This window comes from Hydrogenophaga aquatica (assembly GCF_054780915.1).
The window spans coordinates 1-107704 of the sequence record NZ_BAAGVK010000019.1; the positions used below are offsets into that span (position 1 = coordinate 1).

Annotated in this window: 100 protein-coding genes and 2 pseudogenes; 53 read left to right on the forward strand and 49 right to left on the reverse strand. The window is 66.5% G+C overall.

Annotation, left to right across the window (positions count from 1 at the left end; all coding sequences use genetic code 11):
• The 5 genes and pseudogenes from ACYVHH_RS14505 to ACYVHH_RS14525 form a co-directional block, all read right to left on the reverse strand.
• Positions 1-88: pseudogene (locus ACYVHH_RS14505) on the reverse strand (electron transfer flavoprotein subunit beta/FixA family protein); the annotation flags it as partial.
• Between the two features lie 50 nt (positions 89-138).
• Positions 139-870: an SDR family NAD(P)-dependent oxidoreductase gene (locus ACYVHH_RS14510; RefSeq protein WP_460565906.1), complete on the reverse strand. Its 732-nt coding sequence runs from the start codon at positions 868-870 to the stop codon at positions 139-141.
• A gap of 108 nt (positions 871-978) precedes the next feature.
• Positions 979-1335, reverse strand: coding sequence for an NIPSNAP family protein (locus ACYVHH_RS14515; RefSeq protein WP_460565907.1), 357 nt, complete (start codon positions 1333-1335; stop codon positions 979-981).
• A complete protein-coding gene (locus ACYVHH_RS14520; RefSeq protein WP_460565908.1) occupies positions 1332-3038 on the reverse strand; it encodes an FAD-dependent oxidoreductase in 1707 nt (568 codons plus the stop codon). The genes ACYVHH_RS14515 and ACYVHH_RS14520 overlap by 4 nt, the downstream gene beginning before the upstream one ends.
• Before the next feature lie 18 nt (positions 3039-3056).
• The gene (locus ACYVHH_RS14525; RefSeq protein WP_460565909.1) at positions 3057-3869 is read right to left on the reverse strand and encodes an SDR family NAD(P)-dependent oxidoreductase; all 813 of its coding nucleotides are present in this window, start codon (positions 3867-3869) and stop codon (positions 3057-3059) included.
• Positions 3870-3976: 107 nt separating this feature from the next.
• On the opposite strand from ACYVHH_RS14525, the gene ACYVHH_RS14530 reads away from it, so the two are divergent.
• Both ACYVHH_RS14530 and ACYVHH_RS14535 read left to right on the forward strand, forming a co-directional pair.
• Positions 3977-4942: a helix-turn-helix domain-containing protein gene (locus ACYVHH_RS14530; RefSeq protein WP_460565910.1), complete on the forward strand. Its 966-nt coding sequence runs from the start codon at positions 3977-3979 to the stop codon at positions 4940-4942.
• Between the two features lie 17 nt (positions 4943-4959).
• The gene (locus ACYVHH_RS14535) at positions 4960-7380 is read left to right on the forward strand and encodes a Lon protease family protein (RefSeq protein ID WP_460565911.1); all 2421 of its coding nucleotides are present in this window, start codon (positions 4960-4962) and stop codon (positions 7378-7380) included.
• A gap of 3 nt (positions 7381-7383) precedes the next feature.
• On the opposite strand, the gene moaC is transcribed toward ACYVHH_RS14535, so the two are convergent.
• Complete coding sequence (gene moaC, locus ACYVHH_RS14540; protein ID WP_460565912.1) at positions 7384-7869, reverse strand: cyclic pyranopterin monophosphate synthase MoaC; 486 nt, start codon at positions 7867-7869, stop codon at positions 7384-7386.
• A gap of 59 nt (positions 7870-7928) precedes the next feature.
• Between moaC and ACYVHH_RS14545 the strand changes: the two genes are divergently transcribed.
• Together ACYVHH_RS14545 and ACYVHH_RS14550 are read left to right on the forward strand one after the other, a co-directional pair.
• Positions 7929-9515 (forward strand): M48 family metalloprotease, encoded by a 1587-nt coding sequence (locus ACYVHH_RS14545; RefSeq protein ID WP_460565913.1) that lies wholly within the window; start codon positions 7929-7931, stop codon positions 9513-9515.
• A gap of 76 nt (positions 9516-9591) precedes the next feature.
• Entirely contained in the window at positions 9592-10011 is a 420-nt protein-coding gene (locus ACYVHH_RS14550; RefSeq protein WP_460565914.1) for a DUF3717 domain-containing protein, read from the forward strand.
• Between the two features lie 12 nt (positions 10012-10023).
• Here ACYVHH_RS14550 and ACYVHH_RS14555 read toward each other — a convergent pair whose 3' ends face one another.
• Positions 10024-10791, reverse strand: a complete 768-nt coding sequence (locus tag ACYVHH_RS14555) for an oxygen-binding di-iron domain-containing protein (protein ID WP_460565915.1) — start codon at positions 10789-10791, stop codon at positions 10024-10026.
• A 13-nt stretch (positions 10792-10804) separates the two neighbouring features.
• Positions 10805-12265: an adenylosuccinate lyase gene (gene purB, locus ACYVHH_RS14560; protein ID WP_460565916.1), complete on the reverse strand. Its 1461-nt coding sequence runs from the start codon at positions 12263-12265 to the stop codon at positions 10805-10807.
• Between the two features lie 107 nt (positions 12266-12372).
• On the opposite strand from purB, the gene ACYVHH_RS14565 reads away from it, so the two are divergent.
• Both ACYVHH_RS14565 and ACYVHH_RS14570 read left to right on the forward strand, forming a co-directional pair.
• Positions 12373-12987, forward strand: coding sequence for a glutathione S-transferase C-terminal domain-containing protein (locus tag ACYVHH_RS14565; protein WP_460565917.1), 615 nt, complete (start codon positions 12373-12375; stop codon positions 12985-12987).
• Between the two features lie 405 nt (positions 12988-13392).
• Positions 13393-14250, forward strand: coding sequence for a ferritin family protein (locus ACYVHH_RS14570; RefSeq protein WP_460565918.1), 858 nt, complete (start codon positions 13393-13395; stop codon positions 14248-14250).
• Positions 14251-14286: 36 nt separating this feature from the next.
• On the opposite strand, the gene glnE is transcribed toward ACYVHH_RS14570, so the two are convergent.
• A complete protein-coding gene (gene glnE / locus ACYVHH_RS14575) occupies positions 14287-17064 on the reverse strand; it encodes a bifunctional [glutamate--ammonia ligase]-adenylyl-L-tyrosine phosphorylase/[glutamate--ammonia-ligase] adenylyltransferase (RefSeq protein ID WP_460566003.1) in 2778 nt (925 codons plus the stop codon).
• A gap of 17 nt (positions 17065-17081) precedes the next feature.
• On the opposite strand from glnE, the gene ACYVHH_RS14580 reads away from it, so the two are divergent.
• From ACYVHH_RS14580 to ACYVHH_RS14595, 4 genes are read left to right on the forward strand one after another with little or no spacing between them, the layout of a single operon-like run.
• On the forward strand, positions 17082-21182 hold the full coding sequence (locus tag ACYVHH_RS14580) for a YhdP family protein (protein WP_460566004.1): 4101 nt from the start codon (positions 17082-17084) through the stop codon (positions 21180-21182).
• Positions 21179-21985 (forward strand): carbon-nitrogen hydrolase family protein, encoded by an 807-nt coding sequence (locus ACYVHH_RS14585; protein WP_460565919.1) that lies wholly within the window; start codon positions 21179-21181, stop codon positions 21983-21985. Before ACYVHH_RS14580 ends, ACYVHH_RS14585 begins: the two co-directional genes overlap by 4 nt.
• A 19-nt stretch (positions 21986-22004) precedes the next feature.
• On the forward strand, positions 22005-24038 hold the full coding sequence (locus ACYVHH_RS14590) for a two-component system sensor histidine kinase NtrB (protein ID WP_460565920.1): 2034 nt from the start codon (positions 22005-22007) through the stop codon (positions 24036-24038).
• 10 nt (positions 24039-24048) lie between these two features.
• A complete protein-coding gene (locus ACYVHH_RS14595) occupies positions 24049-24669 on the forward strand; it encodes a response regulator transcription factor (RefSeq protein WP_460565921.1) in 621 nt (206 codons plus the stop codon).
• 25 nt (positions 24670-24694) lie between these two features.
• Here the strand turns inward: ACYVHH_RS14595 and ACYVHH_RS14600 are convergent, their stop codons facing one another.
• A complete protein-coding gene (locus ACYVHH_RS14600) occupies positions 24695-24868 on the reverse strand; it encodes a hypothetical protein (protein WP_460565922.1) in 174 nt (57 codons plus the stop codon).
• On the opposite strand from ACYVHH_RS14600, the gene mltA reads away from it, so the two are divergent.
• The 7 genes from mltA (at position 24801) to ACYVHH_RS14635 (ending at position 32911) form a co-directional block, all read left to right on the forward strand.
• Positions 24801-26123: a murein transglycosylase A gene (gene mltA / locus ACYVHH_RS14605; RefSeq protein WP_460565923.1), complete on the forward strand. Its 1323-nt coding sequence runs from the start codon at positions 24801-24803 to the stop codon at positions 26121-26123. The two genes, ACYVHH_RS14600 and mltA, sit on opposite strands and share 68 nt — an antisense overlap.
• 26 nt (positions 26124-26149) lie before the next feature.
• Positions 26150-27205, forward strand: coding sequence for a 6-phosphofructokinase (locus ACYVHH_RS14610; RefSeq protein WP_460565924.1), 1056 nt, complete (start codon positions 26150-26152; stop codon positions 27203-27205).
• A gap of 110 nt (positions 27206-27315) precedes the next feature.
• On the forward strand, positions 27316-28884 hold the full coding sequence (locus tag ACYVHH_RS14615; RefSeq protein ID WP_460565925.1) for an ABC transporter substrate-binding protein: 1569 nt from the start codon (positions 27316-27318) through the stop codon (positions 28882-28884).
• 66 nt (positions 28885-28950) lie between these two features.
• Entirely contained in the window at positions 28951-29931 is a 981-nt protein-coding gene (locus ACYVHH_RS14620) for an ABC transporter permease (RefSeq protein ID WP_460565926.1), read from the forward strand.
• A gap of 16 nt (positions 29932-29947) precedes the next feature.
• Positions 29948-30859, forward strand: a complete 912-nt coding sequence (locus tag ACYVHH_RS14625) for an ABC transporter permease (RefSeq protein WP_460565927.1) — start codon at positions 29948-29950, stop codon at positions 30857-30859.
• Positions 30860-30869: 10 nt separating this feature from the next.
• On the forward strand, positions 30870-31874 hold the full coding sequence (locus ACYVHH_RS14630) for an ABC transporter ATP-binding protein (RefSeq protein WP_460565928.1): 1005 nt from the start codon (positions 30870-30872) through the stop codon (positions 31872-31874).
• Positions 31871-32911, forward strand: a complete 1041-nt coding sequence (locus ACYVHH_RS14635) for an ABC transporter ATP-binding protein (protein ID WP_460565929.1) — start codon at positions 31871-31873, stop codon at positions 32909-32911. Before ACYVHH_RS14630 ends, ACYVHH_RS14635 begins: the two co-directional genes overlap by 4 nt.
• A 604-nt stretch (positions 32912-33515) precedes the next feature.
• On the opposite strand, the gene ACYVHH_RS14640 is transcribed toward ACYVHH_RS14635, so the two are convergent.
• The 5 genes from ACYVHH_RS14640 to tsaB all read right to left on the reverse strand — a co-directional run bounded on the left by ACYVHH_RS14640 (position 33516) and on the right by tsaB (position 37314).
• A complete protein-coding gene (locus ACYVHH_RS14640; protein WP_460565930.1) occupies positions 33516-33830 on the reverse strand; it encodes a hypothetical protein in 315 nt (104 codons plus the stop codon).
• On the reverse strand, positions 33823-34863 hold the full coding sequence (locus ACYVHH_RS14645) for an outer membrane lipoprotein (protein ID WP_460565931.1): 1041 nt from the start codon (positions 34861-34863) through the stop codon (positions 33823-33825). Before ACYVHH_RS14645 ends, ACYVHH_RS14640 begins: the two co-directional genes overlap by 8 nt.
• Positions 34864-35003: 140 nt before the next feature.
• Complete coding sequence (locus tag ACYVHH_RS14650; protein WP_460565932.1) at positions 35004-35918, reverse strand: uracil-DNA glycosylase; 915 nt, start codon at positions 35916-35918, stop codon at positions 35004-35006.
• Positions 35915-36499 carry a GNAT family N-acetyltransferase gene (locus ACYVHH_RS14655; protein WP_460565933.1) on the reverse strand — a complete coding sequence of 195 codons (585 nt, stop codon included), beginning with the start codon at positions 36497-36499 and terminating at the stop codon, positions 35915-35917. Before ACYVHH_RS14655 ends, ACYVHH_RS14650 begins: the two co-directional genes overlap by 4 nt.
• Positions 36496-37314, reverse strand: coding sequence for a tRNA (adenosine(37)-N6)-threonylcarbamoyltransferase complex dimerization subunit type 1 TsaB (tsaB, locus tag ACYVHH_RS14660; protein ID WP_460565934.1), 819 nt, complete (start codon positions 37312-37314; stop codon positions 36496-36498). The genes ACYVHH_RS14655 and tsaB overlap by 4 nt, the downstream gene beginning before the upstream one ends.
• 35 nt (positions 37315-37349) lie before the next feature.
• Here tsaB and dacB point away from each other — a divergent pair, with 35 nt between their 5' ends.
• On the forward strand, positions 37350-38849 hold the full coding sequence (gene dacB, locus ACYVHH_RS14665) for a D-alanyl-D-alanine carboxypeptidase/D-alanyl-D-alanine endopeptidase (protein ID WP_460565935.1): 1500 nt from the start codon (positions 37350-37352) through the stop codon (positions 38847-38849).
• A 16-nt stretch (positions 38850-38865) separates the two neighbouring features.
• On the opposite strand, the gene galU is transcribed toward dacB, so the two are convergent.
• From galU to ACYVHH_RS14710, 9 genes are all read right to left on the reverse strand, one after another.
• Positions 38866-39738, reverse strand: a complete 873-nt coding sequence (galU, locus tag ACYVHH_RS14670; protein WP_460565936.1) for a UTP--glucose-1-phosphate uridylyltransferase GalU — start codon at positions 39736-39738, stop codon at positions 38866-38868.
• 16 nt (positions 39739-39754) lie between these two features.
• On the reverse strand, positions 39755-40375 hold the full coding sequence (locus tag ACYVHH_RS14675; protein ID WP_460565937.1) for a GGDEF domain-containing protein: 621 nt from the start codon (positions 40373-40375) through the stop codon (positions 39755-39757).
• 81 nt (positions 40376-40456) lie between these two features.
• Positions 40457-41734, reverse strand: coding sequence for a TRAP transporter large permease (locus tag ACYVHH_RS14680; RefSeq protein WP_460565938.1), 1278 nt, complete (start codon positions 41732-41734; stop codon positions 40457-40459).
• A complete protein-coding gene (locus ACYVHH_RS14685; RefSeq protein WP_460565939.1) occupies positions 41731-42240 on the reverse strand; it encodes a TRAP transporter small permease in 510 nt (169 codons plus the stop codon). The genes ACYVHH_RS14680 and ACYVHH_RS14685 overlap by 4 nt, the downstream gene beginning before the upstream one ends.
• 91 nt (positions 42241-42331) lie before the next feature.
• The gene (locus ACYVHH_RS14690; protein ID WP_460565940.1) at positions 42332-43306 is read right to left on the reverse strand and encodes a TRAP transporter substrate-binding protein; all 975 of its coding nucleotides are present in this window, start codon (positions 43304-43306) and stop codon (positions 42332-42334) included.
• A gap of 67 nt (positions 43307-43373) precedes the next feature.
• Positions 43374-44012, reverse strand: coding sequence for a maleylacetoacetate isomerase (maiA, locus tag ACYVHH_RS14695; protein ID WP_460565941.1), 639 nt, complete (start codon positions 44010-44012; stop codon positions 43374-43376).
• Between the two features lie 8 nt (positions 44013-44020).
• Positions 44021-44722: a fumarylacetoacetate hydrolase family protein gene (locus ACYVHH_RS14700; protein ID WP_460565942.1), complete on the reverse strand. Its 702-nt coding sequence runs from the start codon at positions 44720-44722 to the stop codon at positions 44021-44023.
• Positions 44723-44755: 33 nt separating this feature from the next.
• Entirely contained in the window at positions 44756-45796 is a 1041-nt protein-coding gene (locus tag ACYVHH_RS14705; RefSeq protein ID WP_460565943.1) for a cupin domain-containing protein, read from the reverse strand.
• 18 nt (positions 45797-45814) lie between these two features.
• On the reverse strand, positions 45815-47020 hold the full coding sequence (locus ACYVHH_RS14710) for a 3-hydroxybenzoate 6-monooxygenase (protein ID WP_460565944.1): 1206 nt from the start codon (positions 47018-47020) through the stop codon (positions 45815-45817).
• 109 nt (positions 47021-47129) lie between these two features.
• Here ACYVHH_RS14710 and ACYVHH_RS14715 point away from each other — a divergent pair, with 109 nt between their 5' ends.
• Positions 47130-47609: a MarR family winged helix-turn-helix transcriptional regulator gene (locus tag ACYVHH_RS14715; RefSeq protein ID WP_460565945.1), complete on the forward strand. Its 480-nt coding sequence runs from the start codon at positions 47130-47132 to the stop codon at positions 47607-47609.
• A gap of 6 nt (positions 47610-47615) precedes the next feature.
• Here ACYVHH_RS14715 and ACYVHH_RS14720 read toward each other — a convergent pair whose 3' ends face one another.
• The gene (locus ACYVHH_RS14720; RefSeq protein ID WP_460565946.1) at positions 47616-50192 is read right to left on the reverse strand and encodes a bifunctional diguanylate cyclase/phosphodiesterase; all 2577 of its coding nucleotides are present in this window, start codon (positions 50190-50192) and stop codon (positions 47616-47618) included.
• A 168-nt stretch (positions 50193-50360) separates the two neighbouring features.
• On the opposite strand from ACYVHH_RS14720, the gene ACYVHH_RS14725 reads away from it, so the two are divergent.
• From ACYVHH_RS14725 to mnmA, 3 genes are read left to right on the forward strand one after another with little or no spacing between them, the layout of a single operon-like run.
• A complete protein-coding gene (locus ACYVHH_RS14725; protein WP_460565947.1) occupies positions 50361-51641 on the forward strand; it encodes a glutamate-5-semialdehyde dehydrogenase in 1281 nt (426 codons plus the stop codon).
• Between the two features lie 47 nt (positions 51642-51688).
• Positions 51689-52693, forward strand: coding sequence for an LLM class flavin-dependent oxidoreductase (locus tag ACYVHH_RS14730; protein WP_460565948.1), 1005 nt, complete (start codon positions 51689-51691; stop codon positions 52691-52693).
• A gap of 7 nt (positions 52694-52700) precedes the next feature.
• Positions 52701-53897 (forward strand): tRNA 2-thiouridine(34) synthase MnmA, encoded by a 1197-nt coding sequence (gene mnmA, locus ACYVHH_RS14735; protein ID WP_460565949.1) that lies wholly within the window; start codon positions 52701-52703, stop codon positions 53895-53897.
• 1 nt (position 53898) lies between these two features.
• On the opposite strand, the gene ACYVHH_RS14740 is transcribed toward mnmA, so the two are convergent.
• The gene (locus tag ACYVHH_RS14740) at positions 53899-54921 is read right to left on the reverse strand and encodes a GGDEF domain-containing protein (protein WP_460565950.1); all 1023 of its coding nucleotides are present in this window, start codon (positions 54919-54921) and stop codon (positions 53899-53901) included.
• Positions 54922-55046: 125 nt separating this feature from the next.
• Here ACYVHH_RS14740 and ACYVHH_RS14745 point away from each other — a divergent pair, with 125 nt between their 5' ends.
• Complete coding sequence (locus ACYVHH_RS14745) at positions 55047-55907, forward strand: pirin family protein (protein ID WP_460565951.1); 861 nt, start codon at positions 55047-55049, stop codon at positions 55905-55907.
• Between the two features lie 8 nt (positions 55908-55915).
• Here the strand turns inward: ACYVHH_RS14745 and ssb are convergent, their stop codons facing one another.
• Positions 55916-56422, reverse strand: coding sequence for a single-stranded DNA-binding protein (gene ssb / locus ACYVHH_RS14750; protein WP_460565952.1), 507 nt, complete (start codon positions 56420-56422; stop codon positions 55916-55918).
• 101 nt (positions 56423-56523) lie between these two features.
• Between ssb and ACYVHH_RS14755 the strand changes: the two genes are divergently transcribed.
• Positions 56524-57981 (forward strand): chloride channel protein, encoded by a 1458-nt coding sequence (locus ACYVHH_RS14755; RefSeq protein WP_460565953.1) that lies wholly within the window; start codon positions 56524-56526, stop codon positions 57979-57981.
• Here the strand turns inward: ACYVHH_RS14755 and ACYVHH_RS14760 are convergent.
• From ACYVHH_RS14760 to rpe, 3 genes are all read right to left on the reverse strand, one after another.
• A complete protein-coding gene (locus tag ACYVHH_RS14760; RefSeq protein WP_460566005.1) occupies positions 57893-59077 on the reverse strand; it encodes an MFS transporter in 1185 nt (394 codons plus the stop codon). The two genes, ACYVHH_RS14755 and ACYVHH_RS14760, sit on opposite strands and share 89 nt — an antisense overlap.
• Before the next feature lie 130 nt (positions 59078-59207).
• Positions 59208-61562, reverse strand: coding sequence for a methyl-accepting chemotaxis protein (locus ACYVHH_RS14765; protein ID WP_460565954.1), 2355 nt, complete (start codon positions 61560-61562; stop codon positions 59208-59210).
• A 156-nt stretch (positions 61563-61718) separates the two neighbouring features.
• Positions 61719-62396 carry a ribulose-phosphate 3-epimerase gene (rpe, locus tag ACYVHH_RS14770; protein ID WP_460565955.1) on the reverse strand — a complete coding sequence of 226 codons (678 nt, stop codon included), beginning with the start codon at positions 62394-62396 and terminating at the stop codon, positions 61719-61721.
• 130 nt (positions 62397-62526) lie between these two features.
• Here rpe and apaG point away from each other — a divergent pair, with 130 nt between their 5' ends.
• From apaG to ACYVHH_RS14805, 7 genes are read left to right on the forward strand one after another with little or no spacing between them, the layout of a single operon-like run.
• Complete coding sequence (apaG, locus tag ACYVHH_RS14775; protein ID WP_460565956.1) at positions 62527-62916, forward strand: Co2+/Mg2+ efflux protein ApaG; 390 nt, start codon at positions 62527-62529, stop codon at positions 62914-62916.
• Between the two features lie 11 nt (positions 62917-62927).
• Positions 62928-65054 (forward strand): site-specific recombinase, encoded by a 2127-nt coding sequence (locus ACYVHH_RS14780; protein ID WP_460565957.1) that lies wholly within the window; start codon positions 62928-62930, stop codon positions 65052-65054.
• A gap of 5 nt (positions 65055-65059) precedes the next feature.
• Positions 65060-66040, forward strand: coding sequence for a thiamine-phosphate kinase (gene thiL, locus ACYVHH_RS14785; RefSeq protein WP_460565958.1), 981 nt, complete (start codon positions 65060-65062; stop codon positions 66038-66040).
• 10 nt (positions 66041-66050) lie between these two features.
• Entirely contained in the window at positions 66051-66932 is an 882-nt protein-coding gene (locus ACYVHH_RS14790; protein WP_460565959.1) for an NUDIX hydrolase, read from the forward strand.
• The gene (locus ACYVHH_RS14795; protein WP_460565960.1) at positions 66929-67435 is read left to right on the forward strand and encodes a phosphatidylglycerophosphatase A family protein; all 507 of its coding nucleotides are present in this window, start codon (positions 66929-66931) and stop codon (positions 67433-67435) included. The genes ACYVHH_RS14790 and ACYVHH_RS14795 overlap by 4 nt, the downstream gene beginning before the upstream one ends.
• A gap of 10 nt (positions 67436-67445) precedes the next feature.
• A complete protein-coding gene (locus ACYVHH_RS14800) occupies positions 67446-67943 on the forward strand; it encodes a CinA family protein (RefSeq protein ID WP_460565961.1) in 498 nt (165 codons plus the stop codon).
• A 5-nt stretch (positions 67944-67948) separates the two neighbouring features.
• On the forward strand, positions 67949-69097 hold the full coding sequence (locus ACYVHH_RS14805) for a DNA alkylation repair protein (RefSeq protein WP_460565962.1): 1149 nt from the start codon (positions 67949-67951) through the stop codon (positions 69095-69097).
• 27 nt (positions 69098-69124) lie between these two features.
• On the opposite strand, the gene ACYVHH_RS14810 is transcribed toward ACYVHH_RS14805, so the two are convergent.
• Entirely contained in the window at positions 69125-69925 is an 801-nt protein-coding gene (locus ACYVHH_RS14810) for a UPF0149 family protein (protein ID WP_460565963.1), read from the reverse strand.
• A gap of 135 nt (positions 69926-70060) precedes the next feature.
• Here ACYVHH_RS14810 and ACYVHH_RS14815 point away from each other — a divergent pair, with 135 nt between their 5' ends.
• Positions 70061-72088, forward strand: a complete 2028-nt coding sequence (locus ACYVHH_RS14815; protein ID WP_460565964.1) for a spermidine synthase — start codon at positions 70061-70063, stop codon at positions 72086-72088.
• Between the two features lie 18 nt (positions 72089-72106).
• Here the strand turns inward: ACYVHH_RS14815 and ACYVHH_RS14820 are convergent, their stop codons facing one another.
• A complete protein-coding gene (locus tag ACYVHH_RS14820) occupies positions 72107-73237 on the reverse strand; it encodes a hypothetical protein (protein ID WP_460565965.1) in 1131 nt (376 codons plus the stop codon).
• 88 nt (positions 73238-73325) lie between these two features.
• Between ACYVHH_RS14820 and ACYVHH_RS14825 the strand changes: the two genes are divergently transcribed.
• Positions 73326-75773, forward strand: coding sequence for a Lon protease family protein (locus ACYVHH_RS14825; protein ID WP_460565966.1), 2448 nt, complete (start codon positions 73326-73328; stop codon positions 75771-75773).
• 22 nt (positions 75774-75795) lie between these two features.
• Here the strand turns inward: ACYVHH_RS14825 and ACYVHH_RS14830 are convergent, their stop codons facing one another.
• The 6 genes from ACYVHH_RS14830 to ACYVHH_RS14855 form a co-directional block, all read right to left on the reverse strand.
• Positions 75796-77505 carry a diguanylate cyclase domain-containing protein gene (locus ACYVHH_RS14830; protein WP_460565967.1) on the reverse strand — a complete coding sequence of 570 codons (1710 nt, stop codon included), beginning with the start codon at positions 77503-77505 and terminating at the stop codon, positions 75796-75798.
• Positions 77502-78557 (reverse strand): extracellular solute-binding protein, encoded by a 1056-nt coding sequence (locus ACYVHH_RS14835; protein ID WP_460565969.1) that lies wholly within the window; start codon positions 78555-78557, stop codon positions 77502-77504. Before ACYVHH_RS14835 ends, ACYVHH_RS14830 begins: the two co-directional genes overlap by 4 nt.
• Positions 78558-78645: 88 nt before the next feature.
• Complete coding sequence (locus tag ACYVHH_RS14840; RefSeq protein WP_460565970.1) at positions 78646-80043, reverse strand: aminopeptidase P N-terminal domain-containing protein; 1398 nt, start codon at positions 80041-80043, stop codon at positions 78646-78648.
• 19 nt (positions 80044-80062) lie between these two features.
• Complete coding sequence (locus tag ACYVHH_RS14845; protein ID WP_460565971.1) at positions 80063-80809, reverse strand: nucleotidyltransferase family protein; 747 nt, start codon at positions 80807-80809, stop codon at positions 80063-80065.
• A 282-nt stretch (positions 80810-81091) separates the two neighbouring features.
• Entirely contained in the window at positions 81092-81796 is a 705-nt protein-coding gene (locus ACYVHH_RS14850) for a hypothetical protein (protein ID WP_460565972.1), read from the reverse strand.
• 638 nt (positions 81797-82434) lie between these two features.
• Positions 82435-82617 carry a hypothetical protein gene (locus ACYVHH_RS14855; RefSeq protein WP_460565973.1) on the reverse strand — a complete coding sequence of 61 codons (183 nt, stop codon included), beginning with the start codon at positions 82615-82617 and terminating at the stop codon, positions 82435-82437.
• Positions 82618-83150: 533 nt separating this feature from the next.
• Here ACYVHH_RS14855 and ACYVHH_RS14860 point away from each other — a divergent pair.
• On the forward strand, positions 83151-83756 hold the full coding sequence (locus tag ACYVHH_RS14860) for a hypothetical protein (protein WP_460565974.1): 606 nt from the start codon (positions 83151-83153) through the stop codon (positions 83754-83756).
• Between the two features lie 45 nt (positions 83757-83801).
• Here ACYVHH_RS14860 and ACYVHH_RS14865 read toward each other — a convergent pair whose 3' ends face one another.
• The 3 genes from ACYVHH_RS14865 to ACYVHH_RS14875 form a co-directional block, all read right to left on the reverse strand.
• Positions 83802-84089, reverse strand: a complete 288-nt coding sequence (locus ACYVHH_RS14865) for a transposase (RefSeq protein ID WP_460565975.1) — start codon at positions 84087-84089, stop codon at positions 83802-83804.
• 131 nt (positions 84090-84220) lie between these two features.
• Complete coding sequence (locus tag ACYVHH_RS14870; RefSeq protein ID WP_460565977.1) at positions 84221-84628, reverse strand: PIN domain-containing protein; 408 nt, start codon at positions 84626-84628, stop codon at positions 84221-84223.
• 5 nt (positions 84629-84633) lie between these two features.
• The gene (locus ACYVHH_RS14875; protein ID WP_460565978.1) at positions 84634-84915 is read right to left on the reverse strand and encodes a type II toxin-antitoxin system Phd/YefM family antitoxin; all 282 of its coding nucleotides are present in this window, start codon (positions 84913-84915) and stop codon (positions 84634-84636) included.
• Between the two features lie 181 nt (positions 84916-85096).
• On the opposite strand from ACYVHH_RS14875, the pseudogene ACYVHH_RS14880 reads away from it, so the two are divergent.
• The 9 genes and pseudogenes from ACYVHH_RS14880 (at position 85097) to ACYVHH_RS14920 (ending at position 90522) form a co-directional block, all read left to right on the forward strand.
• Positions 85097-85621: pseudogene (locus tag ACYVHH_RS14880) on the forward strand (DUF1993 domain-containing protein).
• Positions 85622-85629: 8 nt separating this feature from the next.
• The gene (locus ACYVHH_RS14885; RefSeq protein ID WP_460565979.1) at positions 85630-85902 is read left to right on the forward strand and encodes a hypothetical protein; all 273 of its coding nucleotides are present in this window, start codon (positions 85630-85632) and stop codon (positions 85900-85902) included.
• Between the two features lie 20 nt (positions 85903-85922).
• Positions 85923-86528: a hypothetical protein gene (locus ACYVHH_RS14890; RefSeq protein WP_460565980.1), complete on the forward strand. Its 606-nt coding sequence runs from the start codon at positions 85923-85925 to the stop codon at positions 86526-86528.
• A 27-nt stretch (positions 86529-86555) separates the two neighbouring features.
• Positions 86556-87404, forward strand: a complete 849-nt coding sequence (locus tag ACYVHH_RS14895) for an EamA family transporter (protein ID WP_460565981.1) — start codon at positions 86556-86558, stop codon at positions 87402-87404.
• A gap of 56 nt (positions 87405-87460) precedes the next feature.
• The gene (locus ACYVHH_RS14900) at positions 87461-88126 is read left to right on the forward strand and encodes a VOC family protein (protein ID WP_460565982.1); all 666 of its coding nucleotides are present in this window, start codon (positions 87461-87463) and stop codon (positions 88124-88126) included.
• A gap of 15 nt (positions 88127-88141) precedes the next feature.
• Positions 88142-88687 (forward strand): DUF4256 domain-containing protein, encoded by a 546-nt coding sequence (locus tag ACYVHH_RS14905; RefSeq protein WP_460565983.1) that lies wholly within the window; start codon positions 88142-88144, stop codon positions 88685-88687.
• 55 nt (positions 88688-88742) lie between these two features.
• Positions 88743-89381 (forward strand): alpha/beta fold hydrolase, encoded by a 639-nt coding sequence (locus tag ACYVHH_RS14910; RefSeq protein ID WP_460565984.1) that lies wholly within the window; start codon positions 88743-88745, stop codon positions 89379-89381.
• A gap of 183 nt (positions 89382-89564) precedes the next feature.
• Positions 89565-89987 (forward strand): VOC family protein, encoded by a 423-nt coding sequence (locus ACYVHH_RS14915; RefSeq protein ID WP_460565985.1) that lies wholly within the window; start codon positions 89565-89567, stop codon positions 89985-89987.
• Positions 89988-90036: 49 nt separating this feature from the next.
• Positions 90037-90522, forward strand: a complete 486-nt coding sequence (locus tag ACYVHH_RS14920) for a VOC family protein (RefSeq protein WP_460565986.1) — start codon at positions 90037-90039, stop codon at positions 90520-90522.
• A 24-nt stretch (positions 90523-90546) separates the two neighbouring features.
• On the opposite strand, the gene ACYVHH_RS14925 is transcribed toward ACYVHH_RS14920, so the two are convergent.
• The gene (locus ACYVHH_RS14925) at positions 90547-91467 is read right to left on the reverse strand and encodes a LysR family transcriptional regulator (protein WP_460565987.1); all 921 of its coding nucleotides are present in this window, start codon (positions 91465-91467) and stop codon (positions 90547-90549) included.
• Positions 91468-91613: 146 nt separating this feature from the next.
• On the opposite strand from ACYVHH_RS14925, the gene ACYVHH_RS14930 reads away from it, so the two are divergent.
• The 6 genes from ACYVHH_RS14930 to gap all read left to right on the forward strand — a co-directional run bounded on the left by ACYVHH_RS14930 (position 91614) and on the right by gap (position 96936).
• On the forward strand, positions 91614-92474 hold the full coding sequence (locus ACYVHH_RS14930) for a DMT family transporter (protein WP_460566006.1): 861 nt from the start codon (positions 91614-91616) through the stop codon (positions 92472-92474).
• A gap of 109 nt (positions 92475-92583) precedes the next feature.
• Entirely contained in the window at positions 92584-92775 is a 192-nt protein-coding gene (locus ACYVHH_RS14935) for a YqaE/Pmp3 family membrane protein (protein ID WP_460565988.1), read from the forward strand.
• A gap of 30 nt (positions 92776-92805) precedes the next feature.
• Positions 92806-93192: a VOC family protein gene (locus ACYVHH_RS14940; protein ID WP_460565989.1), complete on the forward strand. Its 387-nt coding sequence runs from the start codon at positions 92806-92808 to the stop codon at positions 93190-93192.
• Between the two features lie 24 nt (positions 93193-93216).
• Positions 93217-93567: a DUF1304 domain-containing protein gene (locus ACYVHH_RS14945; RefSeq protein ID WP_460565990.1), complete on the forward strand. Its 351-nt coding sequence runs from the start codon at positions 93217-93219 to the stop codon at positions 93565-93567.
• A 128-nt stretch (positions 93568-93695) separates the two neighbouring features.
• The gene (gene tkt, locus ACYVHH_RS14950; protein WP_460565991.1) at positions 93696-95780 is read left to right on the forward strand and encodes a transketolase; all 2085 of its coding nucleotides are present in this window, start codon (positions 93696-93698) and stop codon (positions 95778-95780) included.
• Between the two features lie 139 nt (positions 95781-95919).
• Positions 95920-96936: a type I glyceraldehyde-3-phosphate dehydrogenase gene (gene gap / locus ACYVHH_RS14955; RefSeq protein WP_460565992.1), complete on the forward strand. Its 1017-nt coding sequence runs from the start codon at positions 95920-95922 to the stop codon at positions 96934-96936.
• A 6-nt stretch (positions 96937-96942) separates the two neighbouring features.
• Here the strand turns inward: gap and ACYVHH_RS14960 are convergent, their stop codons facing one another.
• Genes ACYVHH_RS14960 through ACYVHH_RS14975 form a run of 4 tightly spaced genes read right to left on the reverse strand, consistent with a single transcriptional unit; the run spans position 96943 to position 99576 of the window.
• Positions 96943-97419: an FKBP-type peptidyl-prolyl cis-trans isomerase gene (locus tag ACYVHH_RS14960; protein WP_460565993.1), complete on the reverse strand. Its 477-nt coding sequence runs from the start codon at positions 97417-97419 to the stop codon at positions 96943-96945.
• 32 nt (positions 97420-97451) lie between these two features.
• Positions 97452-98222: an SPOR domain-containing protein gene (locus tag ACYVHH_RS14965; protein ID WP_460565994.1), complete on the reverse strand. Its 771-nt coding sequence runs from the start codon at positions 98220-98222 to the stop codon at positions 97452-97454.
• Positions 98216-99037, reverse strand: coding sequence for a biotin--[acetyl-CoA-carboxylase] ligase (locus ACYVHH_RS14970; RefSeq protein ID WP_460565995.1), 822 nt, complete (start codon positions 99035-99037; stop codon positions 98216-98218). Before ACYVHH_RS14970 ends, ACYVHH_RS14965 begins: the two co-directional genes overlap by 7 nt.
• Positions 99034-99576: an SET domain-containing protein gene (locus tag ACYVHH_RS14975; RefSeq protein WP_460565996.1), complete on the reverse strand. Its 543-nt coding sequence runs from the start codon at positions 99574-99576 to the stop codon at positions 99034-99036. The genes ACYVHH_RS14970 and ACYVHH_RS14975 overlap by 4 nt, the downstream gene beginning before the upstream one ends.
• 72 nt (positions 99577-99648) lie before the next feature.
• On the opposite strand from ACYVHH_RS14975, the gene ACYVHH_RS14980 reads away from it, so the two are divergent.
• Positions 99649-102327: a DNA topoisomerase III gene (locus ACYVHH_RS14980; RefSeq protein ID WP_460566007.1), complete on the forward strand. Its 2679-nt coding sequence runs from the start codon at positions 99649-99651 to the stop codon at positions 102325-102327.
• A gap of 37 nt (positions 102328-102364) precedes the next feature.
• Entirely contained in the window at positions 102365-103015 is a 651-nt protein-coding gene (locus ACYVHH_RS14985) for a glutathione S-transferase family protein (protein ID WP_460565998.1), read from the forward strand.
• A gap of 18 nt (positions 103016-103033) precedes the next feature.
• Here ACYVHH_RS14985 and ACYVHH_RS14990 read toward each other — a convergent pair whose 3' ends face one another.
• From ACYVHH_RS14990 to ACYVHH_RS15000, 3 genes are all read right to left on the reverse strand, one after another.
• Positions 103034-104410, reverse strand: coding sequence for a sensor histidine kinase N-terminal domain-containing protein (locus ACYVHH_RS14990; protein ID WP_460566008.1), 1377 nt, complete (start codon positions 104408-104410; stop codon positions 103034-103036).
• A gap of 118 nt (positions 104411-104528) precedes the next feature.
• Positions 104529-105203, reverse strand: a complete 675-nt coding sequence (locus ACYVHH_RS14995; protein WP_460565999.1) for a response regulator — start codon at positions 105201-105203, stop codon at positions 104529-104531.
• 232 nt (positions 105204-105435) lie between these two features.
• Positions 105436-105933: a MarR family winged helix-turn-helix transcriptional regulator gene (locus ACYVHH_RS15000; RefSeq protein ID WP_460566000.1), complete on the reverse strand. Its 498-nt coding sequence runs from the start codon at positions 105931-105933 to the stop codon at positions 105436-105438.
• 142 nt (positions 105934-106075) lie between these two features.
• Here ACYVHH_RS15000 and recA point away from each other — a divergent pair, with 142 nt between their 5' ends.
• Both recA and recX read left to right on the forward strand, forming a co-directional pair.
• Positions 106076-107146, forward strand: a complete 1071-nt coding sequence (recA, locus tag ACYVHH_RS15005; RefSeq protein ID WP_460566001.1) for a recombinase RecA — start codon at positions 106076-106078, stop codon at positions 107144-107146.
• Complete coding sequence (recX, locus tag ACYVHH_RS15010; protein WP_460566002.1) at positions 107143-107595, forward strand: recombination regulator RecX; 453 nt, start codon at positions 107143-107145, stop codon at positions 107593-107595. Before recA ends, recX begins: the two co-directional genes overlap by 4 nt.
• Positions 107596-107704 lie beyond the last annotated feature (109 nt).

A 107704-nucleotide genomic window follows, 5' to 3' on the forward strand; every position in this document is an offset into this window, starting at 1 on the left:
TCGCGATGTCCACGCCCGACCCGTCGGCCTTCACGCGTACCTTCACGTTGTAGTCCACCACGCGTTTGACTGGTACCAGGATTTTCATAAGAGATAGAGACTGATGTTTAGGATGGTTTGGAAACTCTGCGGGTGCGGTCAGTGCATGTAAAGGCCGCCGTTGACGTCGATGGTGCAGCCCTGCACGTGCCGCGCGTCATCGCTGGCCAAGAAGGCGATCACGTTGGCCACGTCGCGCGGCTGGCCGATGATGGTGCCTTCGGGGTAGCTGTGTTCAGCAATCAGCGGCGTGTCTATCACCCCGGGCGCCACGCCGTTGACGTTGATGCCAAAGGGCATACACGCCTTGGCGAGCGCGTACGTCATTGACACAACGCCACCCTTGGACGCCACGTAGTCCACGCCTGCTGCCACACCGCCAATGCGCGCCGCCACAGACGCGATGTTGACGATCTTGCCCTGGCGCTGCGGCTTCATGTATTTCAAGGCTTCACGCGCGCACAGGTAGGAGCCGCGCAGGTTGATGTCCATGGCGCGGTCCCAGCGCTGTGCGTCCACCTCTTCCACCGGCAGGTAGGTGCAGATGCCTGCGCCGTTGACGAGGATGTGTACCGCGCCGAACTGCGCCATGGCGAAGGCGAACAAGGCCTCGACCGTCTCCGGCTTGGCCACGTCCAGCGCAAAGGGCAGGCAGTTGCAGCCGGTGGCGTCGGCAATTTCCTGCGCGGCCTGCGTGGCATTGGCCAGGTTCAGGTCGGCCAGCACAATGCCCTTGGCGCCGCGCTCGGCGAACACCCGGGCCGTTTCCTTGCTGATGCCGCTGCCGGCGCCGGTGATCACGGCGTACTTGCCGTCAAAAGGGAGATGCATGACTTTCTCCTCATGAATCCGTTGAACGGAGAGACACACGCAGCAGCTTGACGTCCAGCAACAGATCGCCGGGTTTGGGCCGCTCGCTGCGTTTCATCGAACCCGTCACTAGCGCTTGGGCAACCAGCCCGGCATCTCGGTCGCGCGGATCAGCCGCGTCTCCTGCGCAGTGATGAGGTGCCCCGAAGCCTGCAAGTAAGCCGGGAAGTCCGGGTGCGTGTCGCGCGCACGGCAGCGGCGTTCGTAGTCGGCCAGGTCGTCGTAAGCCCACAGGTGCACGAACTGGTTCTGCGGCCCCACCAGGCTGGTGTAAAAGCCCACAGGGTGCTCCAGCGTCTGCATCAGCACCGGCATGGCCAGGCGGTTGAACACCTCCAGGAACTCCGGCATCTTGCGCAGGGCAATGGTGTAGATGCGGTGGTCTATCAGCGGCTTGCTCAACCAGGGCTGCACCAGGGCGTTCATGCCTTTGCTCCCGCCAGGTCGGCAATGTGGTTGGCCGTGACGAAGCCGAAGGTCATGTTCGGGCCGTGCGTGATGCCAGCGCCCGGGTAGTTGCCCCCCATGATGCTGGCGCGGTCGTTGCCCACCGCGTACAGGCCGGGAATCACCGAGCCGTCGCGCTTCTTCACCTCTCCCACCACGCTGGTCTGTACGCCATCGAAGGTGCCCAGGTCGCCCATGATCACCTTGACCGCGTAGAACGGCCCGGTCTGCACCGGCGCCACGCAGGGGTTGGGGCGGTTGTCGGGGTCGGCCAGGTAGCGATTGAAACTGGTGCGCCCGCGCCCGAAGGCCGGGTCCTCGCCCTTGACGGCATGCACGTTGTATTCACGCACGGTCTGCTCCAGGCCGGCCGCGTCAATGCCCGTTGCCCGCGCCAAGTCGGCCAGCGTCTTGCCTTCAAACAGGTAACCGTTTTTTATGAAACGGCCGATAGGCATGGGCGCAGGCTTCACGTAACCCAGCCCGTACTTCGACAGCGTCGTCTTGTCGCACACCAGCCACATCGCCGTTTCCTTCTGGCCACGGCAGGCCTCGATCATCGCGGCGCCCACGTCGTGGTACGAGTTGGATTCGTTGGTAAAGCGCTTGCCGTTGCGCAGCACGCCAATAACGCCAGGCTTGTACCGGTCCAACAGGTGCGGGAACACGCCCACCTCGCCGTCCGGGAACACCACACGCGACACCGGCATCCAGGCCGATGTGTCCTTGAAACGGATGTCCACCACACCCCCTGCGGCCTCGGCCATGGCCACGCCGTCGCCCGTGTTGCTCACAGGCGTGGGCGACAGGTGCTCGCCCCCGCTGCGCAGGTGCGGGTAGGCCTGCGCAATGCGCTTCACGTCGTGCGGAAAACCGCCACAGGCCAGCACCACACCATGCCGGGCAGTGATGCGGCGCTCGCCGCCTTCACCCGCCACCTGCACACCCACGGCCTTGTCTCCTTCCATCAGAATCTGCTTGGCCGGCGTGCTGGTGAGAATGGGAATGCCCAGGTCCAGCGCCGACTTGGCCAGCCGCGCGGCCAGAGCGTTGCCGCTGGTCACGTTGATAGCGCGCCGGTACAGCACCAGTTCCTTGATGTGGTTGGCCAGACGCTTGGCCACGTACACGAAGGAGGTGAGCGACTTGGTCGCCCGGAAGAAGTGCTTGAGGTCGGCGTTGGACGAGTTGAACATCATCCCGATGAAGGTGATGGTGCGCAACGGCAGCTTCAGGCGCGGCATGTCCTTGCCCAGCCCGCGAATGTCGTAGGGCTCTGCCAGGATGGAACGGCCGATGTCCACGCCACCCGGCACGTCGGGGTGGTAGTCCGGGTACAGCGTGGGAATGAATTTCATCGCCGTCTCACGCTCGAAGAACTCGACCATCTTGGGGCCGTTCTCCACAAAGGCCTGCACGGCGGCCTCGTCAAAGTAGCTGCCCGTCTCCTGCAACATGTAGGTGCGCACGGCCTCCACTGTGTCGGCCGCGTTTTGCTTGCGACCATGGTGGTTCAGCGGAATCCACAGCACACCGCCCGACAACGCCGTTGTGCCACCAAACACCGGCTCCTTCTCCAGCACCACCACGTCCAGCCCGCGCTTTTTCGCGGTGATGGCGCACGACAGGCCCGCTGCGCCGGAGCCCACCACAATCAGGTCACATTCAAAGTTCTGGTTCATGCTCGTCTCCTTCGTTGTTCAGGCGGTGCGGTTGTAGCCAGGGCGCGGCACCATGTCCATGAGCATGTTGGCCATGCCGCCGTCCACCAGCAGCTCCGCGCCGTTCACGTAGCCCGAACGCGGGCTGGCCAGGAACAGGGCCACGTTGGCAATGTCCTGCGGCTCGCCAATGCGTCGGCTGGCCGTCACGGCGGCGCGTTTCGCTTCAAAACCCGGCTCTTCGTAGAACTTGGCCGACAAGGCGGTGCGGATCATCCCGGGGCAGATGGCATTGCTGCGCACGCCCTGCGGCCCCCACTCCACCGCCAACTGACGCGACAGCGCCAGCACGCCCGCCTTGCTCGCGCTGTAGGCACCGCTGCCGCTTTGCGGGAACAGGCCCGAAATGGACGCCACGTTGACGATGCTGCCCATGCCCGCCGCGCGCATCGGCTCGCCAAAGGCGTGGGCGCACAGCAGGTAGCCGGTCAGGTTGATGGACAACACCAGGTTCCAGTCGTCCAGGTTGACATCGCCCAGATTGCCGGGCCGCAGCAGGCCCGCGTTGTTGATGAGCGCATGGCAGGTGCCCAGTTCGGCCTGCACTTTTCGGGCGGCGGCCTGCACGCTGTCGGGCTGCGCAATGTCACACGCCACGGCCAGGGCTTGCGCGCCCATACCGCGCAGGGCAGCCGCGTGGCGCTCGGCTCCCTCGGCATCGCGGTCCAGCAGGGCCACGCGCGCGCCCGCTTCGGCCAAGCCGCTGGCCACGGCAGCGCCAATACCGCTGGCCGCGCCAGTCACCACACACACCTTGCCCGCCAGGCCCAACCAATCTTCCACGTTCGACACGTTCGTCTCCTGCACAAATATGAAGTGGATTGTTGGTTCCGCGCGCCGGGCTGTTTTTGACGAATTGCGCCAAGAGCAGGACAATTCGTGCACACTGGAGCCTGCATATGGCGTATCCCCGGGTCATCCCCAACTACGATCTGTACGGCGACCAGGCGTCCCCGGCATGGTCCAACTCGTTCAATTTCGAGTGGATTCCGCAGCGCTCTGCCCCCTACCAGTGGTTCATCCAGCCCCACCGGCACGACGCCTTCCTGCAACTGCTCTACCTCACGCGCGGCCAGGTGCAGGTGCAGATCGACGAGCTACACGTCGAAGCCCACGCTCCCTGCCTGCTGGTCATTCCAGCCGGCCACGTGCACGGCTTCCGCTTCTCGCAGGACATTGACGGGCCGGTGGTCACCGCCACCCAGAAGACGCTGGAGTCCCTGGCCGCTGCCACCATGCCCGAGCTGTTGCAGACCATACGCAAGCCCCGTGTGTTGCCCCTGCAAGACGACATGCGCTACGTCAACCGGCTCATGCCGCTGTTCCTGGCGCTGGAGCAGGAGTCGCGCAGCCACGCGCCGGGGCAACTGGCGGCGGGCATGTCCTTGCTGCTGGCCTTGATGATTCAGGTCTGCCGCATCAGCGGCCTGGAAGGTGACGGGCAGGCGCCCGCGAGCATGGGGCTCTCGTCGCGCAAGGCACGCCAGATCGAAAAATTCCGCGCCCTGGTGGACCGCGACTTCCGCAAACAGCACTCGGTGCAGGCCTACGCTCAAGAGGTGGGCGTGACCGCCGGACAGCTCTCACGCCTGTGCCGCGAGGTGCTGGGCATGTCGGGGCTGGACGTCATCAACGCGCGCATCCTGCACGAGGCGCAGCGCGAACTCGTCTACACCAGCCTGCCCGTCAAGCAGCTCGCCGCCGAACTGGGCTTTGACGACGACGCCTACTTCAGCCGCTTCTTCCGCAAGCACACCGGCGTCAGCCCAAAGGTGTTCCGCGCCAACGCGCTGCGCGAAATGCGCGCGGGCATGGCCACACCGGAATCCCCCGCCCCCAGCGCCCCGGAAGGCGGCCCCCTCTGAACCTGCGAGTCCAGCCCATGACCGAGCCCCTGCACCCCGGCCAGCTCCACACGCCCTGCGACGCGTCCACCCTGGGCTTCGCCACCACCGACGAGCTCCCCGACCTCGACGCCGCGCAAATCCATGGCCGTGCCGTGGAGGCCGTGCACCTGGGACTGGACATACGCCACCGCGGCTACAACCTCTTCGTGCTGGGCGAAAGCGGCAGCGGGCGCCACGCCATCGTGCACCAGCTGTTGGCGGCCGAACGGCAGACGGGTGATGCGCCCGCCGACTGGTGCTACCTCTACAACTTCGCCGACCCCACGCGCCCCGCGCTGCTGCGCCTGCCGTGCGGACGCGGCCCCGCCCTGCGTGACGACATGCAGCGCTTCGTGGAGGAGCTCACCCCCGCCATCAACGCCGTATTCCAGGGCAACGAGTACCGGGGCCGTGTCGAAGCCCTGCAGGAAGAGGAGAAACAGCGCGAAGTGAGCGCCCTGCAAGCCCTGGGCGACGATGCCGCCAAGCTCAACATCGCCCTGCTGCGCACGCCGGGCGGCTTTGCCTTCGTGCCGATGAAGGACGGCGACAACACGCTGAGCGCCGAAGAGGTGTCCCAGCTTCCCCAGGCGAAACAGGACGAGCTTGCACAGCACATCAAGGATCTGCGCGAGCACATGCACCAGCTCTTCAACGAGTTCCCGCACTGGCGGCGCGACCTGCAGGCGCGCCTCAAGAAGGTGGGCAGTGAAGCCCTGCGCGACACCGTCACGCGCATGGTCGACGACCTGCGCCCGCGCTACGCGGACCTGCAGGACGTGACCAGTTACCTTGACGCGGTGCTGCAGGACATCACCGAAAGCGGCGAAACACTGCACGAGACCTCGCACAGCGAAGGCGACACCGAGACCACCACCTACTCCGGCACCATCTCGGTCCAGCGCTACCTCGTCAACCTGCTGGTGGAAAACCCCGCCGACGGCCAGCGCCCCGTGGTCTACGAAGACCACCCCACGCTGCAGAACCTGGTGGGCCGCATCGAGCACTTCGTGCACATGGGCACGCTCATGAGCAACTTCACACTCATCCGCGCTGGCGCGTTGCACCGCGCCAATGGCGGCTTCCTGGTGCTTGACGCCATGAAGGTGCTCACCCAGCCATATGCGTGGGAAGGCCTCAAGCGTTGCCTGCACGCGGGCGTGGTGCGCATCGAATCGCTTTCCGACCTCATCGGTCTCAGCGGCACGGTGCAGCTGGAGCCGCAGCCCATGCCGTTGGACCTGAAGATCGTGCTCATCGGCGAGCGCATGGTGTATTACCTGCTCAGCCAGTACGACCCCGACTTCGCCGCACTCTTCAAGATCAACGCCGACATGGAGAGCGACATCCAACGCACCCCGGCCAACACGGCCGCCTACGCCCGGCTCATTGCCACGCTGGCCCGCCGTGAAGGCCTGCGCCCGCTGTCGGCCAGCGCCGTGGCGCGGCTGATCGAGCACGCCGCCCGCCTGGCCAGCGACTCACAGCGCCTGAGCACCCACACCCAGCCGCTGGACGACGTCATGCGCGAGGCCAACCACTTCGCCGCACAGGCGCAGGCTGCCAGCATCACACGCGAACATGTGCAGACCGCCCTGGACGCCCACCGGCACCGCCACCTGCGGCTGCAGGAGCGCTACCACGACGAGATCCTGCGCGGCCAGCTGCTGGTGGACACCGACGGTGAACACACCGGGCAGGTCAACGGTCTGGCCGTCGTGCCGCTGGGCGACGCCACCTTTGCCCACCCGGTGCGCATCACCGCCACCGCTCGCGTGGGCGACGGCGAGGTCATCGACATCGAACGCGAGGTCAAGCTCGGGGGCCCCATCCACTCCAAGGGCGTACTCATCCTCTCGGCCTTCGTGGCGGCGCGCTTCGGCACGGGCGCACCGCTGTCATTGCGGGCCAGCCTGGTGTTCGAACAGTCGTATGGCGGTGTGGAAGGTGACAGCGCCTCACTCGCCGAACTCACGGCGCTGCTGTCCGCGCTGGGCCAGATGCCGCTGAAGCAGGGCTTGGGCGTCACCGGCTCCGTCAACCAGTTCGGCGTGGTGCAGCCCGTGGGCGGCATCAACGAGAAGATAGAGGGCTTCTTCGACATCTGCGCGGCGCGCGGCCTCACGGGCACGCAGGGCGTGCTCATTCCGGCCAGCAACATCTGCCACCTGATGCTGCGGCAGGAGGTGGTGGACGCAGCCCGCCAGGGCCGCTTTCGCCTGTGGGCCGTGCACAGCGTGGACGAGGCGATGGAGCTGCTCACCGGCCTGCCCGCAGGCAGCGCCGACGCCCATGGGCAGTGGCCGACAGGATCGGTCAACGCGCGCGTGGCCGAGGGCCTGCGCCAGCTCGCCCGCGCCCGCCAGGCCTTTGCGCACCCCAAGGGCGCCGCCCGCAAAGGCCAGGAGCCGGGCTGAGCGTCAGGCTTCCGCCACGAAGCTGCCCGACTTGCCCCCGTGCTTCTCCAGCAGCTTCACGTCAGAAATCACCATGCCCCGGTCGGCGGCCTTGCACATGTCATAAATGGTGAGCAACGCCACCTGCACGGCGGTCAGCGCCTCCATTTCCACGCCGGTGGGGCCCACCGTCTCGGCGGTGGCGCGGCACAGCACGGCGCAGTCGGCCTCCTGCACCTCGAACTCCACCGCCACGCGCGTCAGCGCAATGGGGTGACACAGCGGGATCAGGTCGGCCGTGCGCTTGGCGCCCATGATGCCCGCCAGGCGCGCCACGCCCAGCACGTCGCCCTTCTTGGCCGTGCCCGCCGTGATCAGCGCCAGCGTGGCAGGCTGCATGGCAATGCGCCCTTGTGCCACCGCCACGCGGCGGGTGGCCGCCTTGGCGCCCACGTCCACCATGTGGGCCTGGCCCTGGGCGTCGAAATGGGTAAGGGGAGAGGCATTCATCGTTCGGCGTCCTGTTGGCTGTTCATGGAATCTTTACGGGAAGCGGGCATCATACGGGGATGCGAGCACCCTTTCTGTCACGTGGCCTGCCCTGGTTGCTGGCCGCCCCGCTGCTGATCACGCCCCTCACCCTGTCTCAGGCCCAGGTGCCGCCAGCCCCCCAGCGCAGCCTGCCCGCGCTGGGTGACGGCGGCGAAATGACGCTGAGCGAGGAACGCCGCCTGGGCGACCGCATTGCCCGGGCCATCTACCGCGACCCCGACTACCTTGATGATGCCGCCCTGACGGCCTACCTGCAGGCGATCTGGCAGCCCCTGCTGGCCAGCGCCCGCGCACGCGGCGACGTCCCGCCCGAGCTTGCCGAGCGTTTTGCCTGGGAAGTCATGCTCGCGCGTGACCGCACCGTCAACGCCTTCGCCCTGCCCGGCGGCTACCTGGGCGTGCACCTGGGCCTCATCGGCACCGTGGCCTCGGCCGACGAGCTGGCTTCGGTGCTTGCGCACGAGCTCAGCCACGTGTCGCAGCGCCACATCGCGCGGCTCATATCCAGGCAGAACCAGCAAGCCCCCTGGATGCTCGCCGCCATGATCCTGGGCGCCCTGGCTGCCAGCGCGGCCAAGAACGCCGACGTGGCCAACGCCGCCATCGTCGGCGGACAGGCGGTGGCACAGCAGTCCCAGCTCAATTTCTCGCGCGACATGGAGCGCGAAGCCGACCGTGTGGGCTTCGGCGTCATGACCGAAGCGGGCTTCTCCGGTCACGGCTTCGTCACCATGTTCGACAAGCTGCAGCAGGCCTCGCGCCTCAACGACGACGGCGCCTTTCCCTACCTGCGCAGCCACCCGCTGACCACCGAGCGCATTGCCGACATGCGGGCCCGGGTGCCTGACGGGCACGCTGGCGAGCAGGCCGTGCGTGCCCCGGTTTCGGCCAGCTACCACGCCATGATGTCGGCCCGCGCCCGCGTGCTGGCCGAAACGGCCGTGGACCGCCTGCAGGCGCTGGCTCGCACCGGCCAGTCCGCCGCCCGCAGCCCTCTGCGCGACGCAACGCGGCTGGGCCAACGCTACGCGGGCGCACTGGCCGCCGCCCAGTTGCGCGACAGCGCCACCGCGCTGGACACCCTTGCCAGCCTGCGCGCCACCCCGGTGGACGACGCAACGTCCCGCGCCGCCATCGACTGGCTCACCCTGGAAGTGCTGCTCGCGCTCAAGGTCAGTGAGGCCCCAGGCGGCCCGGCACTGACCGCCCTGCGCGACCAGGCCCTGTCCAGCGAGAACCGCGAAGGCCTGCTGCTTGGGGCGCGCGCAGCGCTGCAGGCCAGCCCTGCCACACAGCGGGCCGCCGTCGAACGCCTGCGCACATGGACCGTTGCCCACCCCCGCGATGCGCAGGCCTGGCAGATGCTTTCGGCCCTGCACAACACCCTGCAGCAACCGGTGCAGGCCGCCCGCGCCGAGGCCGAGGCCAAGCTGGCACACCTGGACGCCCCCGGCGCGCTGGAACGCCTGCGTGCCGCACAGCAGTGGGCCCGCAGCAGCCGCGATATCGATCACGTAGAGTTGTCCATCCTGGACGCCCGCGTCCGCCATGTCGACAACCTCGTGCGTGAGCAATTGCGCGACGAAAGGCCCAACGGCGGCTGAACCGAAACAGCCCTGGCCTCGCGCGCCGCGGGGTCTTGCCAGGTCCGCTATGATCGCGCCCCCGAGGCGCAAGAGCATGGCAGGCATCCACATCACCGACATCGAAGCAGCGATCAACTTCTGGCGTGAGCGCAAGCCCTCGCCAGACGGGATATCGCTCGCCCCGGAAATCCGCGCGCTGGCCGAGGTCTACGCCCTGCTCGTCTACAGCCGCGAGGAACACGCCGACGAGGACACCATGCCCCGCGCGGCCTACGATGCGTGGAAAGCGTGGTACGACACCACGCCCGACACCCCCTGCATCGCCATCTGCTCCACCAGCCAGGGTGACGAACTCTGCAAGGGCTGCGGCCGCACCTTCGAGGAAGTGCAGCTCTGGCCCGAGATGACGCCGGGTGAAAAGCGCGCGACGTGGCGGCGCATCACACTGGAAAGCAGCGCCTGGCGCTTCAACGCCTACGCCGAACGCGCGGTGGAGAACCGGGGCGAGGCCTGAGCGGCTCCCGCGTCAGCGGGGTACCGCGTAATGGGCCTGCGTCAGCAGATCCACCCCGCACGGGAAGTTGCCCGCCCACTGGATGAATTCCTGCACCGCTGCGCCGGCCAGCGGCGACCCATGCTGCGGCACGATCATGCGGATCGGCAGATCCCGCACCATACCCGCCCACAAAGCCAGCACCTTGGACGACACCATGTAACGCCGGTGAAACGGCTCCATCTTGGGCAGGTGCGGCGCCAGCGAGGTCACCGGGCGCATGGCCTCTTCGGGCGTGGTCACGGAAACGCCCAGATCACCAGAGAACAGGATGCGGCTGACCGGATCCCAGAACTGGAAATTGCCCTCGGAATGCATGAAGTGCGCAGGCAAGGCGACCAGCTCTGCGTCGCCCAGGGGAATGCGCATGCCCTGGTCCGGTATGCCAACGATGCGGCCCTGGGTCTTGCCAGGCTTGCAGAAGTGCGGCGCAAAACGCTCCCACAGCCTGGAAATGTAGAGCGAGGCCGACGTGGAGGTCATCCAGCGGTCCAGCGAACCGATGATGTCCGGGTCGGCGTGCGACGCCAGTATCTTGCTGAGCTTGTGCGGCGGGAAGAAGCGGCCCAGCGTCAACAGCAGCTCGTTGTAAGCCACGTTGCCGCCCGGGTCGATCACGGCCCCCGTGTCACCGTGGATGACCAGGAACTGGTTGCACTGCACCGCGTCCCCTGCCTCGTCCCCCAGGTGGGAGATCATCAGGCAGATGTGCCCGTTGCGGTTGTAGAGTTCCACTGCCATCGCCGGCTTCTGCTCAGACCCTTTGCGCCAGCTCCACGGCCTTGCCGATGTAGCTCGCGGGCGTCATGGCCAGCAGACGGTCCTTGTCGGCCTGGGGAATGTCCAGCGACACGATCAGCGCGTGCAGCGCCTCCTTGGTCACGCTCTTGCCGCGCGTCACTTCCTTGAGCTTCTCGTAGGCGCCCGGCACGCCGTAGCGGCGCATCACGGTCTGGATGGGCTCGGCCAGCACTTCCCAGGCGGCGTCCAGGTCGGCTGCCAGCGCTTCCTCGTTCAACTCCAGCTTGTTCAGGCCGGTCATCAGCGACTGGTGCGCCAGAACCGCGTAGCCCAGCGCCACGCCAATGTTGCGCAGCACGGTGGAGTCGGTCAGGTCACGCTGCCAGCGGCTGATGGGCAGCTTCTCGCTCAGGTGCTTCAACAGCGCGTTGGCCAGGCCCAGGTTGCCTTCGGCGTTCTCGAAGTCAATCGGGTTGACCTTGTGCGGCATGGTGGACGAGCCGATCTCGCCTGCCTTGAGCTTCTGCTTGAAGTAGCCCAGGCTGATGTAGCCCCAGATGTCGCGCGCGATGTCGATGAGGATGGTGTTGCTGCGTGCCACGGCGTCGAACAGCTCGGCCATGTAGTCGTGCGGCTCGATCTGGATGCTGTATGGCTGGAAGGTCAGGCCCAGGCCGATCTTCACGTCGGCGGCAGCGCCAGGCACCGCCTCGGGCGTTTCCACCACGGCACGGCTGAAGGCCTCCCAGTCGAACTCGGGCCAGGCGCTCAGGTGGGCGTTGTAGTTGCCCACGGCGCCGTTCATCTTGCCCATCAGCTTCACTTCGGCGATCTTGGCGCGCACGCCAGCCAGGCGCACGGCCACGTTGCCCAGTTCCTTGCCCACGGTCGTGGGGCTGGCGGTCTGGCCGTGGGTGCGGCTCAGCATGGGCACGGTGGCGTAGGTGTGGGCCAGCGCGCGCAGCTTGGCGATGATGGCGTCCAGCCCGGGCAGCAGCACCTGGTCGCGCCCGGCCTTGATCTGCAGCGCGTGGCTGGTGTTGTTGATGTCCTCGCTGGTGCAGGCGAAGTGCACGAACTCACCGGCCTTCTGCAGCTCGGGCCAGCCATCGAAGGCGCCCTTGACGCCCATGGCGGCGTTGCCACGGATCCAGTACTCCACGGCCTTCACGTCGTGGTTGGTGGTCTTCTCAATGGCCTTGATGGCCTCGGCGTCGGCCGGGCTGAAGTTGGCCACGATGGCACGCAAGTGAGCGCGCGCTTCCTTCGACAAGGGCGGGAATTCGGCAAAACCTGCATCGCTCAGGTGCTCGAACCAGGCCAGCTCGACCTGCACGCGGCGGTGCATGTAGCCGTACTCGCTCATGTAGGGGCGCAGCGCGGCAAGCTTGCCCACATAGCGGCCGTCCAGCGGCGACAGGGCGGTGACGGGGGAAAAATCGACGGAGGAGGAAGGGGAGGAAGCGGCTTGCATGATGGCCCGGATTGTAGAAGGCCCGGCCTGCGGGCGGTTAACCCCCGCCCGGCTTGCCGCCAAACGGCTGGCTAAAATCAAAAACCAATCGTCTACTCACGAACACCATGAAACTCATCGGCTCCGTCACCAGCCCCTACGTACGCAAGGTCCGCGTCGTCATGGCCGAAAAGAAACTGGAGTTCAAATTCGTCGAGGAAGACGTCTGGGCCGATGGCACGCACATCGGCGACGCCAACCCCCTGGGCAAGGTGCCCTGCCTGGTGATGGAAGGCGGCGAAGCCGTCTTCGACTCGCGTGTCATCGTGGAATACCTCGACACCCTCTCGCCCGTGGGTAAGCTCATCCCTTCCAGCGGGCGCGAGCGCGTGGAGGTCAAGACCTGGGAAGCCCTGGCAGACGGCCTGCTCGACGCAGCCATCCTGGCCCGCATGGAAGCCATCTGGCCCAAGCGCGCCGAACACGAACGTTCCCGGGCATGGATCGACCGCCAGATGGGCAAGGTCCACGCCAGCCTCAAGGCCATGAGCCAGGGCTTGGCCGACAAGCCTTTCTGCCACGGCATCCACCTCACGCTGGCCGACCTGGCCACCGGCTGCGCCCTGGGTTACCTGGACTTCCGCTTCCCCGACATCGACTGGCGTGGCGACCACCCCAACCTCGCCAAGCTGTACGAAAAGCTGTCGCAAAGGCAGAGCTTCACCGACACCCGCCCGGCCTGACGGCCGCTGCCTCCCGCGTGACCACGAAAAAGCCGGCAGAGGTGTTGAGCCTCTGCCGGCTGGCATAAGAAGGTACCGCGAAGCGCCCCGAGACAAGGGGAGGAGGGAGGGAGGAGGAGAAATTCGCCTCGGGATTGCAACCAGGCAAGCCCGGCAGACTTCGCGGTACAAGGAAACTTTCCACCCCAGGCCGTATGCGGCCCGGTTGCGTTTTAGGACGCAAGCCCGTTAACGAAAGTTCCCACAAAACCGCGAGCACAGTTGCAACAGTTGGTAACCCCCCGGCCAACCGGCAAAGCCCCCTTGCAATCCCATGATTTGTAAGGTGTTTTTCATGGTTCCCCTTTAGAATCAGGGGCTTTGCGCCCTTCGGCCGCTTTGCACGCTGTTACTGAGACCCCTCGCATGCTCTACCCTGAACTGTTCAAGCAACTCGAATCCGTCCGCTGGGACATGGACAAGGACATCCCCTGGGACAAGTTCGACGCCAGCCTGCTGAGCGACGAGCAGGCGCAGACCATCAAGATGAACGCCATCACCGAGTGGGCCGCCCTGCCTGCGACCGAGATGTTCCTGCGCGACAACCGCGACGACAGCGATTTCTCCGCCTTCATGTCGATCTGGTTCTTCGAGGAGCAGAAGCACTCGCTGGTGCTGATGGAATACCTGCGCCGCTTCCGGCCCGAGCTGGTGCCCACCGAGCAGGAGCTCCACGACATCCGCTTCGAATTCGACCCCGCCCCGGCGCTGGAAACCCTGATGCTGCACTTCTGCGGTGAAATCCGCCTGAACCACTGGTACCGCCGTGCCGCCGAATGGCACACCGAGCCAGTCATCAAGCAGATCTACACCACGCTGAGCCAGGACGAAGCCCGCCACGGCGGCGCCTACCTTCGCTACATGAAGCGCGCCATCGGCAAGTTTGGCGACGAGGCCAAGGCGGCCTTCGCCAAAGTGGGTGTGCTCATGGCGAGCGCCCGCCGCACCGCACAGGCGCTGCACCCCACCAACCTGCACGTCAGCAAGGCCCATTACCCGCGCGACACCATCCAGAGCCGCCTGCCCAACCCCGAGTGGCTGGAGCAGTGGCTGAGCCAGCAGATCCAGTTCGACAACACCTGGGAAACCAAGGTGGTCGAGCGCATCCTGCACAACATGAGCCTGCTGCTGGAGCAAAGCTTCAAGTCCGTGCAGGAACTCAACCGCTTCCGCAAGGAAATATCGGCAAAGCTGCCCGCCCAGGGCGTTTACCAGGGCGCCTGACCGGCCGGCGGGGCCCACGCCCCGCACACACTCACATCACGCGGTGCCCAGCACCTGGCGCCAGAGTTCCAGCACGGCGTCGATGTGCTGCTGGATCGGCGCCGGATCGACCTGCGTGCTGGCTTCGTCCAGCCGCGCGCGGTGCTGCAGCTGGCGGAGTTCGCGGTAGGCATTCGCGGCGGCATGCCCCACACCCTCGGGCAGCAGCCCTGCAAGCTCGGCCTGCTGCAGCAAGGCAATGTTGCCGATGTTGCCCAGCAGCTGCGGGTGCTGTGCCGAGCGCGACAGCACCAGGAACTGCACGGCGAACTCCACGTCGACCATGCCCCCGGGGCTGTGTTTGATGTCGAAAAGCCCCTCACGCACAGCATGGGCTGCGCGCACCCGCTCGCGCATGGCGCGTATCTCGGCAGCCAGCAGGGCCTCGTCGCGGGGCGCCGTGATGACGGCCTGCCGCACGCCGTCGAAACGCGCCGCCAGGTCGGGCGCGCCCAGCACGAAGCGCGCCCGCGTGATGGCCTGGTGCTCCCAGGTCCACGCCGTGTTGCTGCCGCGCTGCTGCTGGTAGTTGGCGTAGGCTTCAAAGGTGGTGACCAGCAGGCCGGAGTTACCATTCGGGCGCAAGGCGGTGTCGATCTCGAAAAGGTCGCCTTCGCTGGTCTTGACCGTCAGCCAGTTGATCATCTTGCGCACGAAAGCGGCGTACACCTCGGGCGCTCTCTCGTCGTCGTCCTCGTAGACAAAGACGATGTCCAGGTCGCTGCCGTAGCCCAATTCCTTGCCGCCCAGCTTGCCGTAGCCGATGATGGCGTGGCGTGGCTCCTCGCGGTGGCGGTTCTTCAGGCGCTGCCAGCACCAGCGGCCCGTCACGCGCAGCACGGCGTCTGCCAGGGCGCTCAGGTCATCGGCCACCTGTTCCACGGACAGCACGCCCTCGACATCGCGCGCCAGGGTGCGGAAGGTTTCGGCATGGTGCGCACGGCGCAGCAGGTCGAGCAGCCCCTCGTCGTCGTCCTCACCTGTCGCGGCCAGGGCCTTGCGGCGAGTTTCCAGTTCCGCCTCGAACACCGCCGGGTCGAAACGCTCCTCGTACAGCTGGCGCCCAGCCAGTTCGTCGATCACGCCCGGGTGCTTGAGCAGGTAGCGCGCTGGCCATTTGGCGGCGCCAAAGACGTGCAGCAGGCGCTCGTGCACCGACGGCCGCTCCAGCAGCAGGGCCAGGTAGCTTTCCCGGCGCAGCAGGGGTTCGATCCAGTCGGCCATGCGCAAGGCGGCCTGCTCGCTCACCCGGCCAGCCTCCAGCCACGCGCCGGTGCGCTGCACCAGGCGCGCCAGCCGCACGCGGGCGTCCTCGCGCAGGGCCAGCACACGCGGGTGCTCGCACCACTCGGCCACCTTGGCCGAGAAGTTCGCCGGCAACTGCGGCAGCACGGACTGCAGGTCTTCCACCGCGCTGCGCTGCTTGCCGCCGTTGCACCCTTTGCAGCCGCCGGGGGTGGCGCCCAGCAGGGTGTCGAATTCCTGTGCCACGACCTCGCGGTGGGCGTCCAGCGCGTGCAGGAAGGCGCAGGCGTTGTCAAACCCCATCGTGTGAGCGATCCAGGCCAGGTCGTCATCTCGGGTCGGCAATATGTGGGTCTGCTGGTCGTCCAGGTACTGGATGCGGTGCTCCACGCGCCGCAGGAAGTCGTAGGCCTCGGCAAGCACCTGCACCTTGGCCTCGGGCATCAGCCCGGCGCGCTGCAGGCGCGGCAGTGCCGCCAGCGTGGGGCGCGTGCGCAGTTCGGGGAACTGGCCGCCGCGCACCACCTGCAGCAGCTGCACGGTGAACTCAATCTCGCGTATGCCACCGCGCGAAAGCTTCACGTCGTGCGCCCGTTCAGGGTGCCCGGCCGCACGCTTGCTGGCGTGCTCGCGGATCTGCCGGTGCAGGCTGCGCAGCGACTCGAACACGTTGTAGTCCAGGTAGCGCCGGAACACGAAGGGCAGCACCACGGCGCGCAGTGCCAGGGCACTGCCCTGCGCCACCGCGCTGGCAGGGGCCACCACCCGGCTCTTGAGCCAGGCAAACCGCTCCCACTCGCGCCCCTGGACGAGGAAATACTCTTCCAGCGCCCCCAGCGACACTGCCGCGGGGCCGGAGTTGCCGTTCGGCCGCAAGGCCAGGTCCACGCGGAACACGTTGCCGTGTTCGGTGATGTCGCCAATCAGGCTGTAGATGCGCCGCACCGCCTTGCCAAAATACTCATGGTTGCTGATGCGGTTGCGCCCGGCGCTGTTGCCTGCGGTCTCACCATCGTTGTCGTAGACGTAGATGAGATCGATGTCGCTGGAGACATTGAGCTCGCGGGCGCCGAACTTGCCCATGCCGATGATCCACAGCTCGGCACGGCGCATGACCGGCCCCTGGGCGGCAGGCACGGACGCATCCTGGTACATGGGCGCGCCATGCAGGTCATCGAGTTCCAGCTGGGTTTGCGCAAGGGCCTCGTTCAAGGCCAGCTCCGCCAGATCGGTCACGGCACGTGTCACCGTGGCCAGGGGCGCACCCTGCTCGCAGTCCAGCACCACCAGGCGCTCCATCACCAGCTGGCGCAGCACGCGCAAGGCCGCCCCCAGGTCCAGACCCCGTTCACGCAACGCTGCCAACGCTGCCGTCATCACGGCATGATCGGGCGCCCCGGGCGGCAACAGATCCAGCTCGCCCGCATAGCGCCGCCGGATGCGCTGCACATAGCGGGAATGCTCCGCCAGGCCGAGAGGTTTGGAAACAAATTGTTGAATGTTCTGAGAACCCTCTGCGTCACTGGCCATCATAATTTCGCGTGCTTATGAATTCCGGCTTCACCCTCCCGTCGCGCCGCCTGAAACTGGCAGCGAGGCTGACACGCTGGCTGCTCTGGCTGGCAGCTGGCGCCTGGCTCGTTTTTGCCCTGAGCTGGGGGGTGTTGCATGCGGTGATTGTGCCGCGAATCGACAGTTGGCGGCCGGAACTGGAGAGCTTGGCCACTCGGTCACTGGGGGTGAAAGTCCGCATCGGCGAAATCCGGGCCGAATCCACAGGCTTCATCCCGGCTTTTGAGCTCAGGGACGTGCGGCTGTTCGACCAGCAGGAACGCGAAGCGCTGCACCTGCCCAGCATCCTGAGCGCGGTTTCGGCGCAGTCGCTCTGGCGCCTGGGCTTTGAGCAGCTGCTGATACAGGCCCCCGTGCTGGACGTGCGCCGGACAGCCGACGGCCGCATCCAGGTCGCGGGCATGGACGTGTCCAGAACCTCGCCCGAGCAGGATGGCAACGCGCTGGTGGACTGGTTCTTTTCCCAGACCGAATTCGCCATCCGCGGTGGGCGCCTGCGCTGGACCGACGAGATGCGGCCCGACGCGCCACCGCTGGAACTGCAGGGGTTGGACCTGGTCGTGCGCAACCCGGGCCGCCAGCACCTGCTGCGCCTGGACGCCACGCCCCCCGCCGAATGGGGGGAACGCTTCAGCCTGCGCGGGCAGTTCAGGCAACCGCTCTGGGTCACCGACGCCAGCCGGTGGCGCGAATGGAACGGCACGCTGTACGGCGATTTCACTGGAATCGACCTGCGCCACCTGCACGAGTACCTGGACATGAGCGGCTGGCTGGGCACGAAACTGCACGAGGGCAAGGGTGCCCTGCGCCTGTGGGCCGACGTCCAGCGGGGCGAAGTCCGGGGGATCACCAGTGACCTGGCCCTCACCGCCGTGAAGGTGCAGCTGGGCGACAAGACGCCCCTGGCGTTGCATGACCTGCAAGGCCGGCTGAGCGTGCGCCATGGCGGCCAGGAGTGGCAGTTCGCCAGCGAAAATCTGGCCTTCCGGACGCTCACAGGCGTGAACTGGCCGGGCGGGAACATCCGCTACGGCCACACCGTGGACAAGAATGGGCAGCTGCAGGCCATGCAGCTGCAGGCCGACCGGCTCGACCTGGACCTGACCCAGGCACTGGCCAGCCACCTGCCGTTTGACGAGTGGGTCCACCAGGGGCTTCACGACCTGCGCCCGCACGGGCTGGTGGAGACCCTGGACGTTCAGTGGCGCCCCGGCAAGTGGGAGGCCCGTGGCCGCGTGAACGGCCTGGCGCTGGCCGCCGCACCGGCGCCCCCCGCCCACACCGACGACAAGGGAACCACCCGGCATCCGCTCGGGCGGCCGGGCCTGCAGGGCGCCCGCCTGGACTTCGACGCCCACCAGGGCGGAGGCAAAGCCACCATCACGCTCAAGAACGGCTCACTCGATTTCCCAGGGATGTTCGAAGACCCGCGGCTGGTCTTCGACGAACTGGAGGCCGAAGCCACATGGACGCACAAGGGGGACGACATCGACGTCGAACTGCCCCGGCTGCGCTTTGCCAACGCCGACGCCCAGGGCGAAGCGCGCGGGCGCTGGCACACGAGCGACCCCAGGACCAGCCCATCGGGCAGCCGCTTCCCCGGCGTGCTGGAACTCACCGCCACCCTGAACCGGGCCAACGGCGCACGGGTTCACCGTTACCTGCCCCAGGAAATCCCGGAGTCCGTGCGGCGTTACGTCCGCGACGCCGTCAGGCAGGGGCAGGCCCGTGACGCACGCTTCGTCGTCAAGGGCGACCTCTGGGAGTTCCCCTTCGAGCGTCCCGGCAGCGGCAACTTCGACGTTCGCGCCCGGCTGGGCGGCGTGCAGTTTGCCTACGTTCCCGAGCACCTGCTGCCCGCGGGCGGCCTGCCCTGGCCGGCCCTGGATGATGTGGCCGCCGATCTGCACATCGACCGCGCATCGCTGCACATCGGCGGCGCATCCGGCAGGGTGAGCGCTTCGCCACAGCTGCGCGCCAGCCAGGCCGACGCGCGCATCGCCAACTTCATGGAACACTCACCCCGCCTGGTGGTGCAGGCCCAGGTGACGGGTCCGGCCACCGATGCCTTGGCGTTCGTCAACCGTTCGCCGCTGCTGGGCATGACCGGAGAGGCGCTGCGGCGCGCCACCATCACCGGCCCGGCTGACGTGCGCTTCGAACTCGATCTGCCACTGGACAAGGTGGACGACACGCAGGTCAAAGGCGTGGTGCGGTTCACACGCAACGACATCCGCGTGACGCCCGAGACGCCCTGGCTGGAAGGCGCCACGGGCCTGCTGCAGTTCAACGAAAAGGGCTTCCAGCTGAGCCAGGCGAGTGCGCGCGCACTCGGCGGCGATTTGCGCTTCAGCGGCGCCATGCAGGCCAGGCCTGCGGGCGATGGCACCGTCCGTTTCCAGGGCCAGGGCACGGCCAGCGCCGAGGGCCTGCGCAACCTGCGTGACGGCGGCTGGCTGGCGCAGCTGGGCCAGCACACGTCGGGCAGCACCAGCTACCAGATACGGCTGGGCTTCACGCCCGATGGCACCGACGTGCTGGTGGAATCCAGCCTGCTTGGTCTGGCGTCCCGCCTGCCCGAGCCGCTCGCCAAGGAAGCTTCGCAGGTTCTGCCCCTGCGTTTCGACATCAGCTCCCAGACTCGCGACAACCCGAACGCGCCTCAGCGCGACCGCCTTTCGCTGGAACTTGGCGGGGGCAACCGCCCGGTGCTCAGCGCGCGCTACGAACGCGAGCACATCAGCCAGGGGACGCGGGTGCTGCGCGGCGCCATTGCCCTGCGCAGTGAACGGCCCGACATGCCAGCCAACGGCGTGCAGGCGCAGCTGGCGCTCGGCGACCTGGACGTACAGGCCTGGGAACGCGCATTGGCAGGGAACGGGGCGGCCGCCCCGGACATGGGCGACACCCGCGCCTACTGGCCCACGTCCTTCGGCCTGGAGGCCACGCGCATCCATCAGGACGGCCGCCACTTCCACGACGTGGTGGCTGGCGGCTCACGCGAGGGGGATACCTGGCGCCTCAACGTGAACGCGCGGGAACTCAACGGTTACGTCGAGTTCCGGCCCACCGTGGCCAACACGCCCGGACGGGTCTACGCGCGGCTGGCCCGCCTGACGCTGCCGCCCGCCGCCACGTCGGGCGTGGAAAACCTGCTGCAAAGCCCGCCCCAGCATGTGCCTGCCCTGGACATCGTGGTCAACAACTTCGAACTCAACAACCGCTCCCTCGGCAAGCTCGAGATCGAGGCGGTCAACCGCACGGCCGCGCTGTCGGCCAGCGAAACCACGCGCGAATGGCGGCTCACCAAGCTCAACCTGAGCGTGCCTGAGGCGCGGCTCGAAGCTACCGGCAACTGGGCGGCCATGGGCGCGGCCAGCCAGGGCATGGGCGGCGCACGGCGCACGGCGCTGACCCTGCGCCTGGGCATCGAAGATTCGGGCGCCCTGCTGACGCGCTTTGGCATGCCGGGCGTCATCCGGGGCGGCAAGGGGCAGATCGAAGGCACGCTGGGCTGGGTGGGCTCTCCACTGGGCCTGCACTACCCCAGCCTGGGCGGGACGCTGGCCGTGGATGTGCAGCGCGGCCAGTTCCTCAAGGCCGACCCCGGCCTGGCCAAGCTGCTCGGCGTGCTCAGCCTGCAGGCCTTGCCGCGCCGGCTGACGCTGGACTTCCGGGACGTGTTCAGCGAGGGCTTCGCCTTCGACTTCGTGCGCGGCAACGTGCGCATTGAGCAGGGAGTCGCCAACACCAACAACCTGCAGATGAAGGGCGTCAACGCCGCCGTGCTGCTCGAAGGCTCCGCCGACCTCGCGCGCGAGACACAGGACATCACCGCGGTCGTGGTGCCGGAGCTGAATGCCGGAACGGCCGCCCTCGTGGCCTCGGCGATCAACCCGGCCGTGGGCCTGGGCACCTTCCTGGCGCAATTCCTGCTGGGCAAGCCTTTGCAGGCAGCGGCGACCCAGCACTTCCACATCACGGGTACCTGGAACGACCCGCAGATCGAAAAAGTCAATGCGCGTAACATCGCCCCTGAAGGCCCCACCCCGCAGAAAGAGAGAGGACAGCCATGAAAGTTGCCGCCATCCAGATGGTTTCGGGCGTCAGCCTTGACCAGAACCTTGCCCAGGCCCACCAGCTGCTAGAGCAGGCGCGCGTGGCTGGCGCCGAACTGGCCGTGTTGCCGGAATACTTTTGCTTCATGGGCCACAACGACCGCGACAAGTTGCTGCTGGCGGAGACCCCCGGCCTGGGAACCGTGCAGGACTTCCTGACCGACAGCGCGCGCGAGATGGGTATGTGGATCGTCGGCGGAACGCTCCCCATGGCCACCGACGACCCGGCGCACGCGGCCAACGCCTCGCTGGTGTACGACCCGAAAGGCAAGCCCGCCGCCCGCTACGACAAGATTCACCTGTTCCGCTACGACAACGGGCGCGAAAGCTATGACGAGGCCGCCGTGCTGGCCGCCGGTGAAACGCCCACCGTGTTCGATCTGACCGACCGTTCCGGCCAGGTCTGGCGGGTCGGCATGAGCGTCTGCTACGACCTGCGCTTTCCGGAGCTGTACCGCCAGCTGGGCGCGGACATCCTGCTGGTACCCGCCGCCTTCACTCACACCACCGGGCAGGCCCATTGGGAAGTGCTGCTGCGCGCCCGCGCCATCGAGAACCAGGCCTACGTCGTGGCCAGCGCCCAGGGCGGTACCCACGAAAACGGGCGCCAGACCTGGGGGCAGAGCATGATCATCGACCCCTGGGGCGCGGTGCTGGGCCAGCATGCCATCGGGCCTGGCGTGGTGATCTGCGACATCGACATGAACCGGCTGCAAGAGATGCGCCGGCAATTGCCCGCGCTGCAACACCGCCGTCTGTGAAGGCTGGCAAGGGAGCGCCATGAAGCGGCCGCGCTGGACACGGCCGGGCCACAGCACCCACCGCTGGGCGCTGTGGAGCCTGCTCTGTCTGCTGGTGGGCCTGCTGCTGGCCGCGCTGGTGTTCCTGGCCCGCGAGTACGAAGACAGCCAGAACCAGATCAGCCTGGAGCAGAGCGCCGTCCACATGACCGCCGACATCCGAGGCGGCCTGCTGCGAAGCGCGCAGAACCTGGTGGCCCTGCACAGCACCAGCGGCTCGCCCGTGCCCTGGGAAACCGGTGCAGCCGAACTGCTCGCTCTGCACCGCGAAATCGTCCATGTCGAGTGGCTGGACAACCAGTTCGGTACACGCGCCAGCCGGACCAGCCCCTTCCAGCCCGACCTGTTCGCCTTCCGCTCGCGGCAACATGCCCTGCCAGACATCCAGCAGGCGTGCGCCAACGCGCAGCGCGTCAGCGGTCCGGCCTACGCGCCCAGCTATTTCTGGCCCACGGCCCAGGGCATGGGCCTGGAGCTGATGGAGTTCTGCCTGCCCGTCAGCCTCAATGGCAAGCCCGACGGTTTTCTCATCGCCGCCTACAGCCTGGCGGGCATCCTGTCCGAGCTGATTCCTGGCGAGGCCCAGCGCGGCAGGCGCATTGCGCTGACCGACGCGGACGGCACGCGCCTGACCATACAGGGCCAGTTGGCCGATGCCAGTGAAGTGTTCCACGCCGTGGCGCTGATGGACTTGCCCGGCGCGGCCTACATGCTGCGGCTGGAGCGTGCCCGGGAGTACCGCGGCTGGTTTCCGCACGTGCTGACCGTTGCGGTGGGCGCGCTGGCGGTTGCGCTCATCGGCGTGCTCGCCCTGTTCGCGCGTGACCTGCGGCGCCGGCTGCGCGCAGAACGCGAACTGGCCGAGGCGCTGGCGTTTCGCAAGGCGATGGAAGACTCCCTGGTCACGGGACTGCGTGCCCGGGACATGGAAGGTCGCATCACCTACGTCAATCCCGCCTTCTGCCAGATGGTGGGGCTGAGCGCCGAACAACTCATGGGCACGGGCGTGCCCGCCCCCTACTGGCCCCCCGAGCAGGTGGAGGAATACCGACAGCGGCTGGCCGTGCGGCTGGCCGGCAAGCTGCTGCCCCGCGAGGGTTTCGAATCCGAGTTCATCCGCTCGGACGGCACACGTTTCCCCGTGCTGATCATCGAAGCCCCCCTGGTCAACGCCCAGAACGTGCAGACCGGCTGGATGAGCGCCATCCTCGACCTCAGCGAACAGCGGCGCAGCGAGGAACTCTCGCGCACCTCGCAAGAGCGCCTGCAGGCCACCGCCCGCCTGGCGATGGCCGGGGAAATGGCGTCTCTCATCAGCCATGAGCTCAACCAGCCGCTGGCAGCCATCTCCAGCTACGCTTCCGGTTCGCTCAACATCATCGAAGACCCGGTGCAACCGCTGCCATCCGACCTGCGGCAGGACATTGCCAACGCCATCCGCCGCATGGCGGAACAGGCCGACCGCGCAGGCCGGGTGATCCGCAGCGTGGCCGACCTGGTACGCCGCCGGGAAAGCCAGCGCGAAGCCGTTGAAGTCGTGACCCTGTTCGACGCGATCTCGCCATTGCTGATGCTCCAGGCGCGCAAGCTGGGCATCCAGGTCGACGTGGAAGTCGCGCCGGGCTGCCCGCAGGTCTGGTGCGACCGCACCATGATCGAACAGGTGCTGCTCAACCTCGCGCGCAACGGCATGCAGGCCATGCCCCTTGGCGATCCGCCCGCCTCCAGCAAGTTGCGCAGGCTGCGGCTGCGGGCAGGGCCTGCGGCCGCAAACGGGAACCCGTCGACGCGTGAATGGGTGTCCTTCTCGGTGACCGACCACGGCCACGGCCTGTCCCCCGAAGCCACCGAACGCATATTCACCCCTTTCTTCACCACCAAGGCCGAAGGCATGGGGCTGGGCCTGAACCTGTGCCGCACCATCGTGGAACAGCACGGCGGCGCCCTGCGCTTCGAACCCGCGTCACCCCGGGGCACGGTGTTCCACTTCACGCTGCCTGCGGCTTCTTTATGATGGGCTCGCCATGAACGGAGCAAAGGTCTACATCATCGACGACGACGCCAGCGTGCGCGACGCCCTGGGCTGGCTGCTGCGCACGCGCCGCCTGCTGAGCGAGCCCTACGCCAGTGCCGACGCCTTCTGGGATGCCCAGAAACAGGGAGCGGCAGCCCCCATCGGCCCGTGCTGCGCCTTGCTGGACCTGCGCATGCCCGGCATGAGCGGGCTGGAACTCTTCGAGCGCCTGCTGGCCATGCCCTGGTTTGACGCGATGCCGGTGATCTTCCTGTCAGGCCACGCCGATGTGGCGACCGCCGTGGACGCGGTCAAGCGCGGCGCTTTCGACTTCTGTGAAAAACCCTTTTCTGACAACGCCCTGGTTGACCGTGTCGAGCAGGCCCTCCAGCGCTCGGCAACGGTGCTGAATGCGCGGCGCCAGAAAGAAGAACTGCAGACGCGCGTTGCCGCCCTGACCGAACGGGAACGCGACGTCATGCGGCTGGTGGCCTCGGGGCTGCCCAACAAGCTGGTGGCGGACACGCTCAACATCAGTGTGCGCACCGTGGAAGTGCATCGCGCCCACGTCTTTGAGAAAATGAACGTCAAGTCGGCGGTGGAACTCGTCAACCTGCTGCGCGATCTGTGATGGGCCGCTTACTGCGGCGGTTTCCTCAGGGTTCGTCCCGAGCGGATTTTGCGGCGTCGTCCGCCGAGGTTTTGCCAGATTTCTCGCGCTCCACGTCGTCGGGCAATTCACCCTTCTTGCGCCCGGAGAACATGGTCCACCAGACAATGAACACCAGCAACAGCAACGCGCCCAGCGCTTCCAGATACAACAAGGTCATGACCAGACAGAAATTCTGGCTGCGCTCCGATTTGCGCAGCGTCTTCGTGACCCTGATTGTAGGAACGCTGGCCGCGTGCGGCACCGCGCCGTTGCCAGAGACCCCACAACCGCTGCCACCAACTCCAACAGCCATACCGCCCCGCCCCGCCACGGCGACTGGTGGCACCGAAGCGCCAACACCGCCGGGCCAGCCCTTCGTCACGGCGGCCACGTCGGGCGCCTGGCAATGGGCCGACGCCCAGCCGCTGCCGGCCCTCATACAGCGCGGCAAGAGCACCTGGGTACCGGTGCGCTGGAGTGAGCTGCCCGGCTGGGGCTTTGATGCCCTGCACCAGGCCTGGAACGCGTGGCTGCGCAGCTGCGAGCGTCCTCCCGCACCCCACCAGGGCCTGTGTAACGAGGTGCGCCAGCAGACGCTGGCCTCCCCGCAGGAGCAGCACGAATGGCTGATGCGCCGCCTTCAGCCCTACCGGGTGCAACCCAACGGCAGCGACACGCAAGGCCTGCTCACCGGTTACTACGAGCCGACGATGGCCGCCAGCCGCGTGCAGCAAGGCGCCTACCAGACGCCGCTGTACCGCCTGCCCGCCAGCCTGCGTGGCGGCAACGCCTGGTACAGCCGCCAGCAGATGGCCACCGACCCCGCCGCCCTGGCCACCCTGCGCGGGCAGGAAATCGCATGGCTGGCCGACCCCATTGACGCGCTGTTGCTGCAGATCCAGGGTTCCGGGCGGCTGATGCTGACCGAGCCCGACGGCAAACAGCGGCAGGTGCGCGTCGCCTACGCCGGACACAACGGCCACCCCTACCGCAGCGTGGGGCGCTGGCTGCTTGACCAGGGACTCATCCGCGAAGGCACCTGGGAAGCCATCCGCGCCTGGGCACAGCAGAACCCGCAGCGCCTCAACGAGATGCTGTGGAGCAACCCGCGCGTGGTCTTCTTCCGCGAAGAACCGCTGTCCGAATTCGATGCCCAGTTCGGCCCGCGTGGCGCGCAGGGCGTGGCACTCACCCCAGGCCGTTCCATCGCGGTGGACCGCGACAGCATTCCCTACGGCACCCCGGTGTGGCTGCAATCCGTGGGGCCGGTGGCCCAGCTGCGCAAGCTGGTGCTGGCCCAGGACACAGGCAGTGCCATTGTGGGCGCCGTGCGCGCCGACTACTTCACCGGCTGGGGCGACGAGGCCTACACGCTGGCAGCGGGCCTGAAGCAGCCCCTGCAACTGTGGGCGCTATGGCCTCGCGGCCAATGACCCCCACGCCCACGAAGGAGACTCCCATGCGCATCGGCGTGCTCACCGGCGGCGGCGACTGCCCCGGCCTCAACGCGGTCATCCGCTCCGTCACCAAGTCGCTGCTGCGCCAGTGCGGTGCGCACGTCATCGGCATCGAGGACGGGTTTGCCGGCCTCATGTGCGATCCACCCCGCACGCGCGAGCTGGACTGGAAAAGCGTCAGCGGCATCCTCATGCTGGGTGGCACCATCCTGGGCACCAGCAACCGCGCCAACCCGCTCGCCACCGAAGCCACCATCGAACAGACGCTGGCCAACGCCCGCGCGCTTGGTCTGGACGCGCTGGTCGTCATCGGCGGCGACGGCAGCATGGAGATCGCGCATGGCATCAGCCAGCGCGGCCTGCCCATCGTGGGGGTGCCCAAGACCATCGACAACGACATCGTGGGCTGCGAACGCAGCTTCGGCTTTGACACGGCCGTGGCCACCGTCACCGAGGCGCTGGAGCGCATCCAGACCACCGGCCAGAGCCATGGCCGCGTGATGATCGTGGAAACCATGGGCCGTTACGCGGGCTGGATCGCGCTGGAAGCCGGCCTGGCCGGTGCAGCCGACGTGATCCTGCTGCCCGAGATCGACTATGACGTGGAAGCAGTGGCCAAGGTCTGCCGCGAGCGCGAGACACGCCAGCGCTTCAGCGTCATCTGCATAGGCGAAGGCGCCAAGGCGCGCGGCGGCAGCATGACGGTGCAGCGGCGCATTGCCGACAGCCCCGACCCGATCCGCCTGGGCGGCGTGGCCCACGTGCTGCGCGAACAGCTGCAGCCCCTGCTGCACAGCGAGGTGCGCGCCACCGTGCTGGGCCACGTGCAGCGCGGCGGTGCGCCCACGCCCTTCGACCGTGTGCTGGCCACCCAGTTCGGCAACCAGGCCGCTCAGCTGGTGATGGCCGGACATTTCAACCGCATGGTGACGCTGCAAGGCGGGCAGCTGGGCAGCATCGCCCTGGCCGACGTGGCGCACCAGCACCGCAACGTCCCCCCCGGGCACCCGCTGCTGGAAACCGCCCGGCAGATAGGGGTATCCCTGGGCGAAACCTGACCAAGTCGCCAGGCCGACAAACTGACAGCCCACCCGAGGGAAAACACCGGAGAAAACCTGGCACATATATTGCAAAATCTGGGCTTCTTCATTTTATTTAGGTGTCAACAATGAAGCTCAAACTCCTTGCCATCGCAGCCGCACTCGCGCTGGGTGGCGTGGCTCAAGCCAAGACGTTCAAGTGGACCAGCGCCAGCGACATCGCCACCTGGGACATCCATTCCCAGAACAACGCGCTGCAAAACGGCATCCATGCCGCGGTCTACGAATCCCTGGTCTACTACAACAGCAAGACCTTCAAGGTCGAGCCGGTGCTGGCCACCGCCTGGAAGCAGATGACCCCCACGCAGATGCGCCTCACGCTGCGCCAGGGCGTCAAGTTCCACGACGGCACGCCCTTCACTGCAGACGACGCGGTGTTCTCGATCGAACGCGGCATGTCCAAGACCTCGAACTTTCAGGTCTACACCAACGGCATCGACCGCGTCGTGAAGGTCGATGCCAACACCATCGACATCTTCACCAAGGACCCCAACCCCGTTCTGCTCAACCAGCTCACCGAGCTGCGCATGATGAGCAAGGCCTGGGCCGAGAAGAACAACTCCGTCGCGCCCAAGGACATCAAGACCCAGGACGAAAACTTCGCCCACCGCAACGCCATGGGCACGGGCCCCTACAAGCTCAAGTCCTGGCAACCCGACCAGCGTCTGGTGCTGGAGAAGAACGCTGACTGGTGGGGCAAGGCCGACACCAACGTGACCGAAATCGTCTACACCCCGGTCAAGGCCGTGGCCACCCGCATGGCCGCCCTGCTTTCCGGCGAGGTCGACTTCGTGCTCGACCCCAGCCCGCAGGACCTGCCGCGCGTGCGCAGCAACCCCAACCTCAAGGTCATCGACGGCATCGAGAACCGCACCATCTTCTTGGGGCTGGACCAGCACCGCGACGAGCTGCCAGGCAGCAACATCAAGGGCAAGAACCCGCTCAAGGACGTGAAGGTGCGCAAGGCGCTCTACCAGGCCATCGACATCGACACCATCAACAAGGTCACCATGCGCGGCCTGGGCCAGCCCACCGGCGCGCTGGTGGCCCCGCAGGTCAACGGCTGGACCGAAGCCGTGCACAAGCGCCACCCCTACAACGTGGCCGCGGCCCAGAAGCTGCTGGCCGACGCGGGCTACAAGGATGGCTTCGAGGTGGACTTCGCCTGCCCGAACAACCGCTACATCAACGACGAGCAGATCTGCCAGGCCATCACTGCCATGTGGGCCAAGATCGGTGTGAAAGCCAAGCTGCGCACGCTGCCGCTGACGACCTACTTCCCCATGATCCAGCGCTACGAAGCCAGCATCTACATGCTCGGCTGGGGCGTGCCCACCTTCGACGCGTTCTACAGCATCCAGTCGCTGGTGCGCAGCGTGGGGGCGCAGGGTGACGGCAACTACAACGTCGGCCGCTACAGCAACCCGCAGATGGACGCACTGGTGGAGCGCACCCGCAAGGAAACCGACCTGAAGCTGCGCACCGAACTGCTGACCAAGGCGCTGCAGCTGCAGAACGACGACGTCGCGCACATCCCGCTGCACAACCAGGTCATCCCCTGGGCCATGAAGAAGAACATCGATGTGGTGCACCGCGCCGACAACCGCATCGACTGGCGCCTCGTCAAGGTCAACTGACCTGACTCAACACGCACCATCCACAGCGGGCGGAGCCTCACAAGGGCTCCGCCCCGGAGACCACACATGCTAGCTTTCATACTTCGCCGCCTCTTCCAGGCGGCTTTGGTCATGGTGACCGTGGCCTTCATCGCCTTCATGCTGTTTCAGTATGTGGGCGACCCGGTCACCTTCATGCTGGGGCAGGACGCCACCGCCGAGCAGGTGGCCGAACTGCGCGCCACCCTGGGGCTGGACCAACCCTTCTTCGTGCAGTTCTGGCACTTCCTCGTCAACGCCGCGCATGGCGACTTCGGCATCAGCCTGCGTCAGGGCACACCGGTGTCGCGGCTCATTGCCGAACGCTTCCCGGCCACGCTGGAACTGGCCCTGGTGGCTGCCGGCCTGGCCCTGCTGATCGGCATCCCCATGGGGGTGTATGCGGCCTTGCGGCGCGGCACCTTCATGAGCCAGGTGTTCATGACGCTGTCGCTGTTGGGCGTGTCGCTGCCCACCTTCCTCATCGGCATCCTGCTGATCCTGGTGTTCGCGGTGATCCTCGGCTGGTTCCCCAGCTTCGGCCGGGGCGAGGTGGTGCACATCGGCGGCTGGACCACCGGTCTGCTCACCGCGAAGGGCTGGCACCACCTGACCCTGCCCGCTGTGACACTGGCCATCTTCCAGCTCACGCTGATCATGCGACTGGTGCGCGCCGAGATGCTGGAGGTGCTTCGCACCGACTACATCAAGTTCGCGCGCGCCCGGGGGCTGAGCGACCGTGCCGTGCACTTCGGCCACGCGCTCAAGAACACGCTCGTGCCCGTGATGACCATCACCGGCCTGCAGCTCGGCGGCCTGATCGCATTCGCCATCATCACCGAGACGGTGTTCCAGTGGCCCGGCATGGGTCTGCTGTTCATCCAGGCCGTCACCTTCGCCGACATCCCGGTCATGGCGGCCTACCTCTGCCTGATCGCACTCATCTTCGTCGTCATCAACCTCATCGTCGACCTGCTGTACTTCGCCGTCGATCCGCGCCTGCGCGTGGACAAGGCGGGTGGGCATTGAAGGGACGGCCACACACATGAAAAACAAACTCCTGGGCTGGCTCGACAGCGACGTCGGGCACAGCTTCCGCACCTCGCCCACGGCGGTCACCGCCGCCGTGATCGCACTCATCTGCGTCATATGCGCGGCCTTCGCGCCGTGGATTGCGCCGCACAACCCCTTCGACCTGGCCACGCTGGAACTGAGCAACGCCCGGCTTCCGCCCGCCTGGCACCCTGAGGGCCGTGCCGACTTCCTGCTCGGCACCGACGACCAGGGCCGCGACATCCTCTCGGCCCTGATGTACGGCGCGCGCATCTCGCTGGCTGTGGGCCTGGCATCCGTGCTGCTGTCGGTATTGGCGGGCGTGAGCCTTGGCCTGCTGGCGGGCTTCCTGGGCGGCTGGGTGGACGCCGTGCTCATGCGCCTGTGCGACGTGATGCTGTCCTTCCCCGCCATTCTGGTGGCACTGCTGATCGCCGGTATCGGCCGGGCGCTCTTCCCCGAGGCGCACGAGACGCTGGCCTTCGGCGTGCTGATCCTGTCGATATCCCTGACCGGCTGGGTGCAGTACGCCCGCACGGTGCGCGGCTCCACGCTGGTGGAGCGGCAGAAGGAATACGTGCAGGCGGCACGCGTCATCGGCGTGGCGCCGCTGCGCATCATGCGCAAGCACGTGCTGCCCAACGTGCTGGGGCCGGTGCTGGTGCTGGCCACCATCCAGGTGGCCACGGCCATCATCACCGAAGCCACCCTGTCCTTCCTGGGCGTGGGCGCACCGCCCACGTCACCGTCCCTGGGCACGCTGATCCGCATCGGCAACGACTACCTCTTCTCCGGCGAATGGTGGATCACCATCTTCCCCGGCGTGGTGCTGGTCCTCATCGCCCTGAGCGTCAACCTGCTGGGCGACTGGCTGCGCGACGCCCTCAACCCCCGACTGCGCTGAGGAGCCGACCATGAGCCTGTTGCAAGTCAAGAACCTGGTGGTCGAATTCCCCGGCCGGCGCGGCACGCTGCGCGCCCTCGACGACATTTCCTTCGACATCGCGCCCGGTGAAATCCTGGGTGTGGTGGGTGAATCCGGCGCGGGCAAGTCCCTCACCGGCGCATCCATCATCGGCCTACTGGAGCCCCCTGGGCGCATCGCGGGCGGGCAGATCCTGCTCGAAGGCGAACGCATCGACAACCTGCCCCCCAACAAGATGCGCCACGTGCGGGGCCGCCGCATTGGCGCCATCTTCCAGGACCCGCTCACCTCGCTCAACCCGCTGTATTCGGTGGGCCGCCAGCTGATCGAGACCATCACCGCCCACCTGCCCGTGAGCCAGTCCGAGGCGCGCCAGCGCGCCATCCAGCTGCTCAAGGACACCGGCATTCCGGCGGCCGAAGAGCGCATCGACCACTATCCCCACCAGTTCTCGGGCGGCATGCGCCAGCGCGTGGTGATTGCCCTGGCCCTGGCGGCGGAACCCAAGCTGATCGTGGCCGACGAGCCGACGACGGCGCTGGACGTGTCAATCCAGGCGCAGATCATCACGCTGCTCAAGACCATCTGCCGCGAGCGCGGCGCGGCGGTGATGCTGATCACACACGACATGGGCGTGATCGCCGAGACCTGCGACCGCGTGGCCGTCATGTACGCCGGTCGTGTGGCCGAGATCGGCCCGGTGCACGAGGTGATCAACCAGCCCGCGCACCCCTACACGCGCGGCCTGATGAGCTGCATTCCCGACATGGAAAGCGAGCGCGAACAGCTGCACCAGATTGACGGTGCCATGCCCCGCCTGAACGCCATTCCGCGCGGCTGCGCCTTCAACCCGCGCTGCGAGCACGCCTTCCTGCGCTGCACCAGCGACCGCCCCGACCTGATGCCCGCTGGCGCCACCCGCGCCGCCTGCTGGCTGCACGACGTCAGCGCCACACGCGAAGCCGCCGGCACGGCCCAGGAGGTGGCGCAATGACCCAGACTAAAACCATGCCTTCTGCCTCCCCCGTGAACGCGCCTGCGGGCGCGCTCGTCCAGGCGCACGACCTGGCCCGCACGTTCGACGTGTCCGCCCCGTGGCTCAACCGCGTGCTGGAACGCAAGCCACGCCAGTTGCTGCACGCGGTGGACGGCGTGAGCTTCGAGATCCAGCGCGGCCAGACACTGGCACTGGTGGGCGAGTCCGGCTGCGGCAAGAGCACCGTGGCACGGCTGCTGGTGGGCCTGTACGGGCCCACACGCGGCGGCTTCAGCTTCGATGGCCAAGATGCCCACGCAGCCTACGCCACGCCCCAGGGCCGCATCCTACGGCGGCGCATCCAGATGATCTTCCAGGACCCCTACGCCAGCCTGAACCCGCGCTGGCGGGTGGCCGACATCGTGGCCGAACCGCTGGTGGAGCACGGCTTGCTGAGCGACCCGCATGCCATCAAGGAACGCGTGGGCGAGCTGCTGCAATCGGTGGGCCTGAGCCCGCTGGACATGGTGAAGTACCCGCACCAGTTCTCGGGCGGTCAGCGGCAGCGCATCTCCATTGCGCGGGCGCTGGCCACCAACCCCGAGTTCCTGGTATGCGACGAACCCACTTCGGCGCTGGACGTGAGTGTGCAGGCGCAGGTGCTCAACATCATGAAGGACCTGCAACGTCAGCAGGGGTTGACGTACCTGTTCATCAGCCACAACCTGGCGGTGGTGCGCCACGTGAGCGACCAGGTGGGCGTGATGTACCTGGGCCGCCTGGTGGAGCTGGCTGACAAGGCCACGCTGTTCGAGCAGCCCAGCCACCCCTACACGCGCATGCTGCTGGATGCGATTCCGAAGATGCACGACACCGGACGTGCGCGCACACCGGTGCAGGGCGAGGTGCCCAACCCCTTGAACCCGCCGAGCGGCTGTGCCTTCCACCCGCGTTGCCCGCACGCCAACGCGCGCTGCAAGCAGGAACGGCCCGTGCTGCAGAACATCCGGGGGGTGCGCGTGGCCTGCCACGCGGTGGAGGAGCGGCGGATCTGACCTTTGCGCTGCGGGGGGGCTTTCGGCTTCTGGGGAACCTCGCTTGCTGCGGCAGGCCTGGCCCTGCGTGGGCTCATACTGTGGCGGTCGGCGCCTCTGGCGCCGACTCCGCTGCGTCCGCCTGCCTGGGGCCGGTGCGGCGGAAACTCGGTCCGTTCGCTAACGCTCTCTCCCCTCGAACACCCGCCGCAAGTCAGTTACGAAGCGCGCTAACGCGCGCCCGGCCCCAGACAGGCGGCCACAGCCGCCACAGGAATCGCCCCCACAGGGCCAGGCCGGCCTCAGCCACCAAGAGCGTTGGAGCGCACCGGTTGTGTGCCAACAGTGCATCTGCCAAGACGTGTGTGCCCGGGGGCTGGCGCGCCTTACGAGGTGCCGAGAAGCGCAGAGGCCGTGGCCAGCGCGCCTGAGCGCGCTTCGTCCTCTAGCTTGCGGCGGCTGTTCGAACGGAGCGCTACAAGCGCGCAGAGAGTTCCGCCGCGTGGCCACGGCATCGAGCATCGCAGGGGAGCCGGTGCTTTGCACCGGCCGCCTCGTTGAAACGCCAGCGCCTGGGCGCACACGCCTTGGCCGCCCACAAACCAGCGCAATACCGAAACAAATCTCAGGGCTGCATGCGCGTCAGCCTGACACCCATCGGCCCCTGGATGGAGCCATCGTCCAGCAGGGTCATCACCACCCGGCCCTCGGGCGTGCCCACCTTGATCTTGTCGCCTTCCTTCTCGTAGGTCATCTCGATTTCGGTGCCCATCATCGTCATGACCACCTTGCCGTTCGACTGGAAGGTGTAACGCGTCAGGCCCACCGGGTCCTCATACGTGCCTTCCAGGCCCGAACTGCAGGCCACCAGCAACGCCGCCACGGCGGCGCCCAGCGTGCCAAGAACGGCACGTGCCAAACGGTTGTGCCGCTCAGTCATTGGCCACCACCTTGCCATCGACGATCTTGACCTGCTGACCGTTCTTCAGGCCAGGGTTCTCAACGTGCTGCACGGTCTGCACACGGCCGTTGTGCAGGCGCACCGTCACGTCGTAGCGCTTTTCCTTGACGACGTTCTTCTCGATTTCGCGGCCAGCATAAGCACCGCCCACCGCGCCCAGAATGCGCGCCGCCGTGCGGCCGTCACCCTTGCCGATCTGGTTGCCCAGCACCGCCCCGGCCACGCCACCAGCAACGGCACCCACGTAGCCCGGCTCGCCCTTGACTTCCACCACCTCGACGGACTGCACCACGCCACAGGTGTCGCAGCTCTGGCGCGCCGCCAGCGTGGGCTGCACCGCCTGCGCGGACAGCGCCTTGCTCACCTTCACGGACTTGCTGCCCAGCGTCAGCGTCGCGGTGGCTGCGCTGCTTTCCAGGATGCGGTCACGCGAGCGGATGGTGTAGGCACCGGTGTATTCGCCCGGGCGGGACTCGGCCAGGGCAATGCGCGCGTCCGTGCCCGCCAGGGTGAGTTGCGCCTGCGCGCCGGGGGTACCCTTGACGGTGAACGTGATCTCGTGCCCGCCGGACAGGTTGCCAGACTGGGTGCCAAAGTAGTCGATGACCGGCGTGGGCGTGGCGGCCGCCAACGCGGCCTGGTGGGCCGATGCCGTCAGCAGCGTCTGGCCCAGCACGGCCTGGACGTCCTTGTCGGCCACGCGCAGGGTGGCGCGCACCACGCTGTTGAACTTGACCTGATCGCGAATGCCCAGCGTGTAGGCGCCACTGTAATTGCCTGCGCTCGTCTCGCTGAGCGTGACCGCATGGGCGCTGCCGTCCAGCGTGACCGTGGCAGTGCCCGCTGGCGTGCCATTGATCTTGAAGACGAGTTCGGTGCCGGGCGCCAGCTCGGCCACCTGCTGCACGGTGAAGGTGCGGATCACCGGCGTGGTCTGGGCCAACGCGGCCCCCGCCCCTGCAAAAGCCACCAGACCCAGCATTAATGCCATGAATTTTTGACGGATGGACATGGTTTTTTCTCCTTCCTTGTGCCCAACGGGCGCCGCGCGGCAAACCGCATGAAGCGGCACCCTCCAGGAAAGGCACATTACCACCACGCGATGCGCACCGGGCAAGGAAAGGTGCCGTTTGGGCGCAGCTGTTACGGCTGTTACAACTGGCTACGCCCGGGGTGCAGGCGGTCCATGGTGTCCATGGCCAGGCACAGGTCTGCCCAGGTCTTTGCCTTTTCCCCGGGGCTGCGCAACAGGTAGGCCGGGTGGTAGGTGACGACGACCGGCAGGCGCTGGCCCGCCAGCGTCACTTGGTGCACCTGGCCGCGCAGCTTGCCCAGCGGCATCTGCCGCAAGGCTTCGGCGTCGAAGGCCCCTCCCTGGGCCAGCACGGTGTGCGCGGCGAAGCGGCCCATGGCAAGGATCACCTTGGGTTGCAGCAATTCCACCTGCCGCAACAGGTAGGGTGTGCACTGGGCGATCTCGACGGGGTCGGGATTGCGGTTCTGCGGCGGACGGCACTTGATGACGTTGGCGATGTAAACCTTCTGCTCGCGGGTCAGGCCCATCGCCGCCAGCATGCGGTCGAGCAACTGTCCAGCGCGCCCCACGAAGGGCAGGCCCTGGCGGTCCTCTTCCTCGCCCGGGGCTTCGCCCACGATGAGCCAGTCGGGTGAACGGTCACCCATGCCGGGCACGGCCTGCTGGCGGCGCCGCGACAAGTCACACTGGGTGCAGCTGCGGATTGCGTCTTCCAACGTGTCCCAGCCCATACCGGAAAGGTCCGCCCCTTGCGGCGCCTCGTGCACCACCACCGGCACGGCAACCGGACGCTGCGCAGGCGAGTTCGGCATTGGCGGACGCGCGGGAGCCGTCTGCGCCTGGGGCGCGGGGTCGGTAGCGGGTGCCGCGGCCAGCGGCGGACGGGTGTTGGCCGCCCGCATGTTCGGCGCGGCGCCGGCAGGCACCGCCTCAGGCACAACCGGAGCCTTGTGCTGCCACCAAAGGGCAATGCCCATTTCCGCCAGCATCGCGGACTGGCGTTCATCCAGGCTGGGCAGGCGGTCGTTCATGGCTGCGCCTCCTGCCCTGGCAGCGCCAGGTTCCAGCTCATCACCACGGCGTCCTCGCGCTGCTGGCCTGCGTCGGGGTAGTAGGCCCGGCGCAAGCCCACCTGCTGAAAGCCGATGGACTCGTACAGGGCGCGGGCAACCACATTGCTGGCACGCACCTCCAGCCAAAGCCAGTGCGCCCCCTGCAGGCGGGACCACCCGGCCAGCGCCTGCAGCATGAGCCGGGCCCAGCCTTGCCGCCGGTGTTGCGGCACGGTGGTGATGTTGAGCAGGTGCACCTCGTCCACGCCCTTCATGGCCACGAAGTAACCCAGCAGCCACCGGCCATCCGGCAAGGCGGGGGCGTGTGCCCAGGCAGGCGGGTCTTGGGTGGCGTCCGGCGTCATCACCAGCATCTGTGTGGCGTAGCCGGACTCCACCGAGTCACTGAAATGCCGCAGATTCCAAGGGTGGGCGTAGGCGGTTTTCTCCACCTCGGCAACCAGGGGCAGGTTCTCTGCACCCATGGGCACAAAGGCCAGCTCACGCCCGGCCCAGGCCGATGCCTCCGGCCGCAGGACGGCCTCTGCCTCGGCGTTCACGCCCGCGCTCCCTCGGCTGCCTGGGCAGCCAGCTTGGCCGCCTTGATGCGTTCGCGCTCCTCGGTGGTCTGGGCCACCTTGTCACGCACGTACAGCGGCTGCGCACCTGCTGCATCGACGGCCAGCCCCTGCGCCCACAGCGCCGGTGCCAGGCGCAGCATGGCTGCCGCCTTCGGCAGCGCAGCCACCTGGGGCGCGGTCTGCCACACGGGGGGCAGGCGCCCGCCATAGACCGCTGCGCCATTGCCAGCCAGCAAGGCACGCGATCCGTCGGCACACAAGGCCAACGCCTCGGGCAGGGCCTCAGGGCTGCACAACCAGGGCTCACCCACCAGGGCCAGGCCGCGATCCGGCTGGAACGCCACCTCGGCCACGTACATCTCGTCCATGCGCGCGTCCAAAGCGGCCACGATGCGCGCGGGCACGGCCAACCCCTGCGCCAGACACTGCCAACGCGCTTCCTCGGCCACCGCCAGCAAGGTGTTCACCGGCAGAACGGGGATGCCCCCCGGGCGGCCCGCCACGGCCAGCCCCTGCACCACGGCGCAGGCCGTGCGCAGACCGGTGAAAGACCCCGGCCCGCAACCAAAGGCAATGGCATCCAGCCCGGCGAGCGTCCAGCCTGCGTCGGCCAGCAGCCGCTGCACCGCAGGCACCAGCGCGGCCGAGGCGTGTGCGCCGCCGGGGCCCTCGTGCACAGCCACGGGCGCGCCGTCGCCAGCTGCGCCCAGCGCAATGCTGAGGTGCTCGGTGCTGGTGTCGATGGCCAGTACCTTTTGCAGGTGCGGAATGGCCAGGATGGGGTTGGACTGCATCCCCCGATTATCGGGGTGCCGGGATAATCGTTCCCATGCCCGCGCCATTTCGTTTGCCTCTGTTTTGCCTGCCCCCCTTGCGTAACGCGCTGCGGCTTGCCGCCGCCCTGTGGCGCGGCTTGCCCATCGCCTTGGCGTCACTGAGCTGGACACCATCACCCGCCCTTGCCCAGCCACCAGTGCACGGGAACGGACTCTTGCCGCCCGAAGTGCTGTCCGCCCTGCAACGTGCCAAGGTGCCGCCAGACGCGCTGGCAGCAGTGGTGGTTGATGCAACACCCGCAGGCGCGGTACGGCTGAGCCACCGTGCTGGCGAACCGGTAAACCCGGCGTCGACGCTGAAACTGGTCACCACGTTTGCCGCGCTGGACACCCTGGGGCCCGGGCATGTCTGGCTCACCCGGGTGCTGGCAGACGGCCCGGTGCGCGACGGCGTGCTGCAAGGCAACCTGTACGTGCAGGGCGGCGGCGACCCCAAACTGGTCACCGAGAAGCTGTGGCTGCTGCTGCGCCGCGTGCAGGGCCAGGGCGTGCGCCGCGTGGCGGGCGACGTGGTGCTGGACCGCAGCGCCTACAGCGTGCCCGTCACCGACCCCGGAGCCTTCGACGGCGAACCGCTGCGGCCCTACAACGCCACGCCCGACGCCCTGCTCGTCAACTTCAAGGCGCAGGTTTTCGGCTTCACCCCCGACCCGGCCGCAGGCGTGGCCCGCGTGACGCTGGAGCCACCGCTGGCCGGGGTGCAATGGCCCGCCACGGTGCCACTGGACAACAGCCCCTGCGGCGACTGGCGCACCAGCCTGCGAGGCAACTTCAACGACCCGCAGCGCCCGCGCTTCCTGGGCAGCTTTCCGGCAGCCTGCGGCGAGCGCGCCTGGCCACTGGCCCACCCGGAACCGCAGCGCTTTGCCGAGCGGGCCGTCGCGGGCATGTGGCAATCGCTGGGCGGGCAGATCGACGGCAACGTGCGCGAAGGCAACACACCGGCGCAGGCCACGCTGCTGACGGCGCTGGAATCCCCCCCGCTGGCCGAGGTGGTGCGCGACGTGAACAAGTTCAGCAACAACGTGATGGCGCAGCACGTGCTGCTGGCCCTGGGCCAGGCAGCTCTGCCCGCCATGCCTGCCACATTCGATACCTCACGCGAAGCGCTGGCCCAGTGGTGGTGGCGGCGCCTTGGCCCCGAATACCCCCTGCCGGTGATTGACAACGGTGCCGGCCTGAGCCGGGACGCACGCATCTCGGCCCAGGCGCTGGCCCGGCTGCTGCAGTTGGCCTACGCCTCACCCATGATGCCGGAGCTGATGGCATCGCTGCCCGTGAGCGGGATGGACGGCACGCTGCGCCGCAGCGTCATGGGAACCGGCCTGGCCCACCTGAAGACCGGCAGCCTGCGCGACGTGCAGGCCCTGGCGGGTTACGTGCACCTGCCCGATGGCCAACGCCGTGTGCTGGTGGCCATCGTCAACCACGCCAACGCGCGGGCTGCACGCCCGGCGCTTGAGGCGCTGGTGCAGTGGGCCGGTCAGCCCTGAGCGGCAGCCAGGCGACTCACACCCAGCGCTGCATCACCTGCCGCAGGCTGGGCGCCAGGTCCTCGCGGGCCATGGCCAGATCCACGGTCGCTTCCAGAAAACCTTCCTTGCTGCCGCAGTCGTAGCGCTTGCCCGCGTAACGGAAGGCATGCACCTTCTGCGTGGCCATCAAGCCGGCAATGCCGTCGGTGAGCTGGATCTCACCGCCCACGCCGCGCGGCTGGCTGCGGATCTGGTCGAACACCTCGGGGGTGAGCACGTAGCGCCCGGCGACGCCCCAGTTGGACGGGGCCACCTCGGGCGCGGGCTTCTCGACGAACTGGCGCACGTCCATCAGGTCGTCGCTCAGGAAGTCACCCGCCACGATGCCGTAGCGCTTGGTGTGCTCGGGCGGCACTTCCTGCACCGCCACGATGGAGCTGCCAAGTTCGGCGAAACGCGCCGTCATCTGCGCCATCACGGGCGGCTCGCCCACCATCAGGTCGTCGGCCAGCAGCACGGCAAAGGGTTCGCCCGCCACCAGCGGCTCGGCGCACAGCACTGCGTGGCCCAGGCCCAGGGCACGTGCCTGGCGCACGGCAATGCACACCATGTCGTCGGGTTTGACGGAACGCACCAGGTCCAGCAGTGCCTGCTTGCCTGCGTCCTCCAGCTCGCGCTCCAGTTCGTAGGCCATGTCGAAGTGGTCGTCGATGGCGCGCTTGTGCCTGCCGGTCACGAAGATCATCTCGCGGATGCCTGCGGCATAGGCCTCCTCCACCGCGTACTGGATGAGCGGCTTGTCAACGACAGGCAGCATCTCCTTGGGCATGGCCTTGGTGGCGGGCAGGAAACGCGTGCCCATGCCGGCCACGGGGAAAACGGCTTTGCGGACGGGGGAATGACTCATGCGAAAGGAAGGGGATTCAGGGTTCGATTTCGATGCGGTTGGGGCCATCGCCCGGCGTGGCTTCCAGCGCACGCTGCGCGGCCACCACCATCTCGGGGGCCAGATCGTACAGCGGCGCGCCGGGCTGGGGGGTGCGGCCATGCACGCCCACGCTCACCGTCAGCGCGTGTTTCTCACCGGCCGCATCCAGCGGCTGGGCACACACCACCTGCCGCAAGTCCTCGACCAATACCAGGGCGCTGGCCACGTCGGCGTCGGGCAGCACCACCAGAAAGCGGCCACGGTCCCAGTGCCCCAGCAGGTCATGGCTGCGCACGCGCGCGGCCAGGCGTTGCGCCAGCGCACGCTCCAGGGCGCCCGTACGCGCGGGACCGAGCCGCGCGGACAGTCCGGCAAACCCATCGATCTCGATGACCAGCACGGTGACGGGGTGGCGCAGCCGGTCTGCCAGCGACAGGGCGCGGCCGAGCGCCTCCAGCGTGGCCTGCTGGTTGAGCAGGCCGGTGTGCGGGTCGCGCAACGCGACACCGGCCATCGCCTGCTCGCAACGCTGGCGCCCGCCCCGCACGCCCAGCCATGCCCCCACGGCCATGGCAACAAGGGCCACGGGCAGCAGGGCAAGAAGCGGTAGGGTCATGGCAAAACTGGTGGGGGCAGAGGAACACGACCCCCAATGGTACAGGCCCGCGCCTGCCACCTTCCCACCCGCCGCCTGGGGTCAACGGCCCGAGGTCACGCCGGGCAGCCAGGTTGACAAGGCGGGCACAGCCGCAATCAGCACCAGCGCCGCTGCCACGGCCAGCAGGAACGGGATGGTGGCCTTGAACAGGGGCCCCATGCGGATGTCGGCCTGCACCATGGCGATGTACAGGCCCGGCCCCACGGGCGGCGTCACCAGGCCCACCACCGTTGCCACCGTGCACACCACGCCGAAGTGGATCGGTTCGATGCCAAGCTGGGTCACCACCGGCATCAGCAGCGGCACCACCACGATGAGCACACTGATGCTCTCCAGGAACATGCCCAGCAGGACCATCAGCAAGATCACCAGCAGCAGGAACACGAAAGGCGAATCCGTCAAACCGGACATGTGAGCGACAACCATGTCGGGCACCCCCTGGAAGGCCAGCACCCAGCTCAGCACCGAGGCAGCAGCGATTAGCCCGGTAATCGTCGCGGTGTTGAGCGCCACGCCCAGCAGGATGGGCGCCAGGTCCTTGAGGCGAAGCTCGCGGTAGACGAAGCCCAGCACCAGCGCAATGATGGCGGCCACGGCCCCCGACTCGGTAGGCGTCATCACGCCCAGCATGATGCCCGCGATCACCACCAGCGGTATCACGGCGGGCACCAGCCCTTCGAACAGTACCTTGAGCGAGCCCTGGCGGGCGTCTGCCCGGCCAGCCGGCAGGCCAGGCCCCAGGACGCCATACAGGAAGATGACGAGCGCCAGAGCAGCGACGATCAGCAAGCCCGGCACGATCCCCGCGATGAACAGCGGGGCGATGGGCTGCACCGCCACCACGCCGTAGATGATCATCAGCATGGACGGCGGAATGATCGGGCCGAGCAGCCCGGCCGAGACCGTGACCGCACCCGAGAACTCGCGCCTGTAGCCCATGCGCTCCATCGCGGGGATCATCACCTTGCTCATCACGCCGATCTGTGCCACGGCCGAGCCCAGGATGGACGCCGCCATGGCGTTGGTGAACAGGTTGGCATAGGCCAGCCCGCCCCTGAGGCCGCCGACCAGCACCTCGGCCACCGCGATGAGGCGCTGCGTCAGGCCCGCCTTGTTCATGATTTCGCCGACCAGCAGGAACAGCGGGATGGCCAGCAGACTGTTGATTTCCAGCGCCCCGTAGAACTGGATGGGGATGGATTCGAACAGCACGGCCAGGTCGTTGGTGGCCATGAAGGCGATGGCCCCGGCCAGGATGGCGCCGAGGATGGGCATGCCAGCGAACAGCAGCCCGAAGAAGACGATGAGCGTGATCATGCCGCCACCCCCTCGCCGGAACGGGTGAGTTCACGCAGATGGCGCAGCAGCGCAGCCAGCTGGTGATACGCCATGCAGACCATGGCCAGCGGCAGGGCGCTGTAGTTGTACCAGCGCGGCAGCTGCGTGGTGGCCCCCAGCTCCATGCGCGATTCGGGCAGGTTCACCCAGTCCCAGCCCAGCTTGGCCATGAACAGCACCAGCGCCAGGAACAGCAGGCCGAGCAATGCCAGGAGCGCGTGGCGCGCACGGTGCCCAAGGGCCCGCTGCAGGAAGTCGATGCTCACCAGCTGGCCGTTCTGCACCAGCAGTGACAGGCCGAAAAGCGTTGCAAACACCAGCAGCTGGACCGAGATTTCCTCGGCCCAGAACAGCGGTGCGCCAAAGAAGTAGCGCAGCACCACCTGCAGCATCATGATGCCGGCGATGCCTGCGGTCAGGACCATCACCAGCGCCTTTTCAATACGGCCAAGCCAGCCGTCGAACGTCTGAATCAAGGAGTACACGCCATGTCTCCGCAAAATGCACAAAAGCAGACAGGGCCCCAGGGGGCGCTGTCCGCGAAGATCGGGAGCGGGCTGTCTGCCCGCCATGGACTTACAGGTCCTTGGCCTGCTTGTAGAAATCAGCGATCAGTGGGTTCTTGGCGGTGTACTGCTCGCGCACCTTGCCACCCACGGTCTGGAAGGACTTGATGTCGGCATCCACCACCTTGGCGCCGTCCGCCTTGGCCTTCGCGAGGTTGCTCACGTCGGCATCGATGGCGGTCTTGTAGCCCCACTTCTCGGCATCGGCCACCACCTTGGCGATCATGTCGCGCTCGGCCTGGCTGCGGCTGTCCCACCACCGTTTGGACACCACGATCGCGGCCGGGAAGGCCATGTGGTTGGTGAGCGTCAGGTTGGGCGCCTGCTGGTGGAACTTCAGGCCGACAAGGGCGTCCAGATCCACGTCCACCGCGTCCAGCAGCTTGGTCGTCAGCGAAGGCGCCACTTCAGACAGCGGCAGAGCCGTGGGCGCGGCACCGTTGGCGTTCCACCAATCGTTGTAGATGGGGCTGGGGAAGGAGCGCACCTTCTTGTTCGCCAGGTCCTTGGCCGACCTGACAGGCTGCAGCGCCAGCACGTGGCGCATGCCCGCGAAGGCGTAGCCCAGACCCACCATGCCATGCGGCTCCAGGCGCTTGAGCATCTCCTTGGCCGCAGGCGTGGCAGCGGCGCGCGAGGCGTGCTCCACGTCCTTGAAGACGTAGGGCAGGGACCAGGCCAGGAAGGACTCTTCGCGGTTGGACAAACCGCCCACCGTCAGCACGCCGAAGTGCATGGCGCCGGAGCGCAGCAGCTGGATCATCTGGGCCTCGTTGCCGAGCTTCTGCAGCGGGCTCACTTCCACCTTCATCTTGCTGCCCGAAGCCTTGTCCAGGTCCGCGGCGATCTTTTCCGACACCTGGTGCCACACGTGGGTGGGGGGCGTGATGTGGCCGAGTTTCAGGGTCTGTGCCTGTGCCGTGAAGGCGGCGGCGGTCAGTGCCGCGCCAGCGGCCAGCGCACGCAGGGCGTTCTTCAATGTCATGCTTGCTCCAATGGTTGAAAAGGGCGCGGCGCCATCACGGCACCGGCCCTGGAAAAAAATCTTTGAATCAGGCTGCGTCTGGCTGCGCAGCCGGGGCGGCGCGCTGGAACGCGTCCAGCTCGCCGCAGGCGGCGTCCACCGCGCGGATCAGGGGGTATGGCGCCAGGTCCACCTTGAAGCGGCGCGCGCTTTCCACCTGGGGCACCAGGTAGCAGTCGGCCAGGGTGGGTGTGTCGCCAAAGCTGAAGCGGCCGCGTTTGACATCCGCCGCCAGCAGCGCCTCGTAGGCATCAAAACCTGCAGTGATCCAGGTGCCGCACCAGGCGTTGATGGCGTCCTCGTTGGCACCGAACGTCTTGCGCAGGTATTCCAGGATGCGGCGGTTGTTGACGGGGTGGATGTCACACCCCACCAGGGCCGCGAGGGCGCGCACGCGGGCGCGGCCGTCCGCGTCGGCGGGCAGCAGCGCGGGCGTGGGGTACTGCTCCTCCAGCCACTCGATGATGGCTGGCGACTGGATCAGCACTTGCGTACCCGTGTCCAGCGCGGGCACCAGCTGCTGCGGGTTCAGCGCCTTGAAGGCGTCCTTCAGGTGCTCCTCCTTGCCCAGGTGCACGGCCAGGTACTCGTAGGGCACACCCTTGAGGTTGAGCGCGATGCGCAGCCGGTGCGACGTGCCGCTGCGCCAGAAGTTGTACAGCTTCATGGACACGTTCACTCGGCCGGGCCGACGTTCAGCACGATCTCGGCAATGCCTTCCACGCGGCCGGTGATCTTGTCACCCGCCACCACAGCGCCCACGCCTTCGGGCGTGCCGGTGTAGATCAGGTCGCCAGGCTGCAGGTGGTAGTAGGTGGAGAGGTCGGCAATGATCTCGCGGATGTTCCAGATCAGCTTGTCCACATCAGACGACTGCTTGGTCTGGCCGTTGACTTCCAGCGCAATGGCGCCCTTGTCCACCACCACACCCGCCATGGGCACGATCTCGGAGCACACCGAGCCCTGCTCGATGTCCTTGCCGGTGTCCCAGGGGCGGCCCTTGTCACGTGCCACCAGTTGCAGGTCACGGCGGGTCATGTCCAGGCCAGCGGCGTAGCCATAGACCAGTTCATGGGCGTTGGCCTCGCTCACGCGGAAACCCGGCTTGCCGATGGCCAGCACCAGTTCCATCTCGTAGTGGTAGTTGCTGGTGCGCGGCGGGTAGGGCACGGTGGCACCGCTTTCCACCAGCGTCTGGGGCGACTTGGTGAAGTAGAAGGCCTGCTCCACGCTCTTGTCCACGGGACGGCCCATTTCCACCGCGTGGGCATGGTAGTTGCGGCCCACGCAGAAGATTCGGTTGATGGGGAAACGCTCGGTCTTGCCGCGTACGGGCAGGGACTGGACGGGAGGCGGATTCCAGAGGTAGTTGCTCACTTGCTTTCCTGTTGTGTGGTGCTTCGCGGCGGCTCAGCCGCGGTTTTCAAAAACGCCGAGCTTTCGGTGCAGGGGTGACTCGTCGGCCATGAAGATGAAGGACGGCTGGTCGGCCGAGAGGTTCTTCAGCGTCACCTCGGTGTAGCCGGGGGCGCAGCAGGTGTCGGCCTCGCTCAGGGCGAAGGTGGACTCGGCGATGCGTGCCTCGCTGCGGCCTTCGATCTGGTGGAACACCACGGCGGGCGAACGCACGGGCAGGCGCAGGGTCTGACCGGGTTTGAGCATCAGGGCGTAGAAGCCCAGGATGTTCTCGGCGTCGTCACCCGTTTCGGGGTTGACGTAGGTGACCTGCACGCATTCCTGCTCAGGCTGGTCGGCCGCCAGCGACAGCAGCGCGGCGCGGGTGTCGGCCCAGGGGTAGCGCAGCATGGGGTAACGCTTGTCGCTGCGCTGGAACACGGTGGTGGGCACCACGCCCGCGCGGGTCCAGGCGCGGTCACCCCGGCCGGGGTTGACCTGCTGGCGTTCGCCGTTGATGTGGTAGCTGGCCTCCATGTAGTACACCAGCGGCAGGTCCAGCACGTCCAGCCATACCACGGGCTCGTTGCCGTCGTGGCCGTGCTCGTGCCACAGGCCGGTGGGCGTGAGGATGAGGTCACCCCGGCTCATGGGGCACTTCTCGCCGTCCACGGTGGTGTAGGCGCCCTCGCCCTCGACGATCATGCGCACGGCGTTGGGAGTGTGACGGTGGCTGGGTGCCCACTCGCCGGGCAGCAGCAGCTGCATGCCCAGGTACATGGCGGCGCTGGCCTGCATCTTCTCCAGGCCATGGCCAGGGTTGGCCAACACCAGCACGCGGCGCTCGGCCTTTTCGATGGGGGTCAGCTCGCCCGCCTTGAGCAACAGGGGCTTCAGGGTCTGGTACGACCAGTAGGTAGGCTTCGTCTGGCGGGTGGGCACCTTGGGCGGCAGCACCGCGCGCAAGCTGGGCCACAACGGCACCAGGTTGAGCTTCTTGAGTTCGTCGCGGTAGTCCTGCGGCAGGTCTTCCAGGCGGCCAAGTTCTTGACTCATCGTTTGTCTCCGTTGTGGTCAGTAGGGGGTAGCCAAGCAGTTGCTCACGTTCCAGCCGTAGAGCCATTCCATTGCGTCGTAGAAGCGCTCTGCCGAACGCCCGCGCCACAGGTCGTTGCGCACCAGGCGCTCCACGCCCTTGGCGTGGTAGATGCGGCCCATCTCGCGGCTGGACAGCACGATGCGCGCCGTGCGTGCCACGCGGGAACGCTGGTACAGGTCCAGCGCCTTGGTCCAGTCGTTGTTGTGCACGCGCAGGGCCTCACCCAGGGTCACGGCGTCTTCGATCGCCATGCAGGCACCCTGGGCCATGTACTGCGTGGTGGGGTGCGCAGCGTCGCCCAGCAGGGTGGCGCGGCCATAGGTCCACTGGCCAATCGGTTCGCGGTCGGCGGTAGCCCAACGCTTCCAGCTCTTGGGCAGGTCGATCAACTGGCGGGCTTTGGGGCAGATGCCCTGGAAGTAGCTCTGCACCTCTTCCTTGCTGCCCTCGCGCACGCCCCACTCTTCCTTGTCGCGGCTGTGGAAGGTCACCACCACGTTGTACTGCTCGCCGCCGCGCAGCGGGTAATGCACCAAGTGGCAGTTGGGGCCCACCCAGATGCTGGCGGCGTTCCACTGCAGGTCCACCGGGAAGTCCTTCTTGTCCACCACGGCGCGGTACACCACGTGACCGGTCACACGGGCCGGGTCGCCCACGTACTGCTGGCGAACCACGGACTTCACGCCGTCCGCACCGATCAGGGCCTGGCCCTTGTAGGCGTTGCCGTGCTGGTCATAGATGGTGACGGAATCGGCGTCCTGCTCCACGCGCTCGATGCGCGTGCTGGTCTGGAACTCCACCTGGCCGGTCTCCTGCGCGCCTTCCAGCAGCGACAGGTGCACGTCCACGCGGTGGATCACGGCATAGGGGTTGCCGAAGCGCTTGCGGAAGTTTTCGTCTGTCGGGATCTTGCCAACCTGGTATTCGTCGATGGCGTCGTGCATCACCATGTAGTCGGTGTACACGGCGCGCCCACGGGCTTTTTCGCCCACGCCCAGGGCGTCGAACGCATGGAAGGCATTGGGGCCGAGCTGGATGCCCGCGCCGATCTCACCGATCTCGGGCGCCTGCTCGAACACCTTGACCTTGAAGCCCCGACGCACCAGCGCCAGCGCCGCGGCCAGACCGCCGATACCACCGCCGGCCACGAGCACCGGCAAATCTTGGGATTGTTGCGTCATGCTTGGTCTCCTGAAATGTGAAAGCACTCAATTCATCAGCACACTAACAATTAGTATAGTGATGATTTGAACGTCTTGCAAGCGGTGGAATCCCCTAGACTCTAAGACCATGGCATCCAATCGACAAATCGAGTTCACCGGCCTTGGCCAGCTGCCCGGCCACGCCATACGGCGGCTGCACCAGATCTCGGTGGGCATCTTTCACCAAGAGGTGCAGGACCTCAACCTGACACCGGTGCAATACGGCGCCCTGCAAACCGTGCACAACCAGCCCGGCATAGACCAGCGCACGCTTGCCAGCCGGATCGCGCTGGACACATCCACCACGGCTGGCGTGGTGGACCGGCTGGAGGCGCGCGGCCTGCTGCAGCGCAGCCTCTCGCCGGAAGACAAGCGCGTGCGCCTGCTCACCATCACGCCCGAAGGAGCCGAACTGCTGCGCCAGGCCCTGCCCGGCGTGCTGCGGGCCCAGGAGCAGATCCTCGCGCCCCTGTCGCCGCAACAGCGGCAGACCTTCGTTGAACTGTTGAACCTGCTGGTCGAAGAGAACAACGAACTCAGCCGCGCGCCGAGCGAAACCAGCAAGTGAGCAGCGCTATACCTGCTCGGCTTGCACGAGCCGGGCGGTCAACTCGGCAGGCGCCGTAGGCCGTCCGAACAGGTAGCCCTGCGCGTATTCGCACCCATGCCGCAGCAGCCAATCGCGCTGCTCGGCCGTCTCCACCCCTTCTGCCACCACCGACAGGCCCAGGCTGCGGGCCATGGCCAGTATCGCGCCCACCAGGGCCTGGTCGTCGGGGTCGTCCACCACGCCGGACACGAAGCTCTGGTCCACCTTCAGCGATTTCAGGAACAGGTGCTTGAGGTAGCTGAGCGAGGAATAACCGGTGCCGAAGTCGTCGATCATCAGCTCGATGCCCAGCTGCCGCACCCCGTCGAGCCATGTCTTCACCGAGGCAGACGTGCTGAGCAGCACGGACTCGGTGATCTCGAACACGATGGCCGAACTTGGCACGCCATGCCGCGCCAGCGTCTGCCGGACCAGGTCCACGGGCAGCCCCCGGGGCACCTGCCTGCCGGACACGTTGACCGCCACTGCGATCTCCAGCCCCGCGCGACGCCACTCGGCGACCTGGCGGCAGCACTCGCCCAGCGCCCAGGCGCCCATCTCCACGATCAGGCCGGTTTCTTCGGCCAGGGGGATGAACGCCGATGGCGGCACCATGCCCTTGACGGGGTGTTTCCAGCGCATCAGCGCTTCCACGTGCACCGTGCGGCCGCTGGCCAGCTCCACGATGGGCTGGTAGTGGACAAACAGCTCGCCGCTGCCCAGCGCGCGGCGCAGGTCGGCCTCCAGCGCCCGGCGCTGCAGCACATGCTCGGTCATCGACGCCTTGTAGAACTGGAACGTGTTGCGCCCGGACTCCTTGGCCTTGTACATCGCCAGGTCGGCATGGCGCAGCAGTTCGCTGGCACTGTCACCGTCACCGGGGAACACCGTGATGCCGATACTCGCACCTATCCAGGCCTCCTGGCCATTCAGGTCGAAACGTTCCCCCAGCACAGAAACGACCTTCTCGGCAATGCGGGCCGCGTCAGCGGTGTCGTGCAGGTGAGGAAGCATCAGGGCAAATTCGTCGCCGCCCAGGCGCCCGACGGTGTCGCTCTCACGCACACAGCCGATCAGCCTGCGGGCCACCTGCTGCAGCAGCACGTCGCCCACCTCGTGGCCAGCGGAGTCGTTGATGTTCTTGAAGTGGTCGAGGTCGACGAACAGCAGCCCTACCTGAACCCCCTCGCGGCGGGCCAGTTTCAGCTCCTGGCTCAGGCGTTCGGCCAGCAGGTTGCGGTTGGGCAAGCCCGTGAGCATGTCGTAGTTCGCGCGGTAGCGGATCTCTTCCTCGCTCTTGCGCCGCCGGGTGATGTCCCGGAACACGGCCACCGCACCTGTGACCACGTCGTCACGCATCATGGGCGTAACCAGATATTCGACCGGAAAGACGCTGCCGTCCTTGCGCGTGAAGCTCTCTGTGTCGCTCATCGAGCAACATGCCTCGGCCAGGGTCTTGCGCACCGGGCAGTCGAGCAGGTCACCCGCATCGCTGCCGGGCAAGCGGCAGCGGATCAGGGCATGGGGTTCCTGGCCGATGAACTCGTCCCTCTCATACCCCAGGGTCTGCAGGGCCATGGGGTTGACGAAGACCACCCTGCCCGTTTTGTCCACACCGAAGATGCCCTCACCAACCGCTTCAAGGATCGACTGGTTGCGCTGATCCAGCATTTCGCGTGCGTTCGCGTCTGCGTGGATGGCCTTGGCAAGGCGGCGCGCACGCCGCAGGTACAGCCACAGCAGCACCCCCATCACCACGAAAGCGGCCGTCACCAACGGCACCAGGCGCTCCACCACCTGCCGGCCAGGGGCGGGTGGCATCCAGCCCACCACGCCATGCGGCGTCCCGTCCGCCAGGGTCAAAGGTTCGTAAGTGCCCTCGCCAGCAGGCTGAGGCAGCAGCGCGAAGACCTCGTTGCCCATGATGCCCGCCGATGCGGGGAGCACTCCGGCGTCCAGGGAGCGGGCAAACACCAGAACCGCCCGGGGGTCTGGAACCTGCTGGGCATTGGATTCGGGCAGGTACGTCGACACCGCCGCCAGGTGGATGGTCCCATCGTGTTCCACCAGGCCCGTGGCCACGGCGTCTTCGGGTGACGCGCTGGGCTTGAGCGCCCGGGCCTGCTCCATCAGGGCACGCAGCGACGGCGTGAGCACTTCGGGAGAGAGGTCTGCGGTTGAGCCGTCGGACGTGGCTTCCAGCCTGGGGCGGTCGCTGCCGTCCACCGCCAGGCTGAACGACAGGGAAAAACCCTTCACGGCGTAATCACCGGCATTGCCTTCCCACCAAGCGGGATCGTAGGCGGTGGACAGCCGGTCGATGGCCTCGTCCCAATGGGTGTAGTCCCGCACGTGGGACGCCAGCTGCCGCGCCTGCAAGGCCATCAGGCCACGAAACTGCTCCCTGGAAGCGTCGGCCGCCGCCTGGTCCTGCGCACGCCCCATGTATTGCAGCAAGGCGATGACGACCACCAGGCCGATGGCAATGACCACAGCGAACACGCCCACCAGCGTACCGAGCAACTGCAGCGCCTGAGGGCGTTGCTCGACCGCCCGTGTCATCCCGGTGTTGTCCAACTGTTGCCTTTATTTGTCGTTGCGTTCGCGCAAACGGTCCCTGCCGCCCGCTGCGCAGACGCCTGTGTTGATTTCCTGACCAATGGTACAGGATACCCCCGTGCGAACCCCCGGCGGCAGCCAGACTGGCGCACAAGTGAGAAAATCCCCCTCATGAACGCCCTAAACACCGTTGAACTGATGAACACCCTGGGCCAGCAGGCCAAGGCCGCCTCGGCGCTGATGGCCAAGGCCGGTGCCGCCACCAAGGTGGCCGCACTGCGCGGGCTGGCCGCCCTGCTGCGCGCCAACGTGGCCCAGCTGCAGACCGAAAACGCCAAGGACCTGGAACGCGCCCGCGCCAACGGCCTGGCCGAACCCATGGTGGACCGCCTCAAGCTCACGCCCAAGGTCATCGAGACCTGCGCCGAAGGCTGCGAGCAGCTCGCAGCCATGCCCGACATCATTGGCGAGATCATGGGCATGAAGCAGCAGCCCAGCGGTATCCGCGTGGGCCAGATGCGCGTGCCCATCGGCGTGTTCGGCATGATCTACGAGAGCCGCCCCAACGTCACCATCGAGGCCGCTTCCCTGTCCATCAAGAGCGGCAACGCCTGCATCCTGCGCGGCGGCTCCGAGGCCATCGACAGCAACCGCGCCCTGGCCGCCCTGGTGCAGCAGGCCCTGGTGGCCGCGGGCTTGCCCGCCGACGCGGTGCAGCTCGTGCCCACCACCGACCGCGAGGCCGTGGGCCAGCTCATCGCCATGCCGCAGTACGTGGACGTGATCATCCCGCGCGGCGGCAAGGGCCTGATCGAGCGCATCAGCCGCGAGGCCAAGGTGCCCGTCATCAAACACCTGGACGGCAACTGCCACACCTATGTGGATGCGCCTTGCGACATCGCCATGGCGGTGAAGGTGGCTGACAACGCCAAGACGCAGAAGTACAGCCCCTGCAACGCCACCGAAAGCCTGCTGGTGGCGCGCGCGGTGGCCGTCGATTTCCTGCCGCGCATCGGCGCCGTCTACGCCGCCAAGGGCGTGGAAATGCGCTGCTGCCCCGAGGCCAAGGCCATCCTCGCCGGTGTGGCGGGCGTTCAATTGAAGGATGCGGTTGAACAGGACTGGTACGAGGAATACCTGGCGCCCGTTATCAGCGTGAAGGTGGTCGACGGGCTGGACGAAGCCATTGCCCACATCAACAAGTACTCCAGCCACCACACCGAGGCCATCCTCACCACCGACCACATGCACGCGCAGCGCTTCCTGCGCGAGGTGGATTCCAGCAGCGTGATGGTCAACGCCAGCACGCGCTTCGCGGATGGCTTCGAGTACGGGCTGGGTGCCGAAATCGGCATCTCCACCGACAAGTTCCACGCTCGGGGCCCGGTGGGGGTGGAGGGCCTGACCTCGCTGAAATACGTGGTGCTGGGCGAAGGCGAAGTGCGCGGCTGAACAAGCCCGCCCCGGCAAGGAAATACCCGCAGGGGGACAATCGGCGCATGACGAAAGCGCTGAATTCCATCCCCCTGTCAATGCTGGATCTTGTCGCGGTGCGCGAAGGCGGCACTGTGGCCGACGCCCTGCAGATCGCCCTGCGCACCGCCCGGCACGTGGAAGGCCTGGGCTTCACACGCTACTGGCTGGCCGAACACCACAACATGGCGGGCATCGCCAGCTCCGCCACGGCGGTGCTGGTGGGCCACATCGCGGGCGGCACGCAGCGCATTCGCGTGGGTTCGGGCGGCATCATGCTGCCCAACCACGCACCGCTGGTGGTGGCCGAAGCCTTTGGCACGCTGGCCGAGCTGTACCCCGGCCGCATCGACCTGGGCCTGGGCCGTGCCCCGGGCACGGACGGCCTGACCATGCGCGCCCTGCGCCGCGACCGCGTGGAAACCGAAGAAGACTTCCCGCGCGACGTGGCCGAACTGCAACGCCTGCTGGACGATCCCAAGCCGGGCCAGCGCCTCATCGCCATGCCTGGCGCGGGCACCAATGTGCCCATCTGGTTGCTGGGTTCCAGCCTGTTCTCGGCGCAGCTGGCCGCTGAACGCGGCCTGCCCTATGCCTTTGCCTCGCACTTCGCACCGCGCCTGCTGCTGCAGGCGCTGGAGCTGTACCGCAGCCTGTTCCGCCCCAGCGCGACGCTGGCCAAGCCCTACGCCATCATCGGCGTGCCGCTGATTGCCGCGCCTACCGACGAAGAAGCCGAATTCCTGGCCAGCAGCACCTACCAGCGGGTGCTGGGCATCCTTACCGGCGACCGGCGTCGCCTGCAACCGCCGGTGGCGGACTTCTGGGCCAACGTGGGCGGGCAGGCCCGTGCGGGCATTGGCGACTTTCTGGCCGCTGCCGTCATTGGCGGGCCCGACACGGTGCGTGCCGGGCTGCAGCGCCTGGCTGACCTGACCGAGGCCGACGAGTTCATGCTCGTCAGCGACGTGTACGACCCTGCGCTGCGCCTGCGCTCGCTGGACATTGCCGCTGCGGCGATGCGGGGATAATTCCGCCATGGCAAACAGACAACGCGTGGTGGTGGGCTTGAGCGGCGGCGTGGATTCCGCCGTGAGCGCCTGGCTGCTGAAACAACAGGGTTACGACGTCATCGGCATCTTCATGAAGAACTGGGAAGATGACGACGACAGCGAGTACTGCTCCAGCCGCCAGGACTGGCTGGACGCGGCCAGCGTGGCCGACGTGATCGGCATCGACATCGAGCACGTGAACTTTGCCGCCGAGTACAAGGACCGCGTGTTCGCCGAGTTCCTGCGCGAATACCAGGCGGGCCGCACGCCCAACCCCGACATCCTCTGCAACGCCGAGATCAAGTTCAAAGCCTTCCTGGACCACGCCTTCGCGCTGGGTGCCGAGAAGATCGCCACCGGGCATTACGCGCGTGTGCGCCTCAACCAGGGCACGGGCAAGCACGAGTTGCTCAAGGGCCTGGACCCGCTGAAGGACCAGAGCTACTTCCTGCACCGGCTCAACCAGGCGCAGCTGTCCAAGACCATCTTCCCCGTGGGTGAGCTGCCCAAGACCGAGGTGCGCCGCATTGCCGCCGAAATCGGGCTGCCCAACGCGAAGAAGAAGGACTCCACCGGCATCTGCTTCATCGGCGAGCGGCCGTTCCGCGATTTCCTCAACCGCTATATCCAGAAGGAACCCGGCCCCATCCGCGACGACCGGGGCCGCGAGATTGGCCAGCACGTGGGCCTGAGCTTCTACACCCTGGGCCAGCGCCAGGGCCTGGGCATAGGCGGCGTGAAGGAAAAAGGCGCAGCCAAGGGCGGCGGCGAACACGCGCCATGGTTCGTGGCCCGCAAAGATATCGCCACCAACACCCTGTGGGTGGTTCAGGGGCACGACCACCCCTGGCTGCTGTCACCGCGCCTGACGGCAGAAGATGCAAGCTGGGTGGCCGGTGAACCGCCGGCCCTGAACGCCTGCGGCGCCAAGACGCGCTATCGCCAGGCCGACGCCGCGTGCAGCGTGGCCCAAGCGAGCGCCACCGGTTTCACGCTCGACTTTGCCGAGCCGCAATGGGCCGTGACGCCCGGCCAGAGCGCCGTGCTTTATGACGGTGAGGTGTGTCTGGGTGGCGGCGTCATCCACAGCGCCACAGCCACCGAGATGCCGCTGCCTGCCATTCCGGCGCCGCAGCGCGCGCGCCACCGGCCCGCGCCAAAGAAAACCAGCGCCGCGCGCTGATTCAGGCCGCCAGGCTCACGCGGTCCCGCCCGCCCTGTTTCGACTGGTACAGCGCCGCATCCGCGCGGCCCAGCCAGTCATTGGCGCTTTCCTGCCCGCGCCACAGCGCCGCGCCCGCCGACACGGTGATGCTCAGCACCACCTCCGGCGCGTTGCGCTTGCGCAGCTTCATGGCCTTGGCTTGGGTGCGCACCTTTTCCGCCAATTGCGCCGTGCGTTCCAGGCTGGCGTGCGGCAGCAGGATGGCGAACTCCTCGCCGCCGTAACGCGCCACCACGTAGCCCGGATCGGTCACGGTCAGGCGCAGCATCTCGCCCATCGCGGCCAGCACCTGGTCGCCCACCAGATGGCCGTGGCGGTCGTTGATCTGCTTGAAATGATCAATATCCAACATCACCAGGCCATGGCTGACGTTGGGGACCTTCGACTGGTGCAGCAACTTGTCCAGCTGGTGGTCCAGCCCCTTGCGGTTGAGCACGCGCGTCAGGCTGTCCACGAACACCTCCTCGCGGGCCCGCTGCAGGTCGGCGCGCAGCCGCTCGATCTCGCGCTCACTGGCGTCCACCTGGGCCTGCAGGGCCGCTGCGGAATGCTGCATGTCCTGGCTGTGGCGCAGGGCCTCCTCCACGTGCTGTTGCAGCATGGGTGAACCCTCCGCCTGCAAGGCCGTGGTCAGGCCATGGAGTTGCGCACCGAACTCGCCAGCGCGGTCACCGGTGCGCCGCACGGTCTCGGCCATGCCCGCCATCACCTGCTGGAAGTCGCGGCTGATGCGGTCCATGGTCTTGTCGTCCACCCCCGCGATATGCTCGCGGTACAGGCGCTGCACCGTGGCATCGCTCAAGCGCCCTTCGGTCTGGCAGAAATGCAACAGCGCGTCCGACAGGCGGGCATTCAAGCCTGCGACATGTTCGTAAAAGACGGTGTAGGTGACAGGGTGGAACGCGGCATCGTGGCGGGCCATTTCCGCCAGGGCGGCGCGCAACCATTCGGCGCTTTTTTCTTTGGGTTCGGTGTAGAGCATGTCGCTTGCGCGTTCCGGCGGCCCCTGAAATGGTCGCATTTTTAATGTTTATTTGATTCTAAACGCATACTGCACACATGGTCAACGCGAACATGCCATACTGATCAATATTGGAGATATCTGCCATGAACGCTACCGCACACCCCGTCACCCGCCCGCGCGGCGTGGAACGCCTTGTCGCCGGACAGGCCACGTCTGACGGCGCAGGCGTCAAGCTGACCCGCGTGCTCACGCAGGATTTGCAGGAGCGGCTGGACCCGTTCCTGATGCTGGACGCCTTCGGCAGCGACGACCCGGACGACTACATCGCGGGCTTCCCCGACCACCCCCACCGGGGCTTCGAGACGATCACCTACATGATCGCCGGACGCATGCTGCACCGCGACAGCGCTGGCCACGAGGGCCTGCTGGAGAACGGTGGCGTGCAGTGGATGACCGCTGGGCGGGGCGTGATCCATTCCGAGATTCCCCAGCAGGAAAACGGCGTGATGGAGGGTTTCCAGCTCTGGCTGAACCTGCCCGCGCGCGACAAGATGTGTCCGCCGTGGTATCGCGACATCCCGGCCGGGGAGCTGCCCCGCTTCGTCACACCGGCTGGCGTGGAGGTGACGGTCATCGCCGGGGAAAGCCATGGCGTGCAGGGCGCGGTGACCCGGGACGCCTCCGCCCCGCTCTACCTGGACCTGCACCTGAAGGCCGGTGCTCGCTTTGAACAACCGCTGCCCGAAGGCCACAATGCCTTCGTCTATGTCTACCGGGGGGAGCTGAAGGTGGGGGGCACCGCGGTTCAGTCACAGCGCATGGCCATGCTGGCCAACGACGGCGGTGACGGTGCGGTGCTGGAGGCCTCGCAAGACGCCAAGGCCCTGCTGATCGCCGGCCGCCCGTTGAAGGAGCCCATCGTGCAGTACGGGCCCTTCGTCATGAACACACCACAGGAAATCCACCAGGCGATCGCCGACCTTCGCGCGGGCCGGCTGGCCTGACGGCAGCGTCAGAACGGAATGTCGTCGTCCATGTCGTCGAAGCCGCTGGACGGCGCGGGCGCGGGAGCGCGCTGGGGCGCCGGGCGCTGTGCGGGCGCTGCCGGACGGGCAGCAGGCGCAGCCGCACGGGGGGCGTAGCCGCCACCGCCGCCTTCGTCCATGCCCGCGCCGCCCATGCCCTCACGGCCACCCAGCAGCTGCAGTTCCGTGGCAATGATGTCCACCGTGTTCTTCTCGACACCGGACTGGTCGGTGTACTTGCCGTACTTCAGGCGGCCTTCCACGTAGATGGGGCGGCCCTTTTTCACGTACTCGCCGGCAATCTCGGCCAGGCGGTCGTAGAAAGTGACGCGGTGCCACTGGGTGTCCTCGACCGTCTCGCCGCTGTTGCGGTCCTTGCGGCGGCTGGTGGTGGCAATGCTGACGTTGGCCACGGCCTGGCCCGAGGGCAGGTAGCGGATTTCGGGGTCACGGCCGCAATTGCCGATCAGGATGACTTTGTTGACGGATGCCATGGCGTTCTAATCCTCTCTTCTGTGGTGTAAGCCAGACAGGGATTGTGCAGCATTTGACCTGCCTGCCCCGCCCGCAAGGGCTCGTGTTTACACTGGGACGCATGCCCCGGTCAAACCACCCCGACTTCCTGGAAAACCTGCGTCTCGAGGTGGCGGATGGCCGCCAGTGGCTCGATCGCGCCGTGGTGATCGGCTTCGCCGTGCTGGCCGGCCTGGCCGTGGTGGGGTTCACCTGGCTGCACGACCTGGCGTTCGAACAATTCCAGTCCTTGCGCGGGACGCACTGGTGGCTGCCCCTGCTGTGGACGCCCGCGCTGACCGCCCTGGTCGTCTGGCTCATCCGCCGCTGGGCACCGGGCGCCGCCGGTTCCGGCGTGCCCCACGTGATGGCGGCACTGGATGGCCACGTTCCGAAGTCGCAACGGCACCGGTTCGTCTCGCTGCGGCTGAGCGCCGCCAAGGTCCTGGGGGTGTCGGGCGGTGTGCTGGCCGGGCTGTCCGTAGGCCGCCAGGGACCTTCGGTGCAGGTGGCGGCAGGCGTCATGCATCACGCCAGGCGCTACCTGTCACCACGCACGGTCATCACCGACCGGGAACTGCTGGTGGCGGGGGGCGCGGCAGGCATCGCCGCGGCGTTCAACACGCCCCTGGGCGGCATTGTGTTCGCCATCGAGGAGCTGTCGCGCCGGCTGGAGCAGCGCAGCAGCGGGCTGATGCTGGCCGCCATCGTCGTGTCCGGGCTGGTGTCCGTCTCGGTCTTCGGCAACCTGTCCTACTTCGGCCGGGTCAGCATCGAGGTGCTTTCCTGGTCGGACCTGCTCTGGCCGGGCTTCCTGATCGCGCTGAGCTGTGGCCTGAGCGGCGGGCTGCTGGCGCGTTTGCTGCTGGTGTCGTCAACCGGCCTGCCCGACCGTTTCTGCGCCTACCGGCGTGCCTACCCGGTACGGTTCGCCGCGTGGTGCGGTTTCGGCGTCGCGGCAATTGGCATCGTCACCGGCGGCTCCGCCCTGGGGGGCGGGCACCACCATGTCCGGGAATTGCTGGCCATGGAGTCGATCGAGGAACACACGCCGTTGCTGTTTTCCGGCCTGAAGTTCGTGGCCTCGTGGTGGTCGGCGTGGTCGGGGGTGCCCGGCGGCATCTTCGGCCCCAGCCTGGCCCTGGGCGCTGGTGTGGGGGCGGACGTTGCCTGGCTGACCAACGCGTCGCAGGTGCAGGCGCTCATCGCCATCGGCATGGCCGCCTTCCTGGCCGCGGTGACACAAACCCCCATCACGGCGATGATCATCGTCATGGAGATGACCGACGGTCACAGCATGGTGCTGAGCCTGATGGCAGGCGCGCTGCTGTCCAGCCTGGTGTCGCGGATGATCAGCCGCCCGCTGTACAGCACGATGTCGGAATACCTGCTGGCGGCCGTGAAACCGTCGTCACAGGCGCCTGAGCCTTCGGCGCCAGGGGAGCCTGCCGTCACACGCGCCGCAACGGAGCCGCCGCAGGCACCTTCATCGGCCACGCCACCAGCAGCCACGCCAGAGTCAGGCCCGCACAAACCATGAACAGGCCTTGCGCCCCGAAGCGGCTGCTCAGCCAGCCGCCTGCGGCCCCGCCCACAAAGAACCCGACCGACTGCAGGGTGTTGTAAACCCCAAGGGCCGCACCGCGCGCATGCGCGGGTGCCAGCCGCGAAGCCAGGCTGGGCTGGCTGGCTTCCAGCGTGTTGAAGCCCAGGAAGAAAAGGAACAGCCCCGCCGACAGGCCATAGACCGAAGGCGTGTGCGCCGCGCTGAACCAGAAACCGAGCTGCACCAGCACGAGCAGGCCTATGGCAAACAGGAACACCGCGCGCAGATGCCCGCGCCGCTCCAGGCGGAAAAGAACGCCACCCATGACCAGGAAGGACGCCACCAGCGTGGCCAGATAGACCTGCCAGTGCTGCGCCTGGGCCAGCCCGGCCTGGACCAGCAAAGCGGGCACCGCCATCCACATGGCCAGCTGCACCGCGTGCAGCACAAAGACGCCCCAGTCGAGCCGCAACAGTCCGGCGTGGGTCAGCACCTCGCGCAGGCCGCCGCGTCCGGCGTCGCGGGTCTCGGCCGGCTCCGGGGGCACCACCCAAACCACCACGGCCATGCCCGCCAGGGCCAGCAACGCCGTCAGCCAGAACAACCCGCCCAGCCCGATACGCGCCGCCAGCACGGGCGAAAACACCAGCGACAGGGCGAACATCAAGGCGATGCTCACGCCCACGAGAGCCATGGCCTTGGTTCGCACTTCGTCGCGCGTCACATCGGCCAGAAATGCGGTAATGGCAGCGGAAATGGCGCCACCGCCTTGCAGGGCACGCCCCAGGGTCAGCATGTCCAGCGTGGGCGCCCACGCGGCAACCAGGCTGCCCACGGCAAACAGCGCCAACCCCAGAAGGATCACCCGCTTGCGCCCCCAGCGGTCCGACGCCATGCCCAGCGGAATCTGCAGCAACGCCTGGGTCAGGCCGTACACGCCCATGGCCAGACCAACCCGCGCGGGATCATCCCCCCCGGGGTACTTCGCTGCCTCCAGGGCGAACACCGGCAGCACCAGGAACAACCCCAGCATGCGCAGCGCAAAAATGGAAGCCAGCGACACGCTGGCCCGGCGTTCGCTGGCTGTCATGCGGTGGGGGTCTGTCAGGGTATCGGACACGTCGACAAAATTCGGCACAAAGTCCGGATTGTCGCTCAATACGCAAGCCCCCCGGGGGCATGGGCCGTTGGCTCACACCACCCCGCGCAGGGCGCGGGGATCACCCTTGCTTCAGTGCGCTGCGGTAGGCACCGCAGCCGACGAGCAGTTTGTCGTTGATCGGCAGGACGAACGAGGACTTGCCGCGCACGTCGCCCGTGACGGGGTTGACGATGTTGTACTCCACCCAGCCGCCACCGGTGTCCGCACGCTCCCAGGCGTCCTTCAGCAGAGCGTCGGCATCCAGGCCCGGCGCATCGTGCAACCGGCTGCCGGACTTGGCGCGGTCTGCCCCCATGACGCGGTAGGTACCCTCGCGGTCGAAGACGAAGATGTAGAGGTCGCGGTCAATGAAGCGGCCCTTCTTGTCGTAGAAGTCCTCGGTGGCCCGCTCGTAACCCACGGTGCGGATGTGCTCCAGGGCGTCCTGCGCCATGCGCATGGCGACGTCTGCCGTGCCCTGGGTGATGGACATGGTCTGCACGGCCTCGTCGAGCACGGCGGTGTGCCCGAGCAGCTGGTTGGAACGGCGGCTGGTGCGGTCCACCATCGCCGCGTTCTCGTAGGTCACGGTGTCGATCTCGCCCATGGCCTGCGCCACTTCCTTGAGCGCGGCGCTCTGCTGGCTGCTCGCAGCGGCCATGCTGTCGATGCGGGCCGCGATGTCGCGGATGCCCACCACCAGACGCTCCATGACCTCGTTGACGGAAGCGATCTGCTTGACTGAGGACTGCACACGGTCGGTGGACTCGACGATGAGCTGGCGAACCTCGCCCGCGGCAGACTGGGAGCGCTGGGCCAGGCTGCGCACCTCGGCGGCCACCACGGCGAAACCGCGCCCCGCCTCGCCAGCGCGCGCCGCCTCCACCGCCGCGTTCAGCGCGAGGATGTTGGTCTGGAAGGCAATGCTGTCGATGACGCCGATGATCTCGGTCATGCGCTGGGAAGTCGACTGCAAGGTTCCCATGCCCTGCATGGTCTGGTTCATCAGCCCACTGGCCTGTTCCGTCTGCCGGTGCAGGCCTTCACTGACGCGGCTGACTTCCTGCACCGTTTCGCCGTTGCGCGTCACGGTGTCGGCGGCCTCGCGCACGTTGGCCGTTGCCTGCTCCAGCGCGGCGGCCTGCGCCTGCGTGCGGTCCGCCAGCTGGGCGCTGTCGCTCACCAGTTGGCGACCCATGTGTCCCAGCACGGCGGAAACGCTGCGCACGTCGGCCACGATGGCCGACAGGCTGTTGAGCATCGCCTGGAACTTGCGCCCCATCTCGGCCATTTCGTCACGGCCGGCGATCACGGCCACGCCGGTCAGGTCGCCCCCGGTGGCCTGGTCGATCACCTTATCGAGCTTCTTGAGGCTGTCGACGGTGGCGTGGTAGAAAGCCATCAGCCCATAGGCCAGCAAGACCAGCAGCACCACGCCGCCAGCGGCCAGGTAGGTGATGTTCTGCAATGCCTGCGCGGCCCGCTCTTCCAGCAGGGCCTTGAGGCGGTCATGCGCCACGCGGCCGAACGCACGCTGGGTCTCCACGGCCTTGTTGCCCTCTTCGAAGAAGCCCATGGCATTGCCCATCAGCATGCCAGAACCGAGCGTCAGCTTAATCGAGTTGGCGAAATCGGTGTTGTAGCGCTGAACATCCTTCCACCCATCGGGCGCGGTTTCACCCGCGCGCTGGAGGGACTCCAGGCGGTCCTGAATCTGGCGCGTCAGCGCGATCAGGCGGTCGCCCTGGCTGCCCACGCGGATGGCCTCGGTGATCGCCTCGGAGGACGAACCGGCGTCCGGGCGCGCCAGCAGACCAGCGCCTTCCGTCCGGATCAGGTCGGTGCCTTCGACCAGGGGCAGGATGCGCTCGACCACGATGTCCATCAGGAAGAAGCTGTCTGCCTTGGGGTCGAGCAGCAGCTCCGAGGTCTCCGCCGCCATGGTCACCATGCGGATCAGCCTTGCGATCTGGTCGGTGTGCCGCGCCATCACGGTGGCGCTCTGGTCTGGCGTCGGATTGCCCTGGATGAGTTCCTGCAGCGTCTTGTGCACGGACAACCAGTCGTTGGCCAAGCCATGCTCTGGGTGGGCCGCGATCTCGCGGTCGAGTGCTTCGATCGCGGTGGCGAGCTCCTTGCGTGTCGCGTCCCGGGCCGAAACCATCGCGCTCTCACCGGCCAGGATCAGGTGCGACTGGCCGCGGTGCTTCTGCGCCAGGGCCACCACCTCGGATATCCGGTTCACGACCGAAAGGCCCGCCAGTTCCCGCTGTGTGTAAAGCCGCTGCTCCCACAGGGACTGCGTCATCAGCAACACCATGGCCACCATGGGCAGCACCAGCAACGCTGCCATGGAGACAAGCTTGACTGTCATCGGCAGGCGCTGCATGAGCGCGATGCCGGGCCCGAAAAAGCGGCGTGGGGAATCTGACATGGTTCTGAACGGTATTGTTGAGTCGCAACGGACCCGGCATGTTTCGCGCGGGCCGGTGACAGCCGGTCAGATGTTAATCGACCCCACCCCCCTGTAACAAAGAAGTTACAAGGGGATATCCCTAGGTCATTTCCGGATCAAATGATCCAAATGAACTTAACGCAGCGCCGCGCGCATCTGGTCGATCACCGCCTTGTAGTCAGGCTTGCCAAAAATCGCACTTCCCGCAACAAAGGTGTCGGCGCCCGCGTCGGCCACGCGGCGGATGTTGTCGGCCTTGATGCCGCCGTCCACCTCCAGGCGGATGTCGCGGCCGCTGGCCTCGATGCGCTTGCGCGCCTGTTCGATCTTGCGCAGCGCGGAGTCGATGAAGCTCTGCCCCCCGAAGCCGGGGTTGACGCTCATGATGAGGATGAGGTCGAGGTCATCGATCACCCAGTCCAGCACATCCAGCGGCATGGCCGGGTTGAAGGTGAGTCCGGCCTTGCAGCCGCGCGCCTTGATGGCCTGGACGCTGCGGTGCACGTGGGCGGTGGCGTCGGGGTGGAAGCTCACCAGATCGGCCCCGGCGTCGATGAACGCACCAGCCAGTGCGTCCACGGGCTGGATCATCAGGTGCACGTCGATGGGCACGGGCGTGCCGTCTGCCTTCTTGGCGTGGGGCTTGAGCGCCTGGCAGACCATGGGCCCGAAGGTGAGGTTGGGCACGTAATGGTTGTCCATCACGTCAAAGTGGATCCAGTCGGCGCCAGCGTCGATGACGTTGCGCACTTCCTCGCCCAGACGGGCGAAATCGGCCGAGAGAATGGAAGGAGCGATACGGTAGGTGGTCATGTCAGATTCCGCCGAGCCGCCTCAAGGAGGCTGAAGCCCCGTCAGGGGGCAGCGAACAAAGTGGACCTGCGGGCAGTTCCATTCAAACATTGTCGCAGCTTCGACATCCAAGCTGCGCGACAATCGGTCCATGTCCAAGTACCAGCTCACCGTCGACCCGCAGCCAGCGTACCTGCCCGGCCAGTCTGCGCCGGGCCAGCAGGTGTACACCTTCGCCTACACCATCACGATCCTCAACGTGGGTGAGGTGGCGGCCCAGCTGATTGCCCGGCACTGGGACATCGAGGACGCCGACGGCCAGACCCAGACGGTCGACGGTCTGGGCGTGGTCGGCCACCAGCCGCTGCTGCAGCCGGGCGAGTCGTTCCGCTACACGAGCAGCGCGCGCCTGCGCACCCCCATGGGCATCATGAGCGGGCACTACTTCTTCGTCGCGGTGGACGGCACCCGGTTCGAGGTGGCCATTGCACCGTTCGTGCTGCGTGCCGAGGGCGTGAGCGGCGGCTCAACCCTGCATTGACCCGTTTGCCGATGACCGAGCCCACCACCGAAGCGACAGCGCTGCTGCAAGGACTGGACCCGGACGCGCCTCTGGCGCAACGCCACCTGTGGCTGATCGGCCTGATGGCCTGGGTGCGCGGAGACGAACCCGACGTGCCAGCCACGTTCCGGCGGCTGGAGGCCTTGCTGGACGCCGCAGAAACGCTGCCCGGATGGCTGCCGCGCTGGGCGCGCTGGTGGCAACGCTTTCGCCAGGAGGTGGACCTGGCCCCGCTGCTGGCGGACTTCGGCTTTGCGTCGAAGTCGGTCTTCCTCACCGAGCTGGGCCACAGGCTGCGCCGCAAGCTGCTGCCCGCCTCACCGGTGACCACCGACATCACAGAACTCTTCGGCCTGCTCTTCAGCGACCCGCTGGACGCGCGCTGGCTGCATTCCATGCCCCCCCGCATGCTCGAGCGCATCGCCCGGCTGCTGGAGGCGGCCGACGATTCGCCATCCGCGCGCGGGCCGGCCTGGCCCCGCATGAACGTCTGGGAGCAGACGCTCGTGGACGCCCTGGCCTTCTGCGTGGGGCAGGTCAGCGCGGCGGGATTCACCCCCGAGCTGCGCATACGGATGTCACAGGAGGCGCGCGAAGCCAGGATATTTCACGACCTGCCCGTGGCACTCGAGAGCTACCGGGAGGCTATTGCCCGCACCGGCACGGGCAGCAGCGAAACGCAAGCCCGCGAGACCACGCTGCGCCGCCTGCTCGACGAATGCCGCCATGCGGCGTACACGGTGTACGCGCACCTGGAAGAGCACGGCATTTCGGTGGGCATCGTGTTCCGCCTGCGCCAGCTGCGCGAGCGTGTGCTGCGGGCCAAGACCCTGATGGACTGTCTGCGGTCGCCGCAGCGGCAGCGGGCCACGGTGCGGTTGCTGGCCCAGCTGGTCCAGGTCGGGCAGGACAGCCGGAGCATCCGCGCACTCATAGCCACCAGCACGCAGCTGACGGCGGCGCGCGTGGCCGAGCGCAGCGCCGAGACGGGCGAGCACTACATCACCCGCAACTGGTCCGAGTACCGCAGCATGCTCCTGCGCGCTGGCGGCGGCGGCGCCGTGCTGGGCTTCACCACCTGGTTCAAGTTCCTCATCGGCGGCCTGGCGCTGTCCGCCTTCTGGGGCGGCTTTGCCGCAGGCCTCAACTACGCGGCAGCCTTCGTGCTGATCCAGATGCTGCACTTCACCGTGGCCACCAAGCAGCCTGCGGTGACGGCCCCGGCCATGGTCGCCAAGCTGAAGGACCTGCGTTCGCGCGAGGCAGTGCTGCGGTTCGTGGACGAAGTGGCCCACCTGTTCCGCTCGCAGGTGGCGGCCATCGTCGGCAACCTGGCACTGGTCATCCCCGTGGTGGTGCTCATCAGTCTGGGGCTGTCTTTCGCCACCGGGCAGGCCATGATCGGAGAAGAAAAGGCCCACCACGTGCTGGAAGCCCACCAGTTGCTCGGCCCCACGGCCTTGTTCGCGGCCTTCACCGGACTGCTGCTGTTCGCCAGCAGCATCATCGCTGGCTGGGTGGAAAACTGGTTCGTGCTGCACAGGCTGGACTCCGCCATCGAACACAACCCCAACGTCACGCGGCGGCTAGGGGTGGTACGGGCCCGCCGCTGGAGCCGTTTCCTGCGCACCCACATCTCGGGCCTCACGGCCAACATCTCCCTGGGCCTGATGCTGGGACTGGTGCCCGCCATCGCGGGCTTCTTCGGCCTGGGACTGGAGGTGCGCCACGTGACCCTGGTGACGGGCCAGATGGCCGCGGCCGCCATGTCGCTCGGCCACCAGGTCTTTCTGGAAGGGGCCTTCTGGTCTGCACTGGCGGCCACGCTGCTGGTGGGGCCGGTCAACCTGGCCGTGAGCTTCTACCTGGCCTTCCGGCTGGCCCTGCGCGCGCAAGGCGTGAGTGACGTCAACCGCCAGCGCATACAGGCGGCCATCAGGCACAGGTTGCGGCGCGCGCCGCTGAGCTTCCTGTGGCCGGTCAGCGACCAGCAGGAAGCCGCCGCCCATGCAGATGTGGACATCCCCGCGCCCGACCCCGCCGACGACAGGCAGGCCGACCCCGAAACACCACCGGCAAGCCCCCTGGCGCGTGCCGAAGGTCAAGATCCCGCGTGACGGCCATGGGTGAATTTGAACTGATCCAGCGCTATTTCCAGCACGCTCTGGCGCGAGAGGGCGTGGTGCTTGGCAACGGCGACGACTGTGCTTTGCTGACGCCCGCGCCGGGCATGGTGCTGGCGGTGTCGACCGACATGCTGGTGGAGGGGCGGCACTTTGTGTCGACCGTGCCACCGCAGGCCCTGGGGCACAAGGCGCTGGCCGTGAACCTGAGCGACCTGGCCGCCATGGGCGCCGAGCCGGTGGCCTTCACACTGGCCCTGGCACTGCCGCGCGCCGACGAAAACTGGCTGCAAGGTTTTTCGCAAGGGTTGCTGGCCCTGGCCGATACCCACCGCTGCGCCCTGGTAGGCGGCGACACCACGGCCGGGCCGCTCAATCTGTGCATCACGGTGTTCGGCCAGGTGCCTGCGGCACAGGCGCTCAAGCGCAGTGCCGCGCAGCCGGGCGACGACATCTACGTGAGCGGCACCCTGGGCGACGCCAGGCTGGCCCTGGAAGTGTTGCGCGGCACTCTGGAGGCGGCCCCGGACGCATGGCGCCACGCGCGCCAGCGGCTGGAGCGGCCAACGCCACGCCTGGCCCTGGGCCAGGCGCTGCGCGGGGTGGCACATGCCTGCGCCGACGTGAGCGACGGGCTTGTTGGCGACCTGGGCCACATCCTGAACGCTTCGCGCGTGGACGCGCTGCTCCACGTGGACACGCTGCTGGACTCCGCCGCCGTGACCGACGGCGTGCGGGCCTTGCCGCGCGAACACGCGCTGACCTGCGTCCTGGCCGGGGGCGACGACTACGAACTGGTCTTCACAGCACCGCACAGCGCCCGCGACGCGGTGACGAAGGCTGCCGCCGCCAGCGCCACCCCCGTGACCCGCATCGGTGAAATCGGCGCCCGAACCACCCGCCAGGCCGTGGTGCAGTGCCTGGACGCAGCGGGCCGCCCCCTCAACCTCAACCTCGCCGGCTTTGACCACTTTGCCTGACAGAACCGCCATGGACACACCCACCCCCGACACCCCGCGCGACGCAGCCTCCGTGGTGCTGCTGCGCGACGGGCCCACAGGCCTGGAGGTGCTGCTGCAGCGGCGCAACGCGCGTGCTGGCGTGCTCGGGGGCATGTACGTGTTCCCTGGGGGCAAGCTGGACGCATCCGATTTCGATGGCGGCTGGCTGACGCGCCTGGACCAGAGCCCGCAAGCCCTGCAGGACCAGCTGGCCGAAGGCGGCACACCGGTGGAGACGGCCGTCGCGCTCTACCTGGCGGCCCTGCGCGAGATGTTCGAGGAGGCGGGCATTCTGCTGGCGGAACCCGAGGACGGCCAAGCCAGCCGGACCGGCTGGCACGAACAACTGCATGAGCAGCTGCGCGCCGGGCAGGCCTGGCCAGCAGCACTGGCACGGCTGGGCCTGCGCACAAACACCCGTGGCATGCGCCCCTGGTCGCGCTGGATCACGCCGCGCAACCCGCCCGTGGGCACACCCCGCTTCGACACCCGTTTCTTCCTGGCTGTGCTGCCCACAGGGCAGCTCGCGCGCCATGACGACCACGAGGCAGTGGAAAGCCTCTGGCTGGCCCCGCAGACCGCCCTGCAACGCTACTGGGACAGAGAGATCGAACTCATCCCGCCGCAGCTCATGGGCCTGGCCCAGCTGGCACGCCACGCCGACACCGCCAGCGCCTGGCGGGAAGCCCTGGAACGCCAGCCGCCCTGCGTCCAGCCCGAACAGTTCGACGAAGACGGTGTGAGGGTCATGTGCTACCCAGGCGATCCCAGGCACCCGGTGACCGCACGCGCGCTGCCGGGCCCCACACGCCTGCGCTTCGTGCAGCGCAGGTTCGAACCCGTCAACGGCTTCGCGGGGTGGCTGGAATGACCCCTGCCGTCATCCCTTCGGCGCGCTTCATGTTTGCGCACCTGTCACATGTCATCGCCATGGGCTTCGGCTCGGGCCTCAGCCGGCGCGCGCCGGGCACGGTGGGAACGCTATGGGGCTGGGCCACCTTCCTTGTCATCGACGCGCTCTTTCAGCCGTCAGACGTGGGCTGGGCCCTCCTCATCGGCATCAGCACCCTGGTGGGCTGGTGGGCCAGCGTGCGCACCGCCGAACGCAGCGGCATTGCAGATCCGGGCTTCGTCGTCATCGACGAGATCGTGGCCTTCTGGCTGGTGCTGTGGCTGGCCATGCCCATGGGCCTGCTGGGGCAGGCACTGGCCTTCGCCCTGTTCCGCTTCTTCGACGCCGCCAAGCCCGGGCCCGTGGCCTGGGCCGACCAGTTCTTCAAGGGCTGGGGCTGGCGCGGCGGCTGGGGCATCATGTTCGACGATCTGGTAGCCGCCTTCTGCACGCTGCTGGTGATTGCGCTCTGGCGCTTCTGAGGCCCCCGCCATGGACACCCAAGCCCCCGACCTGCTGCCACTGTGCGAGGCGCTGGCGCGCGAGCTGAAGCAACGCGGCTGGATGATGGCCACCGCCGAAAGCTGCACGGGCGGGTTGATCGCGGGCACCTGCACAGGCCTGAGCGGCTCCAGCGACTGGCTGGATCGCGGCTTCGTCACCTACTCCAACGCCGCCAAGACGGAGGCCTTGGGTGTGGATGCCGCCCTGATCGAACGGCACGGCGCGGTGAGTGAACCTGTGGCCCGTGCCATGGCCGAGGGTGCGCTGCGCCACTCCCACGCGCAGGTAAGCGTGGCCGTGACGGGCGTGGCGGGCCCCACTGGTGGCAGCGCAGAAAAACCGGTGGGCACCGTCTGGTTCGGCTGGGCCACGCCGCAGGGCGTATTCACCGAACTGCAGCACCTACCCGGTGGCCGCGATGCCGTGCGGCAAGCCACGGTGCAGCACGCCCTGAAAGGGCTGCTGCAACGTCTGCCAGCGGGCTGAGCGGCGTGGCCGAGCCCTTCAAGCTGCTCATCAACCCGCAGACGGTGCGTGACGCAGGCGCGCACCTGCAACGCACCTGGCCCGCCTTCAACCGCCCAGGCTTTGAAACCCTGGCCACGCAGGGGCTGGATGCGCTTGAATTCAAAGCCCGGGCCATGCTGGTGGCCGACGCGCTGACGCAGACCCTGCCTGCCGACTTCGGCCAGGCCTGTACCGTGCTGGAAGCCAGCCTGGCCCCACCGTCGCCCTTTGACGCGAAGGGCGAACCCGTGTCACTTGACGAGCGGCAACGCCAGGCCGGGTTGACCGGGTGGGTGCTCTGGTCCGTGGGCGAATATGTGGCACGTCACGGCATGAGCGATGTGCCACGTGCACTGGCCTGCCTGCACGCGCTCACGCAGCGCTTCACCGCCGAATTCGCCATCCGGCCCTTCCTGCAGCGGCACCCACAAATCACCTTGAACGCCTTGCAAAGTTGGGTACACGACCCCAGCCCGCACGTGCGACGGCTGGTGAGCGAAGGCAGCCGCCCCCGCCTGCCCTGGGGCCTGCGCCTGCACAGCCTGGTGGCCGACCCCACGCCCACACTGCCCCTGTTGCACGCCCTCCAGGACGACCCCAGCGCCTACGTGCGGCGCAGCGTGGCCAACCACCTGAACGACATCGCCAAGGACCACCCCGAAAAGGTGGCCGCCTGGGTGGCGGAACACCTGAATGGGGCCAGCCCGGAACGCGTGGCCCTGCTGCGCCACGCCAGCCGCACACTGGTCAAGCAAGGGCACCCGGCCACCCTGCACGCCTGGGGGCTGGGCCATGCCCTGAACGGCGCTGCCGCGCTGGCGCTGTCATCCGGCCAGGCGCGTATCGGCGAAAGCGTGGAGCTGCGGGTGCGGCTGGCCTCAGGCGCGAGCGAACCCCAGACGCTGGTGGTGGACTACGCCGTGCACCACGTGCGCGCCAACGGCGGCATGTCGGCCAAGGTGTTCAAGGGCTGGAAGCTCACCCTGGCGCCGGGTGAAACGCGTGAACTGGTCAAGCGCCACAGCCTACGGCCGGTGACCACGCGCACGCTGTACCCGGGCACGCACCACGTCGAGTTGCTGGTCAACGGCAAGGCTCTGGGCCGCCAGAGCTTCGAGCTGCAGACCGGCTGAGCCGGCCCGTCAGATCACAAAAGGGCCTCAGGCCCCGTGGCACTTCTTGTATTTCTTGCCGCTGCCGCAGGGGCAGGGGTCGTTGCGGCCGGGTTCGTCGGCCTTGCGCACGGTTTCCACGCGCGGGCCAATGCTCTTCCACAGGTCGCGCAGGTCGTACACCGCCCAGATGGCCTCGCCGTAGGCGTTCAGACGCGCCTGGCTCACGCTGGGCGGGCTGTCCTCGCCAAACATGCTGACGGCGGGTTCCTCGTCATCGTCCTCGGTCATGATGACGATGCGCTCCAGCGCGTCTTCCAGCCACTCGGCGGCTTCCTTGTCGCGCGGGGCGGTCCATTCCTCGGGCCAGGTTTCCACGGCGAACATGAAGCCCAGCGCCCACACCTGGGCAAAAGAAGGCAGCTCCTCGTTGTCCAGCTCGTCGGCCATCGCAGCGCGCTCTTCCTCGCTCAGCGCGGCAATGGCACCCCGCACATCCATCACCTCGGGGGCGTAGGCGCGCTCGTCGTCCAGGCTTTCCACCGGCTGGTCCAGCGCAGTGGCCACCTCGTTCCAGCGGCGGTTCCACAGCGCCAGGAACTGTTCGTACTGCTCGGGGCTGGCAAACAGGGCCGGGCCGAACTCCCCGGTGTCCGCGTCGCCGAACAGAGCGCCCATGTATTCGCTGGCCGGAATGCTGCGGCGGCAGCAAATGAGCGCCGCCATGAAACCCTCGCAGAACTCCCACTGGGGCACCTCGTCCATGCGCTGGCGCAGGTCGTCGAGGATGTTGTCAAGCGCGTCGAAGTCCTCGTCGCTCATCGGCTGGGCAGGGGTGGAAGTGGTCATGGCAGTCCGCAAAAAAAGTGTATTGCGATTATCCCCTGTGGCGCCGCCGCCACTGAACCCCCTGCCACCACCAAGCCGGACAGGCCTTTGGGCTATAAAAGATTGCCCGCCCCTTCACCCCCAACGACCGCCAGCATGATCTACTTCGCAACCACGGTCTTTCTTTCGGCGTTCCTGCTTTTTCAGATACAGCCGATCGTCGCGAAGATGATCCTGCCGTGGTTCGGGGGTGCGTCATCGGTGTGGAGCGTGTGCCTGGTGTTCTTCCAGGCGGAGCTGCTCCTGGGTTATGCCTACGTGCACTGGCTGCACGAGAAGCTGCCGGCAAAGCGCCAGATGGCCGTGCATGGCTCCGTGCTGCTGCTGAGCCTGCTGACGCTGCCCGTGGTAGCCAACCCCGCCTGGCGCGACCTGGTTGCGGGCACGCCTGCCCTGGGCGTGCTGCTGGTGCTGGCCACCGCCGTGGGCGCCCCCTACCTGCTGCTGTCCACCACCGGCCCGCTGATGCAGGCCTGGTACGCGCGCGCCCACCTGTTCTCCAGCGCAGGCGTGCAGCCCTACCGCCTCTACGCCCTGTCCAACCTGGCGTCCATGCTGGGCCTGCTCACCTACCCGGTGCTGGTGGAACCCATGCTGGCGGTCCGGCCCCAGGCCGTGGTGTGGTCTGCAGGCTACGCGCTGTTCGTGGCCGTCTGCCTGGCCACGGCGGCCTTCACCTGGCGCCGGCTGCGCCAGCACGAGGCGCAAACGCCCGCCACTGAAGCGGACGGGCCGCCGCCCGCGTGGCCCGAACGCCTGCTGTGGGTGGGGCTGGCGGCCACCGCCACGGTGCTGCTGCTGTCAATCACCCGCCACCTGACGCAGGATGTGGCACCCGTGCCCTTCCTGTGGGTGCTGCCGCTGAGCCTGTACCTGCTGAGTTTCATTCTGTGCTTTGACGCCCCGCGCTACTACGTGCGGCCGGTGTTCCTGGGCGCGCTGCCGCTGGCGTTCTGGGCGCTGGACCACGTGATGAACGAAGGCACCAGCGTGCCGCTGATGATCGCCGCGCTGTGTGGCGCCCTGTTCGTGCTCTGCATGGTCTGCCACGGCGAACTGGTGCGCCGCAAGCCGCCAGTGCGCCACCTCACGTTGTTTTACCTGATGCTTTCCATTGGCGGGGCACTGGGGGGTGCGCTGGTGGGTCTGCTGGCCCCGGCGGTCTTCAACGCCTACTACGAACTGCCACTGGGTCTGTTCGCCTGCGCAGCCCTTGCCACCATCGTGCTCTGGCCGTCCCTGCGCAGGCACTGGCGCGCCCTGCTGTTGCTCGCGCTGGCGGCCTACGCGCTGCGTCTGGCCAACCTGTCGCTGGGCTACGTGCAGGGCTACCAGACGGTCATGCGCAATTTCTACAGCCAGTTGCGGGTGGAAGAAACGGTCGACCCCAGGCTGGGCCCGGTACGCAGCCTGGTGCACGGGCGCATCAACCACGGCGAACAGTACATGGACGCACGCCACCGCCAGCAGCCCACCGCCTACTACTGCGAGCTGTCGGGCATCGGCAGGGCGTTGCGCAGCCTGCCGCAGGAACGGCCGCTCAAGCTGGGCGTGGTGGGACTGGGCACCGGCACCCTGGCCACCTACGGCCGCCCCGGCGATGTCATGCGCATCTACGAAATCAACGACCAGGTGCTCAGCCTGGCCCGCAGCCATTTCACCTACCTGCAGGACAGCGGTGCGCGGATTGAGACGGCCCTGGGCGACGGCCGTCTGGTGCTGGAGTCCGAGCCGCTCCAGGGTTTCGACCTGCTGGCCATGGACGCCTTTTCGGGGGACTCCATCCCCACCCACCTGCTCACGCTGGAGGCGCTGCAAGGCTACCTGCGCCACCTGGCGCCGCAAGGTCTGCTGGCGGTGCACATCACCAACCGCTACCTGGACCTGAAACCGGTGATGGCATCGGCGGCGCAGGCGCTGGGCCGCGTGGCCGTGGCCTACGACCTGAGCCCGCCGGACGAGGACTTGTACTGCCGCCGCTCCACCTGGGTATTGCTCATGACGCCCCAGCAGGCTGGCGCGCTGCCGCCTGCGCTGGCCGATGGCACCCGCCTCGTGGGGCCGCCCGGTTTCCGCCCCTGGACCGACAGCTTCTCCAACCTGCTGAGCATCCTTAAGGACTGAGCCGTCCGGCCGCGCGCCTCAGACCGTCAGGTCGATCTGCTGCATCACGCCCGCTTCGCCGTTTTCCGACAGGTAGACACCGCTGGCGCGCACTTGCCCAAGCGTGGCGTTGTCACCGCCCTTGAGGGTGAACGGGCTGGCGGTCTGCCCGAGATACAAGGCCCCCACGCCCGCCTCCGCGAGGGTGCTGTAGCGGTCGCGGCCCTGCGGGTCTTTCTGCCAGACCAGCAACTGGCGGAAGATGGCGTCGGTCTCGTCTATCCAGCCGTTGCCATCGCCATCGTGTGCCGCCAGTTCGGCAAACCCGTTGCCGCTCAAGGCCCCGAAAAGCTCGCTGCCATCGTCGGCCAACCCGTTGGCATTGCGGTCGAACACCAGGAAACCGCTGCCAGGGCCGACGAAGGGAATGTGTTCCGCCGCGCCATCGGCATCCAGGTCGAAGGCAAAGCGCAGGTCGGTCAACACCGGCGCACCGCCATCGAAGTTCAACACCAGCGGGTCCTTCATCTTCGCGGCTTCGCCCATGCGCACAGACACCTGGCTCACATCCAGTTGCTCGCGCTGCATCACCAGCCCTGCCATAAACCCGATGGTCCTCCCGTCGGCCGTCGTCACGGTGCCCTGCGCGGCAAAGACGGTGGTTTCCTGCTCGTACCGCACCTCGACACGGTCGTAAGCCATGCTCCAGCCCGCGCGCTGTGCACTGGCGGCGGCAGACACATCGCTGGCCGCCTCGGCCACGGCTGCCACCGGCACCTCCCCTTGCAGTTCTTCCGCCCGGAACACCCGCACTTTGATACCAGTCATGGCTTCCACCATGCGCACCAGCACCTGCATGCGCGGCTCCACGGCGTTGCCATCACCGGTTTCTGTCTTGCGCGGGCCCTCGGCAGCCACAGCCTGCGGCTCGTGCCGCGGGCGCCCCACGGCCCGCCCGGGGACATCCTGAGGGCGCGCCTGCGCAGCCACGGCCGACAGGTGCAGCAAGGCTGACGGACGCTGGTCATCAGCGTTCCGTGCCCCACCCGCATCCAACCTGACGGCCTGTGGCTCGGGCCCTCGCCACAGGCGCAGCCGCTCGTCCACCTGCCGGGCTTCGGCATGCTCGTGCTGGCTGAGCAGGGTGACGTCGGACGCAGTGATTCTCATGTTTTCGGCATCGGCACAGATCACACGCCCTTGAGGCCAGCCCGACGAACGGCGCTAGACTGTCCTCAACACGTTCCAGGAACACGCCATGCCTGACACCACGCCTGCCCATCTGTCGTCCGCACCGCGCCTGGCTCCGGGCGATCTGCGCCTGCAGATCGACCCCAACACGCTGGGCTTTGCCGACACCACCGAACTGAGCCAGGAGCCGCTGCCGTGGATTGGCCAGGAACGCGCCCACACCGCGGCACGCTTCGGCCTGGGGCTGGACCAGCCGCACTACCACCTCTTCGTGCTGGGCGACGTGGGCACGGGCCGGTCCACCCTGCTGCAGCAGGAAATGCAGGCCGCCGCCGCCAGCCGCCCGGTGCCGCCGGACCTGTGCTACCTGCACAACTTTGAAAGCCCCGAACGCCCGCGCGCACTGCGCCTGCCCGCTGGCCAGGGCCGCCAGCTTCGCCAGCTCATGGCCGAGCTGACCCGCACCCTGCAAACAGACATTCCCAAGCGCTTCACCGAGCCCGACTTCAAGGCCGACAGCGACGCGCTGGAGCACAGTTATGCCGACCAGGAAGCCCGGGCATTCAGTGCCCTGTCCGCCTTCGCCGAAGAGCGCCGCTTTTCCCTGCGGCGCGACAGCGGCCAGCTCATCTTCACCTTGATCGACGAGAAGAACGAGACCCTCTCGGCCGCCGACATGGCCGCCCTGCCCAAGGAACAGCGCGAGCGCTACGACCAGGGCGAACGCGAACTGCGCGGCGAGATTCTGCGCTTCCTCGAAGCCACCGCGCCAATGGAGCGCGCCCTGCGCGATGGCATGGTGGCACTGCGGCGCCAGGCCGTGAAGCCGCTGCTGGAGCGCGAACTGCAGAACATCCGCCAGGAGCTGAAAAAGCAGTTCAAGGACACGCGCAAGCTGGGCACTTGGCTGGACGAGGTGGCCCGCGACGTGCTTGACCACCTGGACCTGTTCGAAGCCGCTGCCCCCGAAGACGACGACGAACGCCGCGAAGCACTCGCCCGCCAGCTCTCGCGCTACCGCGTCAACCTGGTGGTGGACAACGCAGGCACCCAGGGCGCGCCCGTCATTGTCGAAAACAACCCGCTTTACCGCCCCCTCTTCGGCAGCATCGAATACCAGTCCGAAAACGACGTGCTGGTCACCGACTTCTCGCGCATCCGCGCGGGCAGCCTGCTCAAGGCCCACGGCGGCTACCTGATGCTGCACATGCGCGACCTGTTCACCGACGAACTCGTCTGGGAGAAGCTGCGCCGCTTCCTGCGCAGCGGCCGCCTGCAGATCGAAGAACCCGGCACCATGTTCACCGCGCTGGCCACCACCTCGCTCGAACCCGAGGCGGTGGACGTGGACGTGAAAATCGTGCTCATCGGCTCCAACGAGCATTTTTATGCCCTGCAAGAGGGCGACCCCGAATTTGCCCGCCACTTCCGCGTGAAGGTGGACTTTGCCGACGCCTTCCACGCCAGCGACGACACGCGCTACGCCACCGGCGTGTTCGTGGGACACACCTGCGCGCGCCTGGGCCTGCCGCATTTCAGCGCCGCCGCCGTGGCCCGGCTGATTGAAGACACCCACCGAGAGGCCGAGGACCAGACCCGCCAGAGCGCCGCCTTTGCCCGCACCGAGGCCCTGGTGGTGGAAAGCGCCGCCACCGCCCAGGCACGCGGCGCACGCCTGGTGGAGCGGCAAGACGTGGAAGCCGCCCTGGCCGCGCGCAACCACCGCCACGACTACCCCGACCAGCGCCTGCGCGAAGCGATCCAGGAAGGCGACCGGCTCATCGCGCTCGGCGGCGCGCGCGTGGGGCAGCTCAACGGCCTGAGCGTCATCGACCTGGGCGACTACCGCTTCGGCCTGCCCATGCGCGTGGCCGCCCGCACCGTGGCGGGCTCCGAAGGGCTGCTCAACATCGAGCGCGAGGTGGAACTCTCCGGCCCCATCCACGACAAGGCCGTGCTCATCCTGCACAGCTACCTGTCGGCCCTGTTCGCGCACATCGCGCCGCTGGCGCTGTCCGCGTCCATCGTTTTCGAGCAGGAATACAGCGGCATTGAGGGCGACTCGGCCTCCTGCGCTGAACTGTTCGCGCTGCTGTCGTCGCTGTCAGGTGTGCCGCTGCGGCAGGGCATCGCCGTCACAGGGGCGCTCAACGCCTTTGGCGATGTGCTGCCCATCGGCGGCGTGAACGAAAAGATCGAAGGCTTCTTCCGCGTGTGCCAGGCGCAGGGACTGTCTGGCGAACAGGGGGTTCTGGTGCCGCAGCGCAATCGCCGCCACCTCATGCTCGACCGCGAAGTGTGCGAGGCCGTGGCCCAAGGGCGCTTTCACATCTACACCGCAGCGCACGTCGGTGAAGCCATGGAGCGGCTCACTGGCGTGCCCTTCGGGCAGACGCACGACGGCACGGGCTACGCGCCCGACAGCCTGCTGGGGCGCGCCGAAGCCACGCTGCACGCCTACCGGCGCGCCTGCCTGAAGGCGGGCAACCCGCGCGCGTGGCGCCGCCGTTCATGAGGCCCGGCGGCGCGGCAGGCGATCAGGCGCTGGCGAAACAGAAGGTCTGCCGTCCGTCGGCCTTGGCGCGGTACATGGCCCTGTCGGCGGCAACGATCAGGTCCATCGCGGTCAGCCCGTCTTCGGGGTACTGGCTGATGCCGATGCTGGCGCCAACATTGAGCGTCCGCATGCCGTAGGGTATGTCGGCCCGGGCCTGGTCGATGATCTTCATGGCCACCGTCACGATGCCTTCCGGCGGCGGCGAGGGGGCGTCGAGCAGCACCACGAACTCGTCTCCACCCAGCCGCGCGACCGTGTCGATCTCGCGCAGCACGCCCTGCATGCGCCGCGCAACGATGCGCAGGACGTAGTCCCCGGCGTCGTGCCCAAGCCTGTCGTTGATGTCCTTGAACCGGTCCAGGTCCACGAACATCAGCGTCACGTGCTCGTTGTTGCGCCGGGCCCTCGCTATCGCCTGCTCCAGCCGCTCCTGCAGCATGCGCCGGTTGGGCAGCCCGGTGAGGGAGTCGTGCTGGACCATGTGTTCCAGCTCCTCGCGGTTGTCCCGCAGGGTGACCATCTGGTGCGCGATCTGGTCCTGCATGCCCTGGAAGCTCCTCGCCAGGTCGCCAATCTCGTCGCTCCGGTCCACCGGCAGGCTGGCGTCGACCTGCCCCGCCGCGAACCGCCCTGCAGCCTGCTTGATGGCGTTGATCGGCCGGGTCACCGCGCCAGCCAGCACCACCGCCACGACCACGCAGCCCAGTGACAGCAGCAGCGCGCCCAGCACGATGTCGGTGCGCGGGCGATTGAACTCCTGCAAGACGCTGGACAAGGGTTGAGCCAGCCCCAGCATCAGCCCTTTCTCGTCAGACGCCACGGCCAGATCCCGGCGAACGAACGCGGCGACCAGCGGCGTGTCGGCCGACGAGGTGGGCGCCTCGAACACCACCTCTCCCGACGGCACGGCCACCAGGGCCTGAATCGCCGGGAACTCGTCCTGGATCAACACCCTGCGCCCCCGGTCGAAGCCGAAGGTGCGGGAACTGTCGGGGTGCACCAGCACATCGCCCTCGCCGTTCGCCAGGAACAAGCGGAATTCGCCGGGCAGGTCTGCCGCCAGCAGGCGGAAGACGGCGCGCAGGTCGACGTTGACAACGACGACCCCAAGCGGCGGCTGGCCGTCGAGCGGCACGACGGGCATGGCCAGCACAATCGTCGGCTTGTCCATGTTGAAGGCCGTGCCCCGCTCGTGGTTGATGGCGATGCGGGACAGGTAGGTGGCCCCACGCGGCAGCTTCAAGGCTTGCGATACGTAGGCGAAATGCCCCTTCTCCTGCAGGTCGTCCCCGGTGACCCGCACCAGGCGCTTTTCGTCGCGCTCCACGCGCACACGCTCCAGCCCATAACCCTGGGCAGAGATCAGGCGAATCTGGTTGTACGAGGGGTTGGCCAGCATGGCCTGTTCAAAGAGCGTGGCCAGCTGGTCGTCCAGCTGTGGTTGCGGCCTGGCCAGGGTGGCCCGCGTTACCGGGTGCTCAGCCAGCATCTGCAGCAAGCGGGACACCTCCTCCCGCGAGGTGGTGATCCGCGTCGCCAGCACCTGGGTCGAAGTCAGCAGGCGCGCCTTCGCGGCATCCACCAGGAGGTCACGCGTGATCAGGTAGCTGTGGATGGCGGCAATACCTCCTGCCAGCACCCCGACCAGGGTGAGCAGCAGCGCGAGCTTGGCGGCAATACCCAGCCTCATGGCGCCAGCACCTTGCTGGCCCGGTCACCCGAGACGATCCGGCTCCAGAGCTGGTTGCGGCGGTCCTCGCTTTCCACTGGCTCCAGCCAGACCAGGCGCGCGCCTTCCTGGATGAAGGGCGATTCCTGCATGGTGTTGGCCAGCCCCTGGCGCTCCAGCAGCACCTGGCCGGGCATGGGTTCCAGCATGAAGTTGATCCAGGCCATCGCCAGGGTGGGGTCGCGCGCGCCCTGGGTGACGCCCCAGCAGTCCAGCCAGGCCAGTGCGCCTTCGCGCGGCACCGCATAACCGGCATCGACACCGCGCGCCTGCAGCAGCTTGAGCTGCTGGGAACCGTAGTTCGCAAACATCAGCGCTGCCTTGCGCCCCAGGAACAGGTCCACCGACTCTTCCGGTTGGGTGTAGAAAGCCGCCACGTTGCGCCTCAGGGCCACGAGCCGGTCCACGGCCGCTGGCCACTGGTGGTTCTCCAGGCGGAAAGGGTTGGCCCAGTCCAGCGACTGGGCAGCCAGAGAGAAGTTGTGCGTGCCACCGTTGTAGACCAGCACCTTGCCCCGGTAGGCCTGGTCCCACAGCACGCGAATGCTCTGCGGCGGCGTGGGCAGCTGGGTGCGGTCGTAGATGATGCCCATCTCGGCGTAGGTGTAGGGCACCGCGAAACGCATGCCGCCCCGCGCCAGGCCCTTGATGGCCGCCGTGTCGGCAAACCGGGGCAACTGCCTGGCAATGTTTGGAACCGCGCGCGTGTCTATCGGCAGCAGCAGACCGGCGGCAATGTACCGTTGCATCTCGGCCGTGTTCGCCGCAAACACGTCGAAGTCGCGCCCGCCGTTGCGGTTGATGCGCTCCCAAAGCGCGGCGTCGGAATCAATGAAGGTGACTTCGACCTTGCGGCCATGTCGTTCCTCGAATGCCTTGACGACATCCGGGTCGGCATAGCCCGGCCAGGCCAGCACCTTCAGTGAACTGGCAGAGCCGGCATGCGCCCCCAGGGCCCAGCCAGCCAACACCCCCACCCCCAACAATCGACGCTGCTTCTGGAATGGCGTCATACAGTTCTCCGGCAGACCCAACGATATCTGCTCTGATTCCATTTTCCACGCCGGTAACCGGGGTGGCAAGCCCTGTCGGGCAGGGTATTTACCCCCGCATCAGTGCTTCGATCTCGTCGCCATCCACCGGCACGCCACGGGTGATCAGCTCGCAGCCGTCCTCAGTCACCACCGCGTCATCCTCGATGCGGATGCCGATGTTCCAGAACTCCTTGGGCACGTCGGGCGCAGGGCTCACGTACAGGCCGGGCTCGATGGTCAGCACCATGCCGGGGCGCAGGATGCGGCTCGGGCGGTCCTTGATGATTTCGCCCGACAGCGGGTCGCGGCGCTCGCTGAGCTGGCCCACCTCGGATGGCTCCACGTAGCTGCCGCAGTCGTGCACGTCCAGCCCCAGCCAGTGGCCGGTGCGGTGCATGTAGTGGCGGAAGTAATGGCGCTTTTCGATCACATCGTCCAGGTGGCCCACATCGTTGCGGTTGAGCAGGCCCAGGTCCAGCATGCCCTGTGCCAGCACGCGCACGGTAGCGTCGTGCGGGCCCACAAAACGTTTGCCTGGTCGCGTGGCGTCCACCGCCGCCTGCTGCGATGCCAGCACCAGGTCGTACAGCGCGCGTTGCGGCCCGGTGAACTTGCCGTTGGCCGGAAAGGTGCGGGTGATGTCGCTGGCGTAGCCGTCCAGCTCGCAGCCGGCGTCGATCAGCACCAGCTCGCCGTCGCGCACGGGCGCCGCGTCGGCGCGGTAGTGCAGCACGCAGGCATTGGCGCCCGCCGCCACGATGCTGCCGTAGGCCGGGTACTGCGAGCCATGCTGGCGGAATTCGTGCAGCAGTTCTGCGTCCAGGTGGTATTCGCGCACCTCCTGCCCGGCGCGGATCATGGCGGCGCTGCGCTGCATGGCGCGGATGTGCGCGTGCGCGCTGATTTGCGCGGCGCGCTTCATCACGCCAATCTCGTGCGCGTCCTTGATCAGGCGCATCTCATCCAGCAGGCTGCACAGGTCGCGCTGGGCGTCGGGGCACAGGGCGCCGTAGCGCACGCGGGCGCGCACCTTCTGCAGCCAGCCGTCCACCCGGGTTTCCAGCCCGGCATGGATGGCAAACGGGTACCACACGGCGTGGCGGTTTTCCAGCAGCTTGGGCAGGCGGGCGTCCAGCTCGTCCACCGAATAGGCCTCGTTCACGCCCAGCGCGGCGGGCGCGGCCTCGGGCCCCAGGCGGTAGCCGTCCCAGATTTCGCGCTCCAGGTCCTTGGGCTGGCAGAACAGCGTGGTGTGGCCTTCGGCCGTCAGCACCAGCCAGGCGCGCGGCTCGGTGAAGCCCGTGAGGTAGTAGAAGTAGCTGTCGAAGCGGAACAGGTATTCGCTGTCGCGGTTGCGCGTGCGCTCGGGCGCGGTGGGAATGATGGCCACGCCACCCGGGCCCAGCTGGGCGGCCAGGCGGGCACGGCGGTCGGCGTAGATGGCTTGGTGGGCAATGGCGCTCATGGGGTGTTCTGACTGAGTTTCAGGAAATCTGGTTCAACTGCGCAAGGCGTTCGGGGGTGCCCACGTCGGTCCACGCCCCGGTGTACAGCTCGGCGCTCACCTGCCCATTGTCCATGGCCCGGCGCAGCAAGGGCGCCAGCGGGGCTTTCACCCCCTGGGGGTTGCCGGTGGGAATGCTGCACAGCGGCTGCTGGAAGAAGGCCCGCCGGTACAGGCCGATGGTGCTGTAGGTGTAGCGCGGCCCAGGGTGTTCAGGGGGCAAGTTCAGCGCCAGCCCCTCGGGCGACAGGCCAAAGTCGCCCCGGGGGTTGTGTTCGGGGTTGGGCACCAGCCACACATGCGCCAGCAGGGAGCTGGCGGCAAAACGCGCCAGCGCCTGGGGCGCAAAGGCAAAACCAGGCGCAAACACGTCGCCCGCCGCCACCCAGAACACGTCCGCCAGCTGCGGCAGGGCGCGCGCAATGCCGCCGGCCGTTTCCAACGCACCGCCAAAGTCGCGTCCTTCCAGGGAATAGCTCAACGCCATGGCGTGGCCGCCTTCCTGCCATTCGGCGCCCAGGCGGACGGGAATCTGTTCCTCCAGCCACGCGGTGTTGATGCAGGCATGCGCCACCCCGGCGCGCGCCATGGCAGACAGATGCCAGGCCAGCAAAGGGCGGCCTTGCACTTCCAGCAGGGGTTTGGGCGTGGCGTCGGTGAGCGGGCGCATGCGCTCGCCACGGCCAGCGGCGAGCAGAAGGGCTTGGGCGGGGGGAAGTGGGTTCATCACCATGCGCCGATTGTGCGGGATGGTGGGCTGGGTTCTGGGCAGGCGCAGCCACGTTGCCCAGCACGGCCAGATGTGTTAAAAATGACCCTGCTTCAGTAGCCCACATGGGTGCGGTTGCCGAGGAAAAGCATGAAGCGCCACACCCACTGAACGTATTGTTTTTTGGTGGCCATGCTGTAGGGCTCAATGCCGAATTTCAGGATTTACAGGATATAGGCAAGTGCTGCGGAAATTTTCAGGGGTCACCAAGAATGAATAACATGCCATCATCAGCTATTATTAAAATAATTTTTTGGTCGACGCAACGCATACCCCTTTTCTGGAGCCAGCCCTGTACGGAAATAGCAGGCGAAACGGATCTTTTTGGCTAACTTCATCAAATTGCTTTTTTGACATGACCTCGCCACTCGGCCACCTATACTCCTCAACCTCTGAAATTTGACCATCAAATCGATTAATAGAGTATTTAATTATTTTTTCATAGATCAATCTCCCATTTCCATCTAAATAGGCCATTAATTGCTTGTACGCAGATAGCACAGCGCTGTTATTTTCGAGAATGACAAGACTCTTTACTGAGTTGCCTTCATCAACTTGGACTTCGTCAATAGATTGACCGTAAATAACAAAAACCCTAGTGCAAGCTCCGTCATCCGTAAGGCTGCACAAATCCCTTTCATCCGAGGCCCGCACCTTACAGGTTAGCATTACTTCACCAACTTCCAACGCACCAGAATAAGCATCGCCACTCCAAAACGCAGAACAAATAATCAAGACAAAAAACGCGACAATCCTCGAATAAAAATTTTTCCACATATTAATATCACCTGAATTGATTACATGTCTTACTGAATGAATTTTCACAGCTATCGACGCCATATGTCGCCACCCCCGCCGCATCGATATTAATGGTCGTTTGACTCCACGAGCTTCCATTTGAAGCAGTACCATTGGAGTACGTTGTGTTGCCGTAGGTTTGGCCATTCTGCCCCCATGAGCTTCCAGTGTTGCTGTTCTGGCCCTGCACGTTTTTGATATTTCCATATCGCTGTACGCTATACGCATTACCCGAATTTTCGTTGCAAGCTCAAAAAAGAACCAGGCCCATAAAAAGCAGCAAATACACCTGAAGTGAAAGTCAAAAAAATTGCAAAAAAACCAATGCTTTCATGACGAACCTTCGCTAAAAAATCAAAGCAAATCAATAGCTCGCCGCGCTTGCCATCGATACAAAATCGCAACACCCTCCCGAATCTACCTAAATCACAGCATATCTAGAAAAGACCTTCCGCGCCCTGGGTACGGAACAGCTATGCCATCCTGCACAAAAAACGATGGAAGACCGAGACGCATACTCTTTGGCGAATCTTTGCAAGGATTCGGTTCAGCTTCGTAGAAGGCCACGCAGTGCCCTTGCTTGGCATGGCCATCGAGTTGGTTCTGGTCTGTGCAGAAATGCACATCTTTGTCACATGTGGTGCAGTGTCGAATTTTGTCATCAGTGGTTGCTGTCAGTTCGTTCCAATCGGCACTGCACTCGTATTCCATGGTGCAGTTAAGAAATGGACCATCCCACCTGGGGTAGAAAGTCACATCCGATTGCGTCGAGTTGGTCATAGCCGTTACCCAATCAGGTCTGACTTGCGGATACCACGGCGGACCAACTCCCTCAACACCTTGCGCATGGCAACGGTCTCGATCTGCCGGATGCGCTCTTGGGTCAGCGTGGTTTTCACTGCGGCATACGGGTTGTAGTACCGGGGCACGTAAACCTGACTTTCTGCCGACTTGCTGCTGTTGCTCATGGGTTCATCCTAAGGTGTTAGATACCTACAACCAGCTTACGCCATCCAGACCCCATGCCAGGGTAAACACCTAGTCACTTTCTTTGGGCCTTCTTCTTGCTGGGGGCGCTTTTTGCCATTCTGGCCGGGGTTGTGTGGTCTGCACATCCCCTGTTTAGGGGAGGCTTGACCAGAAACCAAAAATTGGGGTTCCACTCAGGGGGACTGGCTCATGTGTGTGGGGGGGGGGGGACAAAGTCCGTGCCCCCCCCTGTCAGTCACATCCGGCCTAAACACCGTGTGCCAAGGTTGACGCCACCCTACTGGGGCGCCCCAGCGTGCCAGTGCAGGCTTGCCTGCTTCATCCACGTCGTGAATGGCGAACACGTTCTTTGCGAGATCGATACCAACGGTTACGATGGCCATGGACTTCCCCTTCCATAAAACGAGTGTGTTGATGAGCGATTGCACTTTCCATCGTGGCACCTGGATGCCGTACTGCGCAACTGCGCGGATCACTCGGGACGGGCAAGCCCCTGTCATTCGTTAGGACTATGATGGCCAGGGCCAAGCTCCTCCTGCCGTGGCTGTTGCGCGCATGGCCAGTGCTGGCGCTCTTGCCTATCATCGCTTGCCATTACGCCGCCGTGCAGGTGTTTCCGGCCCATGCCGTTCTTGTCAACAAGCTCACTGGCACTGCGCTGCAAATCGTCGGCGGCATCATCGTCCTGCTCGCGATCGATGGCAACCTCGGTTTGTTCCGCAAGCAGACGCTCTACTCGGTAGTCATTGAATGGTTCCGTGACTTCCCTCTGATCCGGAGGAATGTCACTATTGCTCTGAGCGGTGTCTCATCGTCATCAGCAACAGCCTCTGCAACTCTGTCGGTGGAGCGCCGCTTCACCACTGTCGAAGAGCGAGTGGCCGAGCTTGAGCGGCAAATCAAAGAGCTTCACACTACCATCGCTCAGCAGAAGGCTGCGCTTCTCGGTCGGATCGAAGAGGTCAAAGCAGAACTCGGCAAGGGCTTGGCGACCAACCAAGCCGCGATCCAGGAGTTGTCTGCCCGCATTGAGACATCCGCGGTCGGCGGCTTCAAGCAGCAGGGCTTTGGTGTCCTACTCGCAATCTATGGCGCTATCGTCAGTGTGTTCGCGTAAGCCTCTCAAGAAACACCAAATAACCGATTGATTTTCATGCTGTTTTCAAGCGGCAGGTGTAGGAGGCACGAGCTGCGTACCCATGGCCTTGTAGGCGAGGTGGTGCAATACCCGTTGGCGGTAGTGCTCCTCGTAGTAGTCCGGCCCCTGGGTAAGCATGGCGTAAATCAGTCGAGCCAGCTTGTGGGCGGCTACCGCCAGGCGTAGCGCCTGGGCCGCGCGGTTGGCGCAAAGTTTGGTCTTGCAACTCATGGCCTTGCCGCCCGTGATCTTGGTGCCCGGGCACAAACCCAACCAAGAAGCAAAGTGCTTGTCGCTGGGGAACTTGCCCATGTCGCCCCCCTCATCGGCACACGGTGCCCACCAGCGCGGTGGGCACATCGATGCCGTGCTGCGCAATCGCGCGACTCACTCGGGACCGGGGGTTTCCCTTTCACTTGTAAGCCCTCTTCACACAGTCAGGCCTATGCCGGTGCAAATGGATTGAAAACTTCCAACCCGAGTGCATGGAAGTCACTCACGTTTCTCGTCGCAACCGTCAACCCGTGCACTTTCGCGGTTGCTGCGATCATGGCATCTTCATAGAGCGTATCGGATTTCCTGTGCATCAACCGCGCCCACGCCCTGAAGGTAGTCGCATCCATTGGCAAAACGTTATAGGCGCCAGCCACCAACTCCAGCCACGCTTCAATTTCTTCGGCTTTGCCGGGGTCTTGCTCTCGCGTCAACTCAATACCGGCTTGTATCTCACCAAGGGTTACTGCGGAAAGGTATAGCTGGGCATCATCAATCGATTGCAGCCAAGCAACCACGCCTCCATGCGGGCGCTGCTTGCGGAGCTCAGAAACCACATTCGTGTCAAGCAAATACATGTTCGTCACAGCATTGGCTCCACATTGCGGCGCTTCGCGTTCCCTCGTGCTGGCACGATCAGGTCGGAACGAGCTTGGTCAGAGAGCAGCAGTTGCTTCAAAGAGGGGCGTGCAGCAGACTGCAAGCGGCGCCATTCTTGCACCGGCACAAGCACAGCCGCTTCAGCACCTCTCCTGGTCACCATCTGCGGGCCCTCCGCAAGGCACGCATCCAAGAACTCGCTAAAACGCGCTTTCGCATCTTGAACTGGCCATGTATGCATGACAACCCCAATCAAACTAGTCATTTGACTAGTTTACCATCATTAGCAGCACCTGTCAAACCACCTCTGGTGCTGTGGCCCGGGCTGACTGAGCGTCGCACTTAAGGTTTGACTCCGCCCCGTCTGATGTTGCTGTAATCGATGCCGTAACGGCAGCAGGCTGTGTATTGCTTGATGATCTGGCCTGCTACTCACACCAAGACCTATGCCCCTATCCCTCTTCTACGCATCAGTCCCCGTGTTCCTGCGCTACCTGGACCGTCTCTCTGGCCTGGTACGCGCAGCTGACGAGTGGACGCAGGCTCAGCACGGCAGCCCGCAAACGCTCCTGGCAGCAAGGCTTGCGCCAGACATGCTCCCGTTCGAGCGCCAGGTGGTGATTGCCACCAACTTCACGCTGCGTGCCTCGTATCCGCTTGCGGGTGAGCCCATTCCGCCATACGGCGAATTTCCGGAAACCTTTGCCGGGCTGCACGCCAGAGCCGACAGGGCCGTGGCGCTGCTGAAGGCACTTGAGTCTGCGCAGTTCATCGGCGCTGAATCGCGCATCATCGAAAGCTAGGCGGGTGAAGCACTCGTGCGGCTGCCGGGTTCCGAGTTTCTGTTCCAGTACGCACTGCCGAACTTCTTCTTCCACGTCACTGCCGCATACGCGGTTCTTCGCAGTCAAGGCGTGCCGCTGGGCAAAGCCGACTACGATGGATTCCACGCGTACACAAGAAAGCCATGAGCTTCCAAATGAACCTCCTGTTCGGCCTCTATACGCTGGCAAGCTTGGCGCACTTCACGCACAACGCCGAATACATTGCCTTCTACCCAGGCCTGCTCATTGTTTACGGCTTGCTCGGTGTTAACGGCTTGCTTCACTACACCCTGGCGCTGTGCTCGGAACACACGTTCGCCACCAACGTCACCATCTGGGCCGAAGTCGTTCTGGGTATCACTCTCGCTTGCGCGGCCGCCATCAGGGTTTACCGTTTGTCTCGGCCCAAGCTGCTGGCTGCCGCCTGACCAAGATGCTGAGCCTGTCAATGCTTGCCGGTCTGCCGCAGTTCACGTCTGCGCCCACTTCATACCAGTTCGCAAAGGATGGCGCGTGGGAGAGCGCTTGGTCATTCCCAAGTGACCGTTTGCCGTCGCACGCTGAACTGGCCGCCTACCTAGAACAAAGCACCGAGGTCGCCTTTGAGGCGTTCTTTGGCTCCGCGTTCTTCGGCGCACGCATGGTTGGTTCAGCGCTGGAGGTCGAAACCTTCGGCATCAAGTGCCTCCAGGCAGCTCGTGCCCGGGAGGCGTCCTTCACCTCCTTGCACCGCGAACTTGGCTGCCCGGTTCCGGGGCAAAGGCCTGCCTTTGTCGAAGTTGGCTGCGTCAACGCTTGGCGCAGCATTGGCGCCTTGCGCATTTCCGAGCCGCAACTCGCTTCTGTCGGGTTCGAACAGCTCTTGCAGCTCGTGTTTGAAAGTCCCGCCGTACAGGACACACGCCATCCCAAGGCAATTGAGTTCGCGTTTGACGCCCCCGTCCCACACTGGTTCGGCTTGCCTATTTCGACCCCGGGTACGCCGCATCCGGTCTCCCTAGCCTTGCTTCGCCAGGCCATGGAACTGGGCGCACCGCAAGTATCGCAAACGTAAGTAAGCAATAAAGTTCTGGCGAACGTCATGCCCCATAGCACCCTCTACGCCCTGGTACTCGCGGCCGCAGTGGCTCACGCGTCGTGGAATGCCATGGTCAAGAACAGCGGCGACCGCCTGCTGATGCTCGCGTCCATTCGTGTGGTCGGCCTGCTCACTGGCCTTGCTGTAGCGGCGGTGGTTCCTCTTCCCTCGGCCGAGAGCGTCCCGTTTCTTCTTGCCGCCGCAGCCGTTCACTACATGTACTACGCCCTGATGCTCAACGCCTACCGCGTGGGCGACATGAGTCAGGTTTACCCCATCGCGCGAGGCGTTGCTCCTTTGCTGGTTGCGGTTCTCGCCGCCGTCCTTGCGGGTGAGCTTCTGGGGCCGCTGTCTGCCTTGGCGGTTCTCGTTGTGTCCACCGGCATCTTTCTGCTGGCGTGGTCCGGGCACACCGTCAACCGCAAGGCGGTTGTGCTTGCGCTCCTGACGGGTGTTGCCATCGCGGGCTACAGCTTCCTGAGTGGTCTTGGCGTTCGCAAGTCCCAGTCGCTTCTTGGCTACATTGCGTGGCTGGAAATCGCTACGGGGGTGGGGATGGCGTCGGTGGCCTACGTTCGCAGAAAGCCGGTGCTTGTTGAGTTTGCCCGCACACAGTGGCGCTCCGGCCTTGTTGCTGGCGTGCTGGCCGTTGCGGGTTATGCCATCGCCCTTTGGGCCATGTCGGTGCTGGCCATGGCCCCAGTGGTCGCGCTCCGCGAGACCAGCGTTGTCTTTGCCGCCATCATCGGCTCCGTCTTTCTTCGTGAGGGTTTTGCCGGGCGCCGCGTTGCAGCGGCAACCACCGTATTGGTCGGCATCGTCCTTCTGGGTGTGGGAGCCCATCGGGCATAGTCAGCAAACGTTGGCCCAGGTCCAGCTGGCCTGTCGAACATTGGGGAGTACTCAGGATGCCGCGCACTTTTCTTGATCACATCACGGTCACTGCCTTTTCGCTGGACGCGGGTGCGGCATTCGTGTCCGAAGCCCTGGGTGTTTCGCCCCAGGTCGGCGGCGAGCATCCACGCATGGCGACCCACAATCTGCTGCTTCGCCTGGGTGACGCTGCGTTTCTTGAGGTCATTGCACCCAATCCTGCGGCCCGTCCGCCATCCCGGCCTCGCTGGTTTGCCCTTGACAGCCTCGACCCACAAGCGCAGCCGTCGCTGTCCACGTGGGTGGTGCGCACCGCCAACATCCAAAGAGCCGTGGCCGCTGCGTCTGAGCCCCTTGGGAATATTGAACCCATGAGCCGGGGCGCACTTGACTGGTTCATCACCATTCCCGCGGACGGCTCAGTTCCGCTGGATGGTGCCGCCCCCGCCCTGATCGAATGGCACGCCGATGTTCATCCCGCCACCCGTCTGGAGGACAAGGGGCTGTCTTTGGCCAGGTTCGAGATATTTCACCCAGACCCAGACCGAATATCCAGCTTGCTTGCCTCGCTGGAGCTTGACGCGCCGGTTGTCGTGCTGCCCGCCGGGCAAGGCACCTCCGCACGCCTGGTGGCGCACATCAACACCCCGCAAGGGCTTCGCGTTCTTTCAGCGCCACGTCCCATCATTCCGCCTGCGTGAAGACAGGAGTTCTCCATGAACGCCAAAGCACAAGACGAACTGCAACAGATTCTTCAAGCCCGGTTCGAGGCGAACATGCATCGGCACCAGGGCCTCACATGGGCGGACGTGCTGGCCAGACTCCAGTTGGTGCCTGCGGCGCTGGCAACCCTTCGCGAGATGGAAGCCTCTGGCGGTGAGCCCGACGTGACAGGCCACGACAAAACGACGGGACAAGTCATCTTCTGTGACTGCTCGGCCGAAAGCCCGCCGGGGCGCAGAAGCCTGTGCTACGACGGCGAGGCCTTGAACACACGGAAGGAGAACAAGCCCCAAGGCAGCGCCATGCAGGTGGCAGCGGCCATGGGGGTTGAGTTGCTGACGGAAGAGCAGTACCGCGCGCTGCAACAGCTAGGTGAGTTCGACACGAAGACTTCCAGCTGGATCACGACGCCCCAGGACGTCCGCTCGCTTGGCGGCGCTCTTTTCTGCGACCGGCGCTATGGCCGGGTGTTCGTCTATCACAACGGGGCGCAGTCCTACTACGCGGCGAGGGGATTCCGTGGGCTGCTTCGTGTTTGAGCCATGCACCTGGCGCTGGCAAAGAGCTCGCGGCGCAGCCACATGAAAGGCATCCATGTATCGTGTCTTAAGCGCATTCATCTTTGCTCTACTTGGCGTCGTTGATGCCGCGGGCCAAGTGCCCGTCAAGATTGCGGGGGTGGGCAAGCCGGTCGAAGCTATGCAGTGGGGGGCGGGCACTCACACGGTCATTGCGTTACACGGCTACGGCAACGGCCCAGAGCTTTTTGGCACAGGATTGGGCGAGGAGCTGGGCCCGAAGTTGGCATCCGCAGGCTTTTGGGTCTTGGCTCTTCGCTGGGCGGGCCTTCCATCAGGCGGCGAGGCGGAGGTCGCGGCGGCACTGGCTTGGGCTCGACAAACGGGTGCAACCGACGTTTCGCTTCTCGGGCACAGCTTTGGCGCGGACTTGGCCGCACGGGCCGCAATGGCGAACCCCGACGGTACCTTTGACACACTGGTCTTGCTGGCAATGACGGACGGCGCACCGATTACGTTGTCCAAGACCAAGAAGCTCTTCGTCGTCAGTGACGGTGACACCGTCTCCAAGCGCGCTCAGCAACTCGCCGAGCAGTCCGCCGAGCCGAAACGTTCTGTCGTACTTCGAGGAACGGGACATGCAATATCCGCCTTGTCGACTGGGCAGTTCGTTTTGTCGCAAGGCGTCATCGAAATGCTTGGCCGTGGAAGGTGACGCCCAAGAAAGACCAACAGCTGCCTCGTGGCCTTCGGCGAACACTGCGGCACGCGCGGAAGAGGGCCTTTGCCAAATCAACAGCAACGGTTGTAGCATCCACCTTCGGCTCCTTTCGATGGAAGGCCTGATGCCTACACCCCTGAAACCCCGTGCAATGCACACCGTTGCACGCCCACCAGCATGACGCCGCTGATCACCCTCATCACGCTGGGCGTTGACGACCTTGAGCGCGCCGTGGCGTTCTACCGTGACGGACTGGGTTGGCCAACGCAGGGCATCGTCGGCACCGAGTTCGAGAACGGGGCCGTGGCTTTCTTCAGTCTGCAGCCCGGCCTGAAACTCGCTCTGTGGCCTCGCGCCAGCCTGGCTGCCGACAGTGGGCTGCCGCTGCAGCCGCGCAGTGCGACAGAGTTCTCCCTCGCGCACAACGTGGCCAGCCCGCGCGAGGTCGATCTCGTCATGCAGCAGGCCCAGCAGGCCGGTGCCACGACCGTCAAACCCGCCCAGCCTACGTTCTACGGCGGCTACGCAGGCTGTTTCCAGGATCCCGACGGCCATCTCTGGGAAGTCGCGTTCAACCCGGGCTTTGCATCGCTCGGATAGCAGGCCGTCAGACCGCCCATGGCGGGTGGTCACCGGATGGAGAAGCCACATGACCCACATCGCCAAGAACACGATCTGCCTTTGGTACGAGCGCGATGCCGAAGAGGCCGCGCGGTTCTACGCGAAGACCTTCCCCAACTCGTCCGTAGGTGCGGTGCACCGCGCACCGGGCGACTTTCCATCGGGCCAACAAGGGGACGTGCTGACCGTCGAATTCACCGTGATGGGCATCCCCTGCCTGGGGCTGAACGGCGGACCAGCGTTCAAGCACAGCGAGGCGTTCTCGTTCCAGGTGGCCACTGAAGACCAGGCCGAAACGGACCGCTACTGGAACGCCATCATTTGCAACGGCGGGCAGGAAAGCGAGTGCGGCTGGTGCAAGGACAAGTGGGGCATCTCCTGGCAGATCACGCCAGTGGCGCTGACCAGGGCCTACACCAGCCCCGACCGCGCCGCCGCCAAGCGGGCGTTCGACGCCATGATGACGATGCGAAAGATCGACGTTGCGGCCATAGAAGCGGCGGTTCGCGGCTGACAGGCCGCCGCTGCTGGCTGGGCGTCAAGTGCTAGCGCGCCCAACCTCCGCCACCAGATGATCGATCAAAACCCGCACCTTGGGCGCGGTATGGCGCGAGGCGGTGAAGAGCAGCTGTGCCGTGCCCTGGTAATGGCTGTCGAACGTCCAGCCGGGCAGGACCTGGACCACGCGGCCTGAGGCCAACGCTTCGTCCGCCACAAAGTGGGGCACGCACCCCACGCCCAAGCCGGCCTCGATGGCGGCCAGCCGCATCTCGCTGTGGTTGATGGCGTAGCGCCCTTTGACCGTCACCTCGGCCTCCTCGCCCCCGCGAACGAAGTGCCAGCGGTTGTCCATCGCCTGCTCGCCCAGCGACAGGCAACTGTGGGCCAGCAAGTCGTGCGGTGTTTCGATGGCACCGTTCGCTGCCAGGTAGGCCGGGCTGGCCAGCACCAGTTGCCTCACGGGCATCAAGGCCCGTGCAACCATGCCCTGCGGCGGATCGTCGGTCAGGCGCACTGCCAGATCTACACCTTCGCGCAAGGGGTCCACGGGCCGGTCCGTCACCATCAGGTGCACGTCCACATCGGGGTAGCGCTGCATGAAGGCCAGCAAGGGTTGATGCAGCACATGGCGCGCAAAGGCCTTGGGCGCGCTGATGCGCACCAGCCCTTTGGGTGCCCCCACGTGTCCTTCCGCCACGCGCAACGTGGCTTGCGCGGCGGCCACCATTTCGCGCCCGCGCTCCAGCACCTCCAGCCCGGCCTGCGTCAGGCGCAACTGCCGGGTGGTCCGCTGCAGCAGAGAAACGCCCATGGCCCGCTCCAGCCGAGCCACCTGTCGGCTCACGGCCGACGGCGTCAAACCATGGTGCCGCGCCGCCGCCGAAAAGCTGCCCGACTCGGCCACACGCACGAAGGTCACCAGTTCGTGCATCACATCAAGGAAGTCATCTGTTCCCACGGCGCAAAGCTCCTGTTCTGGCGTCGAGTCTAGTCAATGCTGCGGGCGCGCCAAACAATGCCCCCTCGCTCACCTCACAGGAAAACGGCATGGCATCCATCGGCACCGAAACAGCTCAGGCACTAGGGGTGCGCCCCACCCGTGGCATGCACGTCGAAGGCCTGCTGCTGCTTGTGGCCGTGATCTGGGGCGGCAGCTACAGCGCGGCCAAGATCGCCACGGAACAGATGCCGGTGCTGCAACTTCTGGTGGTCCGTTTCGGGCTGACCTTCCTGTTGCTGCTGCCCGCCTTGCGGGGGCTGGCCCGGGCGTCCTGGCCCGCTGCGCTGGGGGGTGCGTCGGTGCTGGGCGCCAACCTGCTGGCCATCTTCGTCTGCGAGACCTTTGGCGTGTCTCTCACGTCTGCAGCCAACGCTGCGTTTCTCATCAGCCTGTGCGTGGCCTTCACGCCACTGTGCGAATGGTGGCTGCTGGGGGGGCGGCCCACTGCAGTGGTGACAACCGCAGTGGGCCTGTCACTGCTGGGCGCCATGCTGCTGGCCTTCCAGCACGGCGCGGGAACGGCAGCCTTGTCCTGGGGCGATGGCCTGATGGTGCTGGCAGCCTTGCTGCGCGGCGTGATGGTCTGCCTGACGCGCCGCCACGGGCAACGCCACGGTCTGCCCGCCTTGACGTTGACTGCCGTTCAAATGGGTGTGATGACGCTGGGCGCCGCTGCGTTGGCGCTGGCCGTGCACGGCACGGGCTGGCCACCGCTGCCACGCAGTGCTTCGTTCTGGGGGGCCATGGCCTTTCTGGTGCTGCTGTGCACTTTGCTCGCATTCTTTGTGCAGAACTACGCTGTCGCACGCACCCAGCCTTCGCGTGTCGCTTTGCTGATGGGCAGCGAGCCTTTGTGGGGTGCGCTGATCGCCGTCACCTGGCTGGGCGAACAAATGACCTGGCAAGGCTGGCTCGGCGGCGCACTGATCGTGATCTCCGCCTGGAGGGTCACCCGGTCAGGCTGACGCGCCCAGGACATTCGCAGACCAGCAGAGAGATGGTGATTTATGCATGGGGAGTTTGCCCCGTCAACCCAACTCTGGCAGACTGCCTCCATTCAAGCGGAGGTACCCCATGCGACTGTTGTTGGCCATCTTTCTGCCCTGGCTGCAGTTTTTCACCATCGGGCGGCCGTTCGCCGGCATCATCTGCCTGCTCCTGCAGATCACCATCATTGGCTGGATTCCCGCCGCGCTCTGGTCCGTCTATGCGCTGGGCCAGTACAAGACCGACAAGAAGATCGAGAAAGCCCTGTCTTCCCGCTGACGGACTTCACCCGCACTAGCCGCACCAACCATGATCGACCACATCGGCATCACCGTCAGCAGCCTGGAGAACAGCAAGGCCTTTTACCTGGCCGCGCTGGCCCCAATCGGCTACACCCTGCTGGCGGAGCTGCCCGCCTCGGTGACGGGAAGCCGGCGTTTCGCGGGATTTGGCGAAGCCCCCAAACCCGATTTCTGGCTGAGTGAAAGCTCGGCCAACCGCCCCCCGGTCCACGTGGCCTTCCGTGTGCGGACGCGGGCAGAGGTGGATGCCTTCCACCGTGCGGCGCTTGCCGCAGGCGGCCGCGACAACGGCCCACCCGGGCTGCGGCCCCACTACCACCCCAATTACTACGGCGCCTTCGTGCTGGATCCAGACGGCCACAACGTCGAAGCTGTCTGCCACGCGCCGGGTTGACCCCTTGTTCCCCCAGGAAGCTTCATGACCCTCGCTGCCCACGTCGCCGTCGCGCTCATCGCCTTGCTGCACATCTGGATTCTGGTGCTGGAGATGTTCCTTTGGGACAAGCCCGCCGGGCTCAAGGCGTTTGGCAAGCCGTTGGAGTTTGCGCGGGCTACCAAGGTGCTGGCGGCCAACCAGGGGCTTTACAACGGCTTCCTGGCCGCCGGGCTGCTGTGGGGCCTGGCCAGTGGCAAGGCAGACGTGCAGATCTTCTTCCTGGCCTGCGTACTGGTGGCGGGCATTTACGGCTCGGCCACGGCAAGCCGCAAGATTCTCTTCATCCAGGCGGTTCCCGCCACCATCGGGCTGGCGCTGGTGGTGTTGGCCTGAGGCAACGGCCTGCGGGTGACTTGCGCGGGCTTGCCCCCGCGCCCGGCGGGAAAAAACAGCTCCCCCGTTAAAATCATGGGTTTGTCGATCCGCGGCGCCTGCCGCGCGCCACCTACCCCGAGGCCCACATGACCGCCGCCACCACATCCGCAGTTTCCGCACAGACCATGGCCAACGCCATCCGCGCCCTGGCCATGGACGCCGTGCAGCAAGCCAATTCCGGCCACCCCGGCGCCCCCATGGGCATGGCCGACATGGCCGTGGCACTGTGGAGCCGCCACCTGCGGCACAACCCCGCCAACCCGCACTGGGCCGACCGCGACCGCTTCGTGCTGTCCAACGGGCACGGCTCCATGCTGATCTACGCGCTGCTGCACCTGAGCGGCTACAAGCTGCCCATTGGCGAACTGAAGAACTTCCGCCAGCTGCACAGCAAGACCGCGGGCCACCCCGAGGTGGGCATCACCCCCGGCGTGGAAACCACCACCGGCCCGCTGGGCCAGGGCATCACCAACGCCGTGGGCATGGCGCTGGCCGAAAAACTGCTGGCCGCCGAGTTCAACCGCGAAGGCCACCAGATCGTCGACCACCGCACCTACGTGTTCCTGGGCGACGGCTGCCTGATGGAAGGCATCAGCCATGAGGCCTGCGCCCTGGCTGGCGCCTGGAAGCTCAACAAGCTTATCGCCCTGTACGACGACAACGGCATCTCCATCGACGGCCAGGTCGCCCCCTGGTTCATTGACGACACCCCCGCACGCTTCAAGGCCTATGGCTGGAACGTGATCGGCCCGGTGGACGGCCACGACACCGACGCCGTGGACGCCGCCATTGCCCAAGCGAAGCAAAGCGCTGACAAACCGACGCTGATCGTCTGCAAGACCTCCATTGGCAAAGGCAGCCCCAACCGCGCCAACACCGCCAAGGCCCACGGCGAGCCGCTGGGTGCCGAAGAGATCAAGCTCACCCGCGAAGCGCTGGGCTGGACGCACGCGCCCTTCACCATCCCCAAGGACATTTACGCCGCCTGGGACGCCAAGGAAGCCGGCAAGGCCACCGAAAAGGCCTGGAACGAGCGCTTCGCCGCCTACAAGGCCGCCTTCCCCAAGGAAGCCAAGGAATTTGCGCGCCGCATGAAGGGCGAACTGCCCAAGGGCTTCCAGCAAACCGTGGTGGATGCCGTGCTGGCCGCCCACACCAAGGCCGAGACCGTGGCCAGCCGCAAGGCCAGCCAGATTGCCCTGGAGGCCTACACCGCTGCCCTGCCCGAATTGCTGGGCGGCAGCGCCGACCTGACCGGCTCCAACCTGACCAACACCAAATCCACCCCCAACCTGCGCTTTGACGGCGCTGGCGCGGTGGTGAAGAACGAGGCAGGCCAGGGCGGCCGCCACATCAACTACGGCGTGCGCGAATTCGGCATGGCCGCCATCATGAACGGTGTGGCCCTGCACGGCGGCTTCGTGCCCTACGGCGGCACCTTCCTCACCTTCTCCGACTACTCGCGCAACGCCATCCGCATGGCCGCGCTGATGAAGCAGCGCGTGGTGCACGTGTTCACGCACGACTCCATCGGCCTGGGCGAGGACGGCCCCACGCACCAGTCGATTGAGCACGCCGCCAGCCTGCGCCTGATCCCCAACCTGGACGTGTGGCGCCCCGCCGACACGGCCGAAACCGCCGTGGCCTGGGCCGTGGCCCTGCACAACACCCAGCGCCCCACCGCGCTGCTGCTGAGCCGCCAGAACCTGCCTTACGCGCCCAAGGCCACCTCGGGCGTCGCGCCCGACGCTTCGGGCCTGGACGCCATCAACAAGGGCGCCTACGTGCTGGCCGAACCCACCGAGGTGGGCTTCAAGGCGGGCAAGAAGCCGAAGGCCGTCATCATTGCCACTGGCTCTGAAGTGCAATTGGCGCTGAAGGCCCAGGAACTGCTGGCCCAGCAGAAGGTGCCGGTGCGCGTGGTGTCCATGCCCAGCACCACCACGTTTGACCGCCAGAGCGCCGAGTACAAGGCCGCCGTGCTGCCCGCTGGCGTGCCGCGCGTGGCCGTGGAAATGGGCGCCACCGACGGCTGGTGGAAGTACGGCTGCGCCGCCGTGGTGGGCATCGACACCTACGGTGAGTCGGCCCCGGCACCGGTGCTGTTCAAGCACTTTGGCTTCACCGCCGAGAACGTTGCCGAGACCGTGCTGGCCGCGCTGCAGCGCTGACCCCCTCCCCCGCGCCAGCGTGGCATGCACGGCTGCGCTGGCGCACTGACCCCTCTGCCCCATTGAAACCATCCCGCGGGGCAGAACGGTCAAAAACGGTTACGTAACCATTTTGTAACTTTCGATCGAGGCTCTCATCATGACCATCAAAGTAGGCATCAACGGTTTCGGCCGCATCGGCCGTCTTGCCCTTCGCGCCGCGCTGCAGCAAGGCTTCAAGGACATCGAGATCGTTGGCATCAACGACCCCAAGCCCGCCGACTACCTCGCCTACATGCTCAAGTACGACAGCGTGCATGGCCGCTTCCAGGGCGACGTGGCGCATGACGACAAAGGCCTGATCGTCAACGGCAAGCGCATTGCCCTGAGCCACGAGCGCGACGCGCACCTGCTCAAGTGGGGCGAGATGGGTGTGGATGTGGTGCTGGAGTGCACCGGCCACTACCTGACCGAACCCACCAGCAAGCTGCACCTGGACGCTGGCGCCAAGAAGGTGGTGATCTCCGCCCCGTCCAAGGACGACCACATCCCCATGTTCGTCTATGGCGTGAACCACACCAAGTACGCTGGCGAAGCCATCATCAGCAACGCCAGCTGCACCACCAACTGCCTGGCCCCGGTGGCCAAGGTGCTGAACGACAAGTGGGGCATCAAGCGCGGGCTGATGACCACCGTGCACGCGGCCACGGCCAGCCAGAAGACGGTGGACGGCTCCTCGCGCAAGGACTGGCGCGGCGGGCGTGGCATCCTGGAAAACATCATCCCCAGCACCACGGGCGCGGCCAAGGCGGTGGGCAAGGTGATTCCCGAGCTGAACAAGAAGCTCACCGGCATGTCCTTCCGCGTGCCCACCAGCGACGTGTCGGTGGTGGACCTGACGGTGGAACTGACGAACGAGGCCAGCTACGAGGAAATCTGCGCCGAGATGAAGGCGCAGAGCGAGGGCAAGCTCAAGGGCATCCTGGGCTACACCGAGGAGAAGGTGGTGTCCACCGACTTCCGCGGCGAACCCTGCGTGAGCGTGTTCGATGCCACCGCCGGCATTGCCCTGGACAAGAACTTCGTCAAGGTCGTGGCCTGGTACGACAACGAGTGGGGCTACGCCTGCAAGTGCCTGGAGATGGTGCGCGTGGTCTCCAAGCACAAGGCCAAGTAAACCGTTTCAATGGTGGTGGCCATGCTCCCCGTGGGCATGGCCATGCGCCACTTCTTCGGCCGAGGCGGCGCGCACCTCCAGCACCTTCAGCGCGAACTTCAGCACCTTGCCCGCGTGCGGGTGGTTGCCGTCGATGATGACCTGCGGCCCCTTGATCTTGACCACGGTGAAGATGCGCTCGTGCCCGTCGTCGGCCACGCCGCGCAGTGTGCCGCCCACCTTCACGCCGGGCGGAAAGTCGGCCTTGGCGATGGTCTGCACCAGGCTTTCGTCGCGTTCGCCAAAGGCATCCTCCGGCTGGAGCTCGACGGTGGTGGCAAAGCCCGCCTGCTGGCCTTCGAGCGCGGCCTCGATCTTCTCGAAGGTGTTGCCGTAGCCGCCGTGCAGGTAGGACATGGGGTGCTCGCTGGCCTCCAGCTGCTTGCCCTGGGCATCGCTCACGCGGTAGCTGAGCGTGACGACGGTGTCTTTGGTGATGTTCATGCTTGAAACCCCATGCGGGGCCTGTGGTGGGTTCAGGAACAGGGCTGCAGCGTCTTGTCGGCCAAGATGCCCAGCCCCTCGATCTGGCGCCGCTCGCTCTCGGTCACAGCGGGCAAACGCAGGGTGAAGGTGCGGCTCTCCTGCCGCTCCTGCACGACGCGCGCGTCTCGCACGCCGTCTCGCTGGACCTGCTGCAGGGCCTTGCGGGCGGCGTCCTCGGTGGAATACGTGCCCAGCGCCAGGCCGGGCTGCAAGGCAGGAACGTTCACTTCCCGGTGCTCGATGCGCTCCTGGCGCAGCTCGGCCCGGCGCCGCTGCATGGCGTCGCTGCTGGCGAACTTGCCCAGGTAAACAATCCAGCGCGCGGACACCGCAGACTCTGTCAGCGTCCAGCCCTTGGCTGCGCCGCCAAGCCTCAGCATGGCCGCGTTGACGGTGATGACCTGCGCGGGACTGAACCCGCTGGCCTGCCAGCAGGCCGTCGCCTCGGGCACGGGGGCGGGTGCGGCTGGGGGCGCAACGGGCGCAGCCAGGACGGCTGGCTCGGCAACGGGCTCTGACGGCTCCGAGGACGCGGCATCTGGCGCTTCAGGTGCCTCGGGTGCTTCGGGGGTTGGCGCACCGTCCGGCGCCTGGCCTTGCGCGTTGACAAGGCGCAGCTTGCCGGGCTCGATCTGTTCTGCCAGGCGGTGGGGCTCGCGCTGGTCCTGCGGGGCCAGGCCAACAGTGGCCAGCCAACCCTGCGTATACGCAAAAAACAGCCCGTTGGCCAGCAGCAGGACCAGCAGCAACCGTTTCAACATGGGCGCACGCTCACTTCCGCGCTCGTGACCGTCTCCAGTCCGCTCGCCGAGCGCAGCAGCAGGGCACCGTCGGCGCCCACGCCCGCAGCCTCGCCTTCACGCCCGTCGGACAGGCGCAGCATGCGGCCAGCCAGGGCATCGCGGGCGGTGAAACGCGCCACGAACGGGCCGAAACCTTCCTGTTCAAAGGCCAGCAGGTCGCGCACCAGGCCCGGCACCACGGCAGCCAGCCACTCCCCGGCGTCCAACGCGGCGGCCACACCGCCCAGCTCACGCAGGCCCACGGGGGGCACGGGGGGCAGCACACTGGGATCGTCAGGCATGGCTGGTGCGGGCGGCAGCTCGGGCGTGGCCACGTTCAGGCCTGCGCCTATCACCGCATAGCGCTGCTCGCCCACGCTGGCCGTTTCCACCAGAATGCCGCCCAGCTTGCGCTCCTGCCACCACAGGTCGTTGGGCCATTTCAGGCGCACCTGGGGGTGCAGGTGCTCGGCCAGGCTCACGCCCACGGCCAGCGACAGGCCCGACCAGTCGCGCGGCGCCAGCGGCAGGCCCAGCGAAAAGGTGAGCGAATCGCCCGGACGGCTGACCCAGCCCTTGCCCCGGCGGCCCCGGCCAGCCGTCTGCTCCAGTGCCACCAACAGGGTGGGGGCCTGCTGCCCGGCACGGGCACGGCGCATCAGCTCGGTGTTGGTGGAGTCGATGCTGGGCAGCACCTCCACGCTGAAGCCAGGCAGCAGCGGGGCGATGGCCTGCCACAAGCCTTCAGCCTGGCGCGTCAGGGCGGTCAAGGCGGCGCCGGGTGGGTTCGTCATTTTTTGTTCGGAGCCCGCCAGCCGCGCTTGGGCGAGAGCAAGGTCCCCCGGCAATGCGGCGCACCGCACCAGCAGGGGTACTCGGCCTTGAGCTTCTTGGTGTAGGGCTCGTCGATGATCAGGCCGTAGTCGTAGAAGAGTTCTTCGCCCGCGGCAATGTCGCGCAGCGCGCGGATGAACACGCGGCCGCCCTCGGTTTCCTCGGCCTCGCAGTTCGGGTCGCAGCTGTGGTTGATCCAGCGGGCCGAATTGCCGCCGAACTTGGCGTCGATGACGTGCCCGTCGTCGATATGGAAATAGAAGGTGTGGTTGGGGTCGGCAGGGTCGTGCGGGTGGCGGTCCTGCGCTTCGTCCCAGGTGATGACCTCACCGGTGTATTCGATGATTCGCTCGCCAGCAGCGATATCGGCCAGGGCATAGACGCCCTTGCCGTGCACGCCCGAGCGGCGGACCTGGATGCGGCGGCGCGGCGCCTGAGCGGGAGTTTTGGAGCGGGCGGCTGGCACGTCTGGAAATTTTGGTAAGGTAATTTCATGCATGCACGCGTGTGTGCGCACACAGGTGCGCGTGCGCGCGCATGGGAGTGAATTGTAGAGATGAACACAACTGGTATTTCCAAGACCCTGGTGATCGCCGAAAAACCTTCGGTGGCGCAGGACATCGTGCGGGCCCTGACCCCCGTGGCAGGCAAGTTCGAAAAGCACGACGACCACTTCGAGAACGAGCGCTACGTCGTCTCGTCCGCCGTGGGCCACCTGGTCGAGATTGCAGCCCCCGAGCAGTACGACGTCAAGCGCGGCAAGTGGAGCTTTGCCCACCTGCCGGTGATTCCGCCGCACTTCGACCTCAAGCCCATCGACAAGACCAAGTCGCGCCTGTCTGCCGTGGTGAAGCTGGCCAAGCGCAAGGACGTGGGCGCTCTGGTGAACGCCTGTGACGCGGGACGCGAGGGTGAGTTGATCTTCCGCCTGATCGAGCAGTACGCCGGTGGCGCCAAGCCGCTGAACAAGCCGGTGCAGCGGCTGTGGCTGCAGTCGATGACGCCCCAGGCCATCCGCGAGGGTTTCGAGAAGCTGCGCAGCGACGAGCAGATGCGCCCACTGGCCGACGCCGCGCGCAGCCGCTCAGAGGCCGACTGGCTGGTGGGTATCAACGGCACGCGCGCCATGACGGCCTTCAACAGCCGCGACGGCGGTTTCTTCCTGACCACCGTGGGCCGCGTGCAGACGCCGACGCTGGCCATCGTGGTGGAGCGCGAGGAAAAGATCCGTGCCTTCCGCAGCCGCGATTACTGGGAGATCCACGCCGCCTTCGCCGCGCAGGCGGGCGAGTACCCGGGCAAGTGGTTTGACCCGGCATTCAAGAAGCCCACGGGCGATGGTGCCGACGCCGAGCTGAAGGCCGACCGCCTGTGGACCGAGGCCGAGGCCCAGGCCGTGGCGCAGGCCGTGCGCGGCCAGCCCGCCACCGTGACGGAAGAGTCCAAGCCCACGACCCAGGCCAGCGGCCTGCTGTACGACCTGACCAGCCTGCAGCGCGAGGCCAACGGCCGCTTCGGCTTCAGCGCCAAGACCACGCTCGCACTGGCGCAGAGCCTGTACGAAAAGCACAAGGCCCTGACCTACCCGCGTACCGACAGCCGCGCCCTGCCCGAAGACTACCTGGGCACCGTGCGCCAGACCATGGAGATGCTGGCCGCCAGCCCCATGCACCACCTTTCGCAGCACGCGCGCACCGCGCTGGACAATGGCTACATCAAGCCCACCAAGCGGGTGTTCGACAACAGCAAGGTGAGCGATCACTTCGCCATCATTCCCACGCTGCAGGCGCCCAGCGGCCTGAGCGAAGCCGAACAGAAACTCTACGACCTGGTGGTGCGCCGCTTCCTGGCGGTGTTCTTCCCGAGCGCCGAGTTCATGGTGACCACGCGCATCAGCAAGGTGAGCGTGCCCGGCGCCACCCACCACTTCAAGACCGAAGGCAAGGTGCTGGTGAAACCCGGCTGGATGGCCGTGTACGGCAAGGAAGCCGCCGAGGACGTGGAAGACGCCAAGGCCGGTGACAAGGGCCAGAACCTGGTGCCCGTGCAGCCCGGCGAGAAGGTGCACACCCAGGAGGCCGTGGCCAAGGGCCTGAAGACCCGCCCGCCCGCCCGCTACAACGAAGCCACGCTGCTGGGCGCCATGGAAGGCGCGGGCAAGCTGGTCGACGACGACGAACTGCGCGAAGCCATGCAGGAAAAAGGCCTGGGCACCCCTGCCACGCGCGCGGCCATCATCGAAGGCCTGCTCACCGAAAAGTACATGCTGCGCGAAGGGCGCGACCTGATCCCCACGGCCAAGGCCTTCCAGCTGATGACGCTGCTGCGCGGCCTGGACGTGGAGGAACTCTCCAAGCCCGAGCTGACGGGTGAGTGGGAATACAAGCTCTCGCAGATCGAGCACGGCAAACTGAGCCGCGAGGCCTTCATGCGCGAGATCGCCGAGATGACCGAGCACATCGTGCGCAAGGCCAAGGAATACGATCGCGACACCGTGCCGGGCAACTACGCCACCCTGGCCACACCCTGCCCCAACTGCGGCGGGGTGGTCAAGGAAAACTACCGCCGCTACGCCTGCACCGGTGCGGACGGCAAATCCGACGGCTGCGGATTTTCCTTCGGCAAATCGCCGGGCGGGCGCACCTTCGAGGTGGAGGAAGCCGAGACCTTCCTGGCGGCCAAGCACATCGGCCCTCTGGAAGGCTTCCGCTCCAAGGCGGGCTGGCCCTTCGTGGCCGAGCTGGTGCTGAAGTTCAGCGACGATGACAAGAACTGGAAGCTTGAATTCGACTTTGGCGACGACAAGGCCGACGAGGACACGGGCGAGCTTGTGGACTTTGCCGGTCAGGCCTCGCTGGGCCCCTGCCCCAAGTGCGGCAGCCCGGTGCACGCGCACGGCAGCAACTATGTGTGCAGCAAGGCCGTGCCCACGGCCGAGCAACCCACGCCCAGCTGCGACTTCAAGAGCGGCAGGACCATCCTGCAGCAGGACATCGAGCCTGAGCAGATGCAAAAGCTCCTGTCCACGGGCAAGACGGACCTGCTGGACAAGTTCGTGTCCAACAAGACGCGCCGCACGTTCAAGGCCTTCCTGGCCTGGGACCCGGGCGCGGGCAAGGTGAACTTCGAGTTCGAGCCGCGCGATAGCAAGTACCCGCCGCGCAAGACGGCAGCCAAGACGCCTGCCAAAGCACCGGCCAAGAAAGCCGCCGCTCGCAAGACCCCAGCCCGGAAAAAATCCGGCGCCTGACCTAGCATTTGCAAGCCCATAAACAGGAGACCCTTTGATGAGCCTCAAGCTGTACTACGCCCCTGGCGCCTGCTCCTTCGTGCCGCACTCGCTGCTGGAACTCAGCGGCGTGCCGTTCGAGCCTATGCTCGTGAAACTGCACCGGGGCGAACACCAGACCACGGAGTACCTGACCATGAACCCCCGCGGCCAGGTGCCCGTGCTGGTGGATGGCAGTGATGTGATCACCCAGATCGTGGCCATCGTGCTGCACCTGGACCAGCGCCTGCCCGAGGCCAGGCTGCTGCCCGCCAGCGGCATGGAACGCACCCGCGTGCTGGAAACGCTGATGTGGATGAACAACACCGTGCACCCCACCTTCACGCACGTGTTCATGCCGCAGAAGTTCACCGACGACCCGGCAGCCCAGCAGGCGGTCAAGGCCTTCAATGCGGCCAAGTACCGCGAATTGCTGGAAGAGATTGAAGCCCGCGCCGAAGTGGCAGCCCCCTGGCTGGCCGGGGAGCGCCCCGGCGTGCTGGACGCCTACGCGTTGACCTTCCTGCGCTGGGGCGGTTTCGCTGGCATCGATCCCACCACCCTGCCCGCCACCTGGGCGCTGGCGCAGCGCTATGCCGCCCTGCCTGCGGTGGCCCGCGTGGTGGACCGCGAGCGGCTCCAGCTCAACGTCTACAAACCGGCTGCCTGAACAGCCTTTCGGGGGCAGTCACTCCTGAAGCTGCTGCCCGCCAAAACGCACGGACACGCGCAACCCCCTCGGCACCTTGCCGGGGTGGGTGTCCTCCATCTGCAGGCTGGCGCCGTGCTGCTGGGCAATCTCGTGCACGATGGCCAGCCCCAGGCCTGAACCGTCCACGTTGGTGCCCAGCGCGCGGTAGAAAGGCTCCAGCACCAGGCCACGCTCTTCCTCCGGAATGCCCGGGCCGTTGTCCTCCACCTGCAACACCTGCACGCCGCTGTAGCGGTCCACCAGCACACGCACCGTCACCACACCACCCGCTGGCGTGTAATTGATGGCGTTGTCCACCAGGTTGCGCACCAGTTCGCGCAACAGGGTGGGGTTGCCATCCATGAAGCATTCCGGCGGCACGTGGTCCGGTCCTTCGTAACCCAGGTCGATCCGCTTTTCCAGCGCCCTGGGCACCGAATCCTCGATCACCTCCATCACCAGATCGGCAAGGTCTATCGGGCTGCTGGGCAAGGTGCGGCCCGTCGTTTCGGCGCGCGCCAGCGCCAGCAGCTGGTTCACGGTGTGCGTGGCCCGCACGCTGGACTTGGCGATCTGTTGCAGCGAGCGGTGGATGTCCTCGCCCGGCGCCGCCTGCTGCGCCATTTCGGCCTGCATGCGCAAACCTGCCAGGGGCGTCTTGAGCTGGTGCGCGGCGTCGGCCAGGAAGCGCTTTTGCGTGCTCAGCGAGGTCTTGAGCCGGTCGAGCAGGTCGTTGATGGAGGACACCAGCGGCGCCACCTCCTGCGGCACGTGCTTGTCCTCGATGGGGCTGAGGTCGTCGGGCTTGCGGGCGCGGATGCGCTGCTCCAGGTCGCTCAGCGGCCGGATGCCGCGCACCAGCGCCAGCCACACCAGCAGCACCGCCAGCGGCAGGATGATGAACTGGGGCACCATCACGCCCTTGATGATCTCGGTCGCCAGCTTGGAGCGCTTGCCCCGCGTCTCGGCCACCTGCATGAGCACGATTTCGTCGCGCCCGGGGCCGCGCGGCACCCACGTGTAGGCGACACGCACCTCTTCGCCGCGCAATACGTCGTCGCGCAGGTAGACGGAGCCCGGCTCACTGGGTGACTCCAGGGCTGGCGGCGGAAAGTCCGGGTCGCCGCTGACGATGCGGCCATTGCGGTCGGCAACCTGGTAGAAGACCTGGTCGGTATCGTCGGCGCGCAACAGGTCGCGCGCCTGCGTGGTGAGGTTGAACTGGGGCCGGTTGTCCTTGTAGACGACGAACTGCGTGAGTGCCTGCAGGGTGAATTCCAGCGCCCGGTCGTAGGGCTTGCTGGCAATGCCCTGGGCCACGAACCAGGTCAGGGCCAGCGACAGGGGCCACAGCAGCAGCAGCGGCGTGAGCATCCAGTCCAGGATCTCGCCGAACAGGCTGCGTTGTTCGCGCTGGAACAGACCGAAGGAAACTGGCGGGTCTCTGTCGGTGTCTGGGCCGTCCGCCGTTGCCGGCTCGGCTCGCGCCGGTTCAGCCGTTGATCTTCTCAAGGCAGTATCCCAGGCCGCGCACAGTGGCGATGCGGATGGGGCCCTTCTCGATCTTCTTGCGCAGGCGGTGGATGTAGACCTCGATGGCGTTGTTGCTCACCTCCTCGCCCCACTCGCACAGGCGCTCGACCAGCTGGTCCTTGCTGACGAGGCGGCCGGCGCGCTGCAGCAGCACTTCCAGCAACCCCAGTTCGCGGGCGGACAGCTCGATCATCTTGCCGTCGATAGTGGCCACGCGCCCGGCCTGGTCGTAGACCAGCGGCCCGTGCTTGATCTGGCTGGTGGCGGCGCCGCTGCCCCGGCGTACCAGGGCACGCACGCGGGCTTCCAGCTCCTGCAGCGCGAAGGGCTTGGCCATGTAGTCGTCGGCCCCCAGATCCAGGCCCTTGACGCGGTCTTCGATACTGTCGGCGGCCGTGAGGATGAGCACCGGCATGGTGGTGCCGCGCGCACGCAGGCGCTTGAGCACCTCCAGGCCATGCATCTTGGGCAGGCCCAGGTCGAGGATGAGCAGGTCGAATTCGTTGTTGGTCATCAAGGCCGCGTCGGCCTCGGTGCCACTGGCCACGTGGTCCACGGCGGCCCCGGCGGCGCGCAGCGTGCGCAGCAGGCCATCGGCCAGCACCTGGTCGTCTTCGGCGATGAGGATGCGCATGGTGTCTCCTTCGGGCTCGGCGCGTGGTCTTTTCCCCCATTTTAGTGACCGGCTGCTGGTTCCCATGCAGTTGTTGCGCGGTTTGTTGCGTAGAGGACCTGGTACAGGAGTAGCTCGAAGTTTTTTGGCGGCTCAAGGCGTGTGTGCCCAGGGCCAGGCCTGCCGCAGCGAGCGAGGTGCCCCGGAAGACAACAACACCAACAAACCCATCAACTTGAGCAATAAGCCCTGGTCACGCCCCATCCGCATAGGCTTCCAAGCCCAGCGCCACCACAGTAGCCACATCGTCACCCACCTGAGCACGAAACTCAGCCTCGGCCTGCGTCACCGCCTGGTGGAACGCCGCCAGCCAATCCAACCCCGTGTCAGTGAAAACGATTTTTTTGGCCCGCGCGTCCAACGGGTCAGCCACCCGCTGCACCAAACCCCAGGCCACGCACTGATCCACCAACCCCCCCATGGCCTGCTTGGTCATGCCTGCGCTTTCAGCCAGCTCGGTCAGGCGCGAACCGCGCAGGCTCAGGTGCCGCGTGATGTGGATGTGCGCCGCCCCCACCTGCCCCCGCGCCGCCAGGTTCGACAACGCCAATGGCGCGTCCACAGAGTGCGTCATCAGCTCCAGCACCCGGGCATCAAAGCGGCGCAGAGCGTGCCCCATCAGGCGCCCCAGGTGGGTCTGGCGCCAGCGGTCCTCCAGCATTTCCTGCGACCCGGTGAACGTTGTTTCCATGGCCAAAAATGGTAATGCAAACTGACTAAAAATATTGATTTTCAGAAGATATATCGCGATAAACTGCCGTCCAAGCACCGACCCACATTTGTTGAAGCCAGGGAGGCTGGTGCTTCAACCCCATGTTTTAAAAGGACTTTTCATGAACGCAACCGTCAACCCCGCCGCCAAGGCACTGGACAGCGAAAAAGCCAAGGCACTCCAAGCAGCGCTGGCCCAGATCGAGAAACAGTTCGGCAAGGGCACCATCATGCGCCTGGGCGAAGGCGAGGCCATCGAAGACATTCAGGTCGTCTCCACCGGCTCGCTGGGCCTGGACGTGGCCCTGGGCGTGGGCGGTCTGCCGCGCGGCCGCGTCATCGAGATCTACGGCCCGGAATCGTCCGGCAAGACGACGCTGACGCTGCAGGTCATCGCTGAAATGCAGAAGCAGGGTGGCACCTGCGCCTTCGTGGACGCCGAGCACGCCCTGGACGTGCAGTACGCCCAGAAGCTGGGTGTGAACCTGCAGGAGATGCTGATTTCCCAGCCCGACACCGGCGAACAGGCGCTGGAGATCGTGGACAGCCTGGTGCGCTCCGGCGCGGTGGACCTGATCGTGGTGGACTCGGTGGCCGCGCTCACGCCCAAGGCCGAAATCGAAGGCGACATGGGCGACAGCCTGCCCGGCCTGCAGGCCCGCCTGATGAGCCAGGCCCTGCGCAAGCTGACCGCCACCATCAAGAAGACCAACTGCATGGTCATCTTCATCAACCAGATCCGCATGAAGATCGGCGTGATGTTCGGCAGCCCCGAAACGACCACGGGCGGTAACGCGCTCAAGTTCTACGCCTCGGTGCGCATCGACATCCGCCGCACCGGCTCCATCAAGAAGGGCGAGGAAGTGGTGGGCAGCGAAACCAAGGTGAAGGTGGTCAAGAACAAGGTCGCGCCGCCGTTCAAGACCGCAGAGTTCGACATCCTCTACGGCGAGGGCATCAGCCGCGAGGGCGAGATCGTGGACCTGGGAGTGGTGCACAAGGCGGTCGAAAAGTCTGGCGCCTGGTACGCCTACAACGGTGAGAAGATCGGCCAGGGCCGCGAAAACGCGCGCGAATTCCTGCGCGAGAACCCGCAGCTGGCCCGCGAGATCGAGAACAAGATCCGCGACGCCCTGGGCGTGCCCGCGCTGCCCGCCAACGTGGATGCCGTGGAAGCAGCCGACGCCGAATGAAGCCGGTCAGCACGCCGTCCTTGAAGGCCCGGGCCCTGCGGCTGCTGGCCCAGCGCGAACACTCGCGCCTGGAGCTGGAGCGCAAGCTGCGGGCACACGAAACCGAGGAAGGCGAGCTGGCCAGCGCGCTTGACGCGTTGCAGGCCAAGGGCTTCATCAACGACGAGCGCGTGGCCGACAGCGTGGTGCACCGCCGCGCCAGCAAGCTGGGCACGGCACGCGTGCGCGCCGAACTGCAGGCCAAGGGGCTGGACGAGACGGTGGTGCGCGAAACGGTGGAAGCCCTGCGCGCCACCGAGCACGAACGCGCCCTGGCGGTGTGGCAGCGCAAGTTCGGCCGCCCGCCGGCCGACGCAGCCGAACGTGCCAGGCAGATGCGCTTCCTGGCCGCGCGCGGCTTTGCGCCCGAGGTGCTGAGGCGGGTGATCGGGGGCCACGACCCGGATTGACCGGCAGGACGGCTCACCCAAAAAAAGCGTGATGTATGCACTAAGGAAGGTCTGCATAACCCCCGCCGGTGACCAGAGGATGTGAGACAGTATCGGCATGAAACAGATG

Coding starts and splice junctions, on each gene's coding strand:
- ACYVHH_RS14510 (WP_460565906.1), bottom strand. CDS start 870: ATGCATCTCCCTTTTGACGGCAAGTACGCCGTGATCACCGGCGCCGGC.
- ACYVHH_RS14515 (WP_460565907.1), bottom strand. CDS start 1,335: ATGAACGCCCTGGTGCAGCCCTGGTTGAGCAAGCCGCTGATAGACCAC.
- ACYVHH_RS14520 (WP_460565908.1), bottom strand. CDS start 3,038: ATGAACCAGAACTTTGAATGTGACCTGATTGTGGTGGGCTCCGGCGCA.
- ACYVHH_RS14530 (WP_460565910.1), top strand. CDS start 3,977: ATGGCGTATCCCCGGGTCATCCCCAACTACGATCTGTACGGCGACCAG.
- ACYVHH_RS14535 (WP_460565911.1), top strand. CDS start 4,960: ATGACCGAGCCCCTGCACCCCGGCCAGCTCCACACGCCCTGCGACGCG.
- moaC (WP_460565912.1), bottom strand. CDS start 7,869: ATGAATGCCTCTCCCCTTACCCATTTCGACGCCCAGGGCCAGGCCCAC.
- ACYVHH_RS14545 (WP_460565913.1), top strand. CDS start 7,929: ATGCGAGCACCCTTTCTGTCACGTGGCCTGCCCTGGTTGCTGGCCGCC.
- ACYVHH_RS14550 (WP_460565914.1), top strand. CDS start 9,592: ATGGCAGGCATCCACATCACCGACATCGAAGCAGCGATCAACTTCTGG.
- ACYVHH_RS14555 (WP_460565915.1), bottom strand. CDS start 10,791: ATGGCAGTGGAACTCTACAACCGCAACGGGCACATCTGCCTGATGATC.
- purB (WP_460565916.1), bottom strand. CDS start 12,265: ATGCAAGCCGCTTCCTCCCCTTCCTCCTCCGTCGATTTTTCCCCCGTC.
- ACYVHH_RS14565 (WP_460565917.1), top strand. CDS start 12,373: ATGAAACTCATCGGCTCCGTCACCAGCCCCTACGTACGCAAGGTCCGC.
- ACYVHH_RS14570 (WP_460565918.1), top strand. CDS start 13,393: ATGCTCTACCCTGAACTGTTCAAGCAACTCGAATCCGTCCGCTGGGAC.
- glnE (WP_460566003.1), bottom strand. CDS start 17,064: ATGGCCAGTGACGCAGAGGGTTCTCAGAACATTCAACAATTTGTTTCC.
- ACYVHH_RS14580 (WP_460566004.1), top strand. CDS start 17,082: ATGAATTCCGGCTTCACCCTCCCGTCGCGCCGCCTGAAACTGGCAGCG.
- ACYVHH_RS14585 (WP_460565919.1), top strand. CDS start 21,179: ATGAAAGTTGCCGCCATCCAGATGGTTTCGGGCGTCAGCCTTGACCAG.
- ACYVHH_RS14590 (WP_460565920.1), top strand. CDS start 22,005: ATGAAGCGGCCGCGCTGGACACGGCCGGGCCACAGCACCCACCGCTGG.
- ACYVHH_RS14595 (WP_460565921.1), top strand. CDS start 24,049: ATGAACGGAGCAAAGGTCTACATCATCGACGACGACGCCAGCGTGCGC.
- mltA (WP_460565923.1), top strand. CDS start 24,801: ATGGTCCACCAGACAATGAACACCAGCAACAGCAACGCGCCCAGCGCT.
- ACYVHH_RS14600 (WP_460565922.1), bottom strand. CDS start 24,868: ATGACCTTGTTGTATCTGGAAGCGCTGGGCGCGTTGCTGTTGCTGGTG.
- ACYVHH_RS14610 (WP_460565924.1), top strand. CDS start 26,150: ATGCGCATCGGCGTGCTCACCGGCGGCGGCGACTGCCCCGGCCTCAAC.
- ACYVHH_RS14615 (WP_460565925.1), top strand. CDS start 27,316: ATGAAGCTCAAACTCCTTGCCATCGCAGCCGCACTCGCGCTGGGTGGC.
- ACYVHH_RS14620 (WP_460565926.1), top strand. CDS start 28,951: ATGCTAGCTTTCATACTTCGCCGCCTCTTCCAGGCGGCTTTGGTCATG.
- ACYVHH_RS14625 (WP_460565927.1), top strand. CDS start 29,948: ATGAAAAACAAACTCCTGGGCTGGCTCGACAGCGACGTCGGGCACAGC.
- ACYVHH_RS14630 (WP_460565928.1), top strand. CDS start 30,870: ATGAGCCTGTTGCAAGTCAAGAACCTGGTGGTCGAATTCCCCGGCCGG.
- ACYVHH_RS14635 (WP_460565929.1), top strand. CDS start 31,871: ATGACCCAGACTAAAACCATGCCTTCTGCCTCCCCCGTGAACGCGCCT.
- ACYVHH_RS14640 (WP_460565930.1), bottom strand. CDS start 33,830: ATGACTGAGCGGCACAACCGTTTGGCACGTGCCGTTCTTGGCACGCTG.
- ACYVHH_RS14645 (WP_460565931.1), bottom strand. CDS start 34,863: ATGTCCATCCGTCAAAAATTCATGGCATTAATGCTGGGTCTGGTGGCT.
- ACYVHH_RS14650 (WP_460565932.1), bottom strand. CDS start 35,918: ATGAACGACCGCCTGCCCAGCCTGGATGAACGCCAGTCCGCGATGCTG.
- tsaB (WP_460565934.1), bottom strand. CDS start 37,314: ATGCAGTCCAACCCCATCCTGGCCATTCCGCACCTGCAAAAGGTACTG.
- dacB (WP_460565935.1), top strand. CDS start 37,350: ATGCCCGCGCCATTTCGTTTGCCTCTGTTTTGCCTGCCCCCCTTGCGT.
- galU (WP_460565936.1), bottom strand. CDS start 39,738: ATGAGTCATTCCCCCGTCCGCAAAGCCGTTTTCCCCGTGGCCGGCATG.
- ACYVHH_RS14675 (WP_460565937.1), bottom strand. CDS start 40,375: ATGACCCTACCGCTTCTTGCCCTGCTGCCCGTGGCCCTTGTTGCCATG.
- ACYVHH_RS14680 (WP_460565938.1), bottom strand. CDS start 41,734: ATGATCACGCTCATCGTCTTCTTCGGGCTGCTGTTCGCTGGCATGCCC.
- ACYVHH_RS14690 (WP_460565940.1), bottom strand. CDS start 43,306: ATGACATTGAAGAACGCCCTGCGTGCGCTGGCCGCTGGCGCGGCACTG.
- maiA (WP_460565941.1), bottom strand. CDS start 44,012: ATGAAGCTGTACAACTTCTGGCGCAGCGGCACGTCGCACCGGCTGCGC.
- ACYVHH_RS14705 (WP_460565943.1), bottom strand. CDS start 45,796: ATGAGTCAAGAACTTGGCCGCCTGGAAGACCTGCCGCAGGACTACCGC.
- ACYVHH_RS14710 (WP_460565944.1), bottom strand. CDS start 47,020: ATGACGCAACAATCCCAAGATTTGCCGGTGCTCGTGGCCGGCGGTGGT.
- ACYVHH_RS14715 (WP_460565945.1), top strand. CDS start 47,130: ATGGCATCCAATCGACAAATCGAGTTCACCGGCCTTGGCCAGCTGCCC.
- ACYVHH_RS14720 (WP_460565946.1), bottom strand. CDS start 50,192: ATGACACGGGCGGTCGAGCAACGCCCTCAGGCGCTGCAGTTGCTCGGT.
- ACYVHH_RS14725 (WP_460565947.1), top strand. CDS start 50,361: ATGAACGCCCTAAACACCGTTGAACTGATGAACACCCTGGGCCAGCAG.
- ACYVHH_RS14730 (WP_460565948.1), top strand. CDS start 51,689: ATGACGAAAGCGCTGAATTCCATCCCCCTGTCAATGCTGGATCTTGTC.
- mnmA (WP_460565949.1), top strand. CDS start 52,701: ATGGCAAACAGACAACGCGTGGTGGTGGGCTTGAGCGGCGGCGTGGAT.
- ACYVHH_RS14740 (WP_460565950.1), bottom strand. CDS start 54,921: ATGCTCTACACCGAACCCAAAGAAAAAAGCGCCGAATGGTTGCGCGCC.
- ACYVHH_RS14745 (WP_460565951.1), top strand. CDS start 55,047: ATGAACGCTACCGCACACCCCGTCACCCGCCCGCGCGGCGTGGAACGC.
- ssb (WP_460565952.1), bottom strand. CDS start 56,422: ATGGCATCCGTCAACAAAGTCATCCTGATCGGCAATTGCGGCCGTGAC.
- ACYVHH_RS14755 (WP_460565953.1), top strand. CDS start 56,524: ATGCCCCGGTCAAACCACCCCGACTTCCTGGAAAACCTGCGTCTCGAG.
- ACYVHH_RS14760 (WP_460566005.1), bottom strand. CDS start 59,077: ATGACAGCCAGCGAACGCCGGGCCAGCGTGTCGCTGGCTTCCATTTTT.
- ACYVHH_RS14765 (WP_460565954.1), bottom strand. CDS start 61,562: ATGTCAGATTCCCCACGCCGCTTTTTCGGGCCCGGCATCGCGCTCATG.
- rpe (WP_460565955.1), bottom strand. CDS start 62,396: ATGACCACCTACCGTATCGCTCCTTCCATTCTCTCGGCCGATTTCGCC.
- apaG (WP_460565956.1), top strand. CDS start 62,527: ATGTCCAAGTACCAGCTCACCGTCGACCCGCAGCCAGCGTACCTGCCC.
- ACYVHH_RS14780 (WP_460565957.1), top strand. CDS start 62,928: ATGACCGAGCCCACCACCGAAGCGACAGCGCTGCTGCAAGGACTGGAC.
- thiL (WP_460565958.1), top strand. CDS start 65,060: ATGGGTGAATTTGAACTGATCCAGCGCTATTTCCAGCACGCTCTGGCG.
- ACYVHH_RS14790 (WP_460565959.1), top strand. CDS start 66,051: ATGGACACACCCACCCCCGACACCCCGCGCGACGCAGCCTCCGTGGTG.
- ACYVHH_RS14795 (WP_460565960.1), top strand. CDS start 66,929: ATGACCCCTGCCGTCATCCCTTCGGCGCGCTTCATGTTTGCGCACCTG.
- ACYVHH_RS14800 (WP_460565961.1), top strand. CDS start 67,446: ATGGACACCCAAGCCCCCGACCTGCTGCCACTGTGCGAGGCGCTGGCG.
- ACYVHH_RS14810 (WP_460565963.1), bottom strand. CDS start 69,925: ATGACCACTTCCACCCCTGCCCAGCCGATGAGCGACGAGGACTTCGAC.
- ACYVHH_RS14815 (WP_460565964.1), top strand. CDS start 70,061: ATGATCTACTTCGCAACCACGGTCTTTCTTTCGGCGTTCCTGCTTTTT.
- ACYVHH_RS14820 (WP_460565965.1), bottom strand. CDS start 73,237: ATGAGAATCACTGCGTCCGACGTCACCCTGCTCAGCCAGCACGAGCAT.
- ACYVHH_RS14825 (WP_460565966.1), top strand. CDS start 73,326: ATGCCTGACACCACGCCTGCCCATCTGTCGTCCGCACCGCGCCTGGCT.
- ACYVHH_RS14830 (WP_460565967.1), bottom strand. CDS start 77,505: ATGAGGCTGGGTATTGCCGCCAAGCTCGCGCTGCTGCTCACCCTGGTC.
- ACYVHH_RS14835 (WP_460565969.1), bottom strand. CDS start 78,557: ATGACGCCATTCCAGAAGCAGCGTCGATTGTTGGGGGTGGGGGTGTTG.
- ACYVHH_RS14840 (WP_460565970.1), bottom strand. CDS start 80,043: ATGAGCGCCATTGCCCACCAAGCCATCTACGCCGACCGCCGTGCCCGC.
- ACYVHH_RS14845 (WP_460565971.1), bottom strand. CDS start 80,809: ATGAACCCACTTCCCCCCGCCCAAGCCCTTCTGCTCGCCGCTGGCCGT.
- ACYVHH_RS14850 (WP_460565972.1), bottom strand. CDS start 81,796: ATGGCCAAACCTACGGCAACACAACGTACTCCAATGGTACTGCTTCAA.
- ACYVHH_RS14855 (WP_460565973.1), bottom strand. CDS start 82,617: ATGAGCAACAGCAGCAAGTCGGCAGAAAGTCAGGTTTACGTGCCCCGG.
- ACYVHH_RS14860 (WP_460565974.1), top strand. CDS start 83,151: ATGATGGCCAGGGCCAAGCTCCTCCTGCCGTGGCTGTTGCGCGCATGG.
- ACYVHH_RS14865 (WP_460565975.1), bottom strand. CDS start 84,089: ATGGGCAAGTTCCCCAGCGACAAGCACTTTGCTTCTTGGTTGGGTTTG.
- ACYVHH_RS14870 (WP_460565977.1), bottom strand. CDS start 84,628: ATGTATTTGCTTGACACGAATGTGGTTTCTGAGCTCCGCAAGCAGCGC.
- ACYVHH_RS14875 (WP_460565978.1), bottom strand. CDS start 84,915: ATGACTAGTTTGATTGGGGTTGTCATGCATACATGGCCAGTTCAAGAT.
- ACYVHH_RS14885 (WP_460565979.1), top strand. CDS start 85,630: ATGAACCTCCTGTTCGGCCTCTATACGCTGGCAAGCTTGGCGCACTTC.
- ACYVHH_RS14890 (WP_460565980.1), top strand. CDS start 85,923: ATGCTTGCCGGTCTGCCGCAGTTCACGTCTGCGCCCACTTCATACCAG.
- ACYVHH_RS14895 (WP_460565981.1), top strand. CDS start 86,556: ATGCCCCATAGCACCCTCTACGCCCTGGTACTCGCGGCCGCAGTGGCT.
- ACYVHH_RS14900 (WP_460565982.1), top strand. CDS start 87,461: ATGCCGCGCACTTTTCTTGATCACATCACGGTCACTGCCTTTTCGCTG.
- ACYVHH_RS14905 (WP_460565983.1), top strand. CDS start 88,142: ATGAACGCCAAAGCACAAGACGAACTGCAACAGATTCTTCAAGCCCGG.
- ACYVHH_RS14910 (WP_460565984.1), top strand. CDS start 88,743: ATGTATCGTGTCTTAAGCGCATTCATCTTTGCTCTACTTGGCGTCGTT.
- ACYVHH_RS14915 (WP_460565985.1), top strand. CDS start 89,565: ATGACGCCGCTGATCACCCTCATCACGCTGGGCGTTGACGACCTTGAG.
- ACYVHH_RS14920 (WP_460565986.1), top strand. CDS start 90,037: ATGACCCACATCGCCAAGAACACGATCTGCCTTTGGTACGAGCGCGAT.
- ACYVHH_RS14930 (WP_460566006.1), top strand. CDS start 91,614: ATGCACGTCGAAGGCCTGCTGCTGCTTGTGGCCGTGATCTGGGGCGGC.
- ACYVHH_RS14935 (WP_460565988.1), top strand. CDS start 92,584: ATGCGACTGTTGTTGGCCATCTTTCTGCCCTGGCTGCAGTTTTTCACC.
- ACYVHH_RS14940 (WP_460565989.1), top strand. CDS start 92,806: ATGATCGACCACATCGGCATCACCGTCAGCAGCCTGGAGAACAGCAAG.
- ACYVHH_RS14945 (WP_460565990.1), top strand. CDS start 93,217: ATGACCCTCGCTGCCCACGTCGCCGTCGCGCTCATCGCCTTGCTGCAC.
- tkt (WP_460565991.1), top strand. CDS start 93,696: ATGACCGCCGCCACCACATCCGCAGTTTCCGCACAGACCATGGCCAAC.
- gap (WP_460565992.1), top strand. CDS start 95,920: ATGACCATCAAAGTAGGCATCAACGGTTTCGGCCGCATCGGCCGTCTT.
- ACYVHH_RS14960 (WP_460565993.1), bottom strand. CDS start 97,419: ATGAACATCACCAAAGACACCGTCGTCACGCTCAGCTACCGCGTGAGC.
- ACYVHH_RS14965 (WP_460565994.1), bottom strand. CDS start 98,222: ATGTTGAAACGGTTGCTGCTGGTCCTGCTGCTGGCCAACGGGCTGTTT.
- ACYVHH_RS14970 (WP_460565995.1), bottom strand. CDS start 99,037: ATGACGAACCCACCCGGCGCCGCCTTGACCGCCCTGACGCGCCAGGCT.
- ACYVHH_RS14975 (WP_460565996.1), bottom strand. CDS start 99,576: ATGCATGAAATTACCTTACCAAAATTTCCAGACGTGCCAGCCGCCCGC.
- ACYVHH_RS14985 (WP_460565998.1), top strand. CDS start 102,365: ATGAGCCTCAAGCTGTACTACGCCCCTGGCGCCTGCTCCTTCGTGCCG.
- ACYVHH_RS14990 (WP_460566008.1), bottom strand. CDS start 104,410: ATGCTCACGCCGCTGCTGCTGCTGTGGCCCCTGTCGCTGGCCCTGACC.
- ACYVHH_RS14995 (WP_460565999.1), bottom strand. CDS start 105,203: ATGCGCATCCTCATCGCCGAAGACGACCAGGTGCTGGCCGATGGCCTG.
- ACYVHH_RS15000 (WP_460566000.1), bottom strand. CDS start 105,933: ATGGAAACAACGTTCACCGGGTCGCAGGAAATGCTGGAGGACCGCTGG.
- recA (WP_460566001.1), top strand. CDS start 106,076: ATGAACGCAACCGTCAACCCCGCCGCCAAGGCACTGGACAGCGAAAAA.
- recX (WP_460566002.1), top strand. CDS start 107,143: ATGAAGCCGGTCAGCACGCCGTCCTTGAAGGCCCGGGCCCTGCGGCTG.